Origin of the sequence: Nocardia caishijiensis NBRC 108228, from assembly GCF_001612825.1 — a bacterium.
Lineage (GTDB): Bacteria > Actinomycetota > Actinomycetes > Mycobacteriales > Mycobacteriaceae > Nocardia > Nocardia caishijiensis.
In genome coordinates, this window is record NZ_BDBE01000025.1 from 632,714 (window position 1) to 715,729 (window position 83,016).

The 83,016-nt window shown below is 69.0% G+C and carries 72 protein-coding genes, 1 pseudogene and 1 riboswitch (1 of these 74 running past the window's edge); of the genes and pseudogenes, 45 read left to right on the plus strand and 28 right to left on the minus strand.

Going from position 1 to position 83,016, the window contains the following annotated elements:
- On the minus strand, positions 1–245 hold the beginning of the coding sequence (locus tag NC7_RS09780; protein ID WP_157101905.1) for a response regulator. Its footprint begins 445 nt before the window's first position; the window shows 245 of its 690 coding nt (coding positions 1–245); it begins with the start codon at positions 243–245; the stop codon falls past the left edge of the window.
- Positions 246–316: 71 nt separating this feature from the next.
- Entirely contained in the window at positions 317–997 is a 681-nt protein-coding gene (locus NC7_RS09785; RefSeq protein WP_067981175.1) for a TetR/AcrR family transcriptional regulator, read from the minus strand.
- 144 nt (positions 998–1,141) lie between these two features.
- Between NC7_RS09785 and NC7_RS09790 the strand changes: the two genes are divergently transcribed.
- The gene (locus tag NC7_RS09790) at positions 1,142–2,716 is read left to right on the plus strand and encodes a succinic semialdehyde dehydrogenase (RefSeq protein WP_067981176.1); all 1,575 of its coding nucleotides are present in this window, start codon (positions 1,142–1,144) and stop codon (positions 2,714–2,716) included.
- A 29-nt stretch (positions 2,717–2,745) separates the two neighbouring features.
- Complete coding sequence (locus NC7_RS09795; protein WP_067981177.1) at positions 2,746–3,573, plus strand: SDR family NAD(P)-dependent oxidoreductase; 828 nt, start codon at positions 2,746–2,748, stop codon at positions 3,571–3,573.
- 64 nt (positions 3,574–3,637) lie between these two features.
- On the opposite strand, the gene NC7_RS09800 is transcribed toward NC7_RS09795, so the two are convergent.
- Positions 3,638–4,435 (minus strand): putative protein N(5)-glutamine methyltransferase, encoded by a 798-nt coding sequence (locus tag NC7_RS09800; protein WP_067981178.1) that lies wholly within the window; start codon positions 4,433–4,435, stop codon positions 3,638–3,640.
- 159 nt (positions 4,436–4,594) lie between these two features.
- Positions 4,595–4,795, plus strand: a riboswitch (cobalamin riboswitch).
- Positions 4,796–4,812: 17 nt separating this feature from the next.
- Here NC7_RS09800 and NC7_RS09805 point away from each other — a divergent pair.
- Genes NC7_RS09805 through NC7_RS09815 form a run of 3 tightly spaced genes read left to right on the plus strand, consistent with a single transcriptional unit; the run spans position 4,813 to position 9,615 of the window.
- Positions 4,813–6,405, plus strand: a complete 1,593-nt coding sequence (locus tag NC7_RS09805) for an ABC transporter substrate-binding protein (RefSeq protein ID WP_067981179.1) — start codon at positions 4,813–4,815, stop codon at positions 6,403–6,405.
- A 10-nt stretch (positions 6,406–6,415) separates the two neighbouring features.
- Positions 6,416–7,390: an ABC transporter permease gene (locus tag NC7_RS09810; protein ID WP_236573326.1), complete on the plus strand. Its 975-nt coding sequence runs from the start codon at positions 6,416–6,418 to the stop codon at positions 7,388–7,390.
- Positions 7,387–9,615 (plus strand): ABC transporter ATP-binding protein/permease, encoded by a 2,229-nt coding sequence (locus NC7_RS09815; RefSeq protein WP_084458246.1) that lies wholly within the window; start codon positions 7,387–7,389, stop codon positions 9,613–9,615. The genes NC7_RS09810 and NC7_RS09815 overlap by 4 nt, the downstream gene beginning before the upstream one ends.
- 9 nt (positions 9,616–9,624) lie before the next feature.
- Here NC7_RS09815 and NC7_RS09820 read toward each other — a convergent pair whose 3' ends face one another.
- Complete coding sequence (locus tag NC7_RS09820; protein WP_236573324.1) at positions 9,625–10,497, minus strand: YdcF family protein; 873 nt, start codon at positions 10,495–10,497, stop codon at positions 9,625–9,627.
- Positions 10,498–10,661: 164 nt separating this feature from the next.
- On the opposite strand from NC7_RS09820, the gene NC7_RS09825 reads away from it, so the two are divergent.
- On the plus strand, positions 10,662–11,513 hold the full coding sequence (locus NC7_RS09825; protein WP_067981182.1) for a bifunctional 5,10-methylenetetrahydrofolate dehydrogenase/5,10-methenyltetrahydrofolate cyclohydrolase: 852 nt from the start codon (positions 10,662–10,664) through the stop codon (positions 11,511–11,513).
- 13 nt (positions 11,514–11,526) lie between these two features.
- Here NC7_RS09825 and NC7_RS09830 read toward each other — a convergent pair whose 3' ends face one another.
- The 3 genes and pseudogenes from NC7_RS09830 to NC7_RS09840 all read right to left on the minus strand — a co-directional run bounded on the left by NC7_RS09830 (position 11,527) and on the right by NC7_RS09840 (position 14,180).
- Positions 11,527–12,795 (minus strand): DUF8176 domain-containing protein, encoded by a 1,269-nt coding sequence (locus NC7_RS09830; protein ID WP_157101906.1) that lies wholly within the window; start codon positions 12,793–12,795, stop codon positions 11,527–11,529.
- A gap of 111 nt (positions 12,796–12,906) precedes the next feature.
- Positions 12,907–13,296 (minus strand): annotated as a pseudogene (locus NC7_RS09835) (L,D-transpeptidase); the annotation flags it as partial.
- A 224-nt stretch (positions 13,297–13,520) separates the two neighbouring features.
- A complete protein-coding gene (locus NC7_RS09840; protein WP_067981184.1) occupies positions 13,521–14,180 on the minus strand; it encodes a cyclodeaminase/cyclohydrolase family protein in 660 nt (219 codons plus the stop codon).
- Between the two features lie 139 nt (positions 14,181–14,319).
- Between NC7_RS09840 and NC7_RS09845 the strand changes: the two genes are divergently transcribed.
- Positions 14,320–15,357, plus strand: a complete 1,038-nt coding sequence (locus NC7_RS09845) for an LLM class F420-dependent oxidoreductase (protein WP_067981333.1) — start codon at positions 14,320–14,322, stop codon at positions 15,355–15,357.
- A 66-nt stretch (positions 15,358–15,423) separates the two neighbouring features.
- Here the strand turns inward: NC7_RS09845 and NC7_RS09850 are convergent, their stop codons facing one another.
- A complete protein-coding gene (locus NC7_RS09850) occupies positions 15,424–15,759 on the minus strand; it encodes an STAS domain-containing protein (protein WP_067492179.1) in 336 nt (111 codons plus the stop codon).
- 251 nt (positions 15,760–16,010) lie between these two features.
- Here NC7_RS09850 and NC7_RS09855 point away from each other — a divergent pair, with 251 nt between their 5' ends.
- The 3 genes from NC7_RS09855 (at position 16,011) to NC7_RS09865 (ending at position 18,238) form a co-directional block, all read left to right on the plus strand.
- Entirely contained in the window at positions 16,011–16,490 is a 480-nt protein-coding gene (locus NC7_RS09855) for a cation:proton antiporter regulatory subunit (protein ID WP_067981334.1), read from the plus strand.
- A gap of 61 nt (positions 16,491–16,551) precedes the next feature.
- Complete coding sequence (locus tag NC7_RS09860; protein WP_067981185.1) at positions 16,552–17,034, plus strand: cation:proton antiporter regulatory subunit; 483 nt, start codon at positions 16,552–16,554, stop codon at positions 17,032–17,034.
- A gap of 10 nt (positions 17,035–17,044) precedes the next feature.
- A complete protein-coding gene (locus tag NC7_RS09865; RefSeq protein ID WP_157101925.1) occupies positions 17,045–18,238 on the plus strand; it encodes a cation:proton antiporter in 1,194 nt (397 codons plus the stop codon).
- 19 nt (positions 18,239–18,257) lie between these two features.
- Here the strand turns inward: NC7_RS09865 and NC7_RS09870 are convergent, their stop codons facing one another.
- Complete coding sequence (locus tag NC7_RS09870) at positions 18,258–18,911, minus strand: response regulator (RefSeq protein WP_067981187.1); 654 nt, start codon at positions 18,909–18,911, stop codon at positions 18,258–18,260.
- Positions 18,908–19,924 carry a sensor histidine kinase gene (locus tag NC7_RS09875; protein ID WP_157101907.1) on the minus strand — a complete coding sequence of 339 codons (1,017 nt, stop codon included), beginning with the start codon at positions 19,922–19,924 and terminating at the stop codon, positions 18,908–18,910. Before NC7_RS09875 ends, NC7_RS09870 begins: the two co-directional genes overlap by 4 nt.
- A gap of 179 nt (positions 19,925–20,103) precedes the next feature.
- On the opposite strand from NC7_RS09875, the gene NC7_RS09880 reads away from it, so the two are divergent.
- The 3 genes from NC7_RS09880 to NC7_RS09890 are packed head-to-tail and all read left to right on the plus strand — an operon-like array spanning position 20,104 to position 22,163.
- Positions 20,104–20,379 (plus strand): cation:proton antiporter regulatory subunit, encoded by a 276-nt coding sequence (locus tag NC7_RS09880; protein ID WP_067981189.1) that lies wholly within the window; start codon positions 20,104–20,106, stop codon positions 20,377–20,379.
- Between the two features lie 29 nt (positions 20,380–20,408).
- Positions 20,409–20,867, plus strand: a complete 459-nt coding sequence (locus NC7_RS09885) for a CBS domain-containing protein (RefSeq protein ID WP_067981335.1) — start codon at positions 20,409–20,411, stop codon at positions 20,865–20,867.
- A gap of 9 nt (positions 20,868–20,876) precedes the next feature.
- Entirely contained in the window at positions 20,877–22,163 is a 1,287-nt protein-coding gene (locus NC7_RS09890; RefSeq protein WP_067981190.1) for an ArsB/NhaD family transporter, read from the plus strand.
- On the opposite strand, the gene hutG is transcribed toward NC7_RS09890, so the two are convergent.
- Positions 22,154–23,065, minus strand: coding sequence for a formimidoylglutamase (gene hutG / locus NC7_RS09895; RefSeq protein WP_067981191.1), 912 nt, complete (start codon positions 23,063–23,065; stop codon positions 22,154–22,156). The two genes, NC7_RS09890 and hutG, sit on opposite strands and share 10 nt — an antisense overlap.
- Positions 23,066–23,075: 10 nt before the next feature.
- Positions 23,076–24,248, minus strand: coding sequence for an imidazolonepropionase (hutI, locus tag NC7_RS09900; RefSeq protein WP_084458248.1), 1,173 nt, complete (start codon positions 24,246–24,248; stop codon positions 23,076–23,078).
- Positions 24,249–24,470: 222 nt separating this feature from the next.
- On the opposite strand from hutI, the gene NC7_RS09905 reads away from it, so the two are divergent.
- The 4 genes from NC7_RS09905 (at position 24,471) to NC7_RS09920 (ending at position 29,838) form a co-directional block, all read left to right on the plus strand.
- Entirely contained in the window at positions 24,471–25,868 is a 1,398-nt protein-coding gene (locus NC7_RS09905) for an amino acid permease (RefSeq protein ID WP_067981193.1), read from the plus strand.
- A 41-nt stretch (positions 25,869–25,909) separates the two neighbouring features.
- A complete protein-coding gene (hutH, locus tag NC7_RS09910) occupies positions 25,910–27,478 on the plus strand; it encodes a histidine ammonia-lyase (RefSeq protein ID WP_174550211.1) in 1,569 nt (522 codons plus the stop codon).
- 341 nt (positions 27,479–27,819) lie between these two features.
- Positions 27,820–28,272 (plus strand): hypothetical protein, encoded by a 453-nt coding sequence (locus NC7_RS09915; protein WP_157101908.1) that lies wholly within the window; start codon positions 27,820–27,822, stop codon positions 28,270–28,272.
- Between the two features lie 231 nt (positions 28,273–28,503).
- Positions 28,504–29,838 (plus strand): amidase, encoded by a 1,335-nt coding sequence (locus tag NC7_RS09920; protein WP_067981195.1) that lies wholly within the window; start codon positions 28,504–28,506, stop codon positions 29,836–29,838.
- 197 nt (positions 29,839–30,035) lie between these two features.
- Here the strand turns inward: NC7_RS09920 and hutU are convergent, their stop codons facing one another.
- Positions 30,036–31,712, minus strand: a complete 1,677-nt coding sequence (gene hutU / locus NC7_RS09925) for a urocanate hydratase (RefSeq protein ID WP_067981196.1) — start codon at positions 31,710–31,712, stop codon at positions 30,036–30,038.
- A 124-nt stretch (positions 31,713–31,836) separates the two neighbouring features.
- Here hutU and hutC point away from each other — a divergent pair, with 124 nt between their 5' ends.
- The 13 genes from hutC (at position 31,837) to NC7_RS09990 (ending at position 46,002) form a co-directional block, all read left to right on the plus strand.
- The gene (hutC, locus tag NC7_RS09930; protein WP_067981197.1) at positions 31,837–32,607 is read left to right on the plus strand and encodes a histidine utilization transcriptional repressor HutC; all 771 of its coding nucleotides are present in this window, start codon (positions 31,837–31,839) and stop codon (positions 32,605–32,607) included.
- Positions 32,608–32,799: 192 nt separating this feature from the next.
- Entirely contained in the window at positions 32,800–33,069 is a 270-nt protein-coding gene (locus NC7_RS09935) for a hypothetical protein (RefSeq protein WP_067981198.1), read from the plus strand.
- A gap of 650 nt (positions 33,070–33,719) precedes the next feature.
- Entirely contained in the window at positions 33,720–34,787 is a 1,068-nt protein-coding gene (locus NC7_RS09940; protein WP_236573322.1) for a polyprenyl synthetase family protein, read from the plus strand.
- Complete coding sequence (locus tag NC7_RS09945; RefSeq protein ID WP_067981199.1) at positions 34,784–36,052, plus strand: hypothetical protein; 1,269 nt, start codon at positions 34,784–34,786, stop codon at positions 36,050–36,052. Before NC7_RS09940 ends, NC7_RS09945 begins: the two co-directional genes overlap by 4 nt.
- A 31-nt stretch (positions 36,053–36,083) precedes the next feature.
- On the plus strand, positions 36,084–37,079 hold the full coding sequence (locus NC7_RS09950) for a fatty acid desaturase (protein WP_067981200.1): 996 nt from the start codon (positions 36,084–36,086) through the stop codon (positions 37,077–37,079).
- Positions 37,070–37,867: a methyltransferase family protein gene (locus NC7_RS09955; RefSeq protein WP_067981201.1), complete on the plus strand. Its 798-nt coding sequence runs from the start codon at positions 37,070–37,072 to the stop codon at positions 37,865–37,867. The genes NC7_RS09950 and NC7_RS09955 overlap by 10 nt, the downstream gene beginning before the upstream one ends.
- 81 nt (positions 37,868–37,948) lie before the next feature.
- Positions 37,949–38,956, plus strand: a complete 1,008-nt coding sequence (mvk, locus tag NC7_RS09960; protein WP_236573320.1) for a mevalonate kinase — start codon at positions 37,949–37,951, stop codon at positions 38,954–38,956.
- Positions 38,953–39,978, plus strand: coding sequence for a diphosphomevalonate decarboxylase (mvaD, locus tag NC7_RS09965; RefSeq protein WP_067981203.1), 1,026 nt, complete (start codon positions 38,953–38,955; stop codon positions 39,976–39,978). Before mvk ends, mvaD begins: the two co-directional genes overlap by 4 nt.
- Entirely contained in the window at positions 39,975–41,210 is a 1,236-nt protein-coding gene (locus NC7_RS09970) for a phosphomevalonate kinase (RefSeq protein ID WP_067981204.1), read from the plus strand. Before mvaD ends, NC7_RS09970 begins: the two co-directional genes overlap by 4 nt.
- Entirely contained in the window at positions 41,207–42,304 is a 1,098-nt protein-coding gene (gene fni / locus NC7_RS09975; protein WP_067981205.1) for a type 2 isopentenyl-diphosphate Delta-isomerase, read from the plus strand. Before NC7_RS09970 ends, fni begins: the two co-directional genes overlap by 4 nt.
- Positions 42,297–43,355 (plus strand): hydroxymethylglutaryl-coenzyme A reductase family protein, encoded by a 1,059-nt coding sequence (locus tag NC7_RS09980; protein ID WP_201449866.1) that lies wholly within the window; start codon positions 42,297–42,299, stop codon positions 43,353–43,355. The genes fni and NC7_RS09980 overlap by 8 nt, the downstream gene beginning before the upstream one ends.
- Positions 43,352–44,524, plus strand: coding sequence for a hydroxymethylglutaryl-CoA synthase (locus NC7_RS09985; RefSeq protein ID WP_067981206.1), 1,173 nt, complete (start codon positions 43,352–43,354; stop codon positions 44,522–44,524). Before NC7_RS09980 ends, NC7_RS09985 begins: the two co-directional genes overlap by 4 nt.
- Positions 44,521–46,002, plus strand: a complete 1,482-nt coding sequence (locus NC7_RS09990; protein WP_084458254.1) for a flavin-containing monooxygenase — start codon at positions 44,521–44,523, stop codon at positions 46,000–46,002. Before NC7_RS09985 ends, NC7_RS09990 begins: the two co-directional genes overlap by 4 nt.
- 49 nt (positions 46,003–46,051) lie before the next feature.
- Here NC7_RS09990 and NC7_RS29030 read toward each other — a convergent pair whose 3' ends face one another.
- From NC7_RS29030 to mftR, 7 genes are all read right to left on the minus strand, one after another.
- Complete coding sequence (locus NC7_RS29030; RefSeq protein ID WP_157101909.1) at positions 46,052–46,222, minus strand: hypothetical protein; 171 nt, start codon at positions 46,220–46,222, stop codon at positions 46,052–46,054.
- A gap of 154 nt (positions 46,223–46,376) precedes the next feature.
- A complete protein-coding gene (locus NC7_RS09995; RefSeq protein WP_067981207.1) occupies positions 46,377–48,731 on the minus strand; it encodes a SpoIIE family protein phosphatase in 2,355 nt (784 codons plus the stop codon).
- Positions 48,732–48,741: 10 nt separating this feature from the next.
- The gene (locus NC7_RS10000; RefSeq protein ID WP_067981208.1) at positions 48,742–49,365 is read right to left on the minus strand and encodes a SpoIIE family protein phosphatase; all 624 of its coding nucleotides are present in this window, start codon (positions 49,363–49,365) and stop codon (positions 48,742–48,744) included.
- Positions 49,358–49,783, minus strand: a complete 426-nt coding sequence (locus tag NC7_RS10005) for an ATP-binding protein (protein ID WP_067492040.1) — start codon at positions 49,781–49,783, stop codon at positions 49,358–49,360. Before NC7_RS10005 ends, NC7_RS10000 begins: the two co-directional genes overlap by 8 nt.
- Entirely contained in the window at positions 49,761–50,144 is a 384-nt protein-coding gene (locus NC7_RS10010; protein ID WP_067492042.1) for an STAS domain-containing protein, read from the minus strand. Before NC7_RS10010 ends, NC7_RS10005 begins: the two co-directional genes overlap by 23 nt.
- A gap of 9 nt (positions 50,145–50,153) precedes the next feature.
- Entirely contained in the window at positions 50,154–51,062 is a 909-nt protein-coding gene (locus NC7_RS10015; protein WP_067492043.1) for an STAS domain-containing protein, read from the minus strand.
- Between the two features lie 107 nt (positions 51,063–51,169).
- The gene (gene mftR, locus NC7_RS10020; RefSeq protein WP_067981209.1) at positions 51,170–51,763 is read right to left on the minus strand and encodes a mycofactocin system transcriptional regulator MftR; all 594 of its coding nucleotides are present in this window, start codon (positions 51,761–51,763) and stop codon (positions 51,170–51,172) included.
- Positions 51,764–51,839: 76 nt separating this feature from the next.
- Here mftR and mftE point away from each other — a divergent pair, with 76 nt between their 5' ends.
- The 3 genes from mftE (at position 51,840) to NC7_RS10035 (ending at position 54,096) form a co-directional block, all read left to right on the plus strand.
- On the plus strand, positions 51,840–52,538 hold the full coding sequence (gene mftE, locus NC7_RS10025) for a mycofactocin biosynthesis peptidyl-dipeptidase MftE (RefSeq protein ID WP_067981210.1): 699 nt from the start codon (positions 51,840–51,842) through the stop codon (positions 52,536–52,538).
- Positions 52,535–53,740 (plus strand): pre-mycofactocin synthase MftD, encoded by a 1,206-nt coding sequence (mftD, locus tag NC7_RS10030; RefSeq protein WP_067981211.1) that lies wholly within the window; start codon positions 52,535–52,537, stop codon positions 53,738–53,740. The genes mftE and mftD overlap by 4 nt, the downstream gene beginning before the upstream one ends.
- An 89-nt stretch (positions 53,741–53,829) precedes the next feature.
- On the plus strand, positions 53,830–54,096 hold the full coding sequence (locus NC7_RS10035) for a hypothetical protein (protein WP_067981212.1): 267 nt from the start codon (positions 53,830–53,832) through the stop codon (positions 54,094–54,096).
- 1 nt (position 54,097) lies between these two features.
- On the opposite strand, the gene NC7_RS10040 is transcribed toward NC7_RS10035, so the two are convergent.
- A complete protein-coding gene (locus tag NC7_RS10040; protein ID WP_236573318.1) occupies positions 54,098–54,616 on the minus strand; it encodes a MarR family winged helix-turn-helix transcriptional regulator in 519 nt (172 codons plus the stop codon).
- A gap of 208 nt (positions 54,617–54,824) precedes the next feature.
- On the opposite strand from NC7_RS10040, the gene NC7_RS10045 reads away from it, so the two are divergent.
- The 3 genes from NC7_RS10045 (at position 54,825) to NC7_RS10055 (ending at position 58,515) form a co-directional block, all read left to right on the plus strand.
- The gene (locus NC7_RS10045) at positions 54,825–56,501 is read left to right on the plus strand and encodes a fumarate hydratase (protein ID WP_174550212.1); all 1,677 of its coding nucleotides are present in this window, start codon (positions 54,825–54,827) and stop codon (positions 56,499–56,501) included.
- Between the two features lie 116 nt (positions 56,502–56,617).
- Positions 56,618–57,988: an ABC1 kinase family protein gene (locus NC7_RS10050; RefSeq protein ID WP_067981214.1), complete on the plus strand. Its 1,371-nt coding sequence runs from the start codon at positions 56,618–56,620 to the stop codon at positions 57,986–57,988.
- Between the two features lie 38 nt (positions 57,989–58,026).
- Positions 58,027–58,515 (plus strand): M15 family metallopeptidase, encoded by a 489-nt coding sequence (locus NC7_RS10055; protein ID WP_084458258.1) that lies wholly within the window; start codon positions 58,027–58,029, stop codon positions 58,513–58,515.
- Between the two features lie 17 nt (positions 58,516–58,532).
- On the opposite strand, the gene NC7_RS10060 is transcribed toward NC7_RS10055, so the two are convergent.
- Positions 58,533–59,666, minus strand: a complete 1,134-nt coding sequence (locus NC7_RS10060; RefSeq protein ID WP_067981215.1) for an epoxide hydrolase family protein — start codon at positions 59,664–59,666, stop codon at positions 58,533–58,535.
- Positions 59,667–59,752: 86 nt separating this feature from the next.
- Between NC7_RS10060 and NC7_RS10065 the strand changes: the two genes are divergently transcribed.
- Positions 59,753–60,712, plus strand: coding sequence for a helix-turn-helix transcriptional regulator (locus tag NC7_RS10065; RefSeq protein WP_067981216.1), 960 nt, complete (start codon positions 59,753–59,755; stop codon positions 60,710–60,712).
- 8 nt (positions 60,713–60,720) lie between these two features.
- Here the strand turns inward: NC7_RS10065 and NC7_RS10070 are convergent, their stop codons facing one another.
- The gene (locus NC7_RS10070; protein WP_067981217.1) at positions 60,721–61,122 is read right to left on the minus strand and encodes a RidA family protein; all 402 of its coding nucleotides are present in this window, start codon (positions 61,120–61,122) and stop codon (positions 60,721–60,723) included.
- Between the two features lie 97 nt (positions 61,123–61,219).
- Here NC7_RS10070 and NC7_RS10075 point away from each other — a divergent pair, with 97 nt between their 5' ends.
- On the plus strand, positions 61,220–62,191 hold the full coding sequence (locus tag NC7_RS10075; protein WP_067981218.1) for a helix-turn-helix transcriptional regulator: 972 nt from the start codon (positions 61,220–61,222) through the stop codon (positions 62,189–62,191).
- Between the two features lie 65 nt (positions 62,192–62,256).
- On the opposite strand, the gene NC7_RS10080 is transcribed toward NC7_RS10075, so the two are convergent.
- From NC7_RS10080 to NC7_RS10100, 4 genes are all read right to left on the minus strand, one after another.
- A complete protein-coding gene (locus tag NC7_RS10080) occupies positions 62,257–66,771 on the minus strand; it encodes an SbcC/MukB-like Walker B domain-containing protein (protein ID WP_067981341.1) in 4,515 nt (1,504 codons plus the stop codon).
- A gap of 4 nt (positions 66,772–66,775) precedes the next feature.
- The gene (locus NC7_RS10085; protein ID WP_373861234.1) at positions 66,776–68,134 is read right to left on the minus strand and encodes a TIGR02678 family protein; all 1,359 of its coding nucleotides are present in this window, start codon (positions 68,132–68,134) and stop codon (positions 66,776–66,778) included.
- A gap of 268 nt (positions 68,135–68,402) precedes the next feature.
- Positions 68,403–69,962: a TIGR02677 family protein gene (locus NC7_RS10095; RefSeq protein ID WP_067981220.1), complete on the minus strand. Its 1,560-nt coding sequence runs from the start codon at positions 69,960–69,962 to the stop codon at positions 68,403–68,405.
- Positions 69,963–70,036: 74 nt separating this feature from the next.
- Positions 70,037–71,269 (minus strand): NsdA family TPR-like regulatory protein, encoded by a 1,233-nt coding sequence (locus NC7_RS10100; RefSeq protein ID WP_236573316.1) that lies wholly within the window; start codon positions 71,267–71,269, stop codon positions 70,037–70,039.
- A 237-nt stretch (positions 71,270–71,506) separates the two neighbouring features.
- Between NC7_RS10100 and NC7_RS10105 the strand changes: the two genes are divergently transcribed.
- The gene (locus tag NC7_RS10105) at positions 71,507–71,812 is read left to right on the plus strand and encodes a hypothetical protein (protein ID WP_067981221.1); all 306 of its coding nucleotides are present in this window, start codon (positions 71,507–71,509) and stop codon (positions 71,810–71,812) included.
- A 67-nt stretch (positions 71,813–71,879) separates the two neighbouring features.
- Here the strand turns inward: NC7_RS10105 and NC7_RS10110 are convergent, their stop codons facing one another.
- Positions 71,880–72,764, minus strand: a complete 885-nt coding sequence (locus tag NC7_RS10110; RefSeq protein ID WP_067492062.1) for a PAC2 family protein — start codon at positions 72,762–72,764, stop codon at positions 71,880–71,882.
- Between the two features lie 126 nt (positions 72,765–72,890).
- On the opposite strand from NC7_RS10110, the gene metH reads away from it, so the two are divergent.
- The 6 genes from metH to NC7_RS10140 all read left to right on the plus strand — a co-directional run bounded on the left by metH (position 72,891) and on the right by NC7_RS10140 (position 82,937).
- The gene (gene metH, locus NC7_RS10115; protein ID WP_067981222.1) at positions 72,891–76,487 is read left to right on the plus strand and encodes a methionine synthase; all 3,597 of its coding nucleotides are present in this window, start codon (positions 72,891–72,893) and stop codon (positions 76,485–76,487) included.
- Positions 76,488–76,698: 211 nt separating this feature from the next.
- Positions 76,699–78,501, plus strand: coding sequence for a serine/threonine-protein kinase (locus NC7_RS10120; protein WP_067981223.1), 1,803 nt, complete (start codon positions 76,699–76,701; stop codon positions 78,499–78,501).
- A gap of 76 nt (positions 78,502–78,577) precedes the next feature.
- Positions 78,578–79,270: an HAD family hydrolase gene (locus NC7_RS10125; protein WP_255285046.1), complete on the plus strand. Its 693-nt coding sequence runs from the start codon at positions 78,578–78,580 to the stop codon at positions 79,268–79,270.
- Between the two features lie 157 nt (positions 79,271–79,427).
- The gene (locus NC7_RS10130) at positions 79,428–80,291 is read left to right on the plus strand and encodes a HalD/BesD family halogenase (RefSeq protein WP_067981224.1); all 864 of its coding nucleotides are present in this window, start codon (positions 79,428–79,430) and stop codon (positions 80,289–80,291) included.
- A 9-nt stretch (positions 80,292–80,300) separates the two neighbouring features.
- Positions 80,301–81,116: a class I SAM-dependent methyltransferase gene (locus tag NC7_RS10135; RefSeq protein WP_067981225.1), complete on the plus strand. Its 816-nt coding sequence runs from the start codon at positions 80,301–80,303 to the stop codon at positions 81,114–81,116.
- Positions 81,117–81,125: 9 nt separating this feature from the next.
- Complete coding sequence (locus NC7_RS10140) at positions 81,126–82,937, plus strand: choline/carnitine O-acyltransferase (protein WP_067981226.1); 1,812 nt, start codon at positions 81,126–81,128, stop codon at positions 82,935–82,937.
- Positions 82,938–83,016: the final 79 nt, after the last annotated feature.

The following is an 83,016-nucleotide window of genomic DNA, read 5'->3' on the forward strand; positions in this document are numbered from 1 at the left end:
ACCGGCACCGAACGCTCGGCCTGGATCCGGCGGCACACCTCGAGCCCGTCGAAGCCGGGCAGCATCACATCGAGCACCACCAGGTCCGGTTCCCCCGCCGCCGCGGCGGCCACCGCCGCCGGACCGTCGTGCGCCAGGTCGACGGTGAATCCCTCGGCCCGCAATCGCGCGGCGACCGATTCGGCGATCGTCACCTCGTCGTCGACGACGAGCACCCGCCGCGCCGCACCCCCACTGAGTTCCATGCTGCGACCCTAGCGACCCGGTGTGGAGGGTTCCGTCGCCGAATGTGGAGATTCTGTGTGGACTCGACCGGTCAGGCGTCGGGGAACAGGCCGGGCAGTTCCATGGCGTAGGCCAGGTCGTCGCGCGTGCCGAGGGTGACCAGCAGGATGCGGATCATGGTCACCCGTGCTTCCGACACCAGGATGGGATCCGGGTCGCTGCCCGGTTCGGCATCGGCGGTCAACCGGTAGACGACGTACTCGCACACGTGCAGTGCCGCGTCCAGGTCCAGCGGGGCGGGCACCGCGCGCCCCAGCTCGCCGAACGTCTTGCGCACCAGATCCCGGATGTCGTCGAGCGCGCGTTCCCGATACGCCGACACCGGCGACCCCGGATCGTGCAGTTCCGCGAACAGCGGCCGCAGCATCGGACCGTGCGCGCGCGCCCAGTCCACGTAGGCGTCGATCAGCCGGATACCCAGCTGGACGGGCTCGTCGCTGCCGTGTAGCGCCGCGCTGATCCCGCCGACCAACCCGTCGTTGCTCGCGTCGAGCACGGCGCGCAACGGCTCGGCGGCATTGCTGAAATAGCGGTAGAAGGTGGGGCGGGCCAGGCCCGCCTGCTCGATGATCTGGGCGACGCTCAACCCGCGCGACCCGGTGCGCGCGAACACCGCCGCGGTCGCCTCGACGATCCTGGCGCGCACTTCCTCGGCCTGTTCCAGGGTCTGCGGTGGCCTACCGCGACGTACCGACGTCGGCTCCTCGGCCATCGCACCTCCCACATCGTCGCGAACTCGCTGCCGAAAGCTTGACACGAACCCGCTCCCACGGATTAATCTAACACCAGTGTTCAGCAAATAGCCGAATATCCGCGCCTGCACCGCGCGACCACCTGGTGAGGAGAAGGGCCGACGATGACGACCGCCCCCGAAGTGACCGCCGAACCGACCGCGCTGCCGAAAACGCTGGTCAAGCCCCTGTTCGATCGGGCCGTCGCCGGTGGCGCCGCGTCGGTCGAGGTCTTCGCTCCCGCCACCGGCCACAAGATCGGCGACCTGCCGCAGTCCTCGATCGCCGATATCGACCGCGCGTTCGCGGTGGCCCGCCACGCGCAGCGCGACTGGGCCAAGGTGCCGGTCAAGCAGCGTGTGGAGATCGTCCGCCGCTTCCACGACATCGTGCTCGCCGAGCAGGAGACGGTGCTCGACATCGTGCAGACCGAGACGGGCAAGTCGCGTCCGCACGCCTTCGACGAGGTCGCCGACGTCGCGCTGAACTCGCGCTACTACGCCGCTGTGGCGCCCAAGCTGCTGGCCGACCGCAAGCCGCGCGGTGTGCTGCCGGTGCTCACCGCCGTCGACGTGCACAACCGCCCCAAGGGCGTGGTCGCGGTCATCTCGCCGTGGAACTACCCCCTCGCCTTGTCGGCCTCCGACGCCCTGCCCGCCCTGATCGCGGGCAACGCGGTGATCGCGCGTCCCGACAACCAGACCGCGCTGTCGGCCCTGTGGGCCATCGACGCCGCCGAGCGCGCGGGTCTGCCGCGCGGGCTGTGGCAGGCGGTGCTCGGGCGCGGCCGCGAGATCGGCGGCGACGTGATCGCCCGCGCCGACTACGTGGACTACACCGGTTCCAGCGCCACCGGGCGCACCATCGCCCAGCAGGCGGGCGAACGCCTCATCGGCTACTCCCTCGAGCTCGGCGGCAAGAACCCGCTGCTCGTGCTCGCCGACGCCGACGTGTCCAAGGCCGCGAAAGTGGCTGTGCGGGCGTGCTTCTCCTCGGCCGGTCAGCTGTGCGAGTCGATGGAACGCATCTACGTCGACGCCTCGGTCTACGACCAGTTCGTCGCCGAATTCGTCGGCAACGTCAAGAACATGTCCCTCGGTGGGGAACTCGACTACAGCCGCGACATGGGTTCGCTGACCTTCCAGCGCCAGCTCGACACCGTCACCGCCCACGTGGACGACGCGGTCGCCAAGGGCGCCAAGGTGCTCGCCGGTGGCCGTCCCCGCCCCGACCTCGGCCCCTACTTCTACGAGCCGACCGTGCTGGTCGACGTCGCCCCCGGCATGACGGTCTACCGCGAGGAGACCTTCGGCCCGGTCGTTTCGGTCTACAAGGTGAACTCCGACGACGACGCCGTCGAGGCCGCCAACGACACCGCCTACGGCCTCAACGCCAGCGTGTGGAGCCGCGACGTGGACCGGGCCCGCGAGGTCGCCGCGCGGATCAATGCCGGTTCGGTGAACGTCAACGACGGCTTCGCCGCCGCGTGGGGCAGCATCGACGCGCCCTCGGGCGGTCTCGGCATCTCCGGCCAGGGTCGTCGCCACGGCCCCGAGGGCCTGCTGAAGTACGTCGACACCCAGACCGTCGCCGTGCAGCGGGTGCTGCCGATCGGGCCGCTGCCGGGGATGTCCGAGCAACTGTGGGCCAAGACGATGACGCTGGTTCTCGGCGCCATGAAGACGCTGCGCCAGAAGTAGCGTGACGAACGAGCAGGGGTAGGTAGCAGATGAAGTTGGAATCGGTCGCGGGCAAGCGGGTGCTGGTCACCGGCGCCGCCATGGGCCTCGGCAAACTGTTCGCCGAGCACGCGGTGCGTGAGGGTGCCGACGCGGTGGTGCTGTGGGACATCAACGAGATCGCGTTGCGCGAGACCGCCGCCCAGTTGTCCGCGCAGGGCGGCAAGGTGCACCAGTACGTGGTAGACGTGTCGTCGCAGGACTCCATCCGCGAGAACGCCGAGGCGGTCCGCAAGGAGATCGGCGGCATCGACATCCTGGTCAACAACGCCGGGATCGTGCGCGGCAACACCTACTTCTGGGAAACCGAGAACCGCGCCGACATCGACCGGACCATGGCGATCAACTCCCTGGCGCCGATGTATGTGACGCTCGAGTTCCTGCCAGGCATGGTGGCCGGTGCCGGTCAGGCGCGCATCCTCAACATCGCGTCCTCGGCGGGCCTGGTCGCCAACCCGCGCATGGCCGTGTACGCGGCGTCGAAGTGGGCGGCGCTCGGCTGGTCGGATTCGGTGCGGCTCGAGCTCGAGCAGGCCGGGCACGACCATGTGAAGGTGACGACCGTGTGTCCCACCTACATCAACACCGGCATGTTCGACGGTGCCAAGGGCATCCTGTTCACCCCGATGCTCGAGCAGAACGAGGTCGTCGACACCTCGTGGCGGGAGATGAAGAACGGCGGCGCCCTGGTGGTGCTGCCGTGGACCTCGCGGATGAACCGCGCGCTCACCGGCCTGCTGCCGATCAAGATCCGCGATCTGTACCTCAACGCGGTCGGCGTGTACCACTCGATGGACCACTTCACCGGACGCAAGTAGACCTCCCACGACAGCGCGCTGCCCTCGTCGACCCGTCGGTCGGCGAGGGCAGCGCGCTGTTGGCTCACTCCCGACGGGTGCCGGTGACGACAGTGGCGTAGTACTCCTCGGAGTGCTCGGCCCGCGCCGCCAACCCGTGCTCGCGCAGGACGGCCAGCGCTGTCTCCACCTGGCCCTTCCCGGCTTCCACGTACACCGAGCCGCCCGGCGCCAGCCACCGCGCCGCCCCCTCGGCGACCCGGCGGAAGACCGCGAGGCCGTCGTCGCCCCCGTCCAGTGCCACGAGCGGTTCGTGTTCGCGCGCTTCGGGCGGCAGCTCGGCGATGCGGGCACTCGGCACATACGGCGTGTTGGCCAGCAGCACATCGATGCGTCCGCGCAGTCCCGTCGGGAGCGCGTCGAAGAGGTCACCCGCGTACACGGCCGCACCGAGCGGCGCCAGATTCTCGCGCGCGCATGCCACCGCCGCCGGGTCGAGGTCGGCGGCCACCAGCTCGACCGAACACCCACGCCCGGCCAATTCCGTGGCCGCGATGAGCCCGAGCGCCCCGCAACCACAACACAGATCGACAATGCGCACCGACTCCGCCACCACACCGGTCACCGCCCGCTCGACCAGAAACGCCGTCCGCTGACGCGGCACGAACACCCCCGCCCGCACCCCTACCCGCACACCCCGAAACTCCACCCACCCCAACAGGTATTCGAGCGGCACCCCCGAAACCCGCCGCGCCACCAGCCCCTCGAGCAGTCCCGCTTCGCCCCCCGCCGACTCGATCAGCAACGCGGCCTCGTCCTCGGCGAACACACATCCCGCACTCCGCAAAGCGGCAACCACGTCAGCAGCATCGGCAACACTCACCCCCCCGATTGTGCCCGCCCCCTATCCCGCGAATCCGCCAGTCCGCCCCCGACCTCCGCCTCGGAGGAACGACCTCCGCGCGTCAACCACCCGCCGCTCTTCCGGCTTCGCGACACCACTCGACTCCGCCTGCGCCCGCGCGATCCGGTGCGAGCCCGAAACCAGCGGTGTCCGGTGCGCGAGGAGATCGTTGTAGGGTCGTATCCGGCGCAGGGAACACCGGTGTGAATCCGGGGCTGTCCCGCAACTGTCACCGGGGAGCATTCCGCCGATTTGTGGTCACGACCTACCCAGGTTGGAAGGCCGGCGGAGGTGCGTCGATCCGGGAGCCAGGATACCTGCGCCCGAGGTATCGGGATCCACCCACGAGGATGGCAATGAACAACTACACATCGGATCGGCCCGGGCTCGGCCGTCGGAAGTTCCTGCTGGGCAGTGCGGGAGCGTTCGGCGCTGTTGTGCTCGGCGCGACCATGACGAGCTGCGGCACGGAGACCGGTCAGGCCGGTGCGCCCCTGGGGCCACCTCGGTCGGGCGGCCGTTTGCGCTCGGTGATCGCCGGACGGTCGGCGAGCGCGGATGTCCTCGACCCGCACGAGGCCGGTAGCTCGGCAGGTGGCGCGGTGTCGAAGAACGTGTGGGACAAGCTGGTCGCCTACAACAATGATCTGACCCTGCGCTACCGGCTCGCACAGTCGCTCGAGCCGAACGCGGACGGCAGCCGGTGGCGCATCAACCTGCGCCCGGGGGTGGTGTTCAGTGATGGAACGCCGCTGACCGCGCGGGATGTGCTGTGGAGCTTCGAGCGGATGCTCGATCCGACGAGGAAATCCTCCGGTGATCTGTCGATGGTCGATATGTCGCGCACCCGTGCCGACGGTGACCTCGGTGTTGTGGTGGCGATGAAGTCTCCGCTGGCGGACTTCGGTTCGGTGCTGGCGGGCTGGTACTGCTACATCGTCAAGGCGGGCACCGGCGTCATCGACGGGTCGGTGCTCCCGGTTGGCACCGGTCCGTTCGCGTTGGCCCGATGGTCGCCAGGTGATCGAACCCTGTTGCGTCGTAACGAGCGGTACTGGGACGGCCCGGTACCGCTCGATGAAGTGGAGATCATCCAGATCGCCGAGACCGAAGCGCGTGTCAACGCCTTCCTTTCCGGGGAAGCCGATGTGGCGCACGAGATCTCGTACCTGCAGGCGCGGACGCTGTCCGATGATCCGAACACCACGGTGGTTGTACCGCCCGCCGGTTTGATGGGTGCCTTCCAGATGCGGGTCGACACCACGCCTTTCGACGATCCTCGGGTGCGGCAGGCGATGCGACTGGCGGTGGACCGCCAGGCCATGGTCGATTCGGTGTACTACGGCTACGCCGAGGTGGGCAACGACATCTACGGCAAGGGCGCACCGTTCTATCACGGTGATCTGCCGCAGCGCTCCTACGATCCGCAGCGCGCGCGAGAACTGTTGCGCGAGGCCGGAAAGGAGAACTTGACGGTTTCTCTGCCCACGGCGGACGGGATGCCCGGCATGCTCGAGGCCGCGACCTTGTTCGCTGAGCAAGCCAGAGCCGCGGGCATCACGATCACGCTGGAGTCGGTCCCCGCGGACACTTACTTCTCCCAGGTCAGCGGCAAGGCGCCGCTGTCTCATATCGGCTGGTGGAACTACAGTCTCGACTACTTCTACGGCCAGACCATGACCAGTTCCGCGCCGAGCAACGGCACCGGCTGGCGACGACCCGGCTGGGATGCCACCTTCGCCCAGGCCCGCGCCACGATGGATCCGCAGCGACGGAGCGAGCTGTATCGTCAACTGCAGGAAGAACTCTGGAACGACGGCGGTTACATCCTGCACAGCTTCGCCAAACGCCCCGACGCGGCGAAGAACTATGTGGGTGGCGTGCGAAACGGTGTGCCCGGCACCGACGACTGGGCCAACTACGCGACCACCTGGCTCGCCGAGCAGTGATCCGCCGCTCGTGATCGCCTACGTCGCGCGGCGTGGCGGGGGCGGCCTCGCAGTGCTGCTCGCCGTCGCGCTGGTCGTCTTCGTGCTGTTCGAAACACTGGACTCCGATGCGGCCACCGTCATCCTGTCACGTGCCGGTGGTGGCGACCCCACCCCCGAGCAACTGGCGGCACTACGCGCCGAACTCGGGCTGGATCGGCCCGCGCCCGTGCGTTTCGCGGACTGGCTGATCGCCTTCGTACAAGGCGATTTCGGACATTCGCTGATATCCGGTCGGCCGGTCGGCGATGTGCTGCTCGGGCGCGCCACCAACAGTGTCGCGCTCGCGCTGCTCACCGCCACGCTGCTCATCCCCGCGTCACTCGCGCTCGGTCTCCTTGCCGGTGCCCGTGCGGGTTCGCGGACCGACCGGGTCATCAGCGTCGGGGCGTTGGCGGCCGAATCGGTGCCCTCGTTCGTCTTCGGTGTCGTCCTGGTGGCGACGGTGTCGTTGTCGCTGGGCTTGCTGCCCGCCGTCTCGCTGCTGCCGACCGGCGCGAGTGTGTGGGAACGCCCGGAGATCCTGGTCCTGCCGGTGACCTGCCTGCTGATCGGGTTGGCACCGCATCCGGTGCGGATGGTGCGGGCACAGACCGCCGAGGTCATGACCAGTCCGTACGTCAAGACGGCGCGGCTCAACGGGATCACGGGTGCGCGCCTGATGCTGCGCCACGTCGCACCCAATGCGGTCTCGGCGTCGATCCATCCGCTCGCGGGCTCGGTGGTCGGGCTGATCGGTGGTGTCGCGGTGGTGGAGACACTGTTCTCCTATCCGGGTCTGTCTCAGGAGTTGTTGCGAGCCATCGAATCTCGCGACTTTCCGTTCGTCCAATCGGCCGCGGTGCTGCTGGCGGCCGTCGGGATCGGCGTCCATCTGCTCGCCGATCTCCTCACTCTGCTGGTGAGTCCGCTCGCGCGGCAGGTAGCGATGGGAGACCGGGCATGAGGAACCGCGGCGGAATTCGGTCCATGTGGCTCGCGGTCACCGTCGCTCTGCTGCTGTTGGTCGCACTGGGGCCGCTTCTCGCGCCCTACTCGCCGACCGAGGTGACGGCGCCGCCGTTCCGACCGCCGTCGGCGCGGCACCTCCTCGGTACCGATGTGGTCGGACGTGATGTGGCCGCACGAGTGCTGCACGGCGGTCTGCCGTTGCTGTCGATCGCCGGGCTGTCGCTGATCGTCGCCTACGCGTTGGGGCTGGGCCTCGGACTGCTGGTCGGGTTGCGCCGCGAGTGGGACCGCTTGGTCATGCGACCGGTCGATGCCATCACCGTATTGCCGTGGTTTCTGCTGCTCGCGGTGATCGCCACCGCGATGGGGGCAGGGCCCGCGGCGATCGTGGTGACCGCGGCACTGGCGTCGGTGCCCTGGATCATCCGCATCGTCCGCACCCGTGTCCTCGAACTCGCGTCGACCGGTTATGTCGAATCCGCCCGAGCCCGAGGTGAACCGCTGTGGCGGCTGGGGCTGGTCGAGGTGCTGCCGAACCTGCGGACAGTAGTGCTGGCCGACGCGGGTGTTCGTATGTCGGCGACCATCTCGTTGGTCGCGGTGAGCGGATTCCTCGGGTTGGGCCTGCGCCCGCCCGCGCCCGACTGGGCGTTGATGATCATCGAGAACCGGCCCGGATTCGCCCTGCAACCGTGGTCGGTGCTCGCGCCCGCGCTGTTGATCATGGTGCTGGTGGTTTCGGTCAATATGGTCACCGACCGCGCCTTCGGTGCCGATCAGCCCAGCGCGGCGCATCACCCGATGCGGGTTTCCGAAGCGGGATCGGGGCTCACGGTGAATGGTCTCACTGTCCGGGATCCGAATGGAGCCCTTGTCCTGGAAGATATTTCGGTCCATGTGCGGTCCGGGGGCAGTGTGGCCGTGGTCGGAGCGTCCGGTGCCGGAAAGACAACGCTGGCGCTGGCGGTGCTCGGTGCGCTACCGCCCGAACTGACCGCGGTGGGTTCGGTCGGCATCGGTCGATCCGCTGGTCGCCGCACGGTCGGCTACGTCCCGCAGGATCCGGCGACCGGGCTCAACCCGGCGCTGCGCATCGGCACCACCCTGCGTGAAATCGCCGGACGGTACGACACAGTCGGGGTCGGCAACGGTGTAGCGGAGGCATTGCGCCGGGTCGACCTGCCCGATGACCGCCGATTCCGACGCCGATTCCCGCATGAACTGTCCGGTGGCCAGCAGCAGCGGGTATTGCTGGCCATGGCGCTCCTCGGTGATCCGGCGCTGCTGGTTCTCGACGAGCCGACCACCGGACTCGACGCGCACACCCGAGACCGCCTGGTGCGCACACTGCGTCAGATCCGGCGCGACAGTTCAACCACGCTGCTCGTGATCACCCACGACCTGGCGGCGCTGGAACCGCTGGTCGACCACGTGCTCACCCTGGACCGAGGCCGAGTCGAATCGATGACTGCCCACCGGACATCAAGGGCGGCAACGGTCGTGCGGGTGCCTCCCATCGAGATCGCGACCACGCCGATACTCAGGGTCGAGAACCTGTCGGTGACGCACCGGCGCGGCCGCGACGCCGAGCCGGTCGTCGACGGGTTGTCGTTCACCCTGCACGCCGGTGAATGTCTGGCCATCACCGGCAGATCCGGGGCGGGCAAGACCACGCTGGCACGTGCCATCTCCGGCTTGCACGCGCCGGTGGGCGGCATCATCGAACTGGACGGCACGGCACTGCGTCCGGGCATCGACCGGCGCCCATCGGCGCACCGCCGCGCCATCCAACTGATACCGCAGAATCCCGCGACCTCGCTCAACCCGTCCTATCGCATCGGCGGCCAGATCAGCCGACCGCTTCGCCACCTCCACGGCATGAGCAGCGCTGCCGCCTCGGCACGGGCCCGAAGCCTGCTCGACGCGGTAGGCCTCGATAGCGAACTGGCGGCACGGCGCCCCGACCAGCTGTCCGGCGGCCAGCAACAGCGCGCAGCCATCGCCCGGGCCCTCGCCGCCAACCCCCGCATCCTGATCTGCGACGAAATAACCACCGCGCTCGATCCGAACACCCAGAACATGGTGCTCGACCTGCTCGAAGACCTGCGCCGAAAGGGAATGGCGCTCATCGTGATCAGCCATCAGGACACCGTCATCGACCGTCTCGCCGACCGGGTACTGGGACTTTCCGAACGGATCACCCGCACGGAGGAATCCTGATCAGCCGCCTCACCGTGAACTGTCGAGCTCGAATGTCCGCGTAGCATCCAGATAGATGCCCCGCTGAGCGCCCCGATCCGGCGGCGGCAGCTGCGAAACCAACTGCTCCAACGAAGTCATGGCCCCCACCACATTCGTTCCCGCGACGATGAAATCCGCCACCGCCCGCCGAATATGGTTGGGCGAGGTCACCACCACCGCACTGTTGGCCCCCAGATCCCGCAACAGCTTGGTACTGAACAAGGCGTTCTGCACAGTGGACCCCGCCCGGTCCTCCACGTGGATCCGATCACCGGGCAGTCCACGCCCGATCAACCACCGCCGCATCGCCTCCGCCTCGGAGATCCCGTTCTGCGGATTGCCTCCGGTGACCACCACCGGCGAGAACGGCGCCGCGACAGCCTGCATCCAGGCGGCCGTGAGCCGATTCTCCAGCTCCGGCCGCAGCGCACCGTCGGGCAGCAGACCGTAGCCGAGCACGACGATGCCGGTCTGGGGGCCGATGAGGGAGGGGAGCGGGTTGGGCAGCGTCGCCACCGCCGCGGTCACCGCGTGCAGCACCCGCTTGGTGCCCGCGGCCATCGCCGGGTCGAGCGCGCCCAATTGTCGCATCGCCTCGTTCACCGCCGCGGCATCACCGGCGTGATGGGACCAGATGGCTTGCAGGGCAAGGGCTTCGGCGTCACCGGGGTCGGCGCTGATGAGGGCGCGCAGGTCGGCGCGCCCGGCATCGAGATTGCCGTCGGTGAAATGCCGTTGGGCCGAGTTGTAGAGGGCTGTCACGTCCGCGTCGGCGGCGGCGGGGCCGACCGTGGCACTCGTGACGGCCGCGACCGCGGCGAACGCCGCGGCGAGCTGTTTCCATTGCCTCGAGATCTTCACGACAGTCGCGACCTTCCGGGTGGCGTACATGCGGGCAGAGCTGACGGCAGAGCTGCCGGACACCCTACGACCGGTGTCGGCGCGCGCCGGGTAACCCGCCGTCGGCAGGCGCGTCGCGGCCCGGCGCGGCGGTGCGCACCCGGTGGCCGATAGGCTGACCAACCGTGGATACCGCTTCGCTGACCGGCAAGGAACTCGCCGCCGCCATCAACGCCGACTCGAAACAGCGCGCCGCCGCGCTCACCGACGCGGGCGCCGCGCCCACGTTGGCGCTGGTCGTCGCCAACGACGACCCGGCCAGCGCCTGGTACGTGAACTCCCTGCGCAAGGCCGCCGAGCGCCTCGGTATCGCCTGCGAGAAGATCGATCTCGGCGCCGACGCGACCGCGGCGCGGATCCGCGCGGAACTCGACGCGCGCAGCGCCGACCCGGCGACCGACGCGATCATGCTGCAGACACCGCTGCCCGCGGGTGTCAGCCTCGACGACGTGAGCTCCGCCATCGCCGCGAGCAAGGACGTCGACGGGGTGAGCCCGCTGTCACTCGGCCTGCTTGCCTCCGGTCTCGACGGCTTCGTCCCGGCCACCTCCGAGGCGGTCGTGGAGCTGCTGAAGCATCACTCGATCGCGTTGCAGGGCAAGCTCGTCACCGTGGTCGGCCGCTCCAACATCGTCGGCAAGCCGCTGGCGCAGCTGCTGCTCGCCGAGAACGCCACCGTCACGGTCGCGCACTCGCGCACCACGGACCTGGCCGCCGTCACCACCGCCGCCGACATCGTGGTCGCGGCCGCGGGTCGGATCGGTCTGGTCACCGGTGCGCACATTCGCGAGGGCGCCGTGGTGATCGACGTGGGCACCAACGAGGCCGCCGACGGCGGCATCGTGGGTGATGTCGACGCCGCCTCGGTCGACGGCAAGGCCGCCGCCCTGAGCCCTGTGCCCGGTGGGGTCGGCCCCGTGACCACCGCGCTGCTCATGCGGCACGTGGTGGTCGCGGCCGAGAAGGCAAGGGCCTGAACGGTTTCCGTAGTCAGCGAACCGGCCCGATCGAGGTGATCAGCGTCTTGGCGCCCACCTTGGTCGTGCCGACCAGCTGCGGGTTGTAGACGATCGGCACCTCGTCCGGCCGGTATTCGGTGATCGTCACGAGGTACTGTCCGGCGAACGCGCCGGGGGTGATGTCGAGGCAGTGCGTGGTGCCGACCGGAATGGTGTCGATGCCCGACTGGATCTGCGCACCCGTCGGCAGTGCCGCGTCACCGGCCACCAGCGTGCGTGCCTGATCGCCGGATCGCGCGACGTAGTAGGCGTGCTGGAAGGCCAGGATGGCCGACACTCCGCTGTCGGTTCCGCCGGGACCGTTGCCACGCACGAGGCCGCCGATCTGTTCCGTCGGACACTGCCCGACGGCGGGCGCGGGCGCGGCGACTGTCGCGAGCGTGGTGCTCGAGGACGTGGATTCCGGTGCGGGGCCGCCGAATTGGAAGTAGCCGATGCCGATCAGGATCGCCCCGGCGACCGAGGCGGCCAGCGGAGCCACCCAGCGGGGGGCGCGTCGTCGTTTCGAGCGGTCGATCATCCGCGCGAAAACCTCGTCGTCACCGTTGTAATCCGGCGCCGGTCGCGGTTCCCAGTCCGCCGTATAACGGTCGGACCAGCCGGTGTCGGCGGACGCCGGGGGAGTGGCCGATTCGGACGCCGCCGCCGTGGCCGCCCCGATGTTCGGCCGGGTCGATCCTGATTCGGCCCGTGCTGGTTCCTGCTGCGGCGGAGTCGATTCGCGCCGACGCGTGGCCGACCGGACGGGTTCGGGCCGATCCGTATCCGAGGCCGCCGCGTGCCGCGCCGTTTCCGGCCGGTGCGGTTCGAACCACGACGACGTGGGCCACACCGATCCCGTCGGTGCCGGGGGCTCCGACGACGCCCACTCGTCCGGCGCCGGAGCTTCGGGGGGCGGCGCGTCGGCGCTGACGATCGGCAGCTTGTCGGTGTCGGGACCGTTGTTCGCCAACGTGAACGGCGTATCCACTCGGCCCGCACCGGGATCGAGGGGGCCGCCGACGATCGGCAGGCGATCGGTGGCGTAGGCGTCGCGGGCGGGCACGGGGGCGGAGAGCGAGACCACCGGGATACCGGCGGGGGTGATCGGCCCGCCTTCTATCCGATGCCGGGCCCCGGTTCCCGAGGCCCCCGCCTCGCGGCTGCGGCGCCGTGGCAGGGCACCTCGGAGCGGAACACCAGCCGATCCCGGGTCGTGCTGTCGAGCCCCGGTCGGTCTGCGCGCTTCCGGTCGATCCATCGCCCCACCTTCATCAGGCACCCGCCGTCAGGGAATGTCCCGCAACGATTTCATTACGGGCACGATACTGCCCTGACGCCGTGTTCGCCGAATGCGTGGGCGATGCGCGCGTCACCAGTGGATGTAGACCTGGTCGCCGATGCCGACGTTCTCGTAGTACCAGGCGGCGTTCTCGGGCGAGAGATTGATGCAGCCGTGGCTCACGTTGGCATAACCCTGCGAATCCACCGACCACGGTGCCGAGTGCACCATCACGCCACCCCAGGTGAGGCGCACGGCGTACTCGCCGTCGATGATGTAGCCCTCCGGATCGTCGAGCGGGATGCCGATGGTGCGCGAATCGAACACCACCGCCCGGTCCTTCTCCAGGACGCTGAAGGTCCCGGTGGGGGTTTCGAAACCGGGTTTGCCCATCGACGCGGGCATCACGCGGGTCTCACCGTTCGCGGTCACCGTGAACGTGTGGTTCGACAGGTCGGCTTCGGCGTAGGTGCCGCCACCGTACTGGGTGCGCTGGCCCCCGATCAGATCCGCGGACGCGGCTCCCGACCAGGACGCGGCCAGTAGTGCCGCCATGATCGCGACGAACAGAAAACGAAGTGCGTTTCGCATGAACGCCACCCCTTCGGTCACTCGTAGGCGTCTCCCGAGTCTAGGCGTCCATGATCAACTGGACCTCTCGAAGTGGTAACGGCCTACGGGCCGATCGGAGTGTCGGCTTGTGCTCAGCCGCGCACCTCGTGCAGAACCTGGGCGTGCAGGGCGTCGGCACGCGCGGCGATGGTCTCCACCCGCAACAATGCCGCTGCGAAATCGTCACCGAGCGCGGCGGGCAGGGAGGCCACGTTGATCTCGATGTTGAGCTGCGAACTCAGCGCCGCGGCCCGGGCGGCGTCGGCGGCGGCCCCGATATCGGTGACCACGTTCGGATTGCCGATCGGCAACAGTTCGCCTGCCAGGGACAGGATCTCGTCGGCCTCGTCGACCACGGCGGCGGGGACTCGGGCGGCCTCGACCAGGGCGGCGTTGATCGCGGCGGTGCGCTCGGCGATCTGGGAATCGGTGTCCTTGGGCAGCTTGTAGGCCGCGCCGACGGCGGTGAACGCGGCCGCGTCGGCAGCGGCCAGCGCCAGCGAGCGGGCCCGTGCGGCGTCGGCGGCCTCGATGATCCGGTCGATCACCGGGCGGTTCTCGGCGTCCTTGGCTCGGGTGGTGTAGCGCGCCACCATCGCGACCAGCGCCGCGGCCTGGGCGACGTGCAGCGCGGCCACCGCGCCACCGCCGGGCGCGGGCACCTTGGCGGCCAGCTCCGACAGATAGTGCTCCAGGGTCACCGCACCGAAGGAGGGCGCGGTCTGCTGGGGTGACACGGTGGGCTGCGACACGACTGGATGGCCTTTCGACGGGGATTGCTTCGCTCTCAACGCTACCGCGTGCCCACCCGCGCACCCCGCCCGACCAGCGGGTGTACGCACGGACCGACCGGTCGGGTGCGGCCCTGGGCCCGGGTCTATGTTGGGTGTCATGCGGATCGGATTGAGCATCAACTACTCGGGCGGTTTCAAGGAGGTGGCGGCCGAGGTCGCCGACCTGGAACGGGCCGGTCTCGACGTCGTCTTCGTGCCGGAGGCGTACTCGTTCGACGCGGTGAGCGCGCTCGGCTTCCTGGCCGCGCGCACCGAACGGGTGCAGTTGGCCTCGGGCATCCTGCAGCTCTACACCCGGACTCCGAGCCTCACCGCGATGACGGCGGCGGGCCTGGACTTCGTCTCCGACGGCCGGTTCATCCTCGGCATCGGCGCGTCCGGCCCGCAGGTGATCGAGGGCTTCCACGGTGTGCCCTACGACGCCCCGATCGGACGCACCCGCGAGCTGATCGAGATCTGCCGCACGGTGTGGCGCCGCGAGAAGCTCAACTACCAGGGCAAGTACTATCAGATCCCGCTGCCCGCCGAGCGTGGCACCGGCCTGGGCAAAGAGCTCAAGCTCATCAATCACCCGGTGCGCGAGAACATTCCGGTGCTGTTGGCCGCGCTCGGTCCCAAGAACGTGGAGCTGGCCGCCGAACTCGCCGAGGGCTGGCAGCCGATCTTCTTCCTGCCGGAGAAGGCGAACGATGTCTGGGGTGACGCGCTGACCGCGGGCAAGGCCAAGCGCGATCCGGCGCTGGGCGACCTCGAGGTGTACGCCGGTCCCGCGTTGGCGATCGGCGAGAACGTCACGCCGCTGCTGGAGTTCGTCAAGCCGCACCTGGCGCTCTACATCGGCGGCATGGGCGCCAAGGGCAAGAACTTCTACCACACCCTGGCCACCAAGTACGGCTACGGCGAGGCCGCCGACCGTATCCAGGAGCTGTACCTGGCCGGTGACAAGCAGGCCGCCGCGGCCGCGGTGCCCGACGACCTGGTGCGCGACGTGTCGCTGATCGGGCCGGAGGGCTTCGTCAAGGACCGCATCGCCGCCTTCGCCGAGGCCGGGGTCACCACGCTCAACGTCACCCCGCTCGCGGAGAACGCGGCGGGCCGGATCAAGCTGATCGAGCAGCTGCGCGGCCTCTGCTGAGCCGCCACGACGCGACGCGCCGTATCCCGGAGACCTCCGGGATACGGCGCGTCGGTGTTTCGTCCGTCAGGACCGCAACGACGCCAGCGCGTCGGCGAGGGTGGTGTGCATGGCGAACACCTGGTCCAGGCTGGTCATCTTGAGCTGACGGCTGGTCGCGGGCCCGTCGGCGACCACCGCGATGGCGGTGTCGTCGCCCGCGCGCTGGTGCGCGGCGACCAGCGTCGCCATGCCCGCCGAGGCGAGGAACCCGACCGCGGTCAGGTCGATCACCAGGGTCGCGGGCTTGTCGGCGAGGATGGCCTCGATCGCGGCGTCGAGGGCGGGCGCGGTCGCCAGGTCGACCTCACCGGTCACCGTCAGGACCGTGACGCCGTCGTGTACCGCCGTCGTGGTGGTCATCGTGTCCGTGAGTGGGTACGCGTCTCCGGGTGTGTTGGTCACCGATCAACAACACACAACTTCGCCCGAATACGCAAGCCGTCGGGGTGATCGTGGTGGCGGCCCGGACGCCCGGGTCCCGGTCGGGACCGGGATCGCTCCGGTGATCGGGCTCGGGTGCGGTGCGTCACGATCCTTGCCCCGTGCGCATCGTCGAGGCGGTCGACCGGGGTTGGCCGCACCCGCGCGCGCGATCGTCGTACTGTGTGGGCGTGAACATCGATGTGACGCCGCTACCGGGAATCGGCGTGTGCAAGGACTTTCCGCTGGCGGAGGCCCGCCGCCGGATCGGCGTGGTCGAACACCCCGACGGCACTGTCGATCTGGTCGTCTCCCGCGCCGGTGACGCCGAGACGAAGACCTCGATTCCGTTGTCCAGCGCCGAGATCGGCGTGCTGGCCGGGTTGCTCGGCGCGCCGCAGGTGGTGCAGAAGAAGGCCGACTCGCTCGGTGTCGACGAGCTGTCGACCAGGCAGTTCGCGATCGATCGCGGCAGCCCCTTCGACGGGCGCCCGTTGCGCGACACGGCCATGCGCACCCGTACCAAGGCCTCGGTGGTCGCGGTGGTCCGGGCAGGGGAGGTGACCCCGTCCCCGGCAACGGATTTCACCTTCGTCGCCGGTGATCTGGTGGTCGTCGTCGGCACCGGCAAGGGCCTGGAGGCCGCCGGAAAATTGCTCGACGAAGGCTGACGAGTCCTTGTCGATAGTAAAGAGAAGGTAAGGTATTGCCTAGCTGAGGTTAGGTGATCCTATGAATGTTGAAGTCACGTCCCTGCCCGGAATCGGTGTCAGGAAAGAATTCTCGCTGACCAAGGTGGCTCGGCGCATCGGCGTCGTCGACCACCGCGACGGTGGCACCGATCTGATCTTCACCAAGATCGACGACCCCGATACCACCGTGCAGGTCCCGCTCTCCGACGGCGAAGCGCGCACGCTCGCCAGCCTGCTCGGTGCCCCGCGACTCGTCGCGCAACTGCAGGAGGAACACCGCGATCTCGACGGTGTGAGCACCCGGTCGCTGCCGGTGCTGCCCGATTCGCCCTACGCGGGCCGCCGCCTCGGCGAGACGGAGATGCGGACCCGGACTCTGGCCTCCATCGTTGCGGTGCTGCGCGCCGGTCAGATCCATCCCTCGCCCGGGCCGGAGTTCGGTTTCCTCGGGGGCGACATGGTCGTCATCGTCGGTACGACCACCGGGCTCGACGCTGCCGCTTCGATCCTGTCCGACGGCTGAGCCCGTGCAGATCAGTGGAACAACGCTGGCGCTGATCCAGCTGGGGGCTGTGTTCTTCGGATTGGGTGTGCTCGGGCGCATCGCGGGCCGCATCGGCCTGTCACCCATTCCGCTCTATCTACTCGGGGGTCTGCTCTTCGGCACCGGTGGCCTGATCGAGCTGCACGAGGTGGAGGAGTTCATCCACCTCGCCAGCGAGATCGGTGTGGTGCTGCTGCTGTTGCTGCTCGGATTGGAATACACCGCAGGTGAATTGGTCACCGGCATGCGCAAGTCGTGGATCGCCGGTCTGCTCGACCTGGTTCTCAACGCCACGCCGGGCGTGATCGTCGCGCTGTGGCTTGGACTCGGACCGACCGGTGCCATCGCGATGGCGGGCGTCACCTACATCTCCTCGTCGGGAATCGTCGCCAAGGTTCTCAACGACCTGGGCAGGCTGGGTAACCGCGAGACGCCGGTGATCCTGTCGATCCTGGTGTTCGAGGATCTGGCGATGGCGATCTACCTGCCGGTGCTCACCGCCGTGCTGGCGGGTGTCGGCTTCATGGCCGGTCTCACCACCGTCGGCATCGCGCTGGTCGCGGTGACGCTGGTGCTCATCGTCGCGCTGAAGTACGGCCGGTACGTGTCGGCGATCGTGGCCAGCGAGGACCGCGAGATCTTCCTGCTCAAACTGCTCGGTTCGGCGCTGCTGGTCGCCGGTGTGGCCTCGGCGGTGCAGGTGTCGGCGGCGGTCGGCGCGTTCCTGCTCGGCATCGCGATCTCGGGGGCGACCGCGCACGAGGCGACCAAGATCCTCGAACCCCTGCGTGACCTGTTCGCCGCCATGTTCTTCGTGCTGTTCGGGTTGAGCACCGATCCGGCGACCATTCCGCCGGTCCTCGGCTGGGCGGTCCTGCTGGTCGTGGTCACCACGGCGACGAAGCTCTACACCGGCTGGTGGGCGGCCAAGCGGGCCGGGGCGTCCCAGCTCGGCCGGGCCCGCGCGGGTGCGGCACTGGTCGCGCGCGGCGAGTTCTCGATCGTCATCGCCGGTCTCGCGGTCGCCGCAGGTGCGGTGCCCGACAGCTTCGCCGCGCTGGCCACCACGTACGTGCTGTTGATGGCCGTGATGGGGCCGATCGCGGCGCGCGTGGTCGAACCGGTCATGCGGGCGACGGTCGGGCGCAAGGCGAAAGTCCAGGTCGACCCGAACGCGGAGTGACCGACCACCGCGGCGGTGGTCACGGTTCGATCAGGCCCGAGCGGATCGCGTAGCGGGTCAGGTCGAGCCGGTCGCGCAGACCGAGTTTCTGCAGGATGTTGGCGCGGTGGCGGTCGACGGTCTTCACACTGATGACCAGTTCGGCCGCCACCTCCCGCGCGGAATGTCCCTCGGCGATCAGCTTGAGCACCTCCTCCTCGCGGGCGGTCAGGATCGTTTCGGGTAACCGTCCGCCCTGCCTGGCCAGGTGCAGATAGTCACGGACCAGAGCGGTGATCGCACCCGGATACAGGAACGACTCGCCCCGCATCGTCGCCCGGCAGGCCTCGATGAGGTCACGGTCGGCGACCGACTTGAGTACATACCCCGAGGCACCAGCCTTGAGCGACTCGAAGAAGTACTGCTCGTTGTCGTACATCGACAGCATCAGCATGCGGACACCCGGATGCACGCGGGTGATCTCGCGGGCCGCCTGGATGCCGGTCATCCTCGGCATCGCGATATCGAGGATCACCAGGTCGACGGTGTCGGCGGCGAGGGCGGTCACCGCGTCGTAGCCGTTGGCCGCCTCGGCGACCACGGTGAGGTCGGGTTCGTTGTCGAGGATCAGCCGCAGGCCGCTGCGGACCAGGGCGTGGTCGTCGGCAAGCAGGATCCGGGTCGGCGCGCTCATACGGGTTCCTCCACGCGTGCTCGTCGCCGTGCCGGGACGACCAGTTCGACGGTGGTGCCGCCCGTCTCCGGCGAGGTGATGGTGAGCGTCGCGTCGACGAGCATGGCGCGTTCGCGCATCCCTCGGATGCCCGCGCCTTCGGTCGCCACTCCGCCTCGGCCGTCGTCGCGGACCCGGAGGACGACGGTGTCGCCCCGGTCGACGAGCCGCAGGCTCACCTCGCTCGCACCCGCGTGGCGCAGCACGTTCGTCAGGCTCTCCTGGGCGATCCGGTAGCAGACCAACTCGACGTCGGGATCGAGCCTGCTGATCGACGGGTCGACCTCGCGATGCACGGAAATGCCAGCGCTGCGCGTGAATTCGTGACACAGCGCGGTGACGGCACTGTGCAATCCGAGGTCGTCGAGCACATCGGGGCGCAGTCGTGACGCGATCCCGCGCACCTCCTCGAGACATCCGCGTACCGTTTCCCGCGCGTCGGCCACCTCGTCGCGCAAGCCCTCCGGCGCCCGGTCGACGACCCGCTTCAGCCGCAGCAACGCCACTGTCAGGCTCTGGCCGATCTCGTCGTGCAGTTCGCGCGCGATCCGCTGACGTTCGCCTTCCTGGGCGGCGAGCGCCATGGCACCGGCCGCCGATCGTTCGGTCTCGAGCCGGTCGAGCATCGCGTTGAAGGTCTCGATCAGGCGGTGGAAGTCGCCGCTTGCCCGCCGGTCGAACCGCGCCGCGCGCCGAGGGGGATCGACCCGGCGCATGGCTCCGACCAGTTCATCGAGCGGGGCCAGGCTGGTGCGCAGGGCCACGGCGTTGGCGGTCAGGATCACCGCGAGCCCGATCACCAGCACCGGCACCTCGGTCAGCCGCAGACGCGCCGACACGGTCGCGGGTGAGAGCGCGAGGATCAGGGTGCCGAGGGTGAAGACGACACCGTTGAGCAGGCAGATCCGCCAGAACAGCGCCGTCACCGGCGTGCGCCGCACCCGTCCTGCCCCCATCCCTGCGAGAGGCTTCATAGCACCCAGCATGCTGACGGGCCGCTGTTCTGTCCATGGGGTGCGACACCCATCTCGGTGCCCGCGCACCCCGCGCCTCGGTGTCCGAAATGGGTGCGGGCGCCGATGGTCGCCGGGGCGGCCCGACACCAGACTCGAATCCGGACGCACTCGACCGCGCCAGGGGAAGGACCGCCCGGATGGACACCGACCGAACACCGATCCCCGGAACCGGGGTGCTGCACCACTTCCGCACCGGCGGCGGTATCGACTTCGCACTGCTCACCGAAGCCGCGGGCAGACGGCGGCTGCTGGCCTACGCCCCCGGCAGCGACGAACCGAGCATCGACATCGCCCTGGAACCCGACGAAGCCGATCAGGTGGCCGAGTTGATGCACACCGGCCACCTCGCCGAGCGGCTGACCCGGCTCGAGCAGCGGGTCGAGCGGCTCGCCGGACAGCGGGCCGAGCCGTGAGTACCGCCGAATCCACCCGGAGCCGAACCATGCGCGCACGCGATATCGCGATGAACCTGCCGACCGTTCGCACCACCGACCCGGTGGCCCGCGCGGTGCGGGTGATGGTCGTCAACCGGCTGCCCGGCCTGGTCGTGGTCGACGCCGAGGACCGGCCGGTGGCCGTGCTGCCGGGCACGCAGGTGCTGCGCCTGGCCATCCCCGCGTCGTATCAGGACGACACCACCCTGGTCCGCACCATCGACGAGGTGCACGCCGACCTGTTCTGGCAGGAACCCGGCAGCCTCACCGTCGGCGACTGCCTGGCCGACGGCGCACCGCGACCGGCCACCGTCACCCCGGACGCCACCCTGCTCGAGATCGCGATCCTGATGGCGCGCAAACACAGTCCGCTCATCGCGGTCGTCGACCGGGCCCGCACCCTGTGCGGGGCGATCACTCTGGAACGGTTGCTCACCAGCCTCGCCCTCGCCGGTCCCGGCGACTGATCGGCGCCGATGATGGCCGCCGTCCTCGCCGTGACCATCTTCGTGGTGGCGTTCTTCTTCATCGCCACGGAGCGGGTCGACAAGGTGAAAACCGTGCTGGTCGCCGCGGGCCTGATGGCGGTGCTCGGGCTGATCCCCGGCGAGCAGGTGTTCTTCTCGCCGCACGCGGGCATCGACTGGAACGTCATCTTCCTGCTGCTCGGCATGATGATCATCGTCGGCGTCGTCAAGCAGACGGGTCTGTTCGACTACCTGGCGATCTGGTCGGCGAAGCGCTCGCGCGGCAATCCCTACCGGCTGATGGTGATGCTCATGCTGATCACCGCCGTGGCCTCACCTTTTCTCGACAACGTCACGATCATCATGCTGATCGCCCCGGTGACGCTGGTGGTGTGTCGCAGGCTCGGCCTCGACGCGCGGCCCTTCCTGATCGCGGAGGTGCTCGCCGCGAACATCGGTGGTGCGGCGACGCTGATCGGCGACCCACCCAACATCATCATCGCCAGCCGGGCGGGGTTGAGCTTCACCGATTTCCTGGTGCACATGGCCCCGATCGTGGTGCTGGTCTTCGCACTGTTCGTGCTGTTCACACGGGTGTTGTTCCGTTCGGCGCTGCGCAGCGACCCGGACTCGGTCGAGGCGGTGCTCGCCCTGCGGGAGCGGCGGGCGATCCGCGACCCGAAACTGCTCGTGCGGTCGCTGATCGTGTTGGCCGCGGTGGTGGCCGGGTTCTGCCTGCACAGCGTGGTGCACGTGGCGCCCTCGGTGATCGCGCTCGTGGGCGCGGGGGTGATGGTGCTGGTGTCCGGGCTCGACATCGGGGACATCCTGCACGAAGTGGAATGGCCGACGCTGGTGTTCTTCATGGGTCTGTTCGTGATGGTCGCGGGCCTGGTGCACACCGGGGTGATCGCCGCGGTCGGTGCGGCGGCGAGCACCTGGGTCGGCGACGACTATTTCCTCGCCGCCACCGCACTCGTCTTCGGCTCCGCCCTGCTCGGTGCCTTCGTGGACAACATCCCCTACACGGCGACCATGGCACCCGTCGTGGAGGGCATCGTGGCGGACGCTCCCGACCCCGAGACCGCCCGGTCGCTGTGGTGGGCGTTCGCGCTGGGCGCCGACTTCGGCGGCAATGGCACGGCGGTCGCGGCCAGCGCCAATGTCGTCGCGCTCGGCATCGCCGCCCGGGCCGGGCAGCGAATCAGCTTCTGGCAGTTCACGAAATACGGCGCGGTCGTCACGATGTTCAGCTGTGTCATCGCCTGGGCCTACGTCGGTGTGCGCTACTTCTGAGGGACGTGCCGGGTGACGAGGCGGTGCAGGAGCCGGGCGGCGGTGCGGGCGGTCCGGTTGTCGATGTCGAGAGCCGGATTGAGTTCGGCGACATCGGCGACCACGAGTTTGCCACTCGCGGCGACCTGGTCGCAGACGGCCTGCACGATGGGCAGCGCGACACCGAACGCGGCGGGCGCACTGACACCCGGCGCGACCGCGGCGGGCAGGACGTCGAGGTCGATGGTGAGATACAGCAGGTCGATGCCGGTGAGAAAGTCCGTGACGAAGGCTTGCGCACGCTCGGCGGTGCAGTCGTCGTCGAGCAGATAGCGCACGCCGAACAGATCGGCGGTGTCGAACAGGATCGTCGTATTGGCGGGCTGGCTGATCCCGAGCACCGCGTACCGCACGTCGTCGCCGGATTCGAGGATCTGCCGAAACGGGGTGCCCGAGCTGGGTACCGGGTCCGGCCGTAGATCGAAATGCGCGTCCAGGTTCAGGATTCCGATGCTGGCGCCCCTGGCGCGTTCGGCACCCGCCAGGCCGAGGTACGTGCCGAAGGCGACCTCGTGTCCGCCACCGAGCACGATCGGGAAGGCGCCCGCGTCCAGCAGCGCGGTCACGGTGTCGCCGAGCCTGCGCTGGCCGTCCTCGAGCCGCTGGTCGGTGACCGCGATCGTGCCCGCGTCGTACGCGCGCAGCGGGCCGGGAAGCGCCATCGGCGACAGCGCGCGGCGCAGGGCGTCGGGCCCGTCGACGGCACCCGGGCGCCCCTTGTTGCGGCGCACGCCTTCGTCACTGGCGAAGCCGACGAACACGCACGCGCCGGGGTCGGCGCCGGGTTCATAGGGCGTGACGGCCTGATGCCAGCGCAGCTGCTCGGGTGTCGTGCCGTCGACGCGGCCGGTCCAGGAAGTCATGCGGGACACCTCAATTCGATGCGAGCACGCCGCCGCGCCACACCTGGCGCACGAGCGGAACGCCGGGACGGTACGCCAGATGCAGATGCGACGGCGCGTCCAACGCGACGGCGTCGGCCCGCATGCCGGGGGAGAGGGCGCCGACATCGCCGCGCCGCAACGCTTTCGCCCCACCCGCGGTCGCCGCCCAGACCGCCTCGTCCGGTGTCATGCGCAGCTCACGCACGGCCAGGGCGATACAGAACGGCAGGCTGGTGGTGTAGCTCGTGCCCGGGTTGCAGTCGGCGCCGAGGGCAACGGTGACCCCGGCGTCGAGCAGCGCGCGCGCATCGGGATAGCTGTTGCGCGTGCAGAAGTCGGCACTGGGCAGCAGCGTCGCCACGGTGTCGCTGTGCGCGAGCGCGTCGATATCGGCGGCGCTGACATGGGCGACGTGATCGACCGACGCGGCCCCGAGTTCGACGGCGAGCCGCACGCCCGGCCCCTGGTGCAGCTGATTGCCGTGCACGCGCGGCACCAGCCCGTGCGCGATGCCCGCACTGAGCACAGCATGCGATTGGTCCCGGTCGAAGGCGCCCTGCTCGCAGAACACGTCGATCCACCGGGCCTCGGGCGCGCAGCGCGGAATCATCTCCGCACACACCATGGCCACGTAATCGTCGGCGCGCCCGGCGTATTCGGGCGGCGGAACATGCGCGGCCAGCAAGGTCACCTCGTCGGTGTGGCGGCCCGCGATGCGAACGCTGCGATATTCGTCGTCCACGGTCTGGCCGTAGCCGCTCTTGATCTCGACCGTCGTGCTGCCCGCCCGCCGCGACTCGGCGAGCAGCCGCCGCACGGTCGCATCGAGTTGCTCGTCGGTCGCCGTGCGCGTCGCCGCGATCGTCGTGCGGATGCCGCCCGCGCCGTAGGGGCGCCCGGACATGCGCGCGGCGAACTCCTCGGCGCGGTCACCGGCGAAGACCAGATGCGAATGCGATTCGACGAAACCGGGCAGCACCGCGCGACCGTCGAGGTCGACCGCCTGATCGGCGGCGGGTGCGTCGGCACTGTCACCCACCCACACCACCTGCGCGTCGTCGAAGACGACGGCCGCGTCGCGACGCAACCCCAGCGGGCCTTCCCCCAACCCCGGGTCGTTGGTGACGAGGGTGCCGATATCGCGCAGCACGGTGGTTGGCACGGATCGTCCTCCTGACGACAGGCTGTGTGGTGAGTCACTTCCGCTAGGTATATGCCTGTCTATACAGGAGAGTCAAGCGCTATGGTGCCCGTCGATAGCTGACCGTTGACATGGCTGTATAGACAGGCATATACATGTAAGGGCCGTTGTGACCGGCCCCACAGGCGAAGAGACCCGGCATCACCGGCGACCCCGCGCCCTTTCCGATCCCGGGAGAATGGATTGAACAAGCCCGCCGCCGCGCTCACCCGCGGCCTCACCGCCCGCCATATCCGTTTCATCGCGCTCGGTTCGGCGATAGGTACCGGCCTGTTCTACGGGTCCGCCGAGGCCATCCACCGGGCAGGTCCCTCGGTGCTGCTGGCGTATCTGATCGGCGGCGCCGCCGTGTTCCTCGTGCTGCGGGCGTTGGGCGAGATGGCGGTGAGCAATCCGGTCGCGGGCTCGTTCGGTGAGTACGCCAGCCAGCACCTCGGCCCGCTCGCGGGCTTCTTCACCGGCTGGACCTACACCTTCGAAATGCTCATCGTGTGCCTCGCCGACGTCACCGCGTTCGGTGTGTACATGGGGTTCTGGTACCCGGACGTGCCACGCTGGATCTGGGTGCTCTCGGTCATCTTCTTCATCGGCGCGATCAACCTGCTCAGCGTGAAGGTCTTCGGTGAGGTGGAATTCTGGTTCAGCCTGGTCAAGATCGTGGCCATCGTGGCGATGATCGCGGGCGGTATCGCCGTGCTGATCTTCGGCTTCGGCCTCCACGACACCAGCGCGGGCGTGCAGAACCTGTGGGCCGACGGTGGTTTCTTCGCCACCGGGATCGGCGGCTTCATCGCCTGCTTCGCCATCGTGATGTTCGCCTTCGGCGGCACCGAGATCATCGGTATCACGGCGGGTGAGGCCGAGAATCCGCAGCGCACCATCCCGCGCGCGATCAACACCGTGCCCGTGCGCATCATCGTGTTCTACGTCCTCACCCTCGCGGTGATCATGGCGATCGACTCGTGGCGCACCATCGGCGACGAGGGCAGCCCGTTCGTCCAGATCTTCCAGAGCCTCGGCCTCGGGCCCGCCGCGGCGGTACTCAACGTCGTGGTCATCACGGCCGCGCTGTCGGCGGTCAACAGTGACATCTTCGGTGCGGGCCGGATGATGTACGGCATGGCCCAGCGCGGCCAGGCACCCGCGGCGATGAAGCGGGTCTCGCGCAACGGGGTGCCGTGGATGACGGTGGTCATCATGACCGTCACCCTGCTGGTCGGCGTGCTCCTGAACTACCTGATCCCCGACAAGGTGTTCCTGGTGATCGCCTCGATCGCCACCTTCGCCACCATCTTCGTCTGGCTGATGATCCTGCTCGCGCACCTGCGCTCGCGGCGCGGCATGAGCCCCGAACAGGTCGCCGCGCTGAAGTTCCCGGTGCCGCTGTGGCCCTACGGGCAGCTGATCACCATCGCGTTCCTGGTGTTCGTGATCGGGGTGATCGCCTTCGACACCGACAGCCGGGTGGCCCTGGTGGTCGGTGCGGTGTGGCTCGCGCTGCTCGGTGTCGCCTACCGCCTGTGGGTGCGGCCCGCGAACGCCGAACCCGAACCGGTCGCCGTACCGGCCGACGTCGCCTGAAGTTGCTTGTCCTGCACGCCTATTCGGAATGGAGAAATATCGTGGGTAGCGACTCGAACCGGTCGGTCACGCTGGAACCGGTCGTCGTCGGCACCGGCCCGGTGTCACCCGCCGACGTGGTGCGAGTGGCACGGCAGGGTGCCCCGGTGCGGCTGGCCGAAGAGGCGCTGGCCGCCATGAGAGAGAGCCGGGAGCGCATCGAGGCGCTGGCCGCCGACCCGCGACCGGTGTACGGGGTGTCGACCGGGTTCGGCGCGCTCGCCGTGCGCCACATCCCGCAGGAGTCGCGTAAGCAATTGCAGCGCAGCCTCATCCGCTCGCATGCCGCCGGGTCGGGAGCCGAAGTGGAGCGGGAGGTGGTGCGCGCCCTCATGCTGCTTCGCCTCTCGACGCTGGCCACCGGCCGCACCGGCGTGCGACCGGTGGTCGCCGAGACCTACGCCGCGCTGCTGTCGGCGGGCATCACCCCGGTGGTCCACGAATACGGCAGCCTCGGCTGCTCCGGTGATCTCGCACCCCTGGCCCACGTGGCGCTCGCCGTCATTGGGGAGGGCACGGCCCGCGACGCGAGCGGCACCGCGATGCCCGCCGCCCAGGCGCTCGCCGCCGCCGGGATCGCACCGGTCGAGCTGGCGGAGAAGGAGGGGCTCGCCCTCATCAACGGCACCGACGGCATGCTCGGGATGCTGCTGCTCGCCTGTCACGATCTGCGCGCGCTGTTGCGGCTGGCCGATGTCACCGCCGCCATGAGCGTGGAGGGCCTGCTCGGTACCGACAAGGTGTTCGCCGCCGACCTGCAGGCGCTGCGCCCGCAACCGGGCCAGGCGGTCGCCGCCGCGAACATGACCCGGCTGCTGGCCGATTCGGCGATCGTGGCCAGCCACGCCACTCCCGACTGCACCGTGGTGCAGGACGCCTACTCGCTGCGCTGCGCACCGCAGGTGGCCGGTGGCGCCCGCGACACCCTGGCCCACGCCGAGCGGGTCGCGGGCTACGAGTTGGCCAGCGCCGTAGACAATCCGGTAGTCACCCTGGACGGCCGCGTCGAGTCCAACGGCAACTTCCACGGCGCCCCGGTGGCGTACGTGCTGGATTTCCTCGCCATCGTCGTCGCCGACGTCGCCAGCATCAGCGAGCGCCGCACCGACCGCTTCCTCGACAAGGCGCGCAACCACGGCCTGCCGCCGTTCCTCGCCGACGACCCCGGCGTCGACAGCGGCCACATGATCGCCCAGTACACCCAGGCCGCCCTCGTCTCCGAACTCAAGCGCCTCGCCGCCCCCGCCTCGGTCGACTCCATCCCGTCCTCGGCCATGCAGGAGGACCACGTCTCCATGGGCTGGTCGGCCGCCCGCAAACTGCGCCGCGCCATCGACGGCCTCACTCGCGTGCTGGCCATCGAGGCACTCACCGCCGCCCGCGCCCTGGACCTGCGCGCCCCGCTCACCCCGTCGCCCGCCACGGCAGCGGTACGCGATGCCCTGCGCACTCGCGTCCCCGGTCCCGGCCCCGACCGTCACCTCGCGCCGGAAATCGAGGCGGCGGTGAATCTGGCCGCGTCCGGCGCACTGCTGGCGGCCGCGGAATCCATTGTCGGCCCGCTGGATTGACCCAATCGTACTGACGCCGCTGTAATCGACTCGACCCCAGGTGGTTCCCTCCACCTGGGGCTGAGTCGTCGTGGATCCCCCGACTGAAAGCCCCAATCCCGGCCGTCGCTTGCGAGAGGCTGTCTTGCGGGAGGCTGTAGGCGCCCCGACTCGCTCCGGCCAGGCGTGCACCCTACCGACTCCACAGCGCCTGAGCAGTGCAATAGCAGAATGCCTCGGCCCAGTTCCATCAGCGACCGGGTCAGCCGGGCTGTGCGGCAAGATCAGCTGGAGGGAACAAGCTGAGCCCGTCCCGACATATTCGATGGGCTGGTCACGCGACTAGCCTTCTGTCTGTGTCAGTGAACCTTGATGTCCAGTTCCGCCTGTATCTTAGAAGCCGGGAGCAAGCCGAAGCTGTCAAACTGGCGCTCGACGACTTCTTCGAGCACGAGCTCGAGGGCGAGGTCAAGACCTACTGCCGCGAAAATAGCAAATCTAGCAATTGCCCGTGGATCGTGTTCGGGCTGTCGTACGACTCCATCATCATCAGCCGTGGCTGGCTGTGGGCACCGCGAATCGAGGAAGACTTCCGGGCTTGCGTCGCTGCCGTCGCACCTGACGTACCGAACTTCCTGGTCTGGTTCGACGTCTACGACGTCGATGACGAACGCCTCAATCCGACAATCTCGAGCAAGCTCCGACGGAGTTTGCTCGGGTCGTTGCCGAAGTCCGAAAGAGAACACTTCCGGGACCCCGCCGGTGCTTGCTACCGAATGCTCTGGCAGAGCCTGCGGTCCAGGTTCGAGACCTAAGACTGAGTCCACCACGGCTAGATAGCGCATCCCAATAGAGCAAGGGCTGGTCGGGCCGCCGACTGCGGATGCGACACACCTGCGGAGCGTGGTAATCCTCGCTCTGATCGCGCGCCGCGCGGCATGGTCGAGCGCTGGCTCGGGCCTGTCAGGTGGTCGGAGGCCGCAGGGCCAATCCGCCATGGAAACTGACATCGACGGAGCTGCCGGTCCCGGGTAGCGTCGGAAGTTGTGATCGGTTCGTCGGCGGTAGAGATCGCGACTGCGGTTGGGGCGGGTGAAGTTTCGCCGATCGATGTCGTGGAGGCGGCACTGGCCCGTATCGAGGCTGGTGCGGCACTGAACGCGTTCTGTGTCGTGCGCCGTGAGGAGGTGCGTGCGGAGGCAAAGGCATTGGCCCACCGGGCCGATCTGCGGTTGCTGCCGTTGGCGGGGGTGCCGGTGGGGATCAAGGACCACGTCGATGTCGCGGGATGTCCGACACGGCACGGCACAGCCGCTCTGTCGGGCGTACCTGCCGCGGTGGACGACGAACTTGTCCGTAGGCTGCGCGCGGCTGGTGCGCTGGTGGTCGGCAAAACCACGTTGCCGGAGCTGTGTCAGGGACCGTTCACCGAAAGCGTGGAGTTCGGGGTTACCCGTAATCCATGGAATCCGGAGCACACGTCGGGCGGATCGAGCGGTGGTTCGGCCGCCGCGGTCGCGGCCGGTATGGTCCCGTTGGCCCTTGCGTCCGGTGGTGGCGGGTCGATCCGAATTCCGGCATCGTGCTGCGGTGTTGTCGGCCTGAAGCCGGGTCCGGGGCTGGTGCCGCGTGCGGGGCGTGGCTGGCGAGGCATGTCGGAGTTGGGCCCGATCGCGACCACGGTCGCCGACGCGGCACTGATGCTCGACGTGCTTTCCGGCACCGACCGTTACCGGAAAGCGATGGCCGAGCCGGACCGAGCGCTACGCATCGGTGTGACGACTGCGCCGCCGACGCCGGGGGTGCGCGTCGACCCGCAGGTTCGCGTGGCATTGGATGCAGCAGCAAGGGCATTGCGGGACGAAGGCCATGTCGTGGACACCGTGGCCCCACCCTGGCGACTTCGAGATCAGCCGAGGTATGTCGCGCGGTACTTCGCCGGATCCGCCGACGACGCTGACGGACTCGCTCTTCGAGCGCTGGAGCGGCGAACCAGGGCGATCGTGTGTGCCGGGCGACTGCTGCGGCGGCTGCCTGTCGCTCGCGACGAGATCCCCGCCGAGACCGCCGCCCGTTTCTCGGCGTGGTTCTCGAACTACGACGTACTCATGATGCCGACGCTGGCTGCGCTGCCTCCGCGTGCAGGCGGCTGGGCGAGCGCTGGGATGATCCGGACCCACCTCGCCACGAGCGTGCTGGTTCCATTCCTGCTGCCGTTCAACCTGGTCCGGTATCCGGCGCTGACGGTGCCCGCGGGACTGTCCATCGACCGACTGCCGATCGGTGTGCAGATGGCGGCCGCGCCTGGCGGCGAAGGATTGCTGCTTTCCCTAGCGGCTCAATTCGAACGACTGCGGCCATGGCCACGCCACGCGCCATGACCCAGGCACCCGCTGAGGATCGAGTTGCACAGTCTCGGCGACGATTTCCGCCAGAGGCGACTCGGGTGACACGCTCATCGGCACACAGGTTTGCATAACCAACATCTCACCCCGATGATCCCGGGCATGTCGCGTAGACGCCCGTGACATGATTCGGCGCCGGGTGCATCTCACACCCGGTGCCGAAGTGTGTGATATCAGTTCTCCCGCATCGGGATTCGCACACCGCGTTCCCGGGCCACTTCGGCCGCGTGCGCGTAGCCCGCGTCCACGTGACGGATCACGCCAGTGCCGGGATCGTTGGTGAGCACCCGCTCCAGCTTCCGTGCCGCCAGCGGTGTGCCGTCGGCGATACACACCTGGCCCGCGTGGATGGACCGGCCCATGCCGACGCCGCCGCCGTGGTGGATCGACACCCACGAGGCGCCCGACGCCGTATTGAGCAGGGCGTTGAGCAGCGGCCAGTCGGCGACGGCGTCCGAGCCGTCGGCCATGGATTCGGTCTCGCGATACGGCGAGGCGACCGAGCCGGAGTCGAGGTGGTCGCGTCCGATGGCCAGCGGCGCCGACAGCTCGCCCGAGGCCACCATCTCGTTGAAACGCAGTCCGGCGCGGTGCCGTTCGCCGTAGCCGAGCCAGCAGATACGCGCGGGCAGGCCCTCGAATTTCACCTTCGCACCGGCCATGGTGATCCAGCGCTTCAGATGCTCGTTGTCGGGGAACAGCTCGAGAATCGCGCGGTCGGTGGCGGCGATATCGGCCGGGTCACCCGAGAGGGCCGCCCAACGGAACGGGCCGAGGCCCTCCTCGAACAGCGGCCGGATGTAGGCGGGCACGAAACCAGGGAACGCGAAGGCCCGGTCGTAGCCGCCCTTGCGGGCCTCGTCCCGGATCGAGTTGCCGTAGTCGAACACCTCGGCACCCTTGTCCATGAACCCGACCATGGCCTCGACATGCTCGGCCATCGAAGCCTGGGCCTCGGTCGTGAACCACACGGGGTCCTTCTCGGCCATGGTGTGCCAGTCCTCGAGCGCGACCCCGATCGGCAGGTAGGACAGCGGGTCGTGCGCGGAGGTCTGGTCGGTCACCACATCGATCGGCGCGTCCATGGCGAGCAGCGCCGGGAACACCTCGGCGGCATTGCCGACCAGACCGATCGACAGCGGTCGGCGTTCGTCACGCGCGGCGACGGCCAGCTCGAGCGCCTGTCGGAGCGAATCGGCCTTGGTGTCGAGGTAGCCGTGCGCGATGCGGCGATCGATGCGGGCCGGATCGACATCGACACACAGCGCCACACCGTCGTTCATGGTCACCGCGAGTGGCTGCGCGCCGCCCATCCCGCCGACGCCCGCGGTGAGTGTGATCGTGCCCGCCAGGGAACCGCTGAAACGCTTGCGTGCCACCGCGCCGAAAGTCTCGTACGTGCCCTGCAGAATGCCCTGGCTGCCGATATAGATCCACGACCCGGCGGTCATCTGCCCGTACATCATCAGGCCCGCCTGTTCGAGTTCGCGGAACTTCTCCCAATTAGCCCAGTCGCCGACCAGATTGGAATTCGCCAGCAACACCCGAGGCGCCCATTCATGGGTGCGGAATACGCCGACCGGTTTACCGGACTGCACGAGAAGCGTCTCGTCGGATTCGAGCGTTTCCAGGGTGCGCACGATGGCGTCGTAGGCCGCCCAGTCGCGGGCCGCGCGCCCGGTGCCGCCGTAGACGACCAGATCGTCGGGGCGCTCGGCGACCTCGGGATCGAGATTGTTCATCAGCATCCGCAGGGCGCCCTCCTGCTGCCACCCCCTGGTGTGCAGCCGGGTACCGCGCGGGGCGCGGACGGGGCGCGGACCTGCGGCGGGCGCGGTGGGGTCGGTCATGAGTTCACTCCTCGGAAGGTGAGTGTGTCCTGGGTCACTGACCATCAGATTAGTGGTATAGTCCTGTATATACAAGTGGCTGTGCAGGGTGGCTACGACGTATTGTCTTGGCCGACGGAGGGAAGTGCCGGTGGTGGCGATCGAAGTGGTCGATGCGGAACTGGCCGCGCTCTACGCCGAGCTCGGCACCGAGTTCGCGGCATACGAGCGGGTCAAGCAACTGATCATGGCGCAGATCAAGGGCGGCCGATGGAGTGCGGGGGAGCAGATCCCCTCGGAGAACCAGCTGGTCGCCGCGCTCGGGCTGTCGCGGATGACCATCAACCGCGCCCTGCGCGATCTCACCGCCGACGGCGCCCTCACCCGGGTGATGGGGGTCGGCACGTTCGTCGCGGCGGGCAAGGCGACCTCCCCGCTGTTCGAGGTCAGAAACATCGCCGACGAGATCGCCCGGCGCGGGCACCGCCACCGCACCGAAGTCGTCTTCGTGCGCGCCGAGGAGGTGGGCGAGGGGCATCCGCTGCTCGGAAACGACCTGAGCGGCACGGTGTTCCACTCCCTGCTGGTGCACCGCGAGGACGAGGTGCCGATCCAGCTCGAGGACCGCTACGTCAACCCGGCCCAGGCGCCCGGCTATCTCGCCCAGGACTTCACCACCGTCACTCCGAACACCTACCTGAGCGAAGTCGCCCCGCTGCTGCGCGGTGAGCACGTGGTCGAGGCCGTGCGCGCGAGCCAGGACGAGTGCGGACTGCTCGGCATCGCCCGTGACGAACCGTGTCTGCTGATCCGCCGCCGCACCTGGTCCTCGGGTGGCCTGGTGAGTGCCGCCCGTCTGATACATCCGGGGTCACGCAATCGTCTCGAGGGCACTTTCGACACCGAACCGGGCTGACGACGACTCGCGCCCTCCGGTGCCCGCGTGCACCGAGGTCGATGAATTAACATGACCCATGAGCAAATATTTCGCAAACCGAGTTATCACCATTTCGTGACAAACGAGCGAATGGCATTCACCGGGCTGTAGCTTTGTTGATGGATCGCTGAGTTCGACATTCGCTGAGTTCCATCGATGGAGAGGGCGGAAATGGCTACGATCACGCGACGCTCCGGGGCGACGATGGCGCCCTCGACTCTGGTAACTCTCGGTTTGATCCTGCTGATCCCGGTGCTGCTCACCGCGGGCCCGATCGCCGCCTCGGCGCTGATCGCTCACTACGCCGGTGTCGGCTGGTCCGGGGGGCTCGTCCTGTCCGCGATCGCGGTGGTGGTGCTCGGGTCGGTCCTCGCCGCCGTGTGGTCGTTCCGGCTGGCCTGGCAGCGCGGCCACCACCCCTTCGGTTCGCGCCACCGGTAGCTTCCGCGACCCGCCGCGCCGTCGGGTCCCGGCCGATGGCGTGTCGTCGGAAGTACGCCTGCTGAACCGGTGTTTCGCTGCCGCACAGCCCATTTCAGGGCTGTGCGGTTCGTGGTTCTCGATTCGCGAGGTCGCGAAACCGATTGTAGAGTCGCGAACGTACACTTCTCGGCCGCCGAAGTCGTCGGCCCCTCGGACGCCCCTCCTCGGCCTTCCCGCGCATCCGCACGCCCACAGTGTCGTGGCACACCCGTGAACTCCGTACTGCTGACCGGTCGTCGGACGGGCCGTATCGGCCGCTCCGTGCCCTCATCCTGTCCGTAATCGTCTGCGCGACAGCGTGTTTCACATCACAGCATCGCTGACACCTGAACGGCGACTGTAACTCTGCAATCGGTTACTTGTGCTCAAAAACAGTGTGCACCAGTGCTATTCGTGCACGTCACAGCGAAACCTGCACTATTGCTTGACAATTGGGACAGCGGCGTACAAAACTACCCGTCGGTAGCCACAGATCGGGACAACGCGGCCCCGACGCCCACCGGTGGCGACGCCCCTTCGACTCCTCCGAGGCAATCCTCGAAAACCCCTGTCCACCAGGCGCAATGAGCCCTGCCGCCATCGTGACCACACCAAAGGAGTTCAGCGCTATGGACAACTCCGCGCTAGCCTCAGCCGATCGCCCCGAGGCTCCCCAGGCGGTGCACGGGGAGCACCCCGGTGACCAGGTGACGGTCCTGTCGCGACCGACCGGTCCGGTCGAACAGCTCCCGCTCGTCGCTACCCGCCTCCCCGAAATCCTGCTCACCGGTGCGGATTTCGACGACATCTACCGCCATGTGCTCGCCGCGCCCGGCAAGCGGGTCCGTGCCAGGCTCGTGCTGGCCTGCGCGGCCCTGGTGCCCGAGGCGCCGCACAACGCGGTGTCGCTGCCCGACGCCGTCGACCTGGCCTGCGCGATGGAGATGCTGCACGAATCCTCGCTGATCCACGACGACATCTGCGACGGTTCCCTGCTGCGCCGCGACGCACCGTCGGTACCCGCCGCGTTCGGTGTCCGCCTGGGCGCCCGCGCCGGTTTCCACATGGCGGGCGCCGCGATGAAGGTGGTGGCCCGCGTCCTCGCCGACAACCCCGCGATGGCGGATCGGATCACCGACGCGCCCGGCATCACCTTCGCCGACCGGCTCTCGGAACTGTCGTTCGGCCAGCTCATCGAAACCCTGCCGCCCTCGATCGACGTGGCCGCGTTGCGCAGGCACTACGAGCTGGTCGCGATCGCCAAGACCGGCACCCTGTTCCGGCTGTCGTGCGCCTACGGCGGCACCGCGGGCGGCGTCGACCTGGACCGGCTGCACGCGCTGATGGTGTACGCCGACCAGCTCGCCATGGCGTTCCAGATCATGGACGACGTCCGCGATATCGAGGGCGGCCCCGGCCTCGGCAAGGACGCGGGCGGTGACCTCGAACGTCGCGTGCCCACCTGGCCGGTCATCGAGTGGCTCGACCTGCGCGAGGGTGCCCGCGACCTGTGGCTCGACCCGGCCACACCGAGCGAGACCCTGCGCACCGACCTCGTCGACAGCGGCGCGACCAAAGCCGCCCGCGTGGTCGCGGTGACCGCCACCGAAACCGCCGCCGACGCCCTCGACGTGTTCGGCCCCTCTCCGGCGCGGGACGACCTGCGCGAACTTCTGCGGCAGGTGATCTCCCGATGAGCGATGTCCGACTCCTCCAGCTGGTCCGCGGCCTGCGTGTACTGCGCCGAGCCCCCGACCTGGCCGCCATGCGCGCCGCGCGCACGCCCGAGGAACTGGCTCGGCTTGCCCTCGTCCCGGCCGGGCGCAACCTCGGTATCGCGGTGAGCTTCCTGCCCGCCCACCAGCGGGCCGAGGCCGCCGCGGCGCTGCTCGCGTGCCGGGTGCTCGACGCCTACGAAGACCTGGCCGACCGCGCCCACGCGAGCTCGGCCGTCCTGACCGCGGCCGCGTACCTGGACGGATCGAGCGATTCCGCGCCGCCCGCGCTCCCGCCGACCACCGGTGTCGTCCGCGACAGCGAGGCGCTGGATCTGCTGCTCGCCGAGCGCATCGACGACATCCGCGCGCTGGTGGCCGCCCTGGCGCCACCGGCACGCGAACGGGTGGCCGGTGTGCTCACCGACATGGCCGCGGTGATGGCCCGCAACCTCGACAAGCCGCTCTCGCGTGTCACCTACAGCGAAGGGGTGCTCGGTCGCGTCACCCACTACGCGTGCACCATGGTCGCCGACGGCGTGCTGCCCGAGGACGACCTGCGCGAACTCACCGGCTGTATCGCGGTGATCGCCCAGTCGGCCAACGACCTGCGCGACGGCGAACTCGAGCTCTACGGCGCCGCCGACCGCGAGGAACTGACCCGCATGGTGATGCTGCGCCAGCTCGCCCCGACCCTCGGCGGATTCGCGCTGCTCGCCAAGCTCGGCCCCGGCACGCCGGGCTTCGGCGCCCGCGCGGCCATGGCCTACATGACCATCACCACCTCGGCGTTCCTGTGCGCGGCGGTCGGTGCGCCCAAGCCGTACCGGCGTCCGCTCGCGGCGTCGGCCCTGGCCGCGGGCTCGGCGAAGTACTGGACGCGCATGCTCGAGCGGGTGCGCGCGGGCGCCGACGGCGCGATCCACACCATGCTCGACGCCGCACCGGACTTCGCCGCCGAGCGCCACATCCCCAAGACCGAGGTGTTGCGCGCCGGTGGTGAGAACTCGACCGCGACCTCGCTGGTCCCGTTGATCGTCGACACCACCTTCGCCCTCGTGCGGACCCTGCCCGAGGAACCGATGACCGGCGAACCGGCCGGTTCGACGGTGCGCACCATGATGATCGCCGACCATCTGGCCTTCGGAGCCATGGAACGGGTGCCGGGCAACCGCCCCGACGCCCTGCGCGACCTCGCCGAGCGCCTGCAGCACGCGGCGCTCGCCCCCGACGCAATTCGTTCATGAGCATCGTCACTACTAGCGAAGGAGCTCGCCCATGAGCACCCCAACGCCCGTCGCGCCCACCGAGAAACCGCCGTTCAGTCGGCGGGTCCTCAAACTCGAGCACGCTTCGAATGTCGGACCGCTGATGCACATCGCCCTGTGGATGGGGATGACCGCGGCCGCCCTGTTCATCCCCGCCGCGGGCAACTGGTACGTGGCGATCCCGCTCATCATCGTGCTGTCGCTGCTGAACCTGTCGCTCACCATCGGCGTGATGCACATGCACACCCATCGCCCGCTGTTCGTGTCGAAGCTGCCCAACCGGGTGGTCGACATCCTGTGCTGCCTGCCCGGCAACCTGACCGCGGCCGAGATGCGCGAGGTGCACGTCCTCAACCATCACCGGTTCAACGACGGCCCCGGCGACGTCACCGCAACCACCGGGATGGAGAAGGGTCTCGGTGCCATCTGGTACTGGATCCGCTACGGAACCATCGTCAAGATCCACACGGTGCGCACGGTGTTCGCCGCCAACCCGGCGCCTCGTCGTCGCCGCACCCGCCACCAGTTCCTCTTCGACCTCGCGGTGTACGCCCTGGTCATCGGCGCGGTCTGGTACGCGGCGGGCATGGAGCGGTTCGTGCTCTTCTACTGGGTGCCGTTCTTCATCACCCAGGTCAACGCCGGTTACTTCGCGTGGCTGAGCCACGCGCCCGCCCGCCAGTTCGAGGACGAACCGAGCACCTCGCTCAACAACGCGGGCAACATCCTCAACTTCCTGATCTTCAACCAGGGCTACCACAGCGTGCACCACCGCTACCCGGGTATCCACTGGAGCCAGATCCCGGACAAGCTCGACTACATGCGTGATGTCAACCCCGGCGTCATCGTGCCGTACTGGATGGTCGCGCAGTCGGGCTGGCGCCTGGTCGTGCCGGGTGGCTTCCTCAACGAGCGTTACGGCAACAAGTGGAAGGCGCGCCTCGAGCAGCGTCTGGAATCGGGCACCGTCCGCAACCGCTACCTGCCGTGGTTCGCATGGATCTGATGACTCCGCAGCAGGCGCGGGGCGTGCTGAGCACGCCCGGTCGGCTCGTCCCGTTCCTGTTCGCCTTCGCCGTGTACGCGTTCGCGGGTATCACGGTGCCGCTGATGCTGCTGTTCGCCGGTGGCTGGTTCCTGCCCAAGACCGTCGACAAGGGGCCGCATCTCTCGGCGCTGCCCGCCGTCGCGATCGACCTGGTGCTGCTGGCGTTGTTCGCCCTGCAGCACTCGGGGATGGCCCGGCCCGCGTTCAAGGCGTTCATCACCCGCTGGGTGCCCGAAGCGCTCGAGCGGACGGTCTACATCATCGGTGTGTGCCTGGTGATGTGGGTCATCATGCTGGCCTGGCAGCCCATACCACACGTACTCTGGTCTGCTGAAGGTGCGGTGGGTATCGCGCTCGATACCGGGTTCTGGATCGGGTTCGTGCTGGTCTACGCGGCGACGCTGCTGCTGAACCATTTCCATCTGCTCGGTATCAGCCAGGCCTACCGGCAGTACGTGATCCAGGTGCCGGACGCCACCGTCGACCGGTTGCAGGTCAACGGTGTGTACCGGCTGGTGCGGCATCCGCTGATGACCGGGTTGCTCGTGTCGTTCTGGTTCGCCAGGGAGTTCACGGTCGGCCACCTGGTGTGGGCGCTGGGGCTGACCGGGTACATCCTGCTCGGTACCTACCTGGAGGAGCGCGACCTGATCGCCCGCTTCGGTGCGTCCTATCGCGCCTATGCCGCACAGGTGCCCGCGTTCTTCCCGTCCGTGCGCAGTATTCTCGGCCGATCGACTCGGTAAGCGCGAGACCGACCGCCCGGCGTCGTTCCGGTAGGAAGGATGTCGGGCGGTGAACCTGCCCGAGTTGGGAGAGGAATCGATGTGACCACGAAAACGGGCATGGTCGTAGGGATCGGGCGCGCCCACGCCAAAGCGATCCTGCTGGGCGAACACACGGTCGTGCACGGCACGCCCGCGATCGCGTTCCCCCTGCCCGCCCTGCCGGTGCGCGCCCTGGCGCGCCCGGTCGAACCCGGCACCGGGTCGCAGTCTCCCGCCGACGGGCACTTCCGTTTCGTCGTCGGCGGAACCGACACCGCCCTGTCGGGTCCACGGGTCGCGGCCGAGGAAGCGTTGCGGCGGTGGGGAATCACCGATACTACCGTCGAAGTCGTTGTGGAGTGTGGGATTCCGCTGGCTCGTGGACTCGGTTCCAGCGCCGCGTGCGCGGGTGCCGCGGTGCGCGCGGTCGCGGATCTGCACGGTCGGATCGTGGAACCCGGCGAACTGTACGACCTCGTGCAGTGCGGCGAACAGGTCGCGCACGGCCGGGCCAGTGGCATCGATGCCAGCGCCGTGCTGGCGAACGGTCCGATCCGGTTCCATCAGGGCCGGGCCGAGCCGATGCCGATCGGCCTGGACGCCGCGCTCGTCATCGCCGACACCGGCGTGCCCGGGTCGACCCAGCACGCGGTGGCGGGTGTGCGGCGCAGGCTGGCCGAGGACCCGGTGCGGGCCAGGTTCCTGCTCGAGCGCGCCTCGGGCCTGATCGAGGCCGCGGGCAACGAGCTGTCGGCCGGTGCCGCCGAGTCCCTCGGCAAGACCATGCTCGACTTCCAGGAACTGCTGGCCGAGCTGGGTGTGAGCACGCCGCACATCGACACGCTCGTCACCGCCGCGCTCGGTGCCGGAGCGCACGGAGCCAAGCTCACCGGTGCCGGTCTCGGTGGGTGTGTGCTCGCGCTCACCGAGCCCGCCGCGGCGTCCGAGGTGAGTGCCGCGCTGCGCCGCGCGGGTGCCGTGCGAACCTGGACGGTGCCGACTCGCGCCCTGCACGCCGACGCCACGTCCCTGTCCGCCACCACATCGGAACCCGGTACCCACCAATGACTTCGACCTCCGCCACCGGCGAGGCCACCGCGCTCGCCCACCCGAACATCGCCCTCGTGAAGTACTGGGGCAAGCGCGACGAAACGATGTTCCTACCCGTCACGAGCAGCCTGTCGATGACGCTCGACATCTTCGCGACGACCACCACCGTGCGCGTCATCGACGGACCCGTCGACGAGATCGAGTTCAACGGCACCGCCGCCACCGGTTCCGCGCACACCCGCATCGCCCGCTTCCTCGACCTCGTGCGGGCCGAGGCGGGCCGTACCGAACGCGCCACCGTCGTCACCGTCAACGACGGCCCGACCGGAGCGGGTCTGGCGTCCTCGGCGAGTGGTTTCGCCGCGCTGGCCACGGCCGCCGCCACCGCCTACGGTCTGAACCTGGACGGGCGCGCGCTGTCGCGGCTGGCCCGGCGCGGGTCCGGGTCGGCGTCGCGCTCGATCTTCGGCGGTTTCGTGGTGTGGCACGCGGGCGAGGGCGACGGCGAGGCCGGTGACCTGAGTTCGTTCGCCGAGCCGATCGGCGGCGACGAGCTCGACCCCGCCCTGGTCGTCGCGGTCGTGAACCAGACCGCCAAGACGGTGTCGAGCCGCGACGCCATGCGCGCCACCACCGAGACCTCCCCGTTCTACCGGCCGTGGGCCGAGTCGTCGATGCTCGACTTCGACGAGATGCGCCGTGCCATCGCCCGCGGTGACCTCGCCGCCATCGGTGAGATCGCCGAACGCAACGCGCTCGGCATGCACGCCACCATGCTCACCGCCCGCCCCGGCATCCGCTACCTCTCGCCGCACTCGCTCGCGGTGCTCGACGCGGTGCAGGCCCTGCGCGCCGAGGGTGTGCTCGCCTACGCCACCATCGACGCCGGTCCCAACGTGAAGGTGCTGTGCGCCCGCGCCGCCGCCGCCCGGGTGGCCGCGGCGGTGGAGAGCCTCGGCGACTTCGTCACCACCCGCACCGCGCACATCGGTCCCGGCGCCGCCCTGCTCCCGGACACCGCGCAGGTCGGAGCCTCATGATCTCCTGTCGCGCCCCGGGCAAACTGTTCGTCGCGGGGGAGTACGCCGTCGTCGAACCGGGTCACCGGGCCGTGCTGGTCGCCGTCGACCGCTACGCCACCGCCACCATCACGGCGACCGACGGCGACACCGTCCTCGCCTCGGATCTGGAGGGTGGAAGCTCCCTCCGGTGTCGCCGCGTGACGGGTGACCAGGCTGGAGTGGCAGCCCCGGCGGAGTCGGCCACAACGAACTCGGCGACGGGCGCCCTGGCGGCGGAATCGGCCACAGCGAGCTCGGTGACGGCTGCCCTCGCGGCGGAAGCGGTCGTGACCCGTGCCCCCGCGCCAGCTGATGATTCTGGCTCCTTCGTGTCGGCGACCGGGTCGGTTCCGGCCACCTTCTCCTATCTGTTCGCCGCCGCATCGGTGCTCGATCGACTGGTGCTCGAACGCGGAATCACCCCGCGCCCTTACCATTTGGACGTCACCGCCGATCTCGGTGACGCCGACGGTCGCAAGTTCGGCCTCGGTTCCAGCGCGGCGGTGACGGTCGCGGCGGTGACCGCGCTCGGCGAGTTCTACGAACTCGGCCTGAGTTCGATGGACCGCTACCGCCTCGCCATGCTCGCCACGGTCGCGGTCCACCCCCGCGCCTCCGGCGGCGACGTCGCCGCGAGCACCTGGGGCGGCTGGCTCGCCTACAGCTCCCCGGACCGCACCCGGGTGGCGGCGGCGGCCGAGGCCGACGGCGTCGACGCGGCCCTGCGCCTGCCGTGGCCGGGCCTGTCGGTGCGCCCGCTGCCCAGCCCGACCACCCTCGACCTGCACATCGGCTGGACCGGCACCCCCGCCTCCACCCCCGCCCTGGTCGCCGGCCTCGGCGCACCCCTCGACCGCGTGGAGTTCCTGGTACGCAGCGATGCCTGCGTCGAACGCCTCGCCGCGGCCGTCGACGCCGACGACCCAACCGCCATTCGCGCCGAAATCGACTGCGCGCGTGCGCTTCTCCTCGGCCTCGACGCGGCCGAGCGGCTCGGGGTCATGACCGAACGCCTGGCCGCGTTGTGTCACGTGGCGGCCGAGGTCGGCGCCGCCGCGAAGCCCTCGGGGGCCGGTGGCGGCGACTGCGGCATCGCCCTGCTGGAGACCGGCCGCGCCGACGCCGTCGCCGCACTGACCGACGGCTGGGAAGCCGCCGGAATCCGCAAGCTGCCCTTGCGGATCCACCCGTCCGAAGGAGTTCGCGCATGATCGCCGATCGCAAGGACGACCACGTTCGCCACGCGGTGAACCACCGCCGAAACCACAGCGGCGGCAACGATTTCGACTCCGTCGCCTTCGTCCACCACGCCCTGGCGGGCATCGACTCGACCGATGTTCGGCTCGGCGTCGATTTCGCCGGAAAGCACTGGAACTCACCGCTGTACGTGAACGCGATGACCGGTGGTAGCACCAACACCGGGGAGATCAACCGGCAGCTGGCCATCGCGGCCCGCGAGACCGGCGTCCCCATCGCGTCGGGCTCGATGAGCGCCTACTTCCGCGATCCCGCCGTCGCGGGCACCTTCCGGGTCCTGCGCGCGGAGAACCCCGACGGATTCGTCCTGGCCAATGTGAACGCCAACGCCACCCTCGACCAGGTGCGCAGCGCGATCGACCTGCTCGAGGCCGACGCACTGCAGATCCACGTGAACTCGGTGCAGGAAGTCGTGATGCCCGAGGGCGACCGCGCCTTCGCCGGGTGGCCACGCCGCATCGAGGAGATCGTCGCGGGCGTACCGGTGCCGGTGATCGTCAAGGAAGTCGGCTTCGGCCTCAGCAGGCAGACCGTGACCTGGTTGCGCGAGGTCGGCGTCGCGGTCGCCGATGTGGGCGGACGCGGCGGAACCAATTTCGCGCGCATCGAGAACGACCGGCGCGCGGGCGCCGACTTCGCCTTCATCGAACAGTGGGGTCAGTCGACGGCCGCGTGCCTGCTCGACTGCACCGGCATCACCGGCATCGACATCTCCGCCTCCGGCGGCATCCGCTCGCCACTGGACATGGCCCGCGCCCTGGCACTGGGCGCGAAGGCGACCGGCGTGGCGGGAGCGTTCCTGGAAACCCTCGTCGACCACGGCACCGAGGCCCTCGTCGCCAAGATCACCACCTGGCTCGATCAGCTGCGCAACATCATGACCGTCCTCGGTGCGACAACTCCCGCCGAGCTCACCGGTCGCGATGTGCTCGTCACCGGCGAACTGGCCGGTTTCTGCGCGCTGCGCGGCATCGACGTGGCCTGCCTCGCCCACCGGAGTCCCTGGTGGCGCGAATCGAACCTCCGAGAAGGAGTCATCCATGAATGACATGTCGTACGCGGCTGTCCCGATGCAGTGGGTCGGTCCCCTGCGGATCACCGGCAATGTCGTCGACGACTCCGTCGACGTGCCGCTGGCCACCTACGAGACCCCGCTGTGGCCCTCGGTCGGGCGCGGTGCGCGGATCAGCACCCTCACCGAGAAGGGCATCGTCGCCACCCTCATCGACGAGCGGATGACCCGGTCGATCCTGCTCGAAGCCGATGACGCCTACACCGCGTACACCACCGTCCAGCAGCTCGAGGCCCGCCTGCCCGAGCTGCAGGAGGTCGTCTCGGGCAGTAGCCGCTTCGCCCGGCTCATCGAGCTGAACCATCAGATCGCGGGCAACCTGCTGTTCCTGCGGTTCGAGTTCACCACCGGTGACGCCTCGGGCCACAACATGGCCACCCTGGCCAGCGATCACCTGATGGACCACATCCTGTCCACCATGCCGGGTGTGCGCTACGGCTCCATCTCGGGCAACTTCTGTACCGACAAGAAGGCCACCGCCGTCAACGGCATCCTCGGCCGTGGCAAGAACGTCGTCACCGAGCTGCTGATCCCGCGCGAGGTGGTCGAGGCCCGGCTGCACACCACCGCGGCCAAGGTCGTCGAGCTCAATATCCGCAAGAACCTGATCGGTACCCTGCTCGCGGGCGGAATCCGTTCCGCCAACGCGCATTACGCGAACATGCTGCTGGCCTACTACCTGGCCACCGGTCAGGACGCCGCCAACATCGTCGAGGGCTCCCAGGGCGTCACGCACGCCGAGGACCGCGACGGTGATCTGTATTTCTCGTGCACCCTGCCCAACCTGATCGTCGGTACGGTCGGTAACGGCAAGCACGCCAGTTTCGTCGAGGACAACCTGGTGCGCCTCGGCTGCCGGGCCGAACGTGAGCCCGGCGAGAACGCGCGGCGCCTCGCCGTGATCGGTGCGGCCACCGTGCTGTGCGGGGAGCTGTCGCTCATGGCCGCGCAGACCAATCGCGGTGAATTGATGCGTGCCCATACCCAATTCGAGCGGTCAACCACGAGCAACGGGACACAACGATGACCACAACGCCGGTCGGTATCCACGACCTTTCGTTCGCCACCACCCACTACGCCCTCGATCACGCCGTCCTCGCCGAGCGACTCGGGGTGGATCGCGACAAGTTCTACCTCGGCATCGGCCAGGAACGCATGAGCGTGGCCGCCGCCGACGAGGACATCGTCACCATCGCCGCCGCGGCCGCCCAGCCGATCCTGCAGCGGCACGGCACCGACAACATCCGCACCGTGCTGTTGGCCACCGAGACCGGTGTCGACCAGTCCAAAGCCGCTGCCCTGTATCTGCATTCGCTGATCGGTCTGCCCAACGCGGCGCGTGTGGTCGAGCTCAAGCAGGCCTGCTACGGCGGCACCGCCGGGCTGGCGTTCGCCGCGGGCCTGATCGCGCGTGACCCGTCGCAGCGGGTGCTGGTGATCGCCGCCGACATCGCCAAGTACGAGCTCGACACCCCGGGCGAGCCGACCCAGGGCGCCGCCGCCGTCGCGATGCTGGTCACCGCCGACCCGGCGATCCTGGCGCTCGACCCGATCTCGGGGCTCTACAGCGCCGACATCATGGACTTCTGGCGTCCCAACTACCGTTCCGAGGCCATTGTCGACGGCAAGACCTCGGTGAACGCCTACCAGAAGGCCGCACAGGAGGCGTGGAGCGATTACCGCCGCCAGGGCGGGCGCGAGCTCGGCGAGTTCGCCGCGTTCTGCTACCACCAGCCCTTCACCAAGATGGCCTACAAGGCGCACCGGCACCTGCTGGAGAGCCAGGGCCACACCGCCGAGGCCGCCGACCTCGAGGCCGCCATCGGCGCCACAACCACCTACAACCGCACCGTCGGCAACAGCTACACCGCCTCGCTGTACCTCGGCCTGGCCTCGCTGCTCGACCACGCGGACGACCTCACCGGCAAGGCGCTGGCCATGATCAGCTACGGGTCCGGCAGTGTGGCCGAGTTCTTCAGCGGCACAGTGCGACCCGGTTACCGGGCGCACCTGCGCACCGAAGCCAACCAGGCCGCGATCAGCTCGCGCGAGATGCTCGACTACGACCACTACCGCGCCTTGCACGAAGCGGTACTGCCCACCGACGGCGCTTACCACGCGATGCCCGAGGAGACCCGGCGTCCGTTCCGCCTCGGCGCGATGTCGGGCCACAAACGCATCTACGAAGCTCGGTGACCGTGGCCGATCCGGATATACGGCACGTCAGAATCATCATCGTCGGGAGCGGGCTGTCGGGCGTCGGCGCGGCGGTCCGGTTGAGCCAGCAGGGGCACACCGATTTCCTCGTGCTCGAACGCGGGCCCGATGTCGGTGGCACCTGGCGGGTGAACACCTACCCGGGCGCCGGGTGCGATGTGCCCTCGCAGCTGTACTCGTATTCGTTCGCGCTGAACCCGAATTGGACGAGGTCGTTCTCCCCGCAGGCCGAGATCGAACGCTACATCCGGGACGTGTCGGAGCGTTTCGGGGTGCGTGACAAGCACATCTTCGATTGCGAGATGACGGCGGCGCGCTGGAACGACACCGATGGCCGATGGGAGATCCACACCAGCCGTGGGCAATTCACCGCCGATGTGGTCGTGTCGGCGGCCGGTGTGCTCGCGGAGCCGAATCTTCCCGATATCAAGGGGATGTCGAGCTTCGAGGGGGAGATCTTCCATTCGGCGCGGTGGAATCACGAGTCGACCCTCGCGGGTAAGCGGGTGGCGGTGATCGGTACGGGATCGTCCGCGGTGCAGATCATTCCGTCGATCGCGCCGGAGGTGGCGAGCCTCGATGTGTATCAGCGCACCGCAACCTGGGTGATGCCGCATCTGGGCCGACGCTATACGGCGATCGAGCGGTTCGCGTTCCGGCGGATTCCCGGCTTCCAGCGGCTGGTCCGGGCGATGATCTACTTGCTGCGCGAGATCTTCGTCGTCTTCCAGGCCAAGTACCCACGCGCGGCGGTGCTGCTGGAGTTGGTCGGCCGGGTCAAGATGTTCCTCGAGATCCGTGATCCGCAGGTGCGCCGGAAGGTGTTGCCCACACATCGGCTCGGCTGTAAACGGATGCTGGTGTCCAACCGCTTCTATCCGGCGCTCGACCGCGACAACGTGGATCTGGTGACGGACCCGATCGCGGAGGTACGGGCGAATTCGATCGTCACCGAGGACGGCATCGAACGCGAGGTCGACGCGATCGTGTTGTGCACGGGTTTCCAGGTATCGGATTCCCCGACCTACAACCTGTACGTCGGCCGCGACGGGCGAACCCTGTCGGAAATCGGTGAGGCGGAAGGGTATCGCAACTACAAGGGCACAACGGTCGCGAACTTTCCCAACCTGTTCTTCATGCTCGGCGCCAATTCCGGGCTGAACTACACCTCGCTGATCTACATCATGGAATCCCAGTTCCGGTACCTGATCTCGGCGCTGGAAACCATGGAGCAGCGAGGCCTGCGCACTGTCGAAGTCCGCAAGGACGCCGAAGAAGAATACAACCGGGGTATTCAGCGCAAGATGGCGAAAACGGTGTGGGCCACCGGTGGCTGTCGCAGCTGGTTCCTCGACAGCACGGGGAACAACGCGGTGCTGTGGCCGGACTTCAGTTTCCGTTACCGCAGGCAGATGCGCGTTTTCGATCTCGAGGCGTATCAGACGACCACGAACTGACCCTCGATCCCGGAGGCGCCTCGCGGCGACTCCGGGATCGGTGGCCGAATCAGAGCCCGATGGTGCCGGACATCGAATCGAGCAGCGTCAGGAAAACTCCGAGCAGATCTCCGAGTGCGGCAGAGAACATTGATTTTTCTCCTTCGATATGGGGGATCATCCGCAAAATGGCACGCCGATACACCGACAGCGTCGGTGTCATCGGGGTTGTGCGGCTCAACGAATTAGCGAGATGATCGCTGGATATCCGGATACACACCTGGCTCGGTGTGGGAACGCTCTAACACCGTAGCAACGGAGTTTGGCTCCGACAAGCAGTGGGTAACCGTGTCAACGCGAAATTTCCTGTCCCCTGCCGCATTTGCTGACAGTTGTCAGGACGAGCTCGACGACGACATTCCCGGCGGTCGGGTGGAGCCGCGCAGGGGATTCGCCGTCGGGAAGGTGATCGACGGGAGCGTCACCCACATGCGGACGCGGGTGCCCTTGTCGTCGTGGGTGAATTCGAGATCCTCGGTGAGTACCCGCATCATCTCCACGCCCCGGCCTCGGTAGCCGGGATCGGTGGGGGTGGGTACCCAGCGGCCGGTGTCGGTCACCTCGATGACCACCCGGTCGCCCGCACAGGTGGCGGTGAGGACGACTCGGCCGGGTTCGGTGTCGCGGTAGGCGTGTTCGACGCTGTTGCTGCAGGCCTCGTTGGCGGCGGCGACGAGGTCGGCGGCCAGGTCGTGGGGCACCGCCGCCGTGGCGAACCAGCGGTAGAGCGTGCGTCGCAGTCCGGTCAGTTCGACGGCGGCGGCGGGAATGTCGAGGTACAGCGGCTCCGGTGGCTGACGGTAGACGACCATCGCCACGTCGTCGTCGTAGCCCGCGGGCGGGCACAGGCGTGACAGCACCGCGTCGGCCACATCGCGGGGGAGCGCGCCACCGGTCTCGCTGAGGACGTCCGCGATCTTCACGAACCCCTCCTCGATGTCGTAGCCGCGCTGTTCCACCAGTCCGTCGGTGAACAGCACCAGCGAGGAACCGGCGGGCAGTGCGGTGGTGGCCTCGGGGCGGCGCGGGGTGTCGAAGGTGGCCAGCGGTACCGCCCGGCCACCTTCCAGGATCCGGCCGGGTCCGCCGGGCGCGGCCAGGATGGGCGGCATGTGACCGGCGTTGGAGTAGCGGACCACGCCTCGTTCGGGGTCGAGCACGGCGGCGCACACCGTGGTGCACATGGCGCCGGGAATGCGCGCGGCGACCGCGTCGAGTTCGGCGAGCAGCTGTGCCGGTCCGGCACCGCGAAGCAGCAGAGCCCGTGCGGCCGTGCGCAATTGGCCCATCACCACCGCCGCCGACAGGCCACGGCCCACGCAGTCGCCGACGACGACACCGATGGTGCCGTCGCGCAGCGGAACCACGTCGTACCAGTCGCCACCGATCTCGAGCGGCGGCAGGGCGGGCTCGTAGTGCACCGAGAAACGGGGCGGCAGTTCGATCGGGCCGAGCATGGCGCGCTGCAGGGTGAGCGAGGTGGCGCGCGCCTGATCGAAGTTGCGCGCCCGCTGCAGCGCGACGCTGAGATGACCGACCAGCAGCGAGTACAGCGCCCAGTCGGCGGCGCTCACCGCCCGCGGGGCGCCGAACCGTACCCACAGCGCCGCGTCGCCGGTCTCGCCGAGCGGCGCGACGACAGCATCGACCCCGCCCTCGTCGCCGGTGATGGCCGACAGTCCGCGCGCGGACTGTCGGCGCGCTCGGTCGAGCAATTCGTTGGTCTCCTCGTCGAGCACCACCGGTGCGTCGCCACGCGCACTCGGCTGCCGCACCGGAGTCGCGACGAAATTGCTGTTGGCGGAGACGAATTCGGGCTCAGGGGGGACCTGCGCGGCCGTGGGGGATTCGCCGCAGGAGTAGAGATCGGGTCGACCGGTGCGGCTCGGCCAGACGGCGACGAGGGCCGTGCGCGCGCCCATCGTCCGGCGCAGTTCGTCGAGGCCGACCGCGAGGACCTCCACCATGCTGGTAGCGGCGCCGACGGCGGTCGCCAGCCGGGACGCCGCCTGATCGCGGGCCTGGGCGTCGTGTTCGGCGGTGACATCGCGCACGGTGCCGACGAAGATCCGCTCGTTGTTCTCCTGCTTCACCAGGGAACTCGCGCTCACCGCGAGCCAGCGTTCACGGCCGTCGCGGTGCCGCACCGGCATCACGAAACGGGATGCCTCCGTCCCGATCTGCGGGTAGCCCTCGCGTTCGCGCAGGGCCCACGGATGCGGCAGCGCGAACGGCACCTCCTCGGGCCCGTACCCGGTGAGCACACCGAACGCCGAGTTCACCTCGATGATGGTCCCGTGCTCGTCGGCGACGAAGAACCCGTCCTGCAACGACTCGACGAGTGCGGTGCGGAAGGCGTCGCGACCGGCCAGATCCTCGGCGCGCGACCGTTGCTGCTCGTAGCGTTTGGTGCCATCGAGGTAACCGCGGGTGGCGATGTCGAGCGCGGCCATGGTCTGCAGCAGGAATTCCAGGGCCACCTCCGCCCGGCGCGCGTACGCCTGGTCGCCGACGAGTTCGGCGACGGTGCGGAAGTGGTGCTCGGTGAGATCGAGCAGGCTGATGCCTTCGACGAGGGCGCGCCTGCCGAGGTCGTAACCCTCGCTCAGGCCTTCCTGGCCCGGCGCGGCGACGTGGCGGCGCAGGGCAGCCGAATAGTCGTCGAGGAACGCGGCCAGGACAGCACTCATCGGCTCCCTCTCATGATCCCGCTCCCCGGAACCGGGCCGCCAGGACCAGTGCGTCGTCGGTGTCCTTGGCGTCGCGGGCGAGCAGGTCGCCCGCGATGGCGGCCGCGGGTCTGGCCAGGTCGATCTTGTCGGCGTCGGCGGTGACGAGACCGTCGGTGGCCATCAGCAGCAGGTCGCCCTGTTTGATCGGCAGGCTCTGCGGCTGTAGATGCGCGGGCAGCCGGTAGCCGACGATGCCACCGGTGAGCAGCATGGTCGCCCGCAGCTCCGGGCCCGCCGGACCGAGCGTGAGCAGCCGCGACTCCACATTGCCCACGCCGATCCATTGCAGGGTGTCGCCCGGCCCGATCAGCGCCAACGACATCGCGGCGCCTCGGGTTTCGGCCATCGCCCGATGACACAGCACCATCAGCACGTCCAGGGGTTCGCCGCGGTTCTCCGACAACACCAGGGTCGCGCGATCGGCCGCGTCCGCGGCGGCGGCGCCGTGGCCGAGACCATCGAGCACGCCGAAGAGCACGCCGCCGTCGCCGGTGTCGAGGACGACACCACGGTCACCGGAAACGTCCTGGCCGGGGAGTGCCCGACCGGCTGTCGACCATTCCGTGCGGCCGGTGATCCCGTCTTCATGCACCGTCGGGTACCCACTTCCACATTTCGATCAACGTCCCTCGGCCGGGAGCGGAATCGATGGTGATGCCGTCCATCAGCCTGCGCGCACCGGGCAGACCGAGGCCGAGGCCGCGACCGGTGGAGTACCCGTCCTCGAGCGCGCGCGGAATGTCGCGGATGCCGGGACCCTGGTCCTCGGCTTGGACCACGAGGCTCTGGCGGCCGTCGCGGATGTCGACGAGCAGGCGGATCTCGCCACTGCCCGCGTAACTGGTGATGTTGCGGGCGATTTCGGAGATGGCGGTGGAGATCATGGTGCGGTCGGTGAGGGTGAAGCCGAGGTGGGCCGCCAGCTCGTGCCCGGCCTGGCGGGCGGTCACGATGTCCTCGGACACCTTGACCGCGATCGCGACCTGCTCAGCGGCCACTGTCACGACCATCTCGTCGGCTGCGGGGGTGCCGGTTCAGCCAGGCGAGACCTTCTTCGAGGTCGAGGGCGGTCTGCATGTCCTCGAAGGTGAGACCGAGCTGCACCATCGCGAACGCGACCTCGGGCTGCAGACCGACGATCACCGTCTCCGCGCCGCGCAACTGGGTCATGTGCGCGATGGTGCGCAGCGAGCGGGCGGCGAAGGAGTCCATCACGTCGATGGCGGTGACGTCGACGATGATGCCGGTCGCGCGGTAACGACTGACCTGCGTCATGAGATCGTCCTGCAGACGCTCGGTGTCGGCATCGGTCAGCGCCGACTGCACCGAGGCGATCAGGAATGTGCCCTGTTTCAGAATGGGTACCGGCATGGCGGACTGTCAGCGCCCGTCCCGCTCGCTCAGCCGCTCGGTCACCCGGGTGACCTCGTAGCCGAGCAGTCGCTCGGCCTCTTCGATACCACCCTGCAGGTCGCCGACCGCGTTCATCTTGGACAGGTCGAGACCGATGGTCACCAGGGTGAGCGCGATCTCCGAGGACAGACCGGTGATGATGACGCTGGCGCCCATCAGACCCGAGGCGTCGACGGTCTGCACGAGGTGGTTGGCGACCACCGAGTCGATGGCGGGCACACCGGTGATGTCGATGACGACCACCTTGGCGCGATTGGCGCGGATGGCGCGCAGCAGCTGCTCGGTGAGCTGACGGGCGCGCTGGGAATCGAGCACACCGATGATGGGCAGGATGAGCAGCTGTTCGCGCACCTGCAGCACCGGGGTCGACAGCTCGCGGATGGCTTCCTGCTGGCGGCTGATGACGCGCTCGCGCTCCTGCACGAACGACACACCGACGGTGTTGGCGATGCGGTTGGCGGCGGGCTCGTAGGCGTCGAGCACCTGGTTGAGCATCTCGAAGTTCGACTGGTACTTCGAGAACAGCGACCGGGCCAGCACGTCGCGCAGCAGCAGCACGATGCCGAGGACCTCGTCGGTCTCGACGCCTCGGGGAATGATGCGCTCGGACAGGTCGCGGGCGTATGCCTGCAGTGCCTCGACGCTACCGGTGACCAGCACCTCGACGTAGTTGTCGTACATCGAGGTCGCCTCGGAGAAGATCTCCTCCGGGGTCATCGCGGTGAGCAGCTCGGCCTCGGTGATGCGCCGCGCCCACTCCTCGCGCAGGCCGGTGCGGTTCTGCCGGAGGTGCTCGACCAACTGGGGGAGCAGGTTGTTGTCCACCGGGCGCGCGGGCGGCGCATCCGCGGAAAGACTCGTTGACACCTCGGACATGGAAGTTCCTGCCCCTTTCGACGTTTTCACCTGGCGCGCACTGCACACGTTGACCGAAGCCTACTCATACCCCATACATGATGCTGTCCAAACCTGCCGGTAACCGGCTATTCGGGGCTGAAGCCGCGGGCCAGCGCCGCCAGCGCCCGGTCCAGGTACACGGTGAGATCCGCGTCACCGCGTTCGAGCCAGGCGTCGAAGGCGGCGCGGGCGGCGGCCAGCGTGGTGCGGCCGACCGCCAGCGGGAGCAGATCGTCGGCGGTTGTCCCGAGCCTGCGCGCGGCGAATTCGCCGACCGCGCGTTCCCAGGCGTCGTAGTGCGCGCCCGCGCCCGCCGACAGCGCGGGGATGCCCGAGATCAGGCGCATCCTGGTGCGCAGCTCCGGGATGTCCTCGGCGCGATACCTGTTGGCGGCCACCACGATCCGCCGCACCGCGGTCATCATCGGCTCGTCGTCGGCGACGGCGGCGAAGGCCGCGCGCAGGTCGGCGACCTCGTCGTCGAACTGGTGCCACAGCACCTCGCCCTTGCTCGGGAAGTATCGGAAGAAGGTGCGTTCGCTGACGCCCGCCTCGGCCGCGATCTGCCCGACGGTCACCTCGTCGAAGCCGTGCTCGGTGAACAGGCGCATCGCGATGAGTTCCAGGGCGCGGCGCGTGGTGCGGGGTGGGCGGCCGCGCTGGGTTGTCGGGGCTGACATGGATACAGCGTAGGGACTGGTTCGCCGGGGAGCGCCCGGTCTTGATTATGACAGTGACTGACGTTAATGTTCGGACATGTTCGTGGCCCAGCTCACATCGCCGGAGGCCGACGCCTGTCGCGCGTCGATCCTGCTGGTGCCGCTCGGCGCCATCGAACAGCACGGACCGCACCTGCCGCTGTCCACCGATCTCGACATCGCCGCGGCGCTGTGCGCGCGCACCGCCGCCGCCCGCGACGACGTGCTCGTCGCGCCCGCCGTGCCCTACGGCGCCAGCGGCGAGCACGCCGGGTTCGCGGGCACACTGTCGATCGGGCAGGCCGCCCTGGAGTTGCTCGTCGTGGAGCTGTGCCGGTCGGCCACGGCGAGTTTCGCGCGGATCGTGCTGGTCAACGCCCACGGCGGCAATGTCGAGGCGCTGCGCCGGGCCGTGACCCTGCTGCGTTCGGAATCGCGCGATGTGCGGCTGTTCTGCCCCGCCTACGGCGGTGACGCGCACGCGGGCCACACCGAGACCTCCCTCCAGCTGGCGCTCGCGCCCGAACGGGTGCGCACCGAGGCGGCCGAACCGGGGGACACGCGCCCGCTCGCCGAGGTGCTGCCCCTGCTGCGCGCGGGCGGGGTGGCCGCGGTGAGCCGCAACGGAATTCTCGGCGACCCGACCGGGGCGGATGCCGCCACGGGTGCCGAACTGCTGAGCGCGGCGACCGCCGCGCTCCTGCACGACCTGCGCCACTGGTGGCCGGGTGACAACGAGGAAGGACCACATCGATGAACCCCTGGTTCGAGACCGTCGCCGAGGCGCAGCGGCGCGCCCGCAAGCGGCTGCCGAAGTCGGTGTACGGCGCGCTGATCGCCGGTTCCGAACGGGGCCAGACCATCGAGGACAACCAGACCGCGTTCACCGAACTCGGTTTCGCACCGCACTGCGCGGGCCCGATCGGTGACCGCGACCAATCGACAACCGTCCTCGGACAACAGGTTTCGATGCCGGTGCTGATCTCGCCCACCGGTGTGCAGGCCGTGCACCCCGACGGTGAGGTCGCCGTGGCACGGGCCGCGGCCGCGCGCGGTATCGCCATGGGCCTCAGCTCGTTCGCCAGCAAGCCGGTGGAAGAGGTGATCGCCGCCAACCCCGCGACCTTCTTCCAGCTGTACTGGTGCGGTGCCAAGGATCAGATCCTGGAACGGATGCGGCGGGCGAAGGACGCCGGTGCGGTCGGCCTGATCCTCACGCTGGACTGGTCGTTCTCGCACGGTCGCGACTGGGGCAGCCCACAGATCCCCGAGTCGCTGAACCTGCGCACCATGATGAAGTTCGCCCCGCAGACTCTCGCCCGGCCGCGCTGGCTGGCCACCTACCTGCGCTCGGGCTCCATCCCCGACCTGACCGCCCCCAACATGTCGGTCGGCGGCGGCGCGGCTCCCGGCTTCTTCGGTGCCTACGGCGAATGGATGCAGACGCCCGCCCCGGACTGGGACGACGTGGCCTGGATCTGCGCGCAGTGGGACGGTCCGGTGCTGCTCAAGGGCGTGATGCGGGTGGACGACGCGCTGCGTGCGGTCGACGCGGGGGTCGCGGGCATCTCGGTGTCCAATCACGGCGGCAACAACCTCGACGGCACCCCCGCCGCCATCCGCGCCCTGCCGGTGCTGGCCGACGCCGTGGGCGACCAGATCGAGGTCCTGCTCGACGGCGGCATCCGGCGCGGCAGCGACGTCGTCAAGGCCGTCGCGTTGGGTGCCCGCGCCGTCCTCATCGGCCGCGCGTACCTGTGGGGTCTCGCGGCCAACGGCCAGGCGGGCGTGGAGAACGTCCTCGACATCCTGCGCGGCGGCATCGACTCCGCCCTGCTCGGCCTGCGCAAGACCTCGGTCACCGACCTGACCCGCGACGACATCGTCGTCCCCGACGGTTTCGAACGTGCTCTCGGCCTTCCCGACACGGCTCGCGCCGCCGAGGAAGTGTTGCGGTAGGTGGTATTTCCCGGAGGTCGCGCAGGTTGTCGGGACGTGGGTGACCGACCTCCAGTGCGGCCGCCCGTCCGGCTTCGGTGGGTATCTGCGTGGAGACGGCGACGAACAAGCGGGTGGCCGACGACCTGTGCGACACGTCCGACGCGAGCTACCAGCGGTTCTGGTACAAGCACACCGACACGCTCGTGTATCCGGCGGTCGGCGCGGCGATCGCCCTGGCGGCGGGCAGTTTCCTCCGGCCGAGCACCGGTGACGTCTACGACCGTGGGGCACCGGTCGCGGGCGGAACGGTCCTGCGAGGTGGGCTGGGCCAGCCGCCCCACTCCAGCGGTGGCGGCGGTAGTTCGGGTTCCTGACTCACGCCAGGTCCACCGCGGGCGTCACCTCCGGGGTCGGTACGCGGCCGCCGAGTTCCCGTGCCGCACTGCGGTGGTGGTCGATGAGCACGTCGTAGATCTCGGCGAGCGCGGCCAGTTGCGCACGGTCGAGGACGTCGATCATGTGCCGTCGCACGCTGCGCACGTGGGCGGGGGCCGCGGTCGTGAGCAACTGACCGCCCGCGCTCGTCAGTCGTGCAACCGTGCGGCGCTGGTCGTGCGGCATGGTCTCGCGCACGACCAGTCCGCGCTTCTGCATGCGGGTGATCTGGTGGGAGAGCCTGCTCTGCGACCATTCCAGCGCACCCGCCAGGTCAGCGAAGGTCAAACGCTGGCCCGGTGCGTCGGCTAGGTACACCAGCACGGAATATTCGACATAACTCAGGTTGGCCGCCCGGCCGGCGTCACGCCCGATCGCCGCGGCGATCAGGTCGCGGGTACGGACATAGCCCAGCCAGGCGCGCATTTCGACATCATCGAGCCACTGTGGATCGGTCACGATCGAGCTCCAGATTCGCCGGTGCAAGCTTCGGATTTGAACGGCGCACGCCCACCACCGCCCCGGAGAATGGGTAGCACCGTTTGTGTTGAACGTGCAACCTCGACCATTATTCAGGTTGACTAAGGGTTGCCTAATATCCAGCTCGGTGCCCGGTGGTGGCTAGGCTCTGCGATGCTCTGCCCACCTGCCTGAAGGAGTGCGATCCGTGACCGCGCCGGAGTTCCGCTATTCCGATCTGCTGCCGATCGGCGCGGACGACACGCCGTACCGTCTGCTCACCACCGAGGGGGTCAGCACCTTCGAGCACAACGGCCGCACCTTCCTGCAGGTCGAGCCCGAGGCGCTGCGTCTGCTCACCGAGACGGCGATCCACGACATCAGCCACTATCTGCGCCCGGCCCACCTGCGCCAGCTGCGCAAGATCATCGACGACCCGGAGTCCTCGGGCAACGACCGTTTCGTGGCGCTCGACCTGCTCAAGAACCTCAACATCTCCGCGGGCGGCGTGCTGCCGATGTGCCAGGACACCGGCACCGCGATCGTGATGGGCAAGAAGAGCGAGGGCGTGCTCACCGGCGCCGACGACGCCGAATGGATCAGCCGCGGCGTGTTCGACGCCTACTCCCGGCTCAACCTGCGCTACTCCCAGCTCGCGCCGATCACCATGTGGGAGGAGAAGAACACCGGTTCCAACCTGCCCGCCCAGATCGAGCTGTACTCCACCGAGGGTGACGCCGACAACCCGGTCTACAAGTTCCTGTTCATGGCCAAGGGCGGCGGTTCGGCCAACAAGTCGTTCCTGTACCAGGAGACCAAGGCCGTCCTGAACCCCGAGCGCATGCTCGAGTTCCTCGACGAGAAGATCCGCTCGCTTGGCACCGCCGCCTGCCCGCCGTACCACCTGGCCGTGGTCATCGGTGGCACCAGCGCCGAATTCGCCTTGAAGACGGCGAAATACGCCTCCGCGCACTACCTGGACAACCTGCCGACCGAGGGTTCGATCACCGGTCACGCCTTCCGTGATCTCGAGCTCGAGGAAGAGGTCTTCCAGCTCACCCGCGAGTTCGGCATCGGCGCTCAGTTCGGTGGCAAGTACTTCTGCCACGACGTGCGCGTGGTCCGCCTGCCCCGCCACGGCGCCTCCTGCCCGGTCGCCATCGCGGTGTCGTGCTCGGCCGACCGCCAGGCGCTGGCCAAGATCACCAAGGACGGCATCTTCCTCGAGCAGCTGGAAACCGAACCGGCGCAGTACCTTCCGGAGCAGACCGAGGACATCCTCGGCGGCGACGTGGTGCAGATCGACCTGAACCGCCCGATGGACGAGATCCGCGCCGAACTGTCGAAATACCCGGTGAAGACCCGGCTTTCGCTCACCGGCCCGCTGGTCGTGGCCCGCGACATCGCCCACGCCAAGATCAAGGAACGGCTCGACGCGGGCGAGTCGATGCCGCAGTACCTGCGCGACATGGCCGTCTACTACGCGGGCCCGGCCAAAACCCCCGAGGGTTACGCTTCCGGCTCGTTCGGCCCGACCACCGCCGGACGCATGGACTCCTACGTCGATCAGTTCCAGGCCGCGGGCGGTTCGATGATCATGCTCGCCAAGGGCAACCGGTCCGCGCAGGTCACCAAGGCGTGCAACGAACACGGCGGTTTCTACCTCGGTTCCATCGGCGGCCCGGCCGCGCGGCTGGCCCTGGACTGCATCAAGAACGTCGAGGTGCTCGAGTATCCGGAGCTCGGCATGGAGGCGGTCTGGAAGATCGACGTCGAGGATTTCCCCGCCTTCATCGTCGTCGACGACAAGGGCAACGACTTCTTCGCCGAGACCTCCAAGCCGATCGCACTGCGCGTGCGTACCCGCTCCAAGGAACGCGTGTAGAGACCTCGCTCCGAGGGCCCGGGTGGCCGCGTCCTCGCGGGCGCCGGGGTCTTCTGGTCGTGCGTCCAGCCGACGCGGTGTAACGTGACCCGCGACATACGGTGAACGGGGTGGCTATGCCCGCTGGAATTCCTGGGGGCCGGGTGGCGCGCGGCGCCAAACTCGGACAGTTCGCCGCGGGCCAGGCGGTGCGCGGGGTCGGCAGACGACTGTCGATGATCGGTCGCACCGAGGAGGCCAGGCAGGTCCTGGCCGAGCGCTCGGCGATGACGACCGCGCAGCAGATCGTCACGGTCCTCGGCAGCATGAAGGGGTCGGCGATGAAGCTGGGGCAGATGGCCTCGGTGCTCGACCTCGACTTCGTCCCCGAATCGCATCGCGAACACTTCCGCGCCCAGTTGGCCGCGTTGCAGGACAAGGCCCCCGCCGTCGCGTTCCCGACGATGCGAGCGGTGATCGAGGACGATCTCGGCCCGCTCGGTGGCATCTTCGCCGACTTCGAGGAGACCGCCATCGCGGCCGCCTCGATCGGTCAGGTGCACCGCGCCACCCTGCGCGACGGGCGCGTGGTCGCGGTGAAGGTGAAGTACCCCGGCGTGGAGCGCGCGGTCCACGCCGATATCGGAAACCTCGAATTCCTCAGCAAGATGGGCAGATCCGTGCTGCCGAGTATGGCCGACACCGGCGTGCTCGAGGAGATCGCCGACAACCTGCGCAGCGAGCTGGACTACGAACGCGAGGCGAGCACCCAGCACCGGGTGGCACGGCGCTACCGCGGTCATCCGTTCATCACCGTGCCCGACGCGATCGTCGAACACTGCACACACAATGTGCTGGTCACCGAATATGTCGACTCGCAACCCTTTTCGCACATGCGCACGCTGCCCGACGCCGACCGTGACCATCTGGGCGAACTGATCTACCGGTTCTACATCTCCAGCCTTTTCGTCGACAACGAGTTCTGTGGCGATCCGCACCCGGGGAACATGCTGCTGGCCGCCGACGGGCGTCTCGCCTTCGTCGACTTCGGTCTGTACAAGCGGATGGACCCGGGGCACGTCGATTTCGAGCGCGAGGTGTTGCGCGCGGCGGCGGAGGGCCGCGGCGAGGACCTGCACGCCGCGTGGGTCGATCGCGGGATCATCGACCCGAACGCCGGGGTATCGGTGGAGGAGAGCCTGGCCTACGTGTGGGCCGCCACCGGCTGGCACCTGCTCGACGAGGAGGTCACCATCACCCCCGAACTGGCCACGGGCGCACTGCTTCTCGCGGTCGACCCGCGGTCCTCGGAGTTCCACGGTATGCACCGGCAGCTGCTGCCGCCGGAGCACGTGTTCTCCCGCCGGGCCGACCTGTTCACCTTCGCCACCCTCGGCCAGCTGCGGGCCACCGCGAACTGGCACCAGCTGGCTCGCGAATGGCTCTACCGTGAGCCTCCCGTGACCGAGGTCGGCCGCGAGATCGACCGGTGGCGCCGATCCGGGTGAGGCGAACCGCGCCGAAGCGGGGTCGATAGGATTCCGACATGCACACTGTTCTCCGGATCCTGGTCGGCGTGGGCGCGGTCGCGGCGCTGACCGCGGCGGGTACCGCCACGGCCGACCCCGATCAGCGCGAACAGGTCCAGTCCGCCGCGGGCACCGAGGGCCTCGACCCACCGCTGGCCTTGGCCTACACCCTGGCCGAACAGCAGGCGCACGCCGAGGGCGTGCCGCTGTCGGTCACCTCCGGCTACCGCACCCCCGAACAGCAGGAAGCGCTGTGGCAGGACGGCCTGGCCACCCACGGCAGCCCCGAGGAGGCGCGGCGCTGGGTCCTGCCACCCGCCGAATCGACGCACGTCTCCGGCCACGCGGTCGACGTCGGCCCCCAGATCGGCGCCCAGTGGCTCGAGGCGAACGGCAACCGCTGGGGGCTCTGCCGGACGTTCGACAACGAATGGTGGCACTTCGAGTTGGTGACGGTGCCGGGGGCGCCGTGCCCGCCGACGGTGCCCGATGCGAGCGTGCGGTAGGTCGGCGCGGTCCGGTCTCAGCGCAGGGCCGCGAAAAACGTACGGATGTCGGCGACGTGCGCGGTCGGTTGCTCCATCGCCACGAAGTGGTTGCCCGGATTGCCCGACGGCCAATGAATGATCTTGTTGTCGCGGTCGGCGAGCTTGCGCATGAGCGGTGAGCCGCCACCGTAGACGCCCGTCGGCACCAGGTTCTGACCGATCGGCCAGCCGAAGCCGCCGTCGCGCAGCCCGTTGTACATCGGCCACGAGGACGTGCCGGTGGTCTGGGTGAACCAGTACAGCGACACCGTGGTGAGCAGGTCATCGCGGTCGATCACGTCCTCGGCGAGTTCGGCCATCGGCGTGAACTCCTGGAACTTCTGCATCATCCATGCCAGCAGCGCGACCGGGGAATCGTTCCAACCCAGCGCGAAGGTCTGCGGTGCGGTGCGCAGCAGGGTGTGGTGGTCGACGCCGCCGGTCATCCACAGTTGCATCTGGTCCCATTCGGCGCGGTCCTCGTCCGACATCGCGGGCACGTCGGCCTCGGTCGGCATACCGATCCCGCCGTCGAGATGGACCCCGATCACGTGCTCCGGGGCCGCGAGCGCCATCTCCGGTGCGATGTAGGCGCCCAGGTCACCGCCCTGCGTGCCATAGCGCTGGTAGCCGAGCCGGTCCATGAGCTGCGTCCACATCCTGGCCACTCGTGCGGTGGTCATCCCCACCTCGCACGGAGCCTGGGAGAAGGCGAAACCGGGCACCGACGGGACGACCACGTCGAAGGCGAGGGCGGGATCGAGACCGTGCGCGCGAGGATCGGTCAGCGGACCGATCACGCGGCTGAATTCGGCGAAGGTGTTGGGCCACCCGTGGGTGAGCAGCAGGGGCACCGCATCGGGTTCCGGGGAGCGGACGTGGGCGAAGTGCACGTCGAGGCCCTCGATGGTCGTGTGGAACTGGGGGAACGCGTTGAGTGCGGTTTCCTGTGCCCGCCAATCGAATTCGTCGGCCCAGTAGGTGGCGAGCTCGCGCAGGTACACGGCAGGCACGCCACGTTCCCAACCGTCGCCCGGCAGTTCGGGGGTCCATCGGGCTCGTGCCAGCCGGTCGCGCAGGTCGTCGAGATCGGTCTGCGGGATGTCGATGTGGAAGGGGCGGACAGTCATTCGGAACTCCTCGTGATCGGTGTGAACCCGACGCTACGAGGCATCTAGGACAGTATCGGTCCTAGATCTGCGCGAGAATCGACATCATGACCGATACTGCCGCCCGGCTGCTCCGACTGCTCTCGCTGCTGCAGATGCCGCGCGAATGGCCGGGCAGCGAACTCGCCGACCGCCTCGGCGTCACCGACCGCACCGTGCGCCGCGATATCGACCGGTTGCGCGAGCTCGGCTACCCGGTGCTCGCCGCGCTGGGTGCCAGCGGCGGCTACCGTCTCACCGCCGGGTCGGCGCTGCCGCCGCTGGTGCTCGACGAGGACGAAGCGGTAGCGGTGGCCGTCGGCCTGCGGGTCGCCACCGGGCAGGCGGTCGGTGGGATCGAGGAGGCTTCGGTGCGGGCGTTGACCAAACTCGAGCAGGTCCTGCCCGCGAAGCTGCGCCGCCGGGTGCGGGTGGTCGGCACGGCGGTCGCGGTCCGGGTGGGTGAGGGGCCCGCCGTGGAGCCGGAGGTCCTCACCACCCTCGCCGCGGCCGTCACCAACCGGGAACGACTGCGGTTCGGCTATCTCGACACCGACGGCGCCGAGTCACGCCGCCATGCCGAACCGGTCGGCGTCGTCGCGTCCGGTCGGCGCTGGTACCTGGTCGCCTACGACCTCGACCGAGACGCCTGGCGCACCTACCGCGCCGACCGGATCGCCCACCCGCACCCGACCGGGGCCCGGATCATCGCGCGCGAGCTACCCGCTGCCGACGCCGCCGACTATGTGGCGGGACGCCGCACCGACTGGGCCACCGCCCCGTACCGGGCCGACGTCACCATCGACGCCCCGCTCGGCCGGGTCACCGGTCGACTCGGCGAGGACCCCGCCACACTGCACTCCACCGATGCCACCACCTGCCGACTCACCGGCGTCCGCGATGATGATCCCGATTGGCTTGCCCGGCGATTGGTTTCGCTCGGAGTCGCGTTCCGGGTACGTGACTCGCCCGAGCTGTCCGGGCGACTGCGGGCGATGGCGGAGCGCATCGGGCGCGCGGTGGAGTGAGGACCGCGTCAGGGCCGGGCCGCGACCGCTTCCACCTCGAACAGCACATCGGGGGTGGCCAGGGCCGCGACACCGATGAGCGTCTGGGTGGGCGGGGTGGTGCCCCAGTGCTCGGCGACGGCACCGGCGATCGGGCCGAGTTTCGTGACATCGTGGTTCACCACGTAGGTGCGCAGGGCGACGACGTGGCCGAGATCCAGGTCGTGGGCCGCCAGCGCGGTGGCGATATTGTCGAAGGTCCGCTTCACCTGCTCGGCGAAGTCACCGGAGACGACCGCGCCGTCGGCGTCGGAACCGTACTGGCCGGAGACGAAGACCAGGTCGGTGCCCGCCGGGACAGCGGCGGTGTGGCTGTAGCCGAACGGAACCGGGTTGTGCAGGCCGTCGGGGTTGACGATGGTGTGCGCCATGCGAGGCACCTCTCGTGTGGTGGATTGTTGTGACGCGGATGAGCCTGTCAGCAATACACGACATCCTCTGTCATGTATTCCGGGTAATCTTTCGCGAATGCGCGCCGACCGGCTTGTCTCCCTCGTGCTGCTGTTGCGCAGGCACGGCAGGCTGACCGCCGACGCGCTGGCCCGCGAGCTGGAGGTCTCCACGCGCACCGTGCTGCGCGATATCGAGGCGCTGTCGGCGGCCGGGGTGCCGGTGTACGCCGAACGTGGCAGGCACGGCGGTTTCGCCCTGCTCCCCGGTTTCCAGACCGAACTCACCGGTCTCAATCACGACGAGGCGCTGGCGCTGCTCGTCGCCGGATCGCGGCGCGGCGCCCAGGCTTTCGGCCTCGGCGGTGCCCTGGCCTCGGCCATGCGCAAGGTCGTCGACGCGCTGCCGGAGAGTTACCGCGACACCGCGACCGGTGCCGCCCGTCGCCTGCTCGTCGACCCCGAAACCGACCTGCTGTCACGTCGCATGGTCACGGAGGACCTGCCCGATGCCGTGGTGGCCGAGGTCCGCCGCGCGGTGCTGACGGGCCATCGGCTCCGGATCAACTACGCCGCCGTCGATCGGCCCGCGCAGTGGCGAACGGTCGACCCGATCGGCCTCGTCACCGCCGCCGAACAGGGTTATCTACTGGCCACCCGATCGGGGCAGGACCGAACGTATCGTCTGTCGCGCATCCTGGACGCCGAGGAACTGCCGGAACCGGCGCAGCGGCCGGAGCACGTCGACCTGGACCAGGCCTGGAAGGAACGCGGCACCCGATTCCGCGCCGGGAGCGACCAGATCGCCGTCGAGGTCAGGGTGAACGGTGTTCGGCGGGCGGAGTTGGTCGACACCGCGGTGACCGTCCGCTCCGAATCAGTCGATCCCGACGGGTGGCTGCACCTCGAGCTCACCTTCCAGGACCCCCGTCACGCCGAATGGGCCCTCTGGCAACTCGGCACCAACGCCGAAATCCTCACGCCCCCATGGTTGCGCACCACACTGCACGACCGTGCCGCGGCCCTCGCCGCCCACCACGCCACACCGTGACGCAGCGGCCACCACCGGGTGGATGGCCCCGGATGCGGGAACGAGGAGGGTGCGCCGGTGTGCCCTCAGCCGACCGGTGCCGGTTCTCCCGGCATGCCCTCCAACGTGAGCCCGCCCTCTATGGTGTTGGGCAGGCGGCGGCGGTTGGGGGAGCCGAGGGCGGTGGTGAGGTCGCCGCCGTCGTGTTCGGCGAGGAGTTCGCCGCTGTCCCACACCAGCAGGGTCGCGCTCACGGTGTTCTCGGCGGTTGAGTGCGCGAGGTCGTAGTGCGCGCAGCCGGGGACGTGGGGATAGGTGATCCACAGGTCGTAGCCGGTCATGAACAGGTCGAGGTCGAATTGCACACTGAGACCGAGCAATTCGCTGCGGCCGTTGTCGTCGACACCGGCGAACGCCTCGTCCAGCGCCAGCAGGCGCGGTGCCTGCGGGTCGGCGGAATCGAGCATCACGTGGGCGGCGGCGAACAACGGCAGGTGCAGCGAGACCGACTGCTCACCGCCGGACAGCGCGCTGTGGCGGGCGACGGTGAGCTTGTCCTCGGAGCCGTCCCCGGAGATCAGCGTGAACGAGAACACCCGCCACGACCGGTAATCGAGGGTGGCGGCGAGGATCTCGGGGTAGGACCGTTCCGGGTGGGCGGCGCGGGCAGCCCGGATCTCGGCCGCGAAATGCGCGCGAACCGCACCCAGATCCTCCGGGCTCAACGCGGCGGTATCGCGATCGAGCAGCTTGCACATCGCGCGCGCCGCCTCCGACAGGCCGTCGGCCAGCACCCAGTGCACGCCGATGGTGTTGCCCGACGACATCCGCCGCTGCTTCATCTCCGCACCCATGCGGGAGATGAGTTCGCGTGCGTCCGTTGTCCTTTCGTGGATCTGCTGGGCCAGTCCGGTGAGCAGCGCGTCTTCGAGGATGCGGCGTTCGGCGTCGGTGAGCAGCAGTTCCTGATCGCGGCGCGCGGCGTCGATGCGCGCCGCGAAATCGGCGAGGGCGGTCTGGCCGTTCTCGTCGTGCACGGCCACCACGGTGAGCCCGTCGTCGGCGTCCCAGTGCAGGCGGTAGTCGCGACCGGACGCGGTGAGCGCGGCGTCGAACTCCTGTAGTGCGCTGGTCACCGCCGACCGGGTGGACTTGCGCCCGGCTTCGGTGGCGCGCACCTGGGCGGTGGCGGCATCCAGGTCGGCGAACAGGGCCGCGACCTCGTCCGGCAAGACCACCGGATCGGTTTCCGGGCCCGCGGCGACAATGCGGTACTGCAACTGCTCGGATGTAGACCAGGCGGCCTCGCTGCTCGGCCACCGGTGCTCGACCGAACCGCCGAGCAGGCTCAGCAGGTCGGGTCGGGCGTACGGCGCCAGCGACCGCACTTCGGCGAGCACCTCGGTGAGCGCCGTGGCGAGCGCCTCGTGCGCCGTGCGATAAGCCGCTTCCGCATCACCCACCGCCTCGATCGCCGCATTGGCTGCCTTGCGCGCGGCCCGCTGCTCGGCTTTGGCGGCTTCGATGGCCGAACGCGCCGCGTCCAGGTCACGGTCGATGTCGGCCGCGCCGGCGCCCAACGCTTCTCGTAGCGTTGCGAGCTTGCGCTGCTGTTCGGCATATCCGGCGCGGGCTGCCTCGGCCTCCTCGGCGAACGCCTCGGCCAGGGCGCGGGCCTCGTCGTGCCGATCGGCGCCCTCGCGTTCGCGCTCACGTTCCCGCTCGTGCTCGGCACGCAACCGCAACAGCCCGGTGCCGGTGTTCTCGAAATGCCGGATCGCCGCGGCCAGTGCGTCGAGTTCCCGTGCCTCACGCGGCGTGCGATGCGCTTGCGCCGCCGCCCGCACCTTCTTGTCCTGGGCGGCCACCTCGGCCACCGCCAGATCGAGTTCCCGCTCGGCCTGCGCGGCCGCCTCCACCCGCGACCGCATCAGCCCGGCGGTCTCCGCGACTGCCCGAAGCGCGGCGGTCACCGCCGAAGGTCGCGGCAACGACTTGGCCGCATCGGCGAGCGCGGCCAATTGTGTTGCCGCCGAGGACTCTTCGGCCCGTGTCGCATCGCACTCCGCGCGGGCGGCCTCGATCGCCGCCTCGATCTCGGCGAGCCGCGATGCCCGCCTGCGTGCCCGCGCGGTGGCCCCGATGAACTCGGCCTCGGTCTTGTGCTGCCTGCCGACCAGGACACCCAACCGATAGTGGCCCGCCGCTCCGATCACCATGGTGGTAGCCTCGGCGGCCAGCGCACTCAGCGTGGCGCCTGGCATGGTCCGTCCCACGCCTTCGCCGTCCGCGACACCGGCGCGATCCGCACTCGTCGCCCCGACTGTCGTCGATTCCGCTGCGTCTCCCGCGCCTGGTGCGGAGTCTGCTCGAACTTGCGTGGTCGGCGCCGGGTGTGTCTCGGCGGCTTCGTACCCTGAGCGGTCGTCGGCTTCCGTCGAAGCGGAGTTGCCCGAGTCAGGAAAGAATTCGTCGAGGGCTACGGAGGCGAGCACGGCAGCGACCGTGTCGCTCGGGGCCTCGCCCTCGGCCGTGTTCTCTTCCACCACAAGGACATCGGCGAGGGTGCGACCGGTCGGGCGCTGGTCGAGGGGCAGTGGGAGCAGGAAGTGGTCGGCCTCGACCTCGGTGGGCAGGGTCGGGCCGCAGACCCAGCTGTCGAGCAGACCCGCGGCCTGCAAGGCGGCCTCGATCCCAGCGGCCTCCCGCGCGGACACCGCATCGCCGAAACGCACCAGCTGCCACAGCGGCGCACCCGGAAGCCCCTCGCGGGCACCGGTTCTGGCGGTCGAGGACGGGGGAGCGTCGTCGTGCTCGGCGGCGATCTGCTCGCGCTCGGCGGTCAGAGCGTCCCGGCGTGCGGCCGCCGCTTCGGCTCGCGCCCGAGCCTCCTGGCGGCGGGTGCGGATCCGCTCACGCAGTGGCTCGCAGCGTTCCGCCAACACCTCTGCCGCGGAGGGGATGTCCTCCACACCGGCCCCGGCGAAGGCGGCCTCGAGTGCTTCCAGCATGCCGACCTCGTCGGTTGTCACGTCGGCAGCCCGGGCCCGATCCGACTGCCCGGCGTCGACGCTGTCCGTGCCGCCGCGCCGGTGACCGTCGGTCAGGAGAATGCCGGAATTGGACTTCCACCAGGCCCGAAGATTCGTGGCGGACTCCTTGCGCGCCAAGGCGACCGCGGCTTCCGCGTGCGCGACCTCGGCCGCGGCCGCGTCGCGCAATTCCACCGTGCGTTCCGCGAGACGTTCCGCACGGGTGCGATCGGCAGCGGCGGATTCCCACTTGCTCACGGCTTTGCGGACCGCGCGCACGTCGGCGTCGCGTTCCTCGGCATGGCCGCGAACGGCGGCGGTGAACTGGTCGCCCCGGCCGTCGGTGCCGGGCGTGGTCCACTCGATGCCCGCTTCCTCGGCGGCCGAACGGAGGGCTTCCTCGCCGCGCACCAGCGCGGCAGCGGCCGTGCGTTCCGCTTCGGCGGCCTTCTCGGCTTCCTCGGCGCGACGCTGCAAGGTCTGGGCGGCTTCGGCGGCCTTGTCCCGGTGCACAGCGGCGGAGGTTTCGAGTCGGCGGACAGCGTCGGCGAGGTCGTCCAGTTGCTGTTTGCCCTCGTAGGCGCTGGAGCGCTGCAGGTTCTCGCGGTCGGCGATGGCCTGCTCGTAGGCGCGGTCGGCCTCCTCGGCACGGGCCTCGGCGGCGGCGCGGTCGGCGTCGCGACGTGTGCGCAAGGCGGTCGCGGCGAACAGGGCGGTCGAGGCGTTGGTGACGGCGTCGAGCCGGGTGCGTACCTGATCGACATCCGACTTCGCTTGCACCGCAAGGTATTTGCGGTACACGTCCACGAACCGTCTGGTGGCGGTGTCGGCTTGCACCAGCCCGTCGAGCGTGCGGCCCACTTCTTCCATGTCGCTGAACGACCGGGCCGCGTCGAGGATCAACTGTTCGTCGAGGGGCCGCAGACCGTCGGTGAGTGCCTGCGACAGCCCACGCGGATCGAGATTCTTGGCCAGCTGCGGGCGACGCAGAGTGAGGATCAGGTTGATGAGCTGGTCGTAGCGCTGCATCCCGAGCCCGAACATGCGGGCGTCGATCGCGGCGCGGTATTCGACCGGGCGGTCGACGATGGCGTCGCTGCCGATCTGCTCGGCGAGCTGTTTGCGGGTGAGCGGGCGGTCGTCGGGACCGATCAACGAGAAGTCGACACCCGCGCGACCGTCGGCGACGAAATACCAGCGCGTCACCTTGTCCGAGGACCGGGTGGCACGCATCCCGATACCGACCGTGACGACCTCGGGATCCTCCCAGTTGCCGCGCGCGAATTCCATCCACACATATGAGTACGCCGATTCCTGCTTGCGGTAGAGCAGGTTCGACTTCATGGTGCGTTCCTCACCGGCGAACGGGTTGAGCCTGCGCGGCTCGATCCGCCCGTCGAGCACGAACGGGAACAGCACCTCGAGGGCCTTGGTCTTGCCCGAACCGTTGGGTCCGCGCAATACCAGGCGTCCGTCGGCGAAACAGAACTCCTGGTCGCGGTAGTCCCACAGGTTGACGATGCCCGCGCGGGTCGGGACGAATCGCACTCCGCCGTGAATGAGCGTCATCTGCTCAGCTCCCTCCCACTCCGGTGCCGACATCCGCGGCGGTGACGAACAATTCCTCGGTCTTGCGCACCCGTACCGTGACGACCGCACCCCGATACCGGGCCAGCGCGGGCAGCACCAGCAGCCCGTCCGCGACGGGCCGGATCAGCCGCAGCTTGGTCAGCAGGGCCAGCACCTCGGCGGTGAGACCGGCGACATCGGCCTGCCACTGGGCGGCGAAGGTGGCACCGTATCGAGCGGTGAGGGCGGTGACGGTCGCCCGCACCCACGCCTCCTCCAGGAACGGATAGGCGTCGGGTTCCTCGACCACATCGTCGTCGGGATCCGTTGCGGACTCGGGTGTTTCGTCCACCAGGGGAACGAAGAGCCCGGCCTCGGGAATCGCGGAGTCGAGCTGCTCGAGCAGTTCGTCACCCGGATCGAGGTCGGGCGGCGACCGGTGCGGCAGCGGATTGTCCAGATCGAGGACCGCGTCGGCGATCTCACCGATCAGCAGCAGCCCCACCTGCGCCAGGGTGCCCGTCCCGGGGAACCGGGTGTCCGACAACCGACCCGAGGTGTCGATGAGCGCGACACCTTCGGCGCGCCGTTCGGCCCGCAACCCGGTGCAGTACTCGACCTCACCGATCAGGCGTTCCTGGCTGAGCAATGCCCGTTCTTCTGGCGTCAGATCCGCGAGATACACGACGGGGCGCTCCACCAACGCGCGCCGGACCCGTCGCGCCAGGTCGGCGGGTTCGGCGTTCTCGGCCAGCAGACCACGCACGCTGTGCAGGTGCTGCAACGCACGCGGCGGCCGGAACAGTGCGAACACCACTGGGCGGTCGATGTCGTAGAGCGCCTCGCCCGCATCGGGATCGCTGGCCCAGCCGCCCGCGTCACCGTCGGCCAGGGTCAGCGCACCGCGCGCCCCCAACCAACCGACGGCGTCGACGAAGGCGTCACGGTCGGCGGCCCGCTCGGTGGACAGGTCGAGCCCATCGATGCGGCTCGCGTAGTCGGCGACGTGCTCGGCCAACTCCGACAGGGTGATCTGATCCCCGGCTCGGCCCAGCGCGGCGAGTGCCAACGAAAGGTAGGCATAGCGTCGCCGGTCGAACACCCGATCGTTGACACTGCGCGCGGGCCGGGCATCCTCGAGCCGATCGTGCACCGGATAGAGGCGCGCTGTCGTCTCGGTGATCTCCACCCGATACCCGAACAACTCGGCCATGTCCTCGCGCAGCTCGGTCGCCCACCGCCGGATCAGCGGCAACGCGATTCGGTCCGGATAGACCCGCGTGACAAGGTGATTCGCCAGCATCACCCGTACCGCACGTTGGTAACTGTCGAGCGCGAGCGCATCGATCCGCGGCCGCTTCACCGGGCCACCCCCCGCCGTACCGTGCCGCCGCGCGCGCACCCCGACATCGACCGTCGATCGGGCATGGGAGCGTTGATGATCGAGCGATATCCGTCGTGCGCGCGCGCCCGGATGAGAAGCGTGGTCCACTCGGCGTTCCTCGTCGCGGCATCCGCCCGCACCGGCTGCGCCCAACGGTGGTCGTGCGGTGTCAATTGCCCCTGCGCCCGGTCTTTCTGGTCGCCGCGTTCCGCGCGGGGCGATCCGTGCCGACGGCCCATCGCAGGCGTCATCGCTTGGCTCCTCGGCGTGCGCCTGCCTGTACTTCGAGGCGGCGGTTGTTCAGGTGCAGCAGCCCGGCCGCCGTGCGGATGACCGTCGACCCGTCGCACGGGCGAACCGTCAGGGTGACGCCGTTGTCGGAACCCGTTGTGCCCTCGACCCGTCCGCTCACCGGGACCCAGGCCGTGGAGGCCGCGTCGAGCAGGCGTAACAGCACCTCGGTCTCGCGCTGGTCGAGTACCCGTTCGTGCACGTTGCCGGTGGCCAGGGACGCGGCGGCCGCCGCGCGTTCGCGTTGGGCGGCCAGTTGCGCCTCGCGCAGGCGGCGTACTCCGGCGTCGTTGCGGGAGATCCGGGCGGGTGCGCCCGCGGCGGGGGCTCGGCCGGTCTCGGCGAGGGTGCGGGAGATCTCCAAAGGTGGTGCGTCCCACCAGGATCGATGGACCGGCACCAGGTCGGCGTCGGGGTGTTCCAGTGACAGGTGCCGTGGTTTGCCGAGGCCGAACACCGCGTCGTACAGGGCATGCGCACTGCCCGAAGTGGGGGTGGCGACGAACCAGGCCGCGAGGTGACGCAGGGCCGATTCCCGGCTGATCCCGCCCCTGCGGGTCTCGGTCACCCGGCGCAACAGCGACAGCACGGCCGCGATGGCGCTCATCGTCGCCTCCCGCAGCCGGTCGGCCTCACACGACTCACCTGGCTCGGTGCCCGCGACGAACCAGGTGCGCAACCCGTCCCAACGAGAACGCCAATCCGCTTCCCGCTCGGCGGAACTCAGCAGCACCCGCTCGTCACATCCCGCTGCCCGGCCGATCAATTCCTCGACCCCGGTGGCCTCGACCTCCCCGATCGCGGCGGCCAGGCGTGGCGCGAACCGGGCAAGATCCAAACTGAACTCCCGCATGTGCGCGAGCAACGCGTCCTTGTGCGCCAGAAACGACTCGGGCGTAATCTCGGTCGTGCGCACCAGATCGCCCAGCGACAGATAGAAGTGCGCGGCCCGCGCGGCCATGTCGGTGAGCGCGGCGTCGAGCCGTCGCAGGGTGGTGTAGACCCGTTCGGCGTCGCCCTCGCGGTTGGCGGTCGCCAGGGTGCACAGGTCCGCGAGCAACTCGGGCAGCACCAGCCGCGACAGCGACGCGTCCTCCATCCGGGCCGCGAGCACCCCGGCCACCGCCTGATACGCCTGGAACCCGGCCTGCGCGAACTGGTACACGTAGTGCCGGTTGCGGTACTCGGCCAATGTGGCAGCCCGGGTGCCGTCGTAGCTGCGCTCGAGCACACCCCACCGGTGCAACTGCTCGAGTAGCGGACCGATCTCGGCGGCCGACAGCGGCACCCCCGCCGCGGCGGGCCCCCGCGCGCCCGCCTCGGCCTTGGCGATCCACTCGGCGACGTCATCGGCGTGCAGCAACACCACGTACGCCGCCCGCGCGCTGTCGAAGGCGCGCAGAACTCGCAGGTAGTCGGCGCGTTTCTCGGCGGTGGCGAACGAGAACAACCGCAGCCGCTCGTCCCAGAGGGCAGGGACGGCGCTGGGCAGGCCGTCGGCGCGGGGGTCGGTCACCGTAGACAGATTAGTGGTGACCGACCCGTGCTCCGCCCGACCCGTCCCGGATCGGCGTGGCATCGCCGCCGCGCTCACCCGACGTTGAGCGAGCGCAACTGCTCGAGGAACGACTGGGTGCGCGGATCACCGGGGAAACGCTCGATGATCTCCCGCGCCGCCTCACCCGCGATCCACGCCAGCGACGGCAGCGACTTGCGCCCCGAGGTGAACGCCGCGACGCCCTCCTCGACGGCTCGCTCGAGATCGCGGTCGCGCACCGCGACGACGGCGAGGGTGAGCCGGGCCTCCGACACCCGCATGGGATTGCGCACGCTGCCGTCGGGCCGGGTCGAATCCTTGATCACCTGCTGGGCGTAGCGCTCGGCGAGCCGGTCCTGGCCCGCCACCCGGCAGCAGTCCATGGCGTAGAAGTCGAACTTCGTCGCGTCGACGACGAAGTGGTTGTCCAGATCGGCCGGATGACCCATCCGCGCCAGGATCGCCCGGCCTTCGTCGAGCGCGGTCTGCACCGCCCGGCGATCACCGAGCCGCGCCCACCCCTTGGCCCGTTGGGCGGCCAACTGCACGCCGACACCCATCGACGTGGTCCCCGCCATCGCCTTCTCGGAGACATCGATGGCACCGCGAAAGTTGCCCTGGGTCAACGCGAACCACGCCGACATCTCCGCCGCCCAACCGACGATCTCGGGGTTGCCCGCCTCGCGACCGAGCGAATCCGCCGCGCGCCGTGTGGCTTCGGCGCCCGCCCGATGACCGAGGTCGTAGTCGACGCAACCCACCAGCAACGCCACCCAGCCAGCCAGTACGAGGATTTCCCGATGCTGGCTCAGCGTGAGTCGGCCGTCGAGCAGCGAGGTGATCCGGCGCAGCCACGCGGTTCCCTCGGCGTGCAGCTCGTGCGGGTCGGCGTAGGCGTACTCGCAGCACAACCGTTCGGCGGTGATCCGCACCGCGTCGAGGGTGGCGCTGTTGACATCGGACATGCGTAGCCTGCCGATGAATTCGAGTGTGTCCATACCGGTCGCGGATAACAGCTCGTCATCGCGGTTGGGGCGGGACTTGGGGAAGAACGCGGCGGGGACGGTGTCGAACGCGGCCGCGATGATCGGCGCGTAGAACTCGTCGGGTCGTGATTCACCGGACTCCCAGCGGCGCCAATTGCGCAGCAGAGTACTGTCCGTCGGCAGGTTGTGTGAGGACTTGGCACGCATCGCGCGGACGGCGTCGGCTTGCGACCATCCCCTCGCGTCACGTTCCGAGCGCATCCGGACAGCCCAGACGGGTCGATCATCAGTTGCGGTCACGGCCGTAGTATTCCACCAGTTAACGTTCGGCGTCCCGGATAGGGCATGTAGATGTCATCGGTTTGACATCTGCTACAACGGAGGACGAATGCGCATGCTGTAAGTAGGTGCTCGGCCGGACCGATCACCCGCCCCGCAGGAGAGCTTGCGAGGCAACGCAGTACCCCCGCGCGGCGGCTGGCGTCGCGCGGGGGGATCCGACAACAGAACAGCGATCCCAATCCAACGGAGGTTCGGGTGGAAGCGTTGATCTATGGATACTTGCGTGACGATCTGGCCGAGGGCCAGGGCGATCAATTGGAGGATGCGCTACGCAGCCTCGCGGCTACGGCGGGAATGTGTTTCGCCGCGACGTTCCACGAATCGACCGCGGGTGACGGCGCGGCCTTCGCCGAGCTCACCAAGGAATTGAAGCGGGCAGACGCACACCACGTGGTGGTGCCCTCGCTCGATCACCTTGCCGGGCAGACGATCCCGCGCGACATGCTGATCGCGAAACTGGCGCACGAGGCCGCCGCCCAAGTCCTCACCCTGGAGCGCTGACATGGCGGCCTCCGACGCCGAACCACCATCCTGACGGCGGCGCCCCGAGCGGGCCGGTGCGTCGGGCCTACAGCCCGAAGCTCCCCGGCCCGCGCCTGCGCAGGTACTTCTCGAACTCCGCGGCGATGGCGTCACCGTCGATCTTCGACATCGTCTCGTTGAGATCGAGTGCCGCGTCACCCCGTTCCTCGAGCGAGCGCACGTATTCGCTGATCTCCTCGTCGCCGACGGTCATCTCGTTCACCGCGGCCTCCCACTCCTCGGCTTGCGCGGGCAGTTCGCCGAGCGGCACCTCGATGTCGAGGACTTCCTCCACCCGGTGCAGCAGCGCGATCGTCGCCTTCGGATTCGGCGGTTGCGACACGTAGTGCGGCACCGCGGCCCAGAACGACACGGCGGGCACGCCTGCCTTGACGCACTGGTCCTGCAGCACGCCGGTGATCCCGGTCGGACCCTCGTAACGGGTCTGTTCCAGGTTGAAACGCTCGGCCGCCTCCGGGCTGTAGGCCGAACCGGTGACCGGCACCGGCCGGGTATGCGGTGTGTCGGCCAGCAACGCGCCGAGGATCACCACCGTCTCCACACCCAGCTGTTCGATGAACTCGAGCAGGTCGTTGCAGAAGCTGCGCCAGCGCATGTTGGGTTCGATCCCGCGCAGCAGCACCACGTCACGGTCGCTGCCGGGCGGCGAGCACACCGACAACATGGTCGAGGGCCACTGGATCTCCCTGGTCACCCCGTCGACCTGGCGCACGGTCGGCCGGTTCACCTGGTAGTCGTAATAGTCCTCGGAGTCGAGTTCGGCCAGCGGCTCGGAGTCCCAGAGCAACTCCAGGTGTTCGACCGCGCCGCTCGCGGCGTCACCGGCATCGTTCCAGCCCTCGAAGGCCGCGACCAGCACGGGATTGCGCAACGTCGGCAGTTCCGTCTCGGGGGTCTCACTGGCATCCACCCGGTCAGCCTAGTGTCTTGGGCCAATTGTTTTGTGGCGACCGGCAGGGTTGCGTGTTGTGTGGCCCGGACCACTGGATCACCGACAGTGGTCTCGCGTGTCCGAGGCGCCCACTAGTCTTGAACCATGCCTGCGTCCTTGCCCACCACTTTCGATACCACGCTCCTCGACACGCTGCGACGCCGTGTCGTCATCGGCGACGGTGCGATGGGCACGATGTTGCAGGCCGCGGACCTCACGCTCGACGACTTCCGCGGCCTCGAGGGATGCAACGAGATCCTCAACGACACCCGCCCCGATGTCCTCGCCGACATCCACCGCGCGTACTTCGCGGCGGGCGCGGACGCGGTGGAGACCAACACCTTCGGGTGCAACCTGCCCAACCTCGCCGACTACGACATCGCCGACCGGATCCGCGACCTGTCCGAGCGCGGTACCCGCATCGCCCGCGAGGTGGCCGACGAGATGGGCCCCTCCGCCGACGGCACCCCGCGCTACGTCCTCGGATCCATGGGCCCGGGCACCAAGCTGCCGACGCTGGGCCACGCCCCGTTCGCCGCGCTGCGCGACGCCTACACCGAGGCCGCGCTCGGCATGCTCGACGGCGGCGCCGACGCCATCCTCATCGAAACCTGTCAGGACCTCCTGCAGGTGAAGGCCGCGATCACCGGCAGCCGCCGGGCCATGCTCGCCGCCGGTCGCCGGATCCCGATCATCACGCACGTGACGGTGGAAACCACCGGCACCATGCTCGTCGGTAGTGAGATCGGTGCGGCGCTCACCGCGCTGGAACCGCTCGGCATCGACATGATCGGCCTGAACTGCGCCACCGGGCCCGACGAGATGAGCGAGCACCTGCGGCACCTGTCGCGCCACGCCACCATCCCGGTGTCGGTGATGCCGAACGCCGGTCTGCCGGTGCTCGGTGCGAAGGGCGCGGAGTACCCGCTCACGGCCGAGGAGCTGGCCGCCGCGATGAGCGGTTTCGTCTCCGAATTCGGGCTGTCGCTGGTCGGTGGCTGCTGTGGCACCACGCCCGAGCACATCCGCCAGGTCGCCGAGGCGGTGCGCGAGGTCGAGAAGACGCTGCCGCCGATCGATGACCGCCGTCACCCCGAGCACGAGCCCGCAGTGTCGAGCATGTACACCGCCGTGCCGTTCGAGCAGGACGCGTCGATCCTGATGATCGGCGAGCGCACGAATGCCAACGGCTCCAAGGCTTTCCGTGAGGCGATGCTGGCCGCCGACTGGCAGCGCTGCCTCGAGATCGCCAAGGACCAGACCCGCGACGGCGCGCACATGCTCGACCTGTGCGTCGACTACGTCGGCCGTGACGGCGCCGCCGACATGAACGAGCTGGCCTCGCGCCTGGCCACCTCCTCCACTCTGCCGATCATGCTCGACTCCACCGAGGTCGCGGTTCTGCAGGCCGGGCTCGAGCACCTGGGCGGCCGGTGCGCGGTGAACTCGGTGAACTACGAGGACGGCGCGGGTCCCGATTCGCGGTTCCAGCAGATCATGGCGCTGGTCGCCGAACACGGTGCCGCCGTGGTCGCGCTGACCATCGACGAGGACGGCCAGGCCCGCACCGCCGACCACAAGGTCGCCATCGCGGAGCGGTTGATCGCCGACATCACCGACAACTGGGGGCTGGCCGAGTCCGACATCATCATCGACACGCTGACCTTCACCCTCGGCACCGGCCAGGAGGAATCGCGCAAGGACGGTCTCGAGACCATCAACGCGATCCGCGAACTCAAGCGCCGCCATCCGCAGGTGCAGACCACCCTCGGCCTGTCCAACATCTCCTTCGGCCTGAACCCGGCCGCCCGGCAGGTGCTGAACTCGGTGTTCATGCACGAGTGTGTGGAAGCCGGACTCGACTCGGCCATCGTGCACGCCTCGAAGATCTTGCCGATGAGCCGGATCCCCGACGAGCAGCGCGAGACCGCCCTGGACCTGATCTACGACCGCCGCGGCGAGGACTACGACCCGCTGCAGAAGCTCATGGCCATGTTCGAGGGCGTGTCGACCGCATCCTCGAAGGCCTCGCGTGCCGAGGAGCTGGCCGCGCTGCCGCTGTTCGAGCGACTGGAACGCCGCATCGTCGACGGTGAACGCAACGGTCTTGGCGAGGATCTGGACGAGGCGATGCAGTCGGTGCCGCCGTTGCAGATCATCAACGAGACGCTGCTGTCGGGCATGAAGACCGTCGGCGAGCTGTTCGGGTCGGGCCAGATGCAGCTGCCGTTCGTGCTGCAGTCGGCCGAGGTGATGAAAACCGCTGTGGCGCACCTGGAACCGCACATGGAGGCCACCGACGACTCGGGCAAGGGCCGCATCGTGCTCGCCACGGTGAAGGGCGATGTGCACGACATCGGCAAGAACCTGGTCGACATCATCCTGTCCAACAACGGCTACGAGGTGGTGAACCTTGGCATCAAGCAGCCCATCGCCACCATCCTCGACGCCGCCCAGGACAAGAAGGCCGACGTGATCGGCATGTCCGGCCTGCTGGTGAAGTCCACCGTGGTGATGAAGGAGAACCTGGCCGAGCTCAACGCCAAGGGCGTGGCCGAGCAGTTCCCGGTGCTCCTCGGCGGCGCCGCGCTCACCCGCTCCTACGTCGAGAACGACCTCACCGAGGTCTACGACGGTGAAGTGCACTACGCGCGTGACGCTTTCGAGGGTCTGCGGTTGATGGACGAGATCATGACCGTCAAGCGCGGCGGTGGCCTCGACCCCGACAGCCCCGAGGCGATCGAGGCGAAGAAGAAGGCCGCCGAGCGCAAGGCCCGCCACGAACGATCCAAGCGGATCGCCGCCGAGCGCAAGGCCGCCGAGGCGCCCGTCGTGGTGCCCGAACGTTCCGACGTGGCCGCCGACCTGCCGGTGCCGACCCCGCCGTTCTGGGGCACGCGTGTGGTGAAAGGCCTTCCGCTGGCGGAGTATTCGGGTCTGCTCGACGAGCGGGCGCTGTTCCTCGGGCAGTGGGGTCTGCGCGGGCAGCGCGCTGGTGACGGGCCGAGCTATGAGGAACTGGTCGAGACCGAGGGCCGTCCCCGGCTGCGGTACTGGCTCGACCGGCTCGCCACCGAGGGCGTGTTGCAGCACGCCGCCGTGGTATACGGGTACTTCCCGGCGGTGTCGGAGGGCGACGAGGTCATCGTGCTGACCGAGCCGGAACCCGATGCGCCCGAACGATACCGGTTCACCTTCCCGCGTCAGCAGCGTGACCGGTTCCTGTGCATCGCCGACTTCATCCGCTCGCGGGACAAGGCACGCGAGACCGGTCAGGTCGACGTGCTGCCCTTCCAGCTGGTCACCATGGGTCAGCCGATCGCCGATTTCGCCAACGCCCTGTTCGCGGGCGACAACTACCGCGACTACCTCGAGGTGCACGGTATCGGCGTGCAGCTCACCGAGGCGCTGGCCGAGTACTGGCACCGCCGGGTGCGCGAGGAACTGAGCATCGACGGGCGGTCGGTCGCCGACAGCGACCCCGACGACGTGCAGGAATACTTCAAACTCGGCTACCGGGGCGCGCGGTACTCCTTCGGTTACGGTGCCTGCCCCGAACTCGAGGATCGCGCCAAACTGGTCGACCTGCTCGAGGCCGGGCGCGTGGGGGTGACGCTGTCGGAGGAACTGCAGCTGCATCCGGAGCAGTCCACCGACGCCTTCGTCCTGCTGCACCCCGAGGCGAAGTACTTCAACGCCTGACGGCGCTACGGTGAACGGGCCGGTCCATCTCGGATCGGCCCGATTCACACCGTGCCGTGTGAATCTGCTCACGAACCCGGCGGGGTGACCATGGTGGTCGTCGCTCGGCAACGGAATCGAAGCACGCGGGCACGTAGGATTTTCGGAAGTTTCATCCCGCTGTGGCGCGGAGGGCTGGACGACTCGGCGGTAAGCAGGAGGGGCACACGTTATGACATCGGATCGGTTGATCGCGGGACGCTACCGACTCACCGACCCGATCGGCACGGGTGCGATGGGCGTGGTGTGGCGCGCCACCGACGTCCGGTTGCGGCGCACCGTCGCGGTCAAGCAGGTGCTGCTCGCCCCGGGTCTCACCGGAACCCAAGCGCTGGAAGCGAAATTGCGGGCCATGCGTGAGGGGCGCATCGCCGCCCGCCTGCACCATCCCAACGCCATCACCGTCTTCGATGTCGCCGAAGAGGACGGCCAGCCCTGGCTGGTCATGGAATACATGAACGCGCCGAGTCTCGCGGTGAAGATCTCCGGCGGGACCACGTTGTCGCCGCTCGAGGTGGCCGGGATCGGTGCGCAGGCCGCGGCGGCGTTGTCGGCGGCGCACGACGCCGGGATCATGCACCGCGACGTAAAACCGGCCAACCTGCTCGTCGGTGACGACGGCACCGTCAAACTCACCGACTTCGGCATCTCGCACGCCACCGGCGACGTCACCGTCACCGCGACGGGTTTCCTCGCGGGCACCCCCGCCTATCTGGCGCCCGAGATCGCCCGCGGTGACAACCCGAAACCGGCCGCCGACGTGTTCGCTCTCGGTTCAACGCTCTACGCCGCGGTGGAAGGCGCACCGCCGTTCGGCGAGGGCGACAATCCCCTCGCGGTCCTGCACGCCGTCGCGCGCGGAGTGGTGCCCGAGCCGACGAAGGCGGGGCCGCTCGGGCCGGTGCTGATGTGGCTGCTCACCGCCGACGACACCGAGCGCCCGACCATGGCACAGGCCAGGCGTGCGCTGGAAGATGTCGCGGCGGGACGGGTTCCGGCGCTGCCCGCGACCGCGACCAAGGTGCTCGACCTCGGCGGGACGACCTCGACACCCGAACCACCGACCCAGGGCGGGAGAGTGAAGGCCGCCGGGCTGCTCGGCAGCGGACTGGCGTTCGCGAAGGCGGCCCGTTCGGCGATCACCGGCGGTTCGTCCGGCGCCGCCGAGCCCGACCTCACCGGACCGCCGCGTCCGGCCGAACCGCGTCTGCCCGACACGGCAACCACGACCGGCGGTTCCGACGCCGCACCGACCGAATTCCTCGGCGGTGTCCGGGACGCGGATGCGCCCGGTCGGCTCTCATCGCGTCCGCCCGCCGCCCCGCTCGTCCCCGCCCGCACCGATTCGTCCACCAATCGTGCCGTGCTCCTGCTGGCCGCCGCCGTGGCCGCGTTCACGGTGATGCTCGTGGTGCTGGTCGTGACCCGCGACCGTGGCGGCGACCCCGGGCAGCAGGCGCAGGACCCGCCGTCGCCGGTCACCGTGACCACCATGGTCGACGGCAAGGTGAGCACCGTGGTGATCGTTCCCGAACAGGAGACGATCACCGTCTCGGCGCCGCCGCTGTCCGGGGCAACCACCGCACCGACCTCCGCCCCGGCCACGAGCAGCGCGACATCCACCCCGCGCCCCACCACGACCACCATCAGCACGACACCGTTCGGACCGCCGACGCCCGAACGCATCAACCAGTTCATCGCGAGCTACTACGGGATGCTGCCCGGCAACACCAGCGGCGCCTGGTCGCGCCTGGCCCCTGGCTACCAGGCCCAGACCGGCGGCTTCGGCCAGTACTCGTCGTTCTGGTCGACCGTGCGCTCGGTGACCGTCGGATCGATCACCCCCAGCGGGCCCGATCGCGCGGTCGTCTCGCTCACCTATCACCTCACCAACGGGTCGGTGAGCTCGGAGAACCGGTGGATCACGGTCACCGGCGACGCGGGCAACCTCCAGATCGCCGGATCAGGGGTATGAACCGAACCCGTTAGGCTTGACCAGGCTCCGCGAGTGCTGGTGCCCGCGAGACGACGAGAACGAGGCGAGTGACAACGTGAGCGCGCGACCGGCCGCGGTGCTGTGGGACATGGACGGCACGCTGCTCGATTCGGAGAAGCTGTGGGACATCGCGGTGCGCGAACTTGCCCGCGAACACGGTCACGAGATGACCGACGAGTTGCGCCACGCCCTCATCGGCGCCTCCGGACCCAACGCGCTGCGCATGCTGTTCGACGGTATCGGGGTGACGGCCACCCCGCAGGTGATCGCGGCGGCGGGAGAGTTCCTCGAACGACGCGTGAGCGAACTGATGCTCGGCCCGATCCCGTGGCGGCCCGGCGCACTCGACGCGTTGACCATGGTGCGCGCCGAGGGCCTGCGCTGCGCGCTGGTGACCAACACCAAACGCTCGCTCACCGAACACGGCCTCGACACCCTCGGCAGGCACTTCTTCGACCTGTCGGTCTGTGGTGACGAGGTGGCCCACGGTAAACCCGCCCCCGACATCTACCTGCGGGCCGCCGAGCTGCTCGGTGTCGACCCGGCCGACTGTGTGGCGCTGGAGGACTCGCCGACCGGCGCGCTGGCCGCGCAGGGCGCCGGATGCGCGGTGATCGTGATTCCCTGCGAAATCGAGGTTCCCGAGGTCGCCGGGCGGGTATTCCGAGAATCATTGACCGGTTTGTCGATGGCCGATCTGCGCGCCGCCTTCACCGTGCGCGACGGACGGGCCGCCGCCACAGCGTGATAGGGCGTAATAGCCTACCGTGATAATTCCGTCACCGAGCTGGTTTCGTCGAAAACTGTTGTGGCACAGTTGAATTCGTCTCACTGTGATCTGTTCGGGATTGGTCGATTCGACCGAATCCCGGGCGTGTCACAGAATTTTCGCGCAAACTGTTTCCATGACAGGCACGCGGGGGCTTGACGAAATCGTCGACATCGCACGGTATCCACTCACCGATCCGGGTGATCCGGGCAGACAGGCCGCGATCGACGCGGCCCGTGCCGAACTCGCCGAGGACGGCTGTACCGTGCTGCGGGAATTCATCCGCCCGCAGCTGCTCGAGACCCTGCGCGCCGAGGGCGAGGCCATCGCCCCGCACGCCCACTACAAGGTGGAGCGGGTCAACGCCTACAACATCCCGCTCGACGCCGACCTGCCCACCGATCACCCGGCCCGCATCGTGCTCGACCGAGGCAACGCCTTCGTCGCCCGCGACCACATCCCCGCCGACGCGCTGATCCAGCGCCTCTACACCGATCCGGTGTTCCAGCGCTTCGTCGCCGACTGCTTCGAGCTCGACGAACTGCACGAATTCGCCGACCCGCTGGCCGGACTGTGCCTGAACGTCGTGGAGCCGGGCATGTCGCACCCCTGGCATTTCGACACCAACGAATTCACCGTCAGCATGCTCACCCGCCGCCCCGAGTCCGGCGGAGTCTTCGAGTACTGCCCCAACATCCGTGACCCGCACGCCGAGAATCTCGACGACGTGCGGGCCGTGCTCACCGGCGAGGGGCAGCGCCTCATCCGGGCGCTCGAGCTGCGCCCCGGCGACCTGCAACTGTTCAAGGGCCGCTTCTCCCTGCACCGGGTCACCGAGGTGACCGGTGCCGGACAACGACATTCGGCGATCTTCGCCTACACGGACCGGCCTGGGGTGATCGGCACTGTCGAACGCACCAGGCAGCTGTTCGGCCGTGTGCTACCCGATCACGTGGCCGCCGCGGCCGCCGCCGTCCGAGGTGACCGACTGCTCGACTGAGAGGAACCCATGTCCGTTCCGTTGCACACCACCGGTAAAGCATCCTTCGACGACATCTACGAAAGTCCCGACCCCCGAGCGTATTTCGCCCGGATGAACGAGCTGGACTACCGGATTCCGGAACTGGCGAAGCCGCACTTCGCCGAGCAGTTGCGCCAGCTGCGGGCCGCGCGGCCGGACCGCATCCCGACGGTGCTCGACCTGGGCTGCTCCTACGGCGTGAATGCGGCGCTGCTGCGCACCGACACCACCGTCGACGAGCTGGCCACGCACTACCGAGACAACGTCGACACCGACCGGGTCGGTCTCATCGCGGCCGACCGGGAGCGGTTACGCACCGACCTGATGCCCGACGTACGCTTCATCGGGATGGACGCCGCACGCCCGGCGCTGACCTACGCCCACGCCGCCGGATTCCTGCACGACTACGTGCACGCCGACCTCGAGGCCACCGAGCCCACCGAGGCACAGCGGCGTGTGCTCGCCTCCGCCGATCTGGTGATCTCCACCGGATGCGTCGGCTACATCACCGAGAAAACCCTGTCCAGGGTCGCGCAAGCCGATCCGCACAAGCGACCGTGGATGGCGCACTTCGTGTTGCGGATGTTCGACTTCGATCCCATCGCCGCCGAACTCGCCGCGCTCGGCTATCGCAGTGAGCAGCGGCCCGGTATGTTCCAGCAGCGTCGCTTCGCCTCGGCGCAGGAACGTCAGCAGGTACTCGATGCGTTGGCGGCCAAGGGAATCGACACCACCGATCACGAAGCCGAAGGCTGGCTCTACGCCAACCTGTTCCTGTCCCGCCCGCATCCCATCGAGACCTGAGGATCTGGATTGAACCAACCCACGTTCGCCGCCGAAGACACCCTGCCCCGGGTGCCGCTGCCGACACTGGAAGACAGTTGCGCGCGGTTCCTGCAGTGGTGCGCTCCGCTGCTCGGCGCCGAGGAGTACGCCACCACCGAGGGCGCGGTAGCCGAGCTGCTGCGCCCCGGTGGAGCCGGGCGCACCCTGCACGCCGCGCTGGCCGAATACGACGCGACCCCCGGGGTCGGCAGCTGGCTCGACCAGTTCTGGCCGTCGCGGTACCTCGGTCGTCGCGACCGGATCGCGATCAACGCCAACTTCGTGTTCCTGTTCCGCGACGACACACCGCTGGCGTCGTCGACGGTCGCGGGGCAGGCCGAGCGGGCCGCCGCGCTCATCGGTGCCGCCGTCGACTACAAGCTTGCCCTGGACGCGGAGAAGATCCCGCCGGTCACCCAGCGCGGGCAGCAGTTGTCGATGTGGCAGAACAAGTACCTGTTCTCCGAGACCCGGATTCCCGGTGAGGTACAGGACACCGTCCGCAAGCCTTACAGCGACGAATGGCCCGGGCCCTCGGACGCCCGTCACATCGCGGTCTTCTACCGGGGCAACATCTTCCGGCTGGATGTCATCGGGACCGACGGCGCGCCGTACGCGTTCTCCGACATCGTCGACGGCCTGCGCGCGGTGATCAAGGCGGGCACCAAGCCCGCCGCGACCGATACCTCCGTCGGCCACCTCACCACCAAGGCCCGCGCCGAATGGGCCCGCAGCCGGGCGACCCTGCGCACCGTGCCCGCCAACGTGGCGGCGTTCGACGCCATCGAGACCGCACTGTTCTCGGTGTGCCTCGAGGACTACGCCCCCCGCGACGAACTGCACGCCAGCGACCAGCTCCTGCACGGCGACAGCGGTAACCGCTACTTCGACAAGTCGGTCTCGTTCATCGTCTTCGCCGACGGGCAGGCGGGCATCAATATCGAGCACTGCGGGCTCGACGGGACAACCGTGCTCTCGTTCGTCGACGCGCTGCTCGAACGCGGCGCCGACGACCACGCCACCACCAGCGGCGCCACGGCGCAGGGGCTGCCCGCCGTCGAGCCGATCGAGTTCGAACTCGACTCGGCCGCGCGCGCCGACATCGCCGCGGCCGGTGCGGATTTCGCGAAGTTCGCCGCCGACACCGCCACCTCGCTGGTGTCGTTCGACGACTTCGGCACCGCCGACGCCAAGAAGCTCGGTATCTCGCCGGATGCGTTCGCGCAGTTGAGTTATCAGCTCGCGCACCGGCGCAGCAAGGGCATCACCGGGGCGACCTACGAGTCCATCGCCACCCGTCAGTTCCGCAACGGCCGCACCGAGGCGATGCGGGTGGTGACGCCGGAGATGGTGGCGTTCGTCGACGCGATGGTCGATCCCGAGGCCGACCAGGAGACCAAGCTCGCCGCGGCGCGGGCCGCCGCCGCCGCGCACGTGAACCGCGCCAAGGAATGCCAGGCGGGACAGGCACCTGAGCAGCATCTGTGGGAACTCGAGTGGATCCAGCGCAGGCGCGGTGCGGAGCTCGGGGTGGACGGTGAGCGGATCGCGCTGTTCGACAGCCCCGGGTGGACCGTCATGCGCGACGACTACCTCTCGACCAGCTCGGCGCCCTCGCAGTACATCCGCTACTTCGGGTTCGGGTCGACGAGTCCGCGCTGTATCGGCATCGCTTACGTGTTGCTGCCGGACCGCTGGAACATCTACCTGGCCACGCCGAAGTCGGTGGCCGATCAGATGTACGCGTTTGCTGACCAGCTGCGTACTGCGGTTGGTGAGCTGCGGGAGTTGTTGGCATGAGGTGGCCGGGTACGCGTCTGTGGGGGCGCGTACCCGGCGCTTTATGTGTTGCGCCCACGGAGGTGCTGGCTGTGTTTTT

Bases quoted from the DNA above. Each gene is read 5' to 3' on its own strand.
- NC7_RS09785 (WP_067981175.1), bottom strand. From the start codon at position 997: ATGGCCGAGGAGCCGACGTCGGTACGTCGCGGTAGGCCACCGCAGACC.
- NC7_RS09790 (WP_067981176.1), top strand. From the start codon at position 1,142: ATGACGACCGCCCCCGAAGTGACCGCCGAACCGACCGCGCTGCCGAAA.
- NC7_RS09795 (WP_067981177.1), top strand. From the start codon at position 2,746: ATGAAGTTGGAATCGGTCGCGGGCAAGCGGGTGCTGGTCACCGGCGCC.
- NC7_RS09805 (WP_067981179.1), top strand. From the start codon at position 4,813: ATGAACAACTACACATCGGATCGGCCCGGGCTCGGCCGTCGGAAGTTC.
- NC7_RS09815 (WP_084458246.1), top strand. From the start codon at position 7,387: ATGAGGAACCGCGGCGGAATTCGGTCCATGTGGCTCGCGGTCACCGTC.
- NC7_RS09830 (WP_157101906.1), bottom strand. From the start codon at position 12,795: ATGGATCGACCGGAAGCGCGCAGACCGACCGGGGCTCGACAGCACGAC.
- NC7_RS09845 (WP_067981333.1), top strand. From the start codon at position 14,320: ATGCGGATCGGATTGAGCATCAACTACTCGGGCGGTTTCAAGGAGGTG.
- NC7_RS09850 (WP_067492179.1), bottom strand. From the start codon at position 15,759: ATGACCACCACGACGGCGGTACACGACGGCGTCACGGTCCTGACGGTG.
- NC7_RS09860 (WP_067981185.1), top strand. From the start codon at position 16,552: ATGAATGTTGAAGTCACGTCCCTGCCCGGAATCGGTGTCAGGAAAGAA.
- NC7_RS09870 (WP_067981187.1), bottom strand. From the start codon at position 18,911: ATGAGCGCGCCGACCCGGATCCTGCTTGCCGACGACCACGCCCTGGTC.
- NC7_RS09875 (WP_157101907.1), bottom strand. From the start codon at position 19,924: ATGAAGCCTCTCGCAGGGATGGGGGCAGGACGGGTGCGGCGCACGCCG.
- NC7_RS09880 (WP_067981189.1), top strand. From the start codon at position 20,104: ATGGACACCGACCGAACACCGATCCCCGGAACCGGGGTGCTGCACCAC.
- NC7_RS09885 (WP_067981335.1), top strand. From the start codon at position 20,409: ATGCGCGCACGCGATATCGCGATGAACCTGCCGACCGTTCGCACCACC.
- NC7_RS09890 (WP_067981190.1), top strand. From the start codon at position 20,877: ATGATGGCCGCCGTCCTCGCCGTGACCATCTTCGTGGTGGCGTTCTTC.
- hutG (WP_067981191.1), bottom strand. From the start codon at position 23,065: ATGACTTCCTGGACCGGCCGCGTCGACGGCACGACACCCGAGCAGCTG.
- hutU (WP_067981196.1), bottom strand. From the start codon at position 31,712: ATGACCGACCCCACCGCGCCCGCCGCAGGTCCGCGCCCCGTCCGCGCC.
- NC7_RS09935 (WP_067981198.1), top strand. From the start codon at position 32,800: ATGGCTACGATCACGCGACGCTCCGGGGCGACGATGGCGCCCTCGACT.
- NC7_RS09940 (WP_236573322.1), top strand. From the start codon at position 33,720: ATGGACAACTCCGCGCTAGCCTCAGCCGATCGCCCCGAGGCTCCCCAG.
- NC7_RS09945 (WP_067981199.1), top strand. From the start codon at position 34,784: ATGAGCGATGTCCGACTCCTCCAGCTGGTCCGCGGCCTGCGTGTACTG.
- NC7_RS09950 (WP_067981200.1), top strand. From the start codon at position 36,084: ATGAGCACCCCAACGCCCGTCGCGCCCACCGAGAAACCGCCGTTCAGT.
- NC7_RS09955 (WP_067981201.1), top strand. From the start codon at position 37,070: ATGGATCTGATGACTCCGCAGCAGGCGCGGGGCGTGCTGAGCACGCCC.
- mvaD (WP_067981203.1), top strand. From the start codon at position 38,953: ATGACTTCGACCTCCGCCACCGGCGAGGCCACCGCGCTCGCCCACCCG.
- NC7_RS09970 (WP_067981204.1), top strand. From the start codon at position 39,975: ATGATCTCCTGTCGCGCCCCGGGCAAACTGTTCGTCGCGGGGGAGTAC.
- fni (WP_067981205.1), top strand. From the start codon at position 41,207: ATGATCGCCGATCGCAAGGACGACCACGTTCGCCACGCGGTGAACCAC.
- NC7_RS09980 (WP_201449866.1), top strand. From the start codon at position 42,297: ATGAATGACATGTCGTACGCGGCTGTCCCGATGCAGTGGGTCGGTCCC.
- NC7_RS09985 (WP_067981206.1), top strand. From the start codon at position 43,352: ATGACCACAACGCCGGTCGGTATCCACGACCTTTCGTTCGCCACCACC.
- NC7_RS09995 (WP_067981207.1), bottom strand. From the start codon at position 48,731: ATGAGTGCTGTCCTGGCCGCGTTCCTCGACGACTATTCGGCTGCCCTG.
- NC7_RS10005 (WP_067492040.1), bottom strand. From the start codon at position 49,783: ATGGTCGTGACAGTGGCCGCTGAGCAGGTCGCGATCGCGGTCAAGGTG.
- NC7_RS10010 (WP_067492042.1), bottom strand. From the start codon at position 50,144: ATGCCGGTACCCATTCTGAAACAGGGCACATTCCTGATCGCCTCGGTG.
- NC7_RS10015 (WP_067492043.1), bottom strand. From the start codon at position 51,062: ATGTCCGAGGTGTCAACGAGTCTTTCCGCGGATGCGCCGCCCGCGCGC.
- mftR (WP_067981209.1), bottom strand. From the start codon at position 51,763: ATGTCAGCCCCGACAACCCAGCGCGGCCGCCCACCCCGCACCACGCGC.
- mftE (WP_067981210.1), top strand. From the start codon at position 51,840: ATGTTCGTGGCCCAGCTCACATCGCCGGAGGCCGACGCCTGTCGCGCG.
- mftD (WP_067981211.1), top strand. From the start codon at position 52,535: ATGAACCCCTGGTTCGAGACCGTCGCCGAGGCGCAGCGGCGCGCCCGC.
- NC7_RS10050 (WP_067981214.1), top strand. From the start codon at position 56,618: ATGCCCGCTGGAATTCCTGGGGGCCGGGTGGCGCGCGGCGCCAAACTC.
- NC7_RS10055 (WP_084458258.1), top strand. From the start codon at position 58,027: ATGCACACTGTTCTCCGGATCCTGGTCGGCGTGGGCGCGGTCGCGGCG.
- NC7_RS10060 (WP_067981215.1), bottom strand. From the start codon at position 59,666: ATGACTGTCCGCCCCTTCCACATCGACATCCCGCAGACCGATCTCGAC.
- NC7_RS10065 (WP_067981216.1), top strand. From the start codon at position 59,753: ATGACCGATACTGCCGCCCGGCTGCTCCGACTGCTCTCGCTGCTGCAG.
- NC7_RS10070 (WP_067981217.1), bottom strand. From the start codon at position 61,122: ATGGCGCACACCATCGTCAACCCCGACGGCCTGCACAACCCGGTTCCG.
- NC7_RS10075 (WP_067981218.1), top strand. From the start codon at position 61,220: ATGCGCGCCGACCGGCTTGTCTCCCTCGTGCTGCTGTTGCGCAGGCAC.
- NC7_RS10080 (WP_067981341.1), bottom strand. From the start codon at position 66,771: ATGACGCTCATTCACGGCGGAGTGCGATTCGTCCCGACCCGCGCGGGC.
- metH (WP_067981222.1), top strand. From the start codon at position 72,891: ATGCCTGCGTCCTTGCCCACCACTTTCGATACCACGCTCCTCGACACG.
- NC7_RS10120 (WP_067981223.1), top strand. From the start codon at position 76,699: ATGACATCGGATCGGTTGATCGCGGGACGCTACCGACTCACCGACCCG.
- NC7_RS10130 (WP_067981224.1), top strand. From the start codon at position 79,428: ATGACAGGCACGCGGGGGCTTGACGAAATCGTCGACATCGCACGGTAT.
- NC7_RS10135 (WP_067981225.1), top strand. From the start codon at position 80,301: ATGTCCGTTCCGTTGCACACCACCGGTAAAGCATCCTTCGACGACATC.